Source organism: Cytobacillus sp. C11.1 (assembly GCF_058145115.1).
On record NZ_CM176935.1, the window covers coordinates 1,093,392 to 1,208,734 of the forward strand.

Annotated in this window: 97 protein-coding genes, 3 pseudogenes and 1 riboswitch (2 of these 101 cut by a window edge); of the genes and pseudogenes, 83 read left to right on the top strand and 17 right to left on the bottom strand. The window is 41.2% G+C overall.

Going from position 1 to position 115,343, the window contains the following annotated elements; genetic code table 11:
* The 7 genes from nuoL to spoIID form a co-directional block, all read left to right on the top strand.
* Positions 1-1,067, top strand: partial view of an NADH-quinone oxidoreductase subunit L gene (gene nuoL / locus AC3ZVC_RS05565; protein ID WP_490066887.1) — the 3' portion only. 802 nt of this gene lie to the left of the window's left edge; the window shows 1,067 of its 1,869 coding nt (coding positions 803-1,869); its start codon lies off the left edge, out of view; it ends in the stop codon at positions 1,065-1,067.
* Positions 1,064-2,581: an NADH-quinone oxidoreductase subunit M gene (locus AC3ZVC_RS05570; RefSeq protein WP_490066889.1), complete on the top strand. Its 1,518-nt coding sequence runs from the start codon at positions 1,064-1,066 to the stop codon at positions 2,579-2,581. Before nuoL ends, AC3ZVC_RS05570 begins: the two co-directional genes overlap by 4 nt.
* 6 nt (positions 2,582-2,587) lie before the next feature.
* Positions 2,588-4,102, top strand: a complete 1,515-nt coding sequence (nuoN, locus tag AC3ZVC_RS05575; protein ID WP_490066891.1) for an NADH-quinone oxidoreductase subunit NuoN — start codon at positions 2,588-2,590, stop codon at positions 4,100-4,102.
* A gap of 328 nt (positions 4,103-4,430) precedes the next feature.
* Positions 4,431-4,688 carry a DUF1146 family protein gene (locus AC3ZVC_RS05580; RefSeq protein WP_490066893.1) on the top strand — a complete coding sequence of 86 codons (258 nt, stop codon included), beginning with the start codon at positions 4,431-4,433 and terminating at the stop codon, positions 4,686-4,688.
* A gap of 292 nt (positions 4,689-4,980) precedes the next feature.
* Positions 4,981-5,724, top strand: a complete 744-nt coding sequence (locus AC3ZVC_RS05585; RefSeq protein ID WP_490066895.1) for a YwmB family TATA-box binding protein — start codon at positions 4,981-4,983, stop codon at positions 5,722-5,724.
* Positions 5,725-5,757: 33 nt separating this feature from the next.
* On the top strand, positions 5,758-7,068 hold the full coding sequence (murA, locus tag AC3ZVC_RS05590; protein WP_490066898.1) for a UDP-N-acetylglucosamine 1-carboxyvinyltransferase: 1,311 nt from the start codon (positions 5,758-5,760) through the stop codon (positions 7,066-7,068).
* A gap of 782 nt (positions 7,069-7,850) precedes the next feature.
* Positions 7,851-8,885 (top strand): stage II sporulation protein D, encoded by a 1,035-nt coding sequence (gene spoIID, locus AC3ZVC_RS05595; protein ID WP_490066902.1) that lies wholly within the window; start codon positions 7,851-7,853, stop codon positions 8,883-8,885.
* Positions 8,886-8,985: 100 nt separating this feature from the next.
* Here the strand turns inward: spoIID and AC3ZVC_RS05600 are convergent, their stop codons facing one another.
* A complete protein-coding gene (locus AC3ZVC_RS05600) occupies positions 8,986-9,399 on the bottom strand; it encodes a VanZ family protein (protein ID WP_490066905.1) in 414 nt (137 codons plus the stop codon).
* 143 nt (positions 9,400-9,542) lie between these two features.
* Here AC3ZVC_RS05600 and spoIIQ point away from each other — a divergent pair, with 143 nt between their 5' ends.
* The 7 genes from spoIIQ to AC3ZVC_RS05635 all read left to right on the top strand — a co-directional run bounded on the left by spoIIQ (position 9,543) and on the right by AC3ZVC_RS05635 (position 16,623).
* Complete coding sequence (gene spoIIQ, locus AC3ZVC_RS05605) at positions 9,543-10,511, top strand: stage II sporulation protein SpoIIQ (protein ID WP_490066909.1); 969 nt, start codon at positions 9,543-9,545, stop codon at positions 10,509-10,511.
* Between the two features lie 146 nt (positions 10,512-10,657).
* Positions 10,658-11,263, top strand: coding sequence for a pyroglutamyl-peptidase I (locus tag AC3ZVC_RS05610; protein WP_490066911.1), 606 nt, complete (start codon positions 10,658-10,660; stop codon positions 11,261-11,263).
* A gap of 386 nt (positions 11,264-11,649) precedes the next feature.
* On the top strand, positions 11,650-11,832 hold the full coding sequence (locus AC3ZVC_RS05615; RefSeq protein ID WP_144544436.1) for a hypothetical protein: 183 nt from the start codon (positions 11,650-11,652) through the stop codon (positions 11,830-11,832).
* Between the two features lie 150 nt (positions 11,833-11,982).
* Positions 11,983-12,285 (top strand): DUF4212 domain-containing protein, encoded by a 303-nt coding sequence (locus AC3ZVC_RS05620; protein WP_490066914.1) that lies wholly within the window; start codon positions 11,983-11,985, stop codon positions 12,283-12,285.
* Positions 12,286-12,380: 95 nt separating this feature from the next.
* Complete coding sequence (locus AC3ZVC_RS05625; protein ID WP_490066918.1) at positions 12,381-14,045, top strand: sodium:solute symporter family protein; 1,665 nt, start codon at positions 12,381-12,383, stop codon at positions 14,043-14,045.
* The gene (locus tag AC3ZVC_RS05630) at positions 14,026-15,936 is read left to right on the top strand and encodes a DUF294 nucleotidyltransferase-like domain-containing protein (RefSeq protein WP_490066920.1); all 1,911 of its coding nucleotides are present in this window, start codon (positions 14,026-14,028) and stop codon (positions 15,934-15,936) included. The genes AC3ZVC_RS05625 and AC3ZVC_RS05630 overlap by 20 nt, the downstream gene beginning before the upstream one ends.
* Before the next feature lie 21 nt (positions 15,937-15,957).
* Positions 15,958-16,623, top strand: a complete 666-nt coding sequence (locus tag AC3ZVC_RS05635; RefSeq protein ID WP_490066922.1) for a 3'-5' exonuclease — start codon at positions 15,958-15,960, stop codon at positions 16,621-16,623.
* A 304-nt stretch (positions 16,624-16,927) separates the two neighbouring features.
* Here AC3ZVC_RS05635 and AC3ZVC_RS05640 read toward each other — a convergent pair whose 3' ends face one another.
* A complete protein-coding gene (locus AC3ZVC_RS05640; RefSeq protein WP_490066926.1) occupies positions 16,928-17,575 on the bottom strand; it encodes a LysM peptidoglycan-binding domain-containing protein in 648 nt (215 codons plus the stop codon).
* Positions 17,576-18,299: 724 nt separating this feature from the next.
* On the opposite strand from AC3ZVC_RS05640, the gene spoIIID reads away from it, so the two are divergent.
* The 5 genes from spoIIID to AC3ZVC_RS05665 all read left to right on the top strand — a co-directional run bounded on the left by spoIIID (position 18,300) and on the right by AC3ZVC_RS05665 (position 22,648).
* Complete coding sequence (gene spoIIID, locus AC3ZVC_RS05645; RefSeq protein ID WP_009332173.1) at positions 18,300-18,572, top strand: sporulation transcriptional regulator SpoIIID; 273 nt, start codon at positions 18,300-18,302, stop codon at positions 18,570-18,572.
* 639 nt (positions 18,573-19,211) lie between these two features.
* Positions 19,212-20,213 (top strand): rod shape-determining protein, encoded by a 1,002-nt coding sequence (locus AC3ZVC_RS05650; protein ID WP_490066933.1) that lies wholly within the window; start codon positions 19,212-19,214, stop codon positions 20,211-20,213.
* 448 nt (positions 20,214-20,661) lie between these two features.
* Positions 20,662-21,498 (top strand): flagellar hook-basal body protein, encoded by an 837-nt coding sequence (locus tag AC3ZVC_RS05655; protein WP_490066937.1) that lies wholly within the window; start codon positions 20,662-20,664, stop codon positions 21,496-21,498.
* Positions 21,499-21,532: 34 nt separating this feature from the next.
* Positions 21,533-22,360: a flagellar hook-basal body protein gene (locus AC3ZVC_RS05660; RefSeq protein ID WP_490066941.1), complete on the top strand. Its 828-nt coding sequence runs from the start codon at positions 21,533-21,535 to the stop codon at positions 22,358-22,360.
* Positions 22,361-22,378: 18 nt separating this feature from the next.
* The gene (locus AC3ZVC_RS05665; RefSeq protein ID WP_490066945.1) at positions 22,379-22,648 is read left to right on the top strand and encodes a DNA-directed RNA polymerase subunit beta; all 270 of its coding nucleotides are present in this window, start codon (positions 22,379-22,381) and stop codon (positions 22,646-22,648) included.
* A gap of 182 nt (positions 22,649-22,830) precedes the next feature.
* On the opposite strand, the pseudogene AC3ZVC_RS05670 reads toward AC3ZVC_RS05665, so the two are convergent.
* Positions 22,831-22,971: pseudogene (locus tag AC3ZVC_RS05670) on the bottom strand (DUF1963 domain-containing protein); the annotation flags it as partial.
* 127 nt (positions 22,972-23,098) lie between these two features.
* Between AC3ZVC_RS05670 and fabZ the strand changes: the two are divergent.
* From fabZ to AC3ZVC_RS05690, 4 genes are all read left to right on the top strand, one after another.
* Positions 23,099-23,527, top strand: a complete 429-nt coding sequence (fabZ, locus tag AC3ZVC_RS05675; protein WP_490066947.1) for a 3-hydroxyacyl-ACP dehydratase FabZ — start codon at positions 23,099-23,101, stop codon at positions 23,525-23,527.
* A gap of 162 nt (positions 23,528-23,689) precedes the next feature.
* The gene (locus tag AC3ZVC_RS05680; RefSeq protein ID WP_490066950.1) at positions 23,690-24,001 is read left to right on the top strand and encodes a hypothetical protein; all 312 of its coding nucleotides are present in this window, start codon (positions 23,690-23,692) and stop codon (positions 23,999-24,001) included.
* Positions 24,002-24,188: 187 nt separating this feature from the next.
* On the top strand, positions 24,189-24,590 hold the full coding sequence (locus AC3ZVC_RS05685) for a hypothetical protein (RefSeq protein ID WP_490066954.1): 402 nt from the start codon (positions 24,189-24,191) through the stop codon (positions 24,588-24,590).
* Positions 24,590-24,763, top strand: coding sequence for a hypothetical protein (locus AC3ZVC_RS05690; protein ID WP_490066957.1), 174 nt, complete (start codon positions 24,590-24,592; stop codon positions 24,761-24,763). The genes AC3ZVC_RS05685 and AC3ZVC_RS05690 overlap by 1 nt, the downstream gene beginning before the upstream one ends.
* A 253-nt stretch (positions 24,764-25,016) precedes the next feature.
* Here AC3ZVC_RS05690 and AC3ZVC_RS05695 read toward each other — a convergent pair whose 3' ends face one another.
* On the bottom strand, positions 25,017-25,472 hold the full coding sequence (locus AC3ZVC_RS05695) for a YwpF-like family protein (protein ID WP_490066960.1): 456 nt from the start codon (positions 25,470-25,472) through the stop codon (positions 25,017-25,019).
* 282 nt (positions 25,473-25,754) lie between these two features.
* Between AC3ZVC_RS05695 and ssb the strand changes: the two genes are divergently transcribed.
* Positions 25,755-26,117 (top strand): single-stranded DNA-binding protein, encoded by a 363-nt coding sequence (ssb, locus tag AC3ZVC_RS05700; protein ID WP_490066963.1) that lies wholly within the window; start codon positions 25,755-25,757, stop codon positions 26,115-26,117.
* Positions 26,114-26,314, top strand: a complete 201-nt coding sequence (locus tag AC3ZVC_RS05705; RefSeq protein WP_490066967.1) for a hypothetical protein — start codon at positions 26,114-26,116, stop codon at positions 26,312-26,314. Before ssb ends, AC3ZVC_RS05705 begins: the two co-directional genes overlap by 4 nt.
* Positions 26,315-26,670: 356 nt before the next feature.
* Here the strand turns inward: AC3ZVC_RS05705 and AC3ZVC_RS05710 are convergent, their stop codons facing one another.
* Together AC3ZVC_RS05710 and AC3ZVC_RS05715 are read right to left on the bottom strand one after the other, a co-directional pair.
* On the bottom strand, positions 26,671-29,490 hold the full coding sequence (locus AC3ZVC_RS05710; RefSeq protein ID WP_490066970.1) for a DEAD/DEAH box helicase: 2,820 nt from the start codon (positions 29,488-29,490) through the stop codon (positions 26,671-26,673).
* Positions 29,483-31,105, bottom strand: a complete 1,623-nt coding sequence (locus AC3ZVC_RS05715) for an SWIM zinc finger family protein (protein ID WP_490066972.1) — start codon at positions 31,103-31,105, stop codon at positions 29,483-29,485. Before AC3ZVC_RS05715 ends, AC3ZVC_RS05710 begins: the two co-directional genes overlap by 8 nt.
* Positions 31,106-31,412: 307 nt before the next feature.
* On the opposite strand from AC3ZVC_RS05715, the gene AC3ZVC_RS05720 reads away from it, so the two are divergent.
* The gene (locus AC3ZVC_RS05720; RefSeq protein ID WP_490066973.1) at positions 31,413-32,639 is read left to right on the top strand and encodes an MFS transporter; all 1,227 of its coding nucleotides are present in this window, start codon (positions 31,413-31,415) and stop codon (positions 32,637-32,639) included.
* A gap of 45 nt (positions 32,640-32,684) precedes the next feature.
* On the opposite strand, the gene AC3ZVC_RS05725 is transcribed toward AC3ZVC_RS05720, so the two are convergent.
* Entirely contained in the window at positions 32,685-34,241 is a 1,557-nt protein-coding gene (locus tag AC3ZVC_RS05725) for an alpha/beta hydrolase (RefSeq protein ID WP_490066975.1), read from the bottom strand.
* A 219-nt stretch (positions 34,242-34,460) separates the two neighbouring features.
* Here AC3ZVC_RS05725 and AC3ZVC_RS05730 point away from each other — a divergent pair, with 219 nt between their 5' ends.
* Positions 34,461-35,267 carry a YwqG family protein gene (locus AC3ZVC_RS05730; protein WP_490066978.1) on the top strand — a complete coding sequence of 269 codons (807 nt, stop codon included), beginning with the start codon at positions 34,461-34,463 and terminating at the stop codon, positions 35,265-35,267.
* Positions 35,268-35,335: 68 nt separating this feature from the next.
* Here the strand turns inward: AC3ZVC_RS05730 and AC3ZVC_RS05735 are convergent, their stop codons facing one another.
* Positions 35,336-35,914: a transposase gene (locus AC3ZVC_RS05735; RefSeq protein WP_490066980.1), complete on the bottom strand. Its 579-nt coding sequence runs from the start codon at positions 35,912-35,914 to the stop codon at positions 35,336-35,338.
* A gap of 373 nt (positions 35,915-36,287) precedes the next feature.
* Between AC3ZVC_RS05735 and AC3ZVC_RS05740 the strand changes: the two genes are divergently transcribed.
* From AC3ZVC_RS05740 to AC3ZVC_RS05780, 9 genes are all read left to right on the top strand, one after another.
* Entirely contained in the window at positions 36,288-37,661 is a 1,374-nt protein-coding gene (locus AC3ZVC_RS05740) for an N-acetylmuramoyl-L-alanine amidase (protein WP_490066981.1), read from the top strand.
* A 500-nt stretch (positions 37,662-38,161) separates the two neighbouring features.
* A complete protein-coding gene (locus tag AC3ZVC_RS05745) occupies positions 38,162-39,541 on the top strand; it encodes an N-acetylmuramoyl-L-alanine amidase (protein WP_490066984.1) in 1,380 nt (459 codons plus the stop codon).
* 93 nt (positions 39,542-39,634) lie between these two features.
* Positions 39,635-41,146 carry a S8 family peptidase gene (locus tag AC3ZVC_RS05750; RefSeq protein WP_490066987.1) on the top strand — a complete coding sequence of 504 codons (1,512 nt, stop codon included), beginning with the start codon at positions 39,635-39,637 and terminating at the stop codon, positions 41,144-41,146.
* Positions 41,100-41,540, top strand: coding sequence for an S-layer homology domain-containing protein (locus AC3ZVC_RS05755; protein ID WP_490066989.1), 441 nt, complete (start codon positions 41,100-41,102; stop codon positions 41,538-41,540). The genes AC3ZVC_RS05750 and AC3ZVC_RS05755 overlap by 47 nt, the downstream gene beginning before the upstream one ends.
* 409 nt (positions 41,541-41,949) lie before the next feature.
* Positions 41,950-42,909 carry an S-layer homology domain-containing protein gene (locus tag AC3ZVC_RS05760; RefSeq protein WP_490066991.1) on the top strand — a complete coding sequence of 320 codons (960 nt, stop codon included), beginning with the start codon at positions 41,950-41,952 and terminating at the stop codon, positions 42,907-42,909.
* A gap of 121 nt (positions 42,910-43,030) precedes the next feature.
* The gene (locus AC3ZVC_RS05765) at positions 43,031-44,293 is read left to right on the top strand and encodes a DUF3221 domain-containing protein (protein ID WP_490066993.1); all 1,263 of its coding nucleotides are present in this window, start codon (positions 43,031-43,033) and stop codon (positions 44,291-44,293) included.
* 159 nt (positions 44,294-44,452) lie between these two features.
* On the top strand, positions 44,453-45,157 hold the full coding sequence (locus AC3ZVC_RS05770; RefSeq protein ID WP_490066994.1) for an SGNH/GDSL hydrolase family protein: 705 nt from the start codon (positions 44,453-44,455) through the stop codon (positions 45,155-45,157).
* A gap of 327 nt (positions 45,158-45,484) precedes the next feature.
* Positions 45,485-46,483, top strand: a complete 999-nt coding sequence (locus AC3ZVC_RS05775; protein WP_490066996.1) for a C40 family peptidase — start codon at positions 45,485-45,487, stop codon at positions 46,481-46,483.
* A 217-nt stretch (positions 46,484-46,700) separates the two neighbouring features.
* Positions 46,701-48,692 carry an S-layer homology domain-containing protein gene (locus tag AC3ZVC_RS05780; RefSeq protein ID WP_490066998.1) on the top strand — a complete coding sequence of 664 codons (1,992 nt, stop codon included), beginning with the start codon at positions 46,701-46,703 and terminating at the stop codon, positions 48,690-48,692.
* A gap of 551 nt (positions 48,693-49,243) precedes the next feature.
* Here AC3ZVC_RS05780 and AC3ZVC_RS05785 read toward each other — a convergent pair.
* From AC3ZVC_RS05785 to csaB, 4 genes are all read right to left on the bottom strand, one after another.
* Positions 49,244-50,863 (bottom strand): lipoprotein, encoded by a 1,620-nt coding sequence (locus AC3ZVC_RS05785; protein ID WP_490067000.1) that lies wholly within the window; start codon positions 50,861-50,863, stop codon positions 49,244-49,246.
* Positions 50,864-50,881: 18 nt separating this feature from the next.
* A complete protein-coding gene (murJ, locus tag AC3ZVC_RS05790; protein WP_490067002.1) occupies positions 50,882-52,408 on the bottom strand; it encodes a murein biosynthesis integral membrane protein MurJ in 1,527 nt (508 codons plus the stop codon).
* A 72-nt stretch (positions 52,409-52,480) separates the two neighbouring features.
* Positions 52,481-53,656 (bottom strand): glycosyltransferase family 4 protein, encoded by a 1,176-nt coding sequence (locus AC3ZVC_RS05795; RefSeq protein WP_490067006.1) that lies wholly within the window; start codon positions 53,654-53,656, stop codon positions 52,481-52,483.
* Positions 53,657-53,928: 272 nt separating this feature from the next.
* Positions 53,929-55,038, bottom strand: a complete 1,110-nt coding sequence (csaB, locus tag AC3ZVC_RS05800; protein WP_490067009.1) for a polysaccharide pyruvyl transferase CsaB — start codon at positions 55,036-55,038, stop codon at positions 53,929-53,931.
* A gap of 349 nt (positions 55,039-55,387) precedes the next feature.
* Between csaB and AC3ZVC_RS05805 the strand changes: the two genes are divergently transcribed.
* From AC3ZVC_RS05805 to AC3ZVC_RS05840, 8 genes are all read left to right on the top strand, one after another.
* The gene (locus AC3ZVC_RS05805) at positions 55,388-56,665 is read left to right on the top strand and encodes a nucleotide sugar dehydrogenase (RefSeq protein WP_490067011.1); all 1,278 of its coding nucleotides are present in this window, start codon (positions 55,388-55,390) and stop codon (positions 56,663-56,665) included.
* Positions 56,666-56,682: 17 nt separating this feature from the next.
* Entirely contained in the window at positions 56,683-57,396 is a 714-nt protein-coding gene (locus tag AC3ZVC_RS05810; protein ID WP_490068842.1) for a WecB/TagA/CpsF family glycosyltransferase, read from the top strand.
* Between the two features lie 13 nt (positions 57,397-57,409).
* Entirely contained in the window at positions 57,410-58,441 is a 1,032-nt protein-coding gene (locus tag AC3ZVC_RS05815; RefSeq protein WP_490067013.1) for a GNAT family N-acetyltransferase, read from the top strand.
* Positions 58,442-58,452: 11 nt separating this feature from the next.
* The gene (locus tag AC3ZVC_RS05820; RefSeq protein ID WP_490067015.1) at positions 58,453-59,358 is read left to right on the top strand and encodes a PIG-L deacetylase family protein; all 906 of its coding nucleotides are present in this window, start codon (positions 58,453-58,455) and stop codon (positions 59,356-59,358) included.
* On the top strand, positions 59,359-60,465 hold the full coding sequence (locus AC3ZVC_RS05825; RefSeq protein ID WP_490067019.1) for a glycosyltransferase family 4 protein: 1,107 nt from the start codon (positions 59,359-59,361) through the stop codon (positions 60,463-60,465). It begins immediately after the preceding gene.
* A 73-nt stretch (positions 60,466-60,538) separates the two neighbouring features.
* On the top strand, positions 60,539-61,933 hold the full coding sequence (locus AC3ZVC_RS05830) for an O-antigen ligase family protein (protein ID WP_490067022.1): 1,395 nt from the start codon (positions 60,539-60,541) through the stop codon (positions 61,931-61,933).
* Between the two features lie 665 nt (positions 61,934-62,598).
* Complete coding sequence (locus tag AC3ZVC_RS05835; RefSeq protein WP_490067025.1) at positions 62,599-65,463, top strand: S-layer homology domain-containing protein; 2,865 nt, start codon at positions 62,599-62,601, stop codon at positions 65,461-65,463.
* Positions 65,464-65,620: 157 nt separating this feature from the next.
* Positions 65,621-66,334, top strand: coding sequence for a transposase (locus AC3ZVC_RS05840; RefSeq protein WP_490067029.1), 714 nt, complete (start codon positions 65,621-65,623; stop codon positions 66,332-66,334).
* Between the two features lie 45 nt (positions 66,335-66,379).
* Here AC3ZVC_RS05840 and AC3ZVC_RS05845 read toward each other — a convergent pair whose 3' ends face one another.
* Both AC3ZVC_RS05845 and AC3ZVC_RS05850 read right to left on the bottom strand, forming a co-directional pair.
* A complete protein-coding gene (locus tag AC3ZVC_RS05845) occupies positions 66,380-66,535 on the bottom strand; it encodes a hypothetical protein (RefSeq protein WP_490067030.1) in 156 nt (51 codons plus the stop codon).
* 12 nt (positions 66,536-66,547) lie between these two features.
* Positions 66,548-67,771 carry a hypothetical protein gene (locus tag AC3ZVC_RS05850; protein ID WP_490067031.1) on the bottom strand — a complete coding sequence of 408 codons (1,224 nt, stop codon included), beginning with the start codon at positions 67,769-67,771 and terminating at the stop codon, positions 66,548-66,550.
* Between the two features lie 271 nt (positions 67,772-68,042).
* On the opposite strand from AC3ZVC_RS05850, the gene AC3ZVC_RS05855 reads away from it, so the two are divergent.
* Positions 68,043-69,512 (top strand): S-layer homology domain-containing protein, encoded by a 1,470-nt coding sequence (locus AC3ZVC_RS05855; protein WP_490067033.1) that lies wholly within the window; start codon positions 68,043-68,045, stop codon positions 69,510-69,512.
* Positions 69,513-69,556: 44 nt separating this feature from the next.
* On the opposite strand, the gene AC3ZVC_RS05860 is transcribed toward AC3ZVC_RS05855, so the two are convergent.
* A complete protein-coding gene (locus tag AC3ZVC_RS05860) occupies positions 69,557-70,981 on the bottom strand; it encodes a YfcC family protein (RefSeq protein ID WP_490067035.1) in 1,425 nt (474 codons plus the stop codon).
* Positions 70,982-71,484: 503 nt separating this feature from the next.
* On the opposite strand from AC3ZVC_RS05860, the gene AC3ZVC_RS05865 reads away from it, so the two are divergent.
* Positions 71,485-72,390, top strand: a complete 906-nt coding sequence (locus tag AC3ZVC_RS05865) for a carboxypeptidase-like regulatory domain-containing protein (protein WP_490067037.1) — start codon at positions 71,485-71,487, stop codon at positions 72,388-72,390.
* Positions 72,391-72,455: 65 nt separating this feature from the next.
* On the opposite strand, the gene AC3ZVC_RS05870 is transcribed toward AC3ZVC_RS05865, so the two are convergent.
* Positions 72,456-73,028, bottom strand: a complete 573-nt coding sequence (locus AC3ZVC_RS05870; RefSeq protein WP_490067039.1) for a 3D domain-containing protein — start codon at positions 73,026-73,028, stop codon at positions 72,456-72,458.
* Between the two features lie 191 nt (positions 73,029-73,219).
* Between AC3ZVC_RS05870 and AC3ZVC_RS05875 the strand changes: the two genes are divergently transcribed.
* The 18 genes from AC3ZVC_RS05875 to AC3ZVC_RS05960 all read left to right on the top strand — a co-directional run bounded on the left by AC3ZVC_RS05875 (position 73,220) and on the right by AC3ZVC_RS05960 (position 95,819).
* Positions 73,220-73,342, top strand: coding sequence for an S-layer homology domain-containing protein (locus AC3ZVC_RS05875; RefSeq protein WP_490068844.1), 123 nt, complete (start codon positions 73,220-73,222; stop codon positions 73,340-73,342).
* Positions 73,343-73,848: 506 nt separating this feature from the next.
* Positions 73,849-75,084, top strand: coding sequence for a polysaccharide deacetylase family protein (locus AC3ZVC_RS05880; protein ID WP_490067042.1), 1,236 nt, complete (start codon positions 73,849-73,851; stop codon positions 75,082-75,084).
* A 99-nt stretch (positions 75,085-75,183) separates the two neighbouring features.
* A riboswitch (cyclic di-GMP riboswitch) is annotated at positions 75,184-75,268 on the top strand.
* 93 nt (positions 75,269-75,361) lie between these two features.
* On the top strand, positions 75,362-75,601 hold the full coding sequence (locus AC3ZVC_RS05885) for a hypothetical protein (protein ID WP_490067043.1): 240 nt from the start codon (positions 75,362-75,364) through the stop codon (positions 75,599-75,601).
* 178 nt (positions 75,602-75,779) lie between these two features.
* A complete protein-coding gene (locus AC3ZVC_RS05890) occupies positions 75,780-78,026 on the top strand; it encodes an S-layer homology domain-containing protein (protein ID WP_490067044.1) in 2,247 nt (748 codons plus the stop codon).
* Positions 78,027-78,184: 158 nt separating this feature from the next.
* Positions 78,185-79,066, top strand: coding sequence for a R2-like ligand-binding oxidase (locus AC3ZVC_RS05895; protein WP_490067045.1), 882 nt, complete (start codon positions 78,185-78,187; stop codon positions 79,064-79,066).
* A gap of 291 nt (positions 79,067-79,357) precedes the next feature.
* Complete coding sequence (locus AC3ZVC_RS05900) at positions 79,358-79,744, top strand: DUF3139 domain-containing protein (RefSeq protein WP_490067047.1); 387 nt, start codon at positions 79,358-79,360, stop codon at positions 79,742-79,744.
* 268 nt (positions 79,745-80,012) lie between these two features.
* On the top strand, positions 80,013-81,968 hold the full coding sequence (locus AC3ZVC_RS05905; protein ID WP_490067050.1) for an N-acyl-D-amino-acid deacylase family protein: 1,956 nt from the start codon (positions 80,013-80,015) through the stop codon (positions 81,966-81,968).
* Between the two features lie 324 nt (positions 81,969-82,292).
* Complete coding sequence (locus tag AC3ZVC_RS05910; RefSeq protein WP_490067053.1) at positions 82,293-83,024, top strand: GntR family transcriptional regulator; 732 nt, start codon at positions 82,293-82,295, stop codon at positions 83,022-83,024.
* A 73-nt stretch (positions 83,025-83,097) separates the two neighbouring features.
* On the top strand, positions 83,098-84,540 hold the full coding sequence (locus AC3ZVC_RS05915) for an FAD-binding oxidoreductase (RefSeq protein WP_490067054.1): 1,443 nt from the start codon (positions 83,098-83,100) through the stop codon (positions 84,538-84,540).
* Positions 84,541-84,592: 52 nt separating this feature from the next.
* Positions 84,593-85,627 (top strand): zinc-dependent alcohol dehydrogenase, encoded by a 1,035-nt coding sequence (locus tag AC3ZVC_RS05920; RefSeq protein ID WP_490067055.1) that lies wholly within the window; start codon positions 84,593-84,595, stop codon positions 85,625-85,627.
* The gene (locus tag AC3ZVC_RS05925) at positions 85,624-87,132 is read left to right on the top strand and encodes a xylulokinase (RefSeq protein ID WP_490067058.1); all 1,509 of its coding nucleotides are present in this window, start codon (positions 85,624-85,626) and stop codon (positions 87,130-87,132) included. Before AC3ZVC_RS05920 ends, AC3ZVC_RS05925 begins: the two co-directional genes overlap by 4 nt.
* 49 nt (positions 87,133-87,181) lie before the next feature.
* Positions 87,182-88,534 carry an ABC transporter substrate-binding protein gene (locus AC3ZVC_RS05930; protein WP_490067060.1) on the top strand — a complete coding sequence of 451 codons (1,353 nt, stop codon included), beginning with the start codon at positions 87,182-87,184 and terminating at the stop codon, positions 88,532-88,534.
* A 103-nt stretch (positions 88,535-88,637) separates the two neighbouring features.
* Positions 88,638-89,549 carry a carbohydrate ABC transporter permease gene (locus tag AC3ZVC_RS05935; protein ID WP_490067061.1) on the top strand — a complete coding sequence of 304 codons (912 nt, stop codon included), beginning with the start codon at positions 88,638-88,640 and terminating at the stop codon, positions 89,547-89,549.
* Positions 89,546-90,376: a carbohydrate ABC transporter permease gene (locus AC3ZVC_RS05940; RefSeq protein WP_490067062.1), complete on the top strand. Its 831-nt coding sequence runs from the start codon at positions 89,546-89,548 to the stop codon at positions 90,374-90,376. Before AC3ZVC_RS05935 ends, AC3ZVC_RS05940 begins: the two co-directional genes overlap by 4 nt.
* Before the next feature lie 51 nt (positions 90,377-90,427).
* Complete coding sequence (locus AC3ZVC_RS05945; RefSeq protein ID WP_490067064.1) at positions 90,428-91,201, top strand: SDR family NAD(P)-dependent oxidoreductase; 774 nt, start codon at positions 90,428-90,430, stop codon at positions 91,199-91,201.
* A 299-nt stretch (positions 91,202-91,500) separates the two neighbouring features.
* Positions 91,501-94,425, top strand: a complete 2,925-nt coding sequence (locus AC3ZVC_RS05950; RefSeq protein WP_490067066.1) for a chitobiase/beta-hexosaminidase C-terminal domain-containing protein — start codon at positions 91,501-91,503, stop codon at positions 94,423-94,425.
* Positions 94,383-94,700 (top strand): endonuclease/exonuclease/phosphatase family protein, encoded by a 318-nt coding sequence (locus tag AC3ZVC_RS05955; RefSeq protein ID WP_490067067.1) that lies wholly within the window; start codon positions 94,383-94,385, stop codon positions 94,698-94,700. Before AC3ZVC_RS05950 ends, AC3ZVC_RS05955 begins: the two co-directional genes overlap by 43 nt.
* A gap of 273 nt (positions 94,701-94,973) precedes the next feature.
* Positions 94,974-95,819 (top strand): hypothetical protein, encoded by an 846-nt coding sequence (locus AC3ZVC_RS05960; protein ID WP_490067069.1) that lies wholly within the window; start codon positions 94,974-94,976, stop codon positions 95,817-95,819.
* A gap of 31 nt (positions 95,820-95,850) precedes the next feature.
* Here the strand turns inward: AC3ZVC_RS05960 and AC3ZVC_RS05965 are convergent, their stop codons facing one another.
* Positions 95,851-96,633, bottom strand: a complete 783-nt coding sequence (locus AC3ZVC_RS05965) for an SGNH/GDSL hydrolase family protein (RefSeq protein WP_490067070.1) — start codon at positions 96,631-96,633, stop codon at positions 95,851-95,853.
* Positions 96,634-97,021: 388 nt separating this feature from the next.
* On the opposite strand from AC3ZVC_RS05965, the gene AC3ZVC_RS05970 reads away from it, so the two are divergent.
* From AC3ZVC_RS05970 to AC3ZVC_RS06060, 19 genes and pseudogenes are all read left to right on the top strand, one after another.
* A complete protein-coding gene (locus AC3ZVC_RS05970; protein WP_490067072.1) occupies positions 97,022-97,768 on the top strand; it encodes a YveK family protein in 747 nt (248 codons plus the stop codon).
* Positions 97,761-98,462 (top strand): CpsD/CapB family tyrosine-protein kinase, encoded by a 702-nt coding sequence (locus AC3ZVC_RS05975; RefSeq protein WP_490067074.1) that lies wholly within the window; start codon positions 97,761-97,763, stop codon positions 98,460-98,462. Before AC3ZVC_RS05970 ends, AC3ZVC_RS05975 begins: the two co-directional genes overlap by 8 nt.
* A gap of 114 nt (positions 98,463-98,576) precedes the next feature.
* Positions 98,577-99,341: a tyrosine-protein phosphatase gene (locus tag AC3ZVC_RS05980; protein ID WP_490067076.1), complete on the top strand. Its 765-nt coding sequence runs from the start codon at positions 98,577-98,579 to the stop codon at positions 99,339-99,341.
* Between the two features lie 391 nt (positions 99,342-99,732).
* Entirely contained in the window at positions 99,733-101,553 is a 1,821-nt protein-coding gene (locus AC3ZVC_RS05985; protein WP_490067077.1) for a polysaccharide biosynthesis protein, read from the top strand.
* Between the two features lie 175 nt (positions 101,554-101,728).
* Complete coding sequence (locus AC3ZVC_RS05990) at positions 101,729-102,844, top strand: DegT/DnrJ/EryC1/StrS family aminotransferase (RefSeq protein ID WP_490068846.1); 1,116 nt, start codon at positions 101,729-101,731, stop codon at positions 102,842-102,844.
* Complete coding sequence (locus AC3ZVC_RS05995; RefSeq protein ID WP_490068848.1) at positions 102,844-103,488, top strand: sugar transferase; 645 nt, start codon at positions 102,844-102,846, stop codon at positions 103,486-103,488. The genes AC3ZVC_RS05990 and AC3ZVC_RS05995 overlap by 1 nt, the downstream gene beginning before the upstream one ends.
* Positions 103,485-104,108 carry an acetyltransferase gene (locus AC3ZVC_RS06000; protein ID WP_490067079.1) on the top strand — a complete coding sequence of 208 codons (624 nt, stop codon included), beginning with the start codon at positions 103,485-103,487 and terminating at the stop codon, positions 104,106-104,108. Before AC3ZVC_RS05995 ends, AC3ZVC_RS06000 begins: the two co-directional genes overlap by 4 nt.
* A complete protein-coding gene (locus AC3ZVC_RS06005; RefSeq protein WP_490067081.1) occupies positions 104,105-105,397 on the top strand; it encodes a glycosyltransferase family 4 protein in 1,293 nt (430 codons plus the stop codon). The genes AC3ZVC_RS06000 and AC3ZVC_RS06005 overlap by 4 nt, the downstream gene beginning before the upstream one ends.
* Positions 105,372-106,691 (top strand): nucleotide sugar dehydrogenase, encoded by a 1,320-nt coding sequence (locus AC3ZVC_RS06010; protein ID WP_490067082.1) that lies wholly within the window; start codon positions 105,372-105,374, stop codon positions 106,689-106,691. The genes AC3ZVC_RS06005 and AC3ZVC_RS06010 overlap by 26 nt, the downstream gene beginning before the upstream one ends.
* Before the next feature lie 124 nt (positions 106,692-106,815).
* The gene (locus AC3ZVC_RS06015) at positions 106,816-107,397 is read left to right on the top strand and encodes a CatB-related O-acetyltransferase (protein ID WP_490067084.1); all 582 of its coding nucleotides are present in this window, start codon (positions 106,816-106,818) and stop codon (positions 107,395-107,397) included.
* Positions 107,398-107,483: 86 nt separating this feature from the next.
* Positions 107,484-108,596 (top strand): glycosyltransferase family 4 protein, encoded by a 1,113-nt coding sequence (locus AC3ZVC_RS06020; RefSeq protein ID WP_490067085.1) that lies wholly within the window; start codon positions 107,484-107,486, stop codon positions 108,594-108,596.
* 78 nt (positions 108,597-108,674) lie between these two features.
* Positions 108,675-109,832: a glycosyltransferase gene (locus tag AC3ZVC_RS06025; RefSeq protein ID WP_490067087.1), complete on the top strand. Its 1,158-nt coding sequence runs from the start codon at positions 108,675-108,677 to the stop codon at positions 109,830-109,832.
* Positions 109,833-109,946: 114 nt separating this feature from the next.
* The gene (locus tag AC3ZVC_RS06030) at positions 109,947-111,116 is read left to right on the top strand and encodes a hypothetical protein (RefSeq protein ID WP_490067088.1); all 1,170 of its coding nucleotides are present in this window, start codon (positions 109,947-109,949) and stop codon (positions 111,114-111,116) included.
* A 50-nt stretch (positions 111,117-111,166) separates the two neighbouring features.
* A complete protein-coding gene (locus tag AC3ZVC_RS06035) occupies positions 111,167-112,099 on the top strand; it encodes a lipopolysaccharide biosynthesis protein (RefSeq protein ID WP_490067089.1) in 933 nt (310 codons plus the stop codon).
* Positions 112,074-112,637, top strand: coding sequence for a hypothetical protein (locus AC3ZVC_RS06040; RefSeq protein ID WP_490067090.1), 564 nt, complete (start codon positions 112,074-112,076; stop codon positions 112,635-112,637). Before AC3ZVC_RS06035 ends, AC3ZVC_RS06040 begins: the two co-directional genes overlap by 26 nt.
* A gap of 269 nt (positions 112,638-112,906) precedes the next feature.
* On the top strand, positions 112,907-114,253 hold the full coding sequence (locus AC3ZVC_RS06045; RefSeq protein ID WP_490067091.1) for a hypothetical protein: 1,347 nt from the start codon (positions 112,907-112,909) through the stop codon (positions 114,251-114,253).
* Positions 114,254-114,289: 36 nt separating this feature from the next.
* Positions 114,290-114,535: pseudogene (locus AC3ZVC_RS06050) on the top strand (hypothetical protein); the annotation flags it as partial.
* A gap of 102 nt (positions 114,536-114,637) precedes the next feature.
* Positions 114,638-114,796, top strand: a pseudogene (locus AC3ZVC_RS06055) (LbetaH domain-containing protein); the annotation flags it as partial.
* Positions 114,797-114,858: 62 nt separating this feature from the next.
* Positions 114,859-115,343, top strand: partial view of an accessory Sec system protein Asp2 gene (locus AC3ZVC_RS06060; protein ID WP_490067092.1) — the 5' portion only. 268 nt of this gene lie beyond the right edge of the window; the window shows 485 of its 753 coding nt (coding positions 1-485); the start codon lies at positions 114,859-114,861; the stop codon falls past the right edge of the window.

The window sequence follows — 115,343 nt, forward strand, 5'->3', positions numbered from 1 at the left end:
TTTTCGCTGCAAGTGAAACAGCGTTGATGACTGTTGCTGTCATTGGTGCTTTTACAGCCATTTTTGCGGCAAGCATCGGATTGGTTCAGAAAGATATTAAGCGGGTACTCGCTTATTCAACCGTCAGCCAGCTTGGTTATATGATGCTGGCACTTGGATCTGCCGGATATGTAGCTGGTGTATTCCACTTAATGACACACGCTTTCTTCAAGGCCTTGCTATTCCTTGCAGCCGGCAGTGTCATTCACGCAGTTCATACGCAAAACATTGAAAATATGGGCGGCTTATGGAAAAGGCTCCGCATCACCGGGCCTCTTTTCCTGATCGGAACACTGGCAATCAGCGGTGTACCATTTTTTTCAGGGTTCTTCAGTAAAGATGAAATCTTAATTGCTGCCTGGGAGCACGGAAACACCGTATTGTTCTGGATGGCAGTGATTGCGGCTTTCTTCACAGCATTTTATATGTTCCGCCTGTTCTTCATGGTTTTCGCAGGCGAAGCGAGAAGCGAAATGAAAAATGTCCACGAGTCTCCAAGTGTGATGACCATGCCGATGGTTGTCCTCGGCGTATTGGCGGTAGTGGCAGGCTATGTTAATACTCCATGGTTTGGGACGTTCCTTGGCGATTGGCTTGTAGAAGGAAACCATTCTTTGGGCCATGGCCATATTGAAGGCCCGGCGTGGATCATGATTGTTGCGACAGTTGTGTCTCTGCTCGGTATTTTACTTGCTTGGCTTATGTACGGAAAGCGCTCCGTGTCCCGTGACTGGCTCACAAGCAGAGCACCGCTTACGTACAAGACATTGTATAACAAATACTATATCGATGAATTTTATCAGATGACAGCAGTGAATGGCGTGAAGTTCTTTAGCTCATTCCTTCGCTTCCTGGAAGTATTCTTTGTTGAGGGAATTGTGAAGGGTGTTGCGGGCATCATATCTGCGCTTGGCAAACTGGGCTCCAAATTCCAGAACGGCCAGATTCAGACATATGGAACGGTTGTCTTTGTCGGCCTTGCAATTTTAGTTGTCATCTATGCGGTAACAGGGGGGTACTTAAAATGAATTTTGCCTATTTCCTATCAGTTTTAGTTTTCTCCCCTTTGCTTGGTATTTTAGTATTATCGTTCCTGCCAAAGACACAGGAATCTTTAATTAAAATGGTCGGGTTTTTAGCAACCCTGCCAGCTTTGCTTTTGTCGCTGATCGCTTACTTTCAGTACCGGGCAGGTGCAAATCTTGAAAGCCTGAATGAAAAAGCAAGCTGGATTCAATTCGGCAATTCAGATCAGCTGGGAAACTTGTTCTCTATCGATTATGAGCTGGGACTCGACGGTTTCTCGCTGATCATGATCGTACTTACAGCTGTTTTATCAACCCTGGCAGCAATTGCCTCCATTCATATTAAAAAAGAGTGGAAGGGCTACTTCATGCTATTCCTGCTGCTTGAAGTCGGTATGCTGGGTGTGTTTGCAGCTGAAAACCTGATTCTATTCTTTATTTTCTTTGAAATTACACTTATTCCGACCTTCTTCCTGATCGGAAAATGGGGTTACTTTGAAAAAGAAAATGCGGCGTACAGCTTTTTAATCTATAACGGACTTGGATCTGCTGTACTACTGATTGTCATTATGGTGCTGTTTGCCCGTACAGGTACAGCCAATATTGATGCTTTGACGGCTGCAATGAATGCAGATAATCCGCAGCTGGTAGCCCCAATCACTGAAAATATGAAAATGGGCATGCTGATTGCTCTTTTAATTGCATTTGGCGTTAAGCTTCCAATTTTCCCGCTGCACAGCTGGATGGTACGGGTTCACGTACAAGCTCCGCCTTCCATTGTGATGCTGCATGCCGGTGTACTTCTTAAAATCGGTGCATTCGGTTTAATCCGCTTTGGTATGGGGATATTTCCCGAGCAATTCCAAAGCCTGGCAGTATTGCTGGCCGTGCTTGGAGTAGTGAATTTACTGTATGGTGCGTTCCTGGCGTTTGTTCAGACTGATTTCAAAATGGTGCTTGCTTACTCTTCTATTTCCCATATGGGAATCGTTTTAATCGGATTAGGCGCATTAAATGAGGCAGGAATTCAAGGTGCTATCTTCCAGGTAGTCTCACACGGCTTAATTGCAGCGCTCTTATTCTTCCTTGTTGGCGTGTTTTATGAGCGCGTGCAAACCTCCAATATCCAGAATCTTGGAGGCCTGGCAAAAGGGATGCCGATTACGGCAGGTTTCCTGCTTGCAGGAGCTATGGCTTCGCTTGGCTTGCCTGGCATGTCCGGATTTGTAAGTGAATTTATGGCTTTCCTTGGCCTGTTTAAAGAAATGCCTGTACTGGCTGCAGTCGGTACAATCGGCATTATCATGACAGCTGTCTACCTGCTTCGTGCAGTACTCGGAATTACGTATGGCAAAGCACATAGAGATTTTGCCGGTATTACCGATATGAGAAAATTTGAGTTTGTGCCTGTCCTGGTTTTAGTGGGCTTGATTGTACTAATTGGTGTATATCCTAGTGTACTGAGCGAACCGCTGACATCCACACTTGAAACGATAATGCTTGGGATAGGAGGGTGATGAAGGATGGATCTCGAAACATTGTTATCATTTGAATGGAGCATCATGGCGCCGGAGTTCATCATCCTTGGTGTTGCAACCGCTCTGTCACTTTTAGACTTGTTTATGCCAAAATCGCAAAGCCGTAAAATTCTCGGCTGGCTTGGCTTCGCCGGAATCCTGGCAGCGCTTGTTTCCTTGCTTGGCCTTTTAGGGCATGGTCCGGAATCGATTTTGTTTGATACTTTCAGGCTTGATTCCTTTGCAAAAGCGTTTAAGCTGCTTTTATTAATAGGAGCGGCATTGGTGATGCTGATTGCGATCAGCTATGAGCCAAACGATGGGCTCGAAGAATTCAGGGGAGAATTTTTCTACCTGTTCATGGCAGGTTTGCTTGGCGCCATGATCATGTCATCAAGCGGCGACTTGATCACGCTCTTCGTCGGTCTCGAGCTTCTTTCAATCTCTTCCTACATTCTTGCAGGCATGAGAAAAAGAAATATCCAATCAAACGAATCTGCTATGAAATATGTTATTAACGGAAGTATGGCAACAGCGATCACGCTGTTTGGGATGAGTTATGTATATGGTTTAACTGGGACAACAAACTTAAAGGCGATGGCTGGATTTTTGACATCTGTATATGATGAACAGCATATTTACCTTCTCGGCCTTGCGTTCTTCATGATTGTTGTGGGACTTTCATTTAAATTGGCAACAGCCCCATTCCATATGTGGGCTCCGGATGTGTACCAGGGTGCACCAACACCTGTAACAGCCTTTTTAAGTGTTGTTTCCAAAACAGCAGGCTTTGTCCTGATTGTACGGATTCTGTTTTCAATCTTTGCCAATACGCCATCAGGTGATGCTCAAGGGATGCCCATGATCCTAAATCTGCAGGATTATATCGCGTTCCTGGCAGGAGCGACCATGATTATTGGTAATCTGATTGCATTAAGGCAGCGTAATATTAAGCGATTATTTGCTTATTCAAGTATTGCACAGGCCGGCTACTTGCTAGTCGTTATTGCCACTATGTCACTGTTTATGTTTGACACACTGTGGTTCTACCTGGGAGCGTACTTATTTATGAATCTGGGTGCTTTTGCGGTTATCCAGTATGTAACACACAAATCCGGCTCTGAAGATATCAGCCAGTTTGCCGGCTTATATCGCCGCGCTCCGTTCCTCGCCATTGCAATGGCCATCTTCCTGCTTTCGCTGGCGGGAATTCCGGGAACGGCAGGATTTATTGGCAAGCTGAACATTTTTATGGGTGCATTGGTTCCGCAAGAGGGCCATTATGTGCTGGTTTCCATTATGATTGCCACTACAGTCGTTTCGTACTTCTACTACTTCGGGGTGATGGTGCAAATGTTCTTCAGGCCTGCAGCTGATACCGGGAAAGTTAAGCTTCCTGCCGCTTTAACTGCTGTGATCAGCATTAGCATTGTGGCTACCATCCTGTTTGGAGTTGCACCAAACATTGCATTTGACTTTCTGCAGGGGAATTTCAACCAGTTCACTGATTTCTTTCAGTAATTAGCTTTTTAAAGTGGGGATTTTAAAAGGCTAATTGAACAATGGGGTTTAAGGGGTATATATACTTGGGGAAGGGGGTGTCCCCCTTCTTTTTTTGGTTTTTAACTGTGATAGCATCCCCAACTTTATGCGCATTCCATTCTTCGTGTTTTTTCGACAAAAAGAAAAGATTCGATATAATGGACATATATGCTGCAAAAAATAGCGAAAACTTAATTTTCAAAAAATACCCAACCATGAAACTTACCTGCTAGTATAAACGTCAAATGGTAATATAGCCTGCTGATCAGGTAAGCAAGGTGGAAAAACTTTAAAGGGAGGGAAGAAGATGGTTTCTGGTTTCGGGCAACAGGCTTTGATCAGCATTATGTCTCATTTAGTATTTATTGCATTGGCCTGGTGGGCTCTTCAGGCATTGCGGTTTGAAACGCTTTTGCGGCCGAATCATGTTTTTCAGGCCCGTGTTTTATACGTGTTGTTATCCATTGTCATCGGATCGGCAGTCAGTAATTTCTTTCTCGATTATCTTCTATGGTCCCAGCAGCTGCCGCTTATTCTGCAAAGCATAAATATTTGGCCGGGTTAATGCTCAAAAACTGAAAAATTAACGGGCATGGTAATCAAGCAAAATTTTTATAAATATAGGTCTTCATACATGTTTTCATTTTGAGAGTTTTTAAGTAAAATCGTTTTGTTGCTTGTTTTCATGCATACATACAATCTTGTGAAGTTTTTTTCAAAGTATGCACAAAGAGGCAAGAAATTCCTGCATAACAGGTGATTCAGCTGCTTTTAAGGCTTGTCAAAAAGTGACGACAATTCCCAAGTATGCTCCTCATAACCTTGGTAACAATGGTACTAAGGGGAGGAGTTTATAGATGAAAAATGCAGCAATTTTTTTATCAATTATTGGGATAATTGGTTTCATGGTGATAAACATTGGGAATAAGACGACTGTAGCCAAAGGGGAGCTTGACCTGTTAACGATGGCCTCGTTAATGCAGGGCGAGAATATTTTAATCAAAGAATGGTCTTTACATGCAAGAGAAAAAATGGGAAATTTTCAAAGCCTGCAGGAAGTAGAAGCATTCACAGATGAATTGCAGCAGAAATATCCTGATTGGGAATGGAAATTCCAAACAACGGAAAAATCCTGGGAAGCAACAGCTGTTATAGAGGATAATGTAACACAGTCAGAGGCTGTCAAAATTCTATCGACCCCCACAAAAGGTCAAGTTCAAACGTATGTGATTTATGAGGCCAAAGGTCAAGGGTGGGAGAACGATCAGCAGGATCTGGCTACAGCTCTCAACAGCAAAATTTCTGACATATTTCGAGGAAATGCCACAATTTTCTCTTGTATCCAAGGCGAATTCAATGGTAAGATTAATAAGTCTTTGCCTGATACTGTAAATCAATTATTGGCCGCTTTTAATGCGAAAGAAATAGAAGCGCTAAAAGAAGACCAATTCATTTCAACATCAGCATATTCGCCACTGCTTGGTGAATCGATTGAGACGAATGGCAAGGAAATGAACATGCAGCTTGGATTACGGACAAAAGGAATGGGCGCCAAGACAACCATAGTTATTGGCACACCCATCATAACGATTGAATATTAATATAGAGAAATTGGACGCGGAGGGGAATACACTTTGGATAAAATCATCGTCCGCGGCGGAAATAGGTTAAGCGGTACTGTCAAAGTAGAAGGAGCAAAAAATGCTGTCTTACCGGTTATCGCCGCAACACTGTTAGCAAGTGATGGCAAAAGCGTAATTCGTGATGTCCCAACACTCTCCGATGTATATACTATTAATGAAGTATTACGCTATTTAAACGCCGAAGTGGAGTTTGAAAATAATACAGTAATCGTAAATGCATCTCGAGAGTTGAAGGTAGAAGCACCTTTTGAATATGTACGCAAAATGCGTGCTTCAGTTTTAGTCATGGGATCTTTATTAGCAAGAAACGGCCGTGCTCGTGTAGCATTGCCGGGGGGCTGCGCAATCGGTTCCCGCCCAATCGACCAGCATTTAAAAGGCTTTGAAGCGATGGGTGCGAAAGTAAAGGTTGGAAATGGCTTTATTGAAGCGGAAGCACCAGAAGGCCGCTTGCATGGAGCAAAAATATATCTAGATTTCCCTAGCGTAGGCGCTACGGAAAATATTATGATGGCTGCTACATTGGCCAAGGGTACAACCATTTTGGAAAACGTGGCGAAGGAACCTGAGATTGTTGACTTGGCTAATTTCCTGAATAAAATGGGTGCCAAGGTTAAAGGTGCAGGAACTGGAACCATCCGCATTGAAGGTGTTGATGTTCTGTTTGGTGCAGATCACAACATCATTCCTGACCGCATTGAAGCTGGAACTTTCATGGTGGCAGCGGCCATTACAGGCGGAGACGTTCTTGTAAAAGGCGCTGTGCCGGAGCACTCCACTTCTTTAATTGCGAAGATGGAAGAAATGGGTGTTACATTTATTGAAGAAGCGGAAGGAATCCGTGTATTGGGTCCAGATAAGCTGAAGGCTGTTGATATTAAAACAATGCCTCACCCAGGATTCCCGACAGACATGCAATCACAAATGATGGCCTTATTGCTTCACGCACAGGGCACAAGTGTGATTACGGAAACAGTATTTGAAAACCGCTTCATGCATGTGGAGGAATTCCGCCGCATGAACGCTGATATTAAAATCGAAGGACGTTCTGTGATCATGAACGGACCAAGCAACCTGCAGGGCGCAGAGGTTGCAGCTACTGACCTTCGTGCAGCTGCTGCTCTAATCCTGACTGGATTGGTTGCAGACGGTGTAACGCGCGTAACAGAGCTTAAGCATCTTGACCGTGGTTATGTAAACTTCCACGAAAAGCTTGCCGCACTAGGCGCTGATATCGAACGTATTACAGAAGTGGAAGAAACACCGGCTAAAGATAGCTATGTTTCTGACATGAACGCATAAGAAATGCCAATCAAGGCGGCCTTTGAGAGTCGTCATAAAATAGTCGCCTTGCGTGCATTCCTACCCTAAACCGCAGAATCGAGCTGTCAGAAGTCTGACAAATCGATTCTGCGGTTTTTTGATTTGGCTGGAAGTGTGCTGGCGGTGTTGGCCCGGTTGGGAAAGTCTGAATCTGGATTTCTTCATGAGGTTAGGAGGCGACCGCCCCAGTAAAACTGCCCGCCTGATACTGTATCCCGCCCCGATTCTGGACCTTGGTCATGGGAAAGTCTGATATGGCGGGAAGTAATGCATATATTAAAAAAGTGGTGTGTAAATGAATGGAAATTACGCATAAATTTTAAAAGTAGTGCCGTAAGTTTAATATGTGAAGCATAAAAAGGAAAAAGTGACGCAGAAACCGGTTTTGCGGACAGTAAATTGTGTGTAATGTTAGATAAATTTCGAAACATGCTAGATAAATCGTAATACATGTTAGATAAAACAGGAAATGTGTTAGGTAAAGTTCGAAATATGTTAGATAAAAAATAATAATATGCTTAATTAGCGGATGAAGGCGGGTTTTGGTAATGCCGCGAACTGTTTTTTTAAAAGAATCGGTTAGCCCTCACAACTTTACTCAAAAACGCCAACCAATATCGGCAGAAAACCGCGCCGAGCCATCTGCATATGCCCATTTTCATAAAAAAGCCACCAAGCTCATTAAGTTGTCATATTAGCTTGTCCATAGCCATAAATATGAAGTGAGTTAGAATTATTTTTTTGCTATGGAGGCTTAAAACATGACAAAATTCAAACCATTCATCGTACTAGCCGCATTGTTGTTTGCCGTCACTCTTGTAGTTCCGGCTCTGCTTGTGATTCCTTTTACAGAGGGGACAGTGAGCGGGAAGCTCGGCGAGGAACTAAAACAGGAGCAACAGAAGAAAACAGAGACGGCGGATATCCCACAAGGGCCTGCTATAGAGGTAGGTGTCTATCGCCTGGCACAAAAGAAGCTTGAGACCGTTCCATTGGAGGACTATATTGTCGGTGTTGTCGCATCGGAAATGCCGGCTGAATTTGAAAAAGAAGCATTGAAGGCACAGGCACTGGCAGCGAGGACTTTTATTGTTGAACAAATGCTGAATGAGAATAAAGCAAATATGCCTGGAGGTGCGCTTGTCTATGATACGGTCGTCCATCAGGTTTATAAAAATGAAAATGAATTGAAGCAGGTTTGGGGACCTGACTACAAATGGAAAATCCAAAAGGTAAGAGAAGCAGTTAATGAAACGAGAGGACAGATCCTCACTTTTGACGGATCTCCAATAACAGCATCCTTTTTTTCAACAAGCAATGGCTTTACCGAGAATTCTGAGGCCATCTGGCCAAATTCAGTTCCTTATTTAAAAAGTGTGGAAAGTAAGTGGGATTTGCAGTCACCGAAGTTTAATGGAAGAGAGGTTATCACGGTTCAGGAGTTTGAAAAGAAACTGGGTGTGAAGCTTCCTAACAATAGCACGATTGGCAATGTGACCGAAAGGACAGCGGGCCAGAGGGTGGCCAAGGTGGAGATTAACGGGAAGGTTGTCAGCGGCAAAGACATCAGGGAAAAGCTTGGCCTGAAATCAACGGACTTCACCTGGGAACGAAAGGGCGACAATATCATTATTAATACACAAGGCTATGGCCATGGCGTCGGCATGAGTCAATACGGCGCAAATGGGATGGCATCTGAAGGAAAAAATTATAAAGAAATTGTTTCCCATTATTATCAAGGTGTTGAGATTGCAGCCTCTGATCAATTGCTTACGAAAATCACTGCAAAAAAATAACAAAAAGGCTGGTTCTATTTTAGAATCAGCCTTTTCATTTGCCTGTTGGCTGCATATTGCTGAGTTGGAACCGGAAATCAACCGGATAATCTAAGACAGCCTACTTTTTAAAATAAGAAAGAATGAAAGCAAGCTTTTTAAACCGGCCATGGTAAAGAGCGCGGCTTATAAAATACCAGCACACCAAAACGCCTGTAATGTCCTTTACTGCGTCGATAAGGGTAGCAGAACGGTAAGGGACAAAGGATTGATGAATCTCATCCAGGATCCCGTAAAGGCAGGCAAGAACTGCCAGAAGAATATTCATTGCAGGAGTCAGCTTGCCTGCAGTTAACGCAGCAAAAACGAATAGAACATAGAGAATGCCGAATTCAATGAGATGCAGGGATTCTTTTATAAACCGGTCGACTGCCGAATCGGGCAGCTCCACCACGGCATTATGCGGCAGGCCGGATAGAGTCCAGATCAGCACCATATATAGGAAGGGAAGAACTCTAATGATCCACTTAAACATATTCCAAAAACTCCTTTAAAAATTTTTTCTTATATCATGCATAATAATAAAACCTTTGTCGAAAAATAAACCCAAAAAAATTTTTTTGCAGAATGTATATAATCCTCTCAATCTGTTCAGACTGATTGCTGAGGTGATGATAAATGAGAGAGGAAGAAAAGAAACGATCTTCTCAAGATTCCAGCTTTAAACGCTTTATGAAAAAGCGGTGGGCATTCCCAGCTATCTACATTGCAAGTGCAGCAATCATTCTAACCGGTGTTCTTTGGTACCAAAGCAGTGACAACGCTACAGACACAGACAGCTACGACTATGAAGCCACTGATATTACCGGTAAGAAGTACGATGAGCCAGCATTAGAAGTTAACCGTGCTATGGAAAACTTCGTAATGCCTGTTCAGGATCCAGACTCAGCTGTCATTCAAAAACAATTCTATGACTATGACGGCAAAGCTGAAGAACAGGAAGCTGCTCTAGTATTTTACAATAACACATACCATCCGAACACAGGTATTGATATTGCCACAAAGGATGGAGAAACGTTTGATGTACTAGCTGCATTAAGCGGAACTGTGAAAAAAGTAGAAGAAGATGCACTGTTGGGCAATGTCATTGAAGTTGAGCATGACAAAGGAATTGTAACACAATATCAATCTGTTACAGAGATGAATGTTGAGGTTGGCGACCAGGTAGAACAAGGTGATGCTCTTGCTAAAGCAGGCGAAAGCTTGTTTAATGAAGAAGCAGGTGTTCACGTACACTTTGAAATCCGCAAAGATGGAGTGCCGGTCAATCCGCTTGATTACTTCAATAAGCCGCTAAGCTCTTTACAAGAGTTAGACACATCTGATAAAACAGATGCTGCTGACAACAGCGGTGCAACTGAAGAAAACGACGAAGCTGCTCCTTCTGAAGATAAGTCTACAGAAGAGTCTGGCACAACTGAAGAAGAAGGCTCTACTGAAGAACCTGGCACTACAGATGAAGATGCCGGCCAAACTGACGAAGACAAATCTACTGACACAGAAGAAGATCCAGCTGGAAACTCTGAAGACGAAGGTCAAACTGACGACCAAGTCGAAGAAGAAAAGACTGAATCTACTGACGCATAATAATAGGGAGTCCGCCATGATGGCGGGCTCTTTTTTGGGTACCAGGTACCACCCGAATTTTGTCGAATGCACTATTTTTTCGACAATTCTGAACCAATCCTGTATAATATTTCGAAAGACGAAAAGTTGTACAGGGGGAGCTTAGTATGAAGAAGTTGCTTTTAACGGGGTTTGAGCCTTTTCTTGATTTTCCGATCAATCCGACCGAGATGATTGTGAAAGAGTTAGATGGTCAAAAGGTTGGAAACTATGAAATAAGGGGCCTGCATTTACCCGTTGATTTCGAACAGGCACCTAAGAAGATAGCAGAGGCGGTAGCCGATGAAAATCCGAATGCCGTTATTTCACTGGGCTTGGCTGCCGGGCGTACAGCCATCACGCCTGAAAGGATTGCGATCAACTGCCAGGACGGGGAACCGGATAATAGAGGAGTTACCCTTGAGGACAATCCAATAGAGGAGAATGGGCCTGATGGGTATTTTTCCACCCTGCCAATTCGCCGGATGGTCAATAGATTAAAAGAGGCAGGATATCCTGCGGCAGTGTCAAATACAGCTGGAACCTATCTATGCAATAATGTTATGTATTCCGTACTTCATGAGCTTAAGTTATCTGGCAAAGACATACCTGCCGGCTTTGTACATATCCCTGCGTCACATGCGCTGGCTGCTGCCAGCAAAAAGAGCATGGCAAGCTGGTCGGACGCTGACCTGCTAAAGGCAATCACATTAATAATAGAAGAACTTGATTAGGGAGCCAAGCCGTTTGGCTCCTTTTAAAATTGATAAAATAAATTATTGAAATAGTAATTTAGACACAGGTTATTATCACCGCTATAGTGTTTTCCTCTAATACCCTAAAGTTCTAAGTAAAGTCCGAACGTGTACAATGGCTGATAAATAAAGGCAAAACCTTTCCTGTCAAGCCTTGCCGCCCTCTCATCTTTATCCTTACAAAAAAAATATAAATATATTTGCAGCATATACTTGACCTAGAAAAGATTTTTGTACATAATGAAGTATAAATTTTCTTAAAATTTAGTTTAATCAGAAAACGAACACCCATACGGCCATTCCAAACTTAAAGCAGAAAGCGACAAAAAATGATAGCGCTTTCTTTAAAAAAGGGGGAAACAAACTTGCTTACTTTATTGTCTTTAATGGTGATTACCGGTGTCTGCCTTTTTCTTGCTTTAAGACAGAAAAAGCCAATCTTCCTTGCTGTGCCATTCCTATCCATTTTTGCCTACTTCCTCGTTCAAATCATCCTAGTCCCAGCCCCATTTATGGAAACAGTCAAATTTATTTTCAGTTTGAGGTAATGGTTTTTTCCGGGTCCGGTAAACGGATCCGGTCAAATAGCAGCAACTGCTGCAGTTGTTTTCAAAAGGAGTGGTTCCACACGCTGAAAACCTGTTTACCAGCAATTATGCATTCATGTAAATCCAATCATTTTAACCGGGGGTGGAGTTGTGAAGAAAATTGAGAAGAAAGTAGCTGACAGTTATTTTCGTGAAAAGACTCGGAATATGATCATTTATTTTGCTATTGGATTTCTGGCTTCCTTTGGAGTCGTCTTTTTTGCTGAGCCTTTAAGTGATATTACCATTAATGGTTTCCCGTTCCATTATTTTATGGGTGCACAGGGAGCAGTTCTGACTTTTATCATCCTGCTGTTTGTCAATGCCAAGATGGGTGATGCCATTGACCGGAAATACGGAATTGACGAAGAAAAGAATAAGCAGATCAGTTCCGGAAAAGTGTTTGATCATTAATAGAGAAAAAATGAGCGGCTGTTCGAGCGGCTTTAAAAGAGAGATATAAAGGGGCGTCATGAAAAATTTAGCATTGTGAAAAAGGGGGATGGCATTTGGATACACAATTTTTGGTCTCATTATCCATTATTTTAGCCACATTTGCTTTATATATTGGAATTGCCATTTATAACAAAGCAAAAGTAACATCGGATTTCTATGTTGCCGGACGGGGAATCCCGCCCATATTTAACGGGATGGCAATCGGCGCTGACTGGATGAGTGCTGCATCGTTTATTGGTATGGCTGGAACGATCATGCTTCTTGGCTATGATGGACTTGCCTACATTATGGGATGGACAGGCGGATATTTGCTGCTGACATTCCTTTTGGCTCCACAGCTGCGAAAATACGGCCGTTACACGGTTCCTGAATTTATCGGAGACCGTTTTGATAGCCATACAGCCCGTGTGATAGCGGCGATTTGTACGATCATTATCAGTTTCACATACTCCATCGGCCAGCTTTCCGGTTCAGGAGTGGTTATTGGCCGTTTATTTGAAATTGACGCTAAGCTTGGAACAATGATTGGCGTTGTCCTTATTGCCTTTTACGCTGCTTTCGGCGGAATGAAAGGGATCACTTGGACACAGGTTGCACAATATGTCATTTTAATTATTGCTTATATCATTCCGGTTGTATTCATGTCCCTGCAAATTACAGGGAACCCGGCACCATGGCTTTCTTATGGTGAGCTTGTCGGTAAAATGGGTGAGCTGGATCGTGAACTGGGAATCTCTGAATACTTTGCACCGTTTACAAATGGAACGAAATGGCAATTCCTGGCGCTTATGTTTACTTTAATGGCCGGTACAGCCGGGCTTCCTCACGTAATCGTCCGTTTCTATACGGTTTCAACGATGAAAGCTGCCCGCTGGTCAGGTGCATGGGCCTTGCTATTCATCGGCTTGCTTTACCTGTCAGCTCCTGCATACGCTGCTTTCTCCCGTTTCATCCTTATGACAAAGGTTGCAGGCAGCAAAATCACCGAACTGCCTGAATGGACCAAGACATGGGTGGATACAGGCAAGCTTCAAGTAGCAGATGGAAATGGAGATGGCGTTCTTCAGTGGAACGAATTAATCATTTCGAATGATATTGTCGTTATGGCAACACCGGAAATTGCCAACCTTGGTTTGTTTGTCATCGGTCTGGTAGCAGCAGGTGCAATGGCGGCAGCATTATCAACTGCCGGCGGTTTAATGATTGCCATTTCTTCCGCTTTTGCCCACGATATCTTCTATCGAGTGCTAAAGCCGAACTCAACTGAAAAAACTCGTCTATCTGTAGCACGCTGGTCAATAGTTGTGGCAACTCTCCTGGCAGGACTTATCGCGCTTAACCCTCCAGGAGCGATCACACAGATTGTTGCCTGGGCATTTGCGCTTGCAACAGGAACCTTCTTCCCGGCGCTTGTACTGGGTGTATGGTGGAAGCGTTCAAACTCACAGGGTGTTATTGCCGGCTTGCTCGTCGGACTGGGTGTGACATTGGCATACATCTTTGCAGCAAAATATGGCGGATTTACAATCCTTGGGATCATTGATACAGGTGCGGGCGTCTTTGGTGCTGCAGCTGCATTTATCGCCAACATCGTTGTTTCCCTAATGACAGCAGCTCCTTCGCAAAAGATTCAGGATGAGGTTATGGATCTTCGCTATCCAGAGCAAATGGTTTATAAAAACGGTGAAGTTTGGCTGAATGATGATGGATCCGTCTAGTTTATACGAATTGGAGGCTGTGCGGTTTCACCCCTTTTTCAGAGGGGTGGACTCTGACACAGCCCTTTCACTTCTATCATTATGCGAAGTCCGCCAATACGAAAAAAATGAAATCATGCTAAAAAAAGATAAACCCCGGGAAGGCCTTCTGCTCATTTTAGAAGGTCTTTCAGAGGTTTTTGTGAAAAATGAAACCCATGGACACGAGGAGGTTCTCGAGGTTGTCCAAAAAGGCGAAATGATTGGATTTTCAAGCCTTGCTGACTTCCTTGGCGTTTCAAAGCCAGTGAAAACCGATGTGATGGTTGAAGTGAAAGCGGTGAGTGCTTTAAGGGCGATGTACATCCCGTTTGAAGTGGTTACAAGAAGATGGGATGACCCGGCAGTCCACGATTATCTCCTGACGCAGGTTGCCATACGATTAAAAGATATTTATACCTCTCTGGCCGAACAGGTAAAGCTCGCTACGGATTACGGAGAAAATGACGCCTTTATGATACGTGTCCAGGATGTGATGAGTGAAGGGGTTGCTGCTGTTCATCCGGAAGAGAGTGTCCAAAAGGCAGCCCGTTTGATGCATAAAATGAGAACGAGCTCTGTGCTGGTCATAGAAAATGATTTATTAAAAGGGATTATTACGGAAAGGGACATGGTTGAGCGGGTGGTTGCCAGGGGAATCGAGTTATCAGCCGAAGCCCGTACGATTATGACACCAGACCCTGTCTCGATATCAAGGTCTGCTTATTATTATGATGCGATTTCACTCATCTTTTCAAAAGGAATTAAGCACTTGCCTGTTGTGGAGGATTCCAAGGTAGTTGGAATTGTTACTCTATCAGATTTGCTGAGGAAGAAAAACGAGAATGTCATGAAAACGATCCAGAAGATTGAACAGGCGGACCAGGACAGTCTTCCACAGGTGAAAAATGCCATTTATGAGGTAATCGATACGCTAATAAGGGATCGGGTTCCCATTTTGACAACCTTTGAAATCATAACAAAGCTTTATGACCGCCTTGTAGGCAGAATAGTAGAGCTCTCTATTAAAAATCTGCAGGAAAAAGGCAAGCAAAGGCCATGTGAATTTGCCTTTTATCAAATGGGCAGCAGCGGCCGGGGTGAACAGTTTATGCTCACCGATCAGGACCATTTCCTGGTCTATGAAAATCATAGAGAGGAAGCCTCTGCTTATTTTGAAGAACTGGGAAGAGAGATTACATCCAATATGGAAGCGGCAGGATATGCCCGCTGTAAAGGATTAATGATGTGCAGTGAACTGAAATGGCGCGGCTCATTGGCTGTGTGGGAAGATAGACTGCTAAAATGGAGGCTGCAATCTACTAACGACAATCTATTATTAGCCCAGAATTTCTTTTCGTACCGGCTGATTACTGGCTCTGAGAGATTGCATGAGAACTTTGAAAGAATGATTGCTGAGCAGATGAAAAGGTCGAGGATCTTTTTGTACCGGCTGGCACAGCTTGAAAAGGAGAATCCGATTCCGACCCTGGACCAGCCAATCCGGTCTTTATTTAAACTTGAACGGAAAAGCATTGATATGAAAAAAGAAGTTTTGTTTCCATATCATCACAGTCTGCAAATTTTATCTCTATTGCATGGAAAACAATCGGGGACACCGGTTGAAAAAATAGATTTTCTGAAGGAGAAACAGGTTATTTCCAGGGAGTTTGCTTTGGACCTGAAGGAAGCAGTAAGCACCATCCTGACCATGTATGTTACCCAGCGTTGGCAGCAGGCGAAAGCGGGAAGTGAGCTAACATCCGTTGTATCGTTTGCAAGATTGTCAACACGCGAAAAGGAAGAATTGATTTTAAGCTTAAAAACATTAAGGGAGCTGCAGAGCCAGGTGTTTATACACTTTTCAATATAACTCTCAAGAAGGAGGCTGGTAATGTTTTTTCGCAGAAAAAATGTAGCATGTTCCTTAACCTATGAAAATATTCCGCTGTCAACACCCTTGGAGGAACTGAAATTTGTTGTGTTTGATACGGAAACCACGGGATTTCAGGTTTCAACAATAGACCGGCTTATTGAAATTGGCGCAGTTCCGGTTAGGGGTCTGGAAGTGTGTGACAAGTATGTTTTTCAAACATATGTGAACCCAAATCGACAAATTTCTCGGGAAATAACAGAATTGACCTCTATTTCCGCCGAACGGGTAAAAGGCGCCCCGCAAGCATTAGAGGCTATGATGAGCTTTTTTGATTATGTCGAATCAAGGGAAACGGTCTGCCTGGTCGGCCACTATGTCAGTTTTGATGCACTTGCCCTGAAAAGCGAATTTAAACGGGAAAAGCTTGCTTTGAAAAATTTCCTGACTATAGACACCCTCGATTTAATTGGCTTTATCGCCCCGTCCTATGACATGCGGGATCTCGAGAGGTACGCTATGGCATTTGGCACCAGAATTTATGAGCGCCATAGTGCAGTAGGGGATGCACTAACCACTGCCTACCTATTTGTTGAATTGCTTCTACAGTTTAAAGACAGAGGCTATAACACCTGGGGAGAACTGATCAAAGCAACCGACAGCCAGATGAGATCCATGCAGTTTTAAAGGGAGAATGTATAGTGGTTGACATGTTGGTGGGCGGGTGAGTGATGATGGGGGGATGGTTTAAGGTCAGGATTAATAGCTGAGTGGTTGGATAGTTTCCCGAAGAGTAAAGAAAGAGCCGAGGGCGGGAACTTCAGAGGGTGGATAGTGCCGTTGACCGGGAGAAAGAGCGGGTGAAAGGCACTCATGAGTGCGAATAGTGCCGTTGACCAGGAGAAAGTGCCAATGAAGTGAACTAAAGAAGATCGCCAATTGATATACAAAAGCCGGATCCCAACAGGAATCCGGCTTTACGTATGTTTGTTTACTGAATATTAATCAAGGCCCCATTTTTATGAGCCACAACTACTTGTTCCCCGGACATTTTTTGATAAGACTGAGCTGTTCCGTAGGGAACCTGTAATCTAAAGAAGTCATTTTTAAATTCAACAGTAAAGTAATCGGCAGCACCCACAATGTTTGCCGTTGTAAAAGCGATGTCCTCCTTAATGATGAGCTTTTGGCTGATGAGCACCATATCGCTTTTGAGATTGTTAAGCGTTTTTAGCTCGGTTACGGACATGTTATAACGCTTAGCAATTCCCCATAATGTATCTCCTGGCACAACCGTATAGATAGCTGCATGCTGCAGGAACGTTTCCTCTGTGTGCCTCTCTGATCGAACCTCTAGCTTTTGTCCGGGGTAAATCATATTAGACTTTAGTTTGTTAACCGCTTTCAATTCTTCGACAGTCATATCATGCTCTTTGGAAATCCGGTAAAGGGTGTCTCCTTTTTGAACTGTATAGGTATCAACAAGTGCGTGGGTATCCTTTGGAGCAGCGTTTAAACTGGTGGCTGCGATAGCAGCAGCAAAAGCCGTACTGGCAGCTTTCATTCTTCGTGACTTTGCCTGCTTTCTCTTTTCATCAAGAATCCTATCTTTACGTGTTTGCATGATCGTTGTTTGCATTTCAAAAATCATCCTATCTATATGAATAGTTTGTTGGAATATAGTGGTCATATAACCATAAATATGAATATAAATTCTAAATATAGCGATCACAATAGGGAATAAATCCTTTGAGAACGCCATTAGAACAGCATCATTTTACCTTTTTTAAGAAACTTCAATTAGCTATTTTGTATGGTGTTTTCTCATATTCTTGAATTTATCTGATAGATAAGAAATGCATTTACAGAAAAATATTGCATTTCAGCAAAGACTATATCTGTCGAACTACCAGGAATTATACCTAGGTGTAGGGATCTAACTGGAAATTATGTAGGTAACAACACATTGGTCTTTAGCCTGTTTGTTATTTTTTACCCCAAAGGATTTAATGAAAACATTTCCTGTTTTTAGCCTTCAGATGTCCTATTTTCAAAAAATTTACACAAAACCTTGTCCCTATTGAGTTTTTCGTGCATATTACGTCAACCAAGCTAATAAACTGTTACAAACCTTACAAAGAGAATGTATGAGGTGAGGGATCGTTTTACTGAAACCACTGAATAAGTTGAGGACATGTTTAATTATCGCAAGCTGAGGGCTTTTGCTCTCAGCCGCATGTAAGCAGATTAAATCCTATCTAGTGTCTGCAAAAGCAGGGGCCATGCGGAATACAGTATCGAACCAAGCAAAAAGCGAGTCTCATTTCACACTTCTCACATCCAAATCGGGGAGGGCGAGTGGTGTGCACGATTACATCAAAGAGAGAACTATCAAGATTGGAAAGTATATCGTGGAGACGAAAAAAACGGTTCGCGTAATCGCGAAGGAGTTTGGCGTATCCAAAAGTACAGTCCATAAAGACCTAACGGAAAGACTACCTGAAATCAATCCTGAACTGGCAAACGAAGTAAAGGAAATACTGGATTATCATAAATCGATTCGCCATTTGCGCGGTGGTGAAGCCACAAAAATGAAGTATAAAAAAGAAGAAATGGAAGAAGAGCCAGTTAAATGAGAATAGCGCAAGGCGCCCGCTCAGGCGTCTCCTGCTGGAAATCAGCGTTTTAGCCGAGCTTTACAGTTGCTTTGGCAGCTTCCTTTAAAGCTGTGCAGTCCCAAATTTAAAGAATTATGAATAACCTCACAGCGGCTCCCGGGGGCTCGAGATCATAAGTTGTTTTTTTGGCCGGCAATGTGGCCTTCCCTTATGCTTTTAAGCCCCTTCATAAGTCGCCTTCATTTAATCCTCTTTTTACGACAAAATTCCTCAAAAAGTCACACAGTTTTTTACAAAATGTTACTGTATTCACAAGGAATGTGTTAAAATATAAAATTAGGATAGAACCTGGTTCGTAATGACTAGGACGCCAAAGAGTGTCAGGCAAGATCATTTCTTTTTAGGAAAAAGAACTGATTTTTTTGCGTGGCTTAATCTGCTGTGTAAAGAAAACTAACGAATGAATTATTAAAAACTTAGCTGTGTTGAAGCCCAATATTGACTTATGCACTTTGTTGATTGGAGCGGAAATCAACAAGCAAGTTAAACAGAATCAAAAAATTAAAAGCGAAGTTCGCTTTCAGAAAGCCGAAATAGAGAGAGCCTTCAAAGCTGCGGACGTAAGCTGGCCATTTGTGCAAGGAGGAACGAAAAGAAATGTTTGCAAGGGATATAGGGATTGATTTAGGAACGGCGAACGTGCTGATCCACGTTAAAGGCCGCGGAATTGTGCTGAATGAACCGTCTGTTGTGGCGATTGATAAAAATACGAATAAGGTGCTGGCTGTGGGCGAAGAAGCGCGCCGCATGGTCGGCCGTACACCGGGAAACATCGTGGCCATCCGTCCGCTGAAAGATGGAGTTATTGCTGACTTTGATGTAACGGAAGCGATGCTGAAGCATTTTATCAACAAATTAAACGTCAAAGGCTTTTTGTCCAAGCCCCGTATTTTAATTTGCTGTCCGACAAATGTCACAGGTGTTGAACAAAAGGCTATTAGAGAAGCTGCTGAAAAAAGCGGCGGCAAAAAAGTTTATCTTGAAGAAGAGCCAAAGGTAGCTGCGATTGGAGCAGGGATGGATATCTTCCAGCCTAGCGGAAATATGGTCGTGGATATCGGCGGCGGTACAACGGATGTTGCTGTTTTATCAATGGGTGACATTGTGACATCTTCATCCATCAAGATGGCCGGAGATAAGTTTGATAATGAAATCCTTCAGTATATTAAAAAGGAGTACAAGCTCCTAATCGGGGAAAGAACAGCTGAAAATATCAAAACGACAATCGGTACTGTTTTCCCTGGGTCTAAAAGCGAAGAAATGGAGATCCGCGGCCGGGACATGGTTTCAGGTCTTCCAAGAACGATTACCGTTCGTTCAGAAGAAATTCAAGGAGCTTTAAGCGAGTCAGTAGCTGTGATCGTACAAGCTGCGAGAAGTGTACTTGAACGTACACCGCCAGAATTATCTGCAGACATCATTGACCGGGGCGTTATTTTAACAGGCGGCGGCGCGCTGCTCCACGGCATTGATCAGCTGCTGGCTGAAGAGCTGAAAGTGCCAGTCCTCATTGCTGAAAATCCAATGGATTGTGTGGCCATCGGAACAGGCATTATGCTTGATAATATTGATAAGCTTCCTAAAAGAAAGCTTATTTAAAAAGAATGAACCTGCCTTTATTGGCGGGTTTTTTGCTTTTTTGGCACGATTAAAGCTCAGTGTTATAGCGGAAGGTGTATAATCCTCGAAAGTAGATTTGATTTCTCTCGTGCAGTGTTCATTTGAGGACGCTGATTCAACGTCCAGCGGGAAGAAGCAAGTCAAAGGGAGACCCCGCATGCGCAAGGCGCTGAGGAGTATCGGACTGCCCCGGGAAAGCGAACGTATGGAGCGGAAATCAGCAGCCTAGTTAAACAAAGCCAATTTTTAAGTAAAGATTTAACAATTCGAGCCGATTTAAAAGAGAGGTACAAATTTTTTCAAATTCTGACTTTTTTCTTCAAATTTTTAATGTTTATTATCGGAAATTTTCCTATAATAGAAGTATCGTGAATAAGTGTGCGGATTTGGTTGAAAAAATTGGCTTTTCATTTTAGAGGTGAACTCGATGTTTAGAGGTTTTTATACGGCGGCTTCCGGGATGCTTGCCCAGCAGCGGAGGACGGAAGTGCTGACAAATAATATGGCTAATGCCAATACCCCGGGGTTTAAGGCTGACCAAACGAGTATGAGGGCTTTTCCCGAAATGCTGCTGCAGCGGTTTGACCAGCAGTCCGTTTCCGCTGAAGGAGGTTTAGATCTTCCTTTAAACAAAAGGATCGGCAGCCTTAACACAGGTGTATATATGCAGGAGACCCTGCCATCTTTTATGCAGGGAGATTTAAAGGATACGGGCTTAAACACTGATCTGGCTCTTCTGGATATCAATATGCCGGAAAACGAAAGCGGTCTTAGAGGTTCCGTTTTTTATACAGTATCAGGTACTGATGGCCAGCCGCGCTACACAAGGAACGGAAATTTTACAATCGCTGGCGATGGCTTTTTAACGACTGCCAGCGGATTATATATTTTGGATAATGAAGGCGAGCGGATTCAGCTTTCCAGCGACAGATTTACTGTAAATGACGATGGTATCTTAACCGGTGAAGCTGGCGAAACAGCTAGACTTGGAATTGCCTTTGCTGAAAACCCTGAGAGTTTGAGGAAAGAAGGCGACGGCCTGTTCGCTGCTACTGAGGCGAGTGTTGTTGAAGAAGCCTATAATGCAGATGGTGTACAATTCAAGCTGCAGCAGGGCTATCTGGAACGCTCTAATGTGGATGCATCCAGAACGATGACAGATATGCTGACTGCCTACCGTTCTTTTGAGGCCAATCAAAAGGTCCTTCAGGCCTATGATCGCAGTATGGATAAAGCGGCTAATGAAGTTGGCCGGATCGGGTAAGGTTCCGCAGCAAACCCATTAAGGGGGGAGAAATATGAACAGAACGATGATTACAGCGACCAATACGCTCGCCCAGCTGCAGAAGCAGATGGATATCGTCAGCCATAATATGGCGAATATCGATACAACTGGCTATAAGCGCAAGGAAGCCAATTTTACCGACCTGCTTTTCCAGCAATACAATAACCAAAAGAATCAGGATTTCGAAGTTGGAAGATTAACACCAGCAGGCATTCGGCAGGGTGTTGGGGCAAAGCTGGCGCAATCCCAAATCGTTATGAAGCAGGGAGCAATTAAAGCCACAGAGCGTCCGCTTGATCTGGCTTTTACAAAGGAAGGCCAGTACTTCCGGGTGCTTGAACAGACCGATGCGGGCACAGCTGTCCGTTTTACAAGAGACGGTGCTTTTTACTTAACACCAGTTTCAGAAAATGAGACAATGCTCGTGACAGGAGACGGTTATCCTGTCCTTGATGAAAATAACAATTCAATTATAATAAATGGACAAGCTAAAAATTATAAAGTAACTGAAAATGGACGTTTTATAGCAGAAGCGGCAAATGGTGATGTCCAGGAGTTTAATCTAAGTGTTGTCCAAATGAACAAGCCGCAATTTCTGGAGCAAAAAGGCAGAAATCTGCTTGGGCTTCCAGATGGAATCGAGGGCGAGGAGATTTTTACCGAGCTGAACGGAGCTCTCCGCGGCCAAGTTGGAATGGCACAAGGCGCTCTTGAACAATCCAACGTAGATATGTCCAAAGAGATGACAGATTTAATCAATCTGCAGCGTGCTTATCAATTTCAATCAAGATCCGTGTCAATGGCCGATCAAATGATGGGCCTCGTTAACGGAATACGTTAGGTAAAAGGGGAAAGTAAAATGTCTGTAAACAACAGTAATCAAGAAGCAGTCAAGACGCGTGAACAACTGAAGAAAGAACGCAGCAAAGAAGAAGCACCGCGTAAAGGGCGGATTCGCGTTCGCCTCATTCCAATCTGGCTTCGGATTATTATTGTAGCACTTTTAATTTTCCTGAGCGTTATGGCCGGAGCCGCTGTCGGATACGGGATATTGGGCAACGGAGAAGTGAAAGACATTTTCGCAAAATCAACCTGGACACATATAATGGAGCTGGTTGAAAAGGAATAGAAGCAAAGAAGGAGGGCGGTGGCCTTCTTTTTTTGTGAGGCTATGTTAAATTGCATGGTACGAGACTCCATCGTGAATCGAGCCAGTGGCAAACCCACAGGCTTATGGCTAGAGGAGCTCTTGGAAAGCATGCGGAAAAGCGATGGCGTGTAGGTGAAATCAGCAGACAAGTTTAACATTAGCTATTTTATAAATAAAAGCAGAGGATCTGCCCTCTGCCTTTTTTTATGACAAACCCAATTGAAAATAACATTTGAAAAATCAAGGTTTTTCAAATCAGCTTTCTTAATAAAAAAGTTAGCTGCGCCATCGTCTCCAAACATAAAAAGCCGAAAACTTACCTAAAATCAGCCACCCCTTTGCCAAAGTCGCTTTTTTTAGTAAAATAAGTGTAAGCTATTATTAGTATCTGGTACTAATTATTACATACCTATAAGGGAGCGAAAGTCATTGAAATTAAATGTTGAAGAAATTAAAGAAATCATCCCGCACCGTTATCCTTTTTTGTTTGTGGATTCCATTGAAGAGCTGGAGCCTGGAAAAAGAGCTGTTGGGAAGAAGAACGTGAGTGCAAATGAGGATGTTTTTAATGGTCATTTTCCTAATTACAACGTATTTCCCGGCTGCCTTACTTTGGAAGCGTGCGCTCAAACTGGCGCGGTAGCTCTGCTGTCTCTTGATGAATATAAAGGAAAGCTGGCATTTTTCGCTGGTGTTGAAAAATGCCGTTGGAAGCGTCAGGTTCGCCCGGGAGATACACTTATCATGGAAGTCGAATTACTCTCTGTCCGCAGAGGAATTGGAAAAGGAAAAGCAGTTGCCAAAGTGGGCGATGAAGTGGCGATGGAAGCCGAGATTATGTTTGCGATTGAAAGGTAATATCTATTGGAAATCCCGTACATGCTGTGCGGGATTTTTTTATGAAAAAAAGCAATTAAAAAGAAACAAAAAATCTATGCAAGTTGTTTCGGTTTTTGGGAAATATAAAGGAAGACCAGTGCAGCAGGTCAACAAATACAACTTAGGAAAGGAGCTTTTACGATGAATAAAAAGCTTTTAAAACTTATCGGAGGTTCTGTCCTTTCAGCAATGCTTTTAGCAGGCTGTGCCACAGATGACCAGGAGCCGCCGCCAGAAGACGATACAATCATGGAAGATGAAGGTGGAAATGGCGGTATGAATGGTGAAAATGGTGAAAATGGCGACATGACCAACGAATTAAATGAGAACGGCGATGACAATGACATCAACACTGACGAAGACGGTGATGTTATGGAAGACAACAACGAGCCGGGCGAAGAAGCTATAGAAGACAATAAAGATATGCAAGACGAAGACAATAAAGACGAATAGTAAAAAGTAAGGGACAGGGACAACCTGTCCTTTTCTTATGTTTAAAAAATGGGTAATTTACCATATATTGAGAACTTTTTTTAATTTTTCCTGCGCACTTATGTTAATGTATTTATGATATGATTAAAGATAAGAATTATATGGATATATAGATTAGATTTAACAATTGGGGGGTACTTTTACAAGGATGGCGTTTAAAGATCTTTCTCAGGGGATAAAAATCAGTATTTCTCGTTCGATCACCACTTCATTTGAATCTTATATGAACGGAATTAATTGGACTGAAGATAAATTTAATATGCAAAACTTTGTAGCAGAATGGCGCGAATACATAATCAACCACGCATCCTGGTATAGCCAGATCAGCGAGGAGACGAAAGCGGATCCTGTTTTTCATGAAGAGCTGGCTGTCAAAATCAATGAGGTCATCAATAAGATCTTATCTGAAAAGCCGTCAGAGAAGCAAATGGATGAGATAGCAGAGCTTCAGGAACAGCTTGAAGAAGACTATAACTATTCCTGTAAAATGGAAGCCAAGTATGTGATTGAAGTGATGAAGGAAGAACTAAAAAAAAAGCGCAGCAGCTAATGCCTGCTGGGGAAGAGGAGCTTAAGATTGCCTCTATTCTTTATTACCAGGCTTATCAAGAGGATCTTCCATTGCTCAATTACCGCAAACAGGATGTCGAATATATCATAGAACAGCTTCAATTAAAGCTGACAGATGGTACGGACGTATTTGACAGTGTGTTAGTGCATTAATATATATAAATAAGGCTGTTTTCGTGTTGCTTTTTGAAGGAAAACGTATTTTATCCAACTGAGTTGATTGTAGCGGAGGGCACTTGACTCTTGCGGGAAGTGAGGGAAGTGCGAGACCCCGCAGGCGAAGCCGAGGAGGCTCGCAACCCTCCCCGCGGAAAGCAAGTGCCCGCAGCGGAAATCAACGGGCAGAATTCATAAACAAAAACAACAATCTATGATAAAAGAGCCTAAATAATAAAAACTCCCGTCTTTATTGAACGGGAGTTTCTTTATCTTGTTTCTTGGCAGTGGCAAGGCGCGGTTTGCTTTGCATCTTGACTTTAAACTCATCAAGGAGATTGTCTCCTTTAAAGCCTTTGCCGAGCAGGTCCTGAAGCAATAGTTCGGCGTAATCGTTTTTCGTTCTTTTTAGAGACCCTTCAAAAAGGATGCTAATGTGGTTTTCAAGTTCTCTGATAGAGGTAATTTTCGTCTGGAATGCAGCCGGGTCATTTTCTCGCTTCGTAATTACCACTTGGATTATTAACTCGTCCTTATTGTCAGCACGTTTTTTAAAATAATCAAGATACGACTTATCAATATAGGCCTCAAGCAGCCAGTTGCTCTTTTCGTCTTCTTTATTAATGATTAATCCATCATCCAATTCAATATCAACCAGACCGTCTTCTTCCACTAACTGCAGGGAAACAAGTTTAAATGTTTTCATCCTTTACCTCCATCTCTTTTTTATTAATCATTCTTTTCCGATAATTATATATAAAAATTATAACACAGGAGTGGCTGAAAGCGAATTTGGCGATTTGTCGAATTTTATTTATCTGGGTAGTAAAAATTGAATTTTCAAAGTTTTTTTCTGAAAAAAGGGGCTGAAAATTAAATTTTGGAGGGTGTTTTTCAAAAAAAAACGCAAATGAAATCGAATTTTGGCATTTTTACACCGATGTGTCTCTGCAGTTATGATGGGATCATCAAGAAAGGAGTTGAATACATGATAAATCAAGTCACACTGGTTGGCAGGCTGACGAGGGATCCGGAATTGAAACGGACACAGGAAGGAATCCCTGTTACGAATGTTACTCTGGCAGTCAATCGTCATTACCGGAACCAGCAAGGTGTAATCGATGCCGATTTTGTGCAATGCACATTATGGAAAAAGACGGCGGAGAACACCTCCCAATATTGCCGCAAGGGTTCACTGCTCGGGATTACCGGGAGAATCCAAACGAGGCATTATGATAATCAGGAAAAAAAACGGATATACGTAACAGAAGTGGTAGCGGAATCAGTCCGGTTCCTTGATCCGCGGAAGACAGAAGAGGTTCCTGTAACAAAGGAGGAGCTGCCCTTTTGAACAGAGCATCAGATAGAGAACAAACACTGGAATCCTTGCTTGAAAGCCTGATAAAAATGCTGGGCAGATCCAACCAAAGAGTAGATGACCTCAGCAAGCGCGTCATTCAGCTCGAATACCTTCTCCGGGAAAACGTCATGCAAAACGGCCATCCCCAGGAACCACCCCCGCCAAGACGACTCACCATCATGAATTAACCATCCCGCAAATAAATGTCCACTATTTTTCCCTCCCTATAGAGAATCAATAAAATCCCCGTAACTTCCCCGTCTATTCCCGGTACATGATGTGCCGGGAGTTTTTTTGGCTTCTTAAAGGTACCAGGTACCACCCGAATTTTGTCGAAAAAAACAAAATGCCGCCAAGCCCGGCTTTGATAAGGGGGCTTGGCGGCTGATAGGCGTACTTGATGATATATGGGGCTTAGTTGACGATATATTTAAAGAGTTTCTGATAAATTGGTTATGTTGCTGATATTTTAGCCAAAGTTGATGATAAAGCTATTCGCATAAGGTCAAGTGTTTGAACGCCGTCAAGGTCCCTGCACCAAGCCCTATGTGAGATGAACCAGTTCCCGCAGGTCATCTGTGGAAAGCTCGGTAATCCAATTTTCGCTGGTAATAATTTGATCATTAAGCGACTGCTTTTTCTCAAGCATGGCATCGATTTTTTCTTCAAGTGTACCGGTCGCGATCATTTTATGAACATGCACAAAGCGTTTTTGCCCGATTCGATAGGCACGGTCAGTAGCCTGGTTTTCAACGGCTGGATTCCACCAGCGGTCATAGTGGATGACATGGTTGGCCGCTGTGAGGTTCAGACCCGTTCCGCCTGCTTTAAGAGACAGCAGGAATACAGGAAATTCGTTATTCTGGAATCGCGTAATCATTTGATCGCGTTCATTTTTAGGCACGCTTCCATTTAAAAATGGCACATCAAAGCCGAATTGCTTTTTAATTTGGCGTGCGATCATATTGCCCATTTCGATATACTGGGTAAAAATCAGGCAGCTTTCACCTTGTTCGTGAACAGCGCCAACAAGTTCGCTCAGTTTCTCAAGCTTAACAGAACGCTCCAGTACATGCTTCGGTTTTTCCTCTTTTAAATAGAGGGCAGGGTGGTTGCACAGCTGTTTCAAGCGGCTTAATAATTGTAAAATTAAGCCCTTGCGCTCAAAGCCGGATAGCTTTTCAATTTGCGCGAAAGTATCCTGGACGAGCTGTTCATACAAGGACGCCTGCTCAGCTGTGAGCGGGCAGTATTCCTTTTGCTCGAGCTTATCCGGCAGGTTTAGCGCTACTTCCTCGTCCTTCTTCGTGCGGCGTAGCAGGAACGGCCGGATATAAGCCTGGAGCTGCTTCACTTTGTCTTTGTCATCCTCTTTTTCAATTGGAAGAACAAACCGCTTCTGAAACTGCCCGATGCTGCCGAGGTAGCCGTGATTCGTAAAATCGAAAATGGACCAAAGCTCGGTCAGGCGGTTTTCCATCGGTGTACCGGTTAGAGCAATATGATGCTTACCCTTTAATTTGCGTACGGCTCTAGATTGTTTCGTTTGGGCATTTTTTATATTTTGGGCTTCGTCAATGCTGATGGAGCTCCATTCAATGGTTTCAAAATCTGCGAGATCCATATGGGTCAGTCCGAAGGATGTCAGCACGATATCAGATTCCATTACTTTTTCAGAAAAGCTATCTCCCTTCAGCCGGTTTGAGCCGTAATGGAGATACACACTCAAATTAGGTGCAAATCGCTCAATTTCCTTCTGCCAGTTTCCAAGCACAGACGTCGGGCAGATAATGAGCGATGGGCCGCCTTCTTCCTGTTGTTTTACTTTTAACAGGTAGGAAATCAGCTGAATGGTTTTTCCGAGTCCCATATCGTCGGCAAGAATGGCACCGAAACCATACCGGCGCAAAAACAGCAGCCAGCTCATGCCCAGCTTCTGATAAGGGCGAAGGTCGCCTTGGAAGCTGGCAGGGACGTCTTCAAGCGGAAGGTTTTTAATATCGCGCAGCTGCTTGACCATTTGCTTCCATTGTCGGTTCAGCTCGATTTGAATCCGCGCGAACGCCTTAGGATTGTCGAGTTCATCCTCCTGCTGCGTTTCGTCTGCCATGAGCTCCTGCTCAATCAGGTCGCGGACATGCAGACCTTCCTTTTCCGCTTTCTTCATTAAATCCTGGATATGGCGGACGAAATGGGGGTCCAGCTTGATCCAGCGGCCGCGAATATAGACGAGACGTCTTTTTTCCTCCACCATGCCGCGGAATTCTTCCTCTGATAAATCAACGCCGTTCATGGAAAAACGCCAGTCATAATCAAGCATGGACTGCAGTCCGACAAAGGATGGGCGATGGCTGCCGGTTCCTTTTACTTTTGCTTTTACCTTCAGGCTCGCGTTTTTCATCGCCTGCCACCAGGAAGGAAGCAGGATTTCGACACCAAGCGCCAGCAGGGTTTCACTCGCTTCAGTCAGGAATGTCCAGGCTTCATCCTCGGTGAGCTGTGACGTAATCTGGTCGCTTTTGCCTTCAAGCCATGGAAAAAGCTCAAGCCAGCGACCGATCTCTTTTTCAATCGTGTCTTCATAATCATGCCATGAGCGGGGGTAGTTTGAATAATCCTTGTAGTCGACAAACACATCCGGGTCATTTTTCCCGCGGAGGAAAATGTTCAGATCCCAGCTTGTATCGATATCCCCTGGCTCCTCGAGTTTCAGCCCGATCGAAAAAGGAGCTTCATTTGATTTAACCCCAATCCATTCCTGCCAGCTTTCTTCATCAAAGTAGGCGGCAAGATCGCGGGGAGAGAGATGTTCACTCCGCAATGCCTCAAGCTTTTCGCCAAACTGAGCCTTTGTTTCACGATTTTGGTTCATATAGCCGTCAAGGGAGTAATGAAATAAATCCCCAATAAACTCTCTGACAGGAGCGCTTTCGACTGTTTGCTCCCAAAAATTTGAGCCGAACTCCGTAATAACACTTTCCGGGAGTGCCCAGCGGAACTGGTCATTTTCCCAGGCGGCAAAGTCCGGCATCCATTCTTTTTCTAAAATGGCATCATGAAGAGCATGAGATGAGGCCAGCAGAATTTGGGCAGTATCATCCCAATCCCAATCAATAAGCCGGTTGAACTGTTCAGCCGCAAATAGGGTTACCAGCTGCCAGCCGCTCATTGAAATACCATTGATTCCGTCCACATTTTCAATATTAAGCATCGTTCCGAAAAAGCTTTCTTTATGATGGTTAAAAAGAAGCGGCTTCCATTCTTTTGGGGAAAGGAGGCGGCCTTCTTCATTTACGGCAAAAATCAGATAGCGGTCATGGGTTATCGGTTTGACTTTCACATGGAGAAATCTCGTTTTAAGCATCGATTAGCTTACCCCTTTTGCATTCTTCCTGAAAGGCGCGGAGACGTTTTGTTTTTTCGAGCAGCATTTCAAGGAAGAGCTGCCAGTCTTCCTGGCGTTTCAGCTTATTGTACAGGGTGCGAAGCTTTTTCATTTTCCGGACGGCCTCGCGGTAATGATCCCTGTTTTTCAGATTAATATGGTCCTGGATGGCATGATGGTAGAGCGGAAGCAGGATTTCAGGCTCCCTTTTGCTTATTTCTTTAATACGATCCTTGCCGAGCGAATCAATATCAAAGCCGATGAACGCCTGCAAATCAGCCCATTTGTCGAACTCGCCTTTTTCAAATAGGAGATACTCATAATCGTTATAGCTATAAGGCAGTGTTTCCATTAACGCTTTTTCGAAAAGGTCCAGCCTGCCGGTTTCTATGCAGTATGGTGAAATGGCTTTGATCGCCAGCCTTGTAAAATCCATGTTGGCATAATAGTCACCAGACATTTTTAAGTAATCCCGTAATTTATGGATGAATAATTCCACATATGGCCCCATCCGGTTCCAGTCCTTTTGCGCTGAAAAATAGTCGAGCCAGTAGAGCAAGTAAGGCGTCATCGTTTCGTTTGGGACGTCTAAAACACTGAGTGCCAGCTCTTCATTGCGTTCCAGTATGTTAAGGTGGATAAAGCCCACTGTAGAAGGCAGGCTTGGCGTTTCATCCTCTTTGTAAAAGGAGTCCAGCTTCTCGATTTCTGCTTCACGCCATTCTTTCTTTTTGAAAAAGTGCGTCCATAACAGCCTGTATAAATGAGCCCGTTCATATTCCAATTCAAAAGAACCGGTAATGAGCCCGGTTGAATCATCTTTCAGCTTTTCAATAAATTGATCGAAAGCAAAGGGAAGGGAATGCACGGACAATTTGTTCATGATTTCAACCGAATCATCCATCAGCGACTGATAGAGATGGCGGTAATAGCGGTCGATCATTTCCTCGTGATGACCGTACTTCATGCTGAGCGCCATCAGCCTTTTAAAAGAAAAGACATAGCCGACGAGCAGATAAAGCAGCTTCCATTCCTGTTCAACCGGTGCGCCAGCTTTCATGCGGCGCAAATAGACATGAAAGAGCTCGGGAAGGACATAGGGCCGCGGTTCACCCTGTTTTTCCATCAGCTCTGAAAAGCTTTCGTCAAATGTTGAAATCCATTGGTCATAATCAGCTTGCTGCTTGCCTGACGATTTCAGAAGATCCTTTGCTCGTTTGAGGCCCCAGTCCTTGGCTGTCTGCATTTCCTTAATCGGCTTCCGCCAATCTTCAATCCACATAGATACACTTCTGGCTTTGGAAAGAAGCTGCAGAAAAACAGCAACCTGGTGGCGGCAAAATCCTTCTGCCGGGCAGGAGCATTCACTTAAATGAATATATTCAAGATCCAGCTCAACCTTAGCCTGGGTTACATCCTGGACTGTGGCCACAACCTTATCGCCCTCAAAACGAAGCTGATACACAAGCCCCTGCCGAAAAAGCATCAGCCCCTTCTGGACAAGACGCACATCCTCCTCATTCTCCGCCCGCAACAAACCCTTCAACTCATTCGCTGCAAACTCCAAAGGCTCCAAAAACCGCTCCGGAATCATCACTTAACCTCCCTCGGTACCAGGTACCACCCGAATTTTGTCGAATCATATCAGCGGCAAAACTTAGTGGATTGCCGCATTGTGGTGGTTTGGTACCCTGTAAAGTACATTCCTTTATTATAGCATTTAGGAGGGTGAGAATGAAGGAGGGAAGCGAACGGAAAAATTTTTGCTCGAATTTTCCTAGAGAAACTACATTAGGATTAAGTGGTGTTTTCTGAATATTTATATTGTTTATGAAATTTATGTAAGAAAGTGGTATCATGAATATATTGAATTTAATGCTTTAGAGAAACTGGGTGAAAAAATGGGTGCCGTAACAGCAATAAGAAGTGAAAAGCAGAAGTATACTTTCCGGGAGGCCGGATTTAAGAGAATTTTGTTTGCCTTAACCTGTGCCTCGATTCTGAATTTTGCAGGCTTATACTTTGTGCATCCGATAATGCCCCTGCTGGTCCGTTCCTATAACATTAGCTCTGCAGCTTCAGGTCTTGCGTTATCTGTGGCCGTTATTTCTATGATTATAGGGTTATTATTTTTTGGGTTTTTATCCGACCGTATGGGGCGTACACGTATTATGCATATTACGCTGGTATGCACCATGATCCCGTTATTATTAATGCCGCTTGTGCCAAGCTTTGAATTTTTCCTGGTTCTCAGATTTGTGCAGGGGTTCTTCATGGCGGGATTGCCGGCTGCTGCGATTGCCTATATAAGTGAGGAAGTCGCTCCGGGCAGCATTAATCTTGGTATTACAATGTATATTGCGGCGAACGGCATCGGCGGGATGATTGGGAGAATACTTACCGGCTATATGGCTGATCGAACGAGCTGGCAAACATCTATCTATATTCTGTTTGGGTTTTCCATTCTATTATTTTTGCTATACTTTATCACACTTCCAAAATCGCATTTCTTCCAGGAAAGCGAAATCTCTTTTAAAAAAGATCTTACCGGAATGCTGTCACATCTGAACAATAAGCTGCTTTTTCCCGCCTTTGCAATGGGAATCCTATTGCAGTTCTCTTTTACGGGTGTCTGGTCCTATCTTCCGTTCTATCTTGAGAGGGACCCTTTTGGATTAGCAGTGAAAGACATATCGTTTACGTATCTGGCCTACACCTTGGGAATGATCGGGCCGATTTTAGCAGGGCGAATGTCTATTTTTATGAAAAAAACGACCCTTGTCTTGTTTGGCACACTTATTTTAATAAGCGGCTCCCTCTTAACGAATATTCATTCACTGCCAGTTGTAGTAGTAGGGCTTTGTTTAACCTGCTTCGGCTTCTTCATCGCCCACTCCCTGATGGCAGCCATCGTAAATGAGCGTGCCACTCACCACAAAGGCGGCGCGTCCAGCATCTATCTGGTAAGCTACTATCTCGGTGTGGCAACAGGCGGCTCCCTTACCGGCCTCATCTGGCAGAACATCGGCTGGACAGGGGTCACAGCTGTATCGCTTGCTTTAATACCAGTTGTTTTATGGCTGACGGGTGGTTTTAGGAAGCTTGTTCAATGGGTGCGGGGTATTTAATAGCACAAAAGGGTGTCGAGATAGACACCCTTTTGATTATGAAAATTAGCGAGGATCCCTTTCTTTCCCAGTCTTAAGGTCAACAACTTTTACAGGATTTTCAGGGGCTTCAATGGTTTTGCTTTCCGGTGCAGCATGGCCGTTTTCTACCCAGTCAACAAGCAAGTCAAAAGACTGGTGCGCGTACGGCAGTAAAGGCTGAAGCTCTTTATCCGGATCGGTGCCCGCATTCCAGACAAGGCTGTCGACATGGTTGCCGTTCTCAATGGTATAAAGTCGGTGCAAGTCCTGCTTTCCGGCCTTCTGTACCAGCTTCTGATAGCCTTCTGCGTGGATGTCCGGGAAAATAAGTGCATCAAGTGAACCTGTAAAAGAGATCAGAGGGACATCAATATCACCTGTGTTGGCAACCTCTTTAATATTTTCCTTAACATCCTTTGGCCGGGTAATGTACTTGTAATCTTTAAAAATAGGATCATATGAACGATCTCTCACACCATTTACGAAGTTCAAGTATTTGCTCCAATGCGTTCGCTCTGGAGCTTCCGGATCAAAGTGGTCCCTGTAAATATTGAGTGATACAAACCAGTATACCTGGTCATGATAGACCCACAATTTTTCAGACCCTTTCGGCAAGCCTGCTTTGTAAAGTTCCTTGATGGCTTTTTGCTGTTCGATGCCGCTTCCGTATAATGCTTCACCGGCATTATTGACAACGTTTGTCAGCGAACTGATTAAGTTAGGCGTTTTTTCTGACCATAAAACTCCCTCCCAATCAACTCCTCCATCAAAAAGGCGCGGTTCACCTGTTTTTTCCGGATCGTCATTTTCCAGGGCATATCGGACCACATAGCCGCCATTTGAAATTCCCATCGCATATGTAGGCACTCTGTGCTGTTCCGTAATTAAATCACTTGCCGGATTAGAGGGATCTGCTGGATCGATCAGCTGATCGGGATGATGATTGATTAAGTACTGCTGTGCAGCTTTAGTGATTTGGCGAAAGCGCTGATGCCATTCTGCTAAGCTATCATCCTCATCGGCCAGGGCATTTTTAACCTTTGCTAACGGATCAGCCGCATCGGCCTCGCCCTGGGTTCCTTTATCGATCGCTGCAAAAGCATATCCTTTTTCCAGAACATAATCGCTAAAAAGCAAGTCAGTAGACGTTTCGTTTCTTGTGGCCGGGATGCCGGATACCACCAGTTTGCCATTCCAATCATCCGGAACCCTGATCACAAACTGCGCATCTTCAAAAGCACCGTTTACCTGTGTCCCGGTCACTTCAGCCGGTTTGTACATTTGATGCCAGCCCGTACCCTCCGCAGCATTTCCCCAATTATATGGGGTAAGGCCGATATTTCCATACAGGAGTGCTTGCTCATATTGCTTTGGATTCTTAGTGGTCAGCCAGTTGTTGTCCAATCCGTCAAAGTAGGCTTCAGTTACAGAATGCGCACCAGGAATAACAGCCTGGGAGTCCAAGACAGATTGCTCAGCAAAACCTGAAGCGGGAACGAGTGAGAAGCTCAAAGCAGAGGCTAAAGAAAGCGCTATCAGTTTACTTTTCAGATAAATCCCTTCCCTTCTTTTATAACTCATACAATCTTATTCTACTTTTACTAAACATTGGAAGCATGGGTCTTAACTACCAATTAATGGAATGTTCAGTATATTATAGGGCCGTTCCAAATGGGGCGGGGAGGATGGTACTTAAAAAGGACAGATACAACTCAGGCTGCGGGGGAGGTTTATGGTAAGCTATGTCTATATAGATGAAACGAATATAGATTTTTTATGGAAAAGGAGAGGACATACTTTATGGCCAATCGTTCTTTAATATTGCCTAAGGAATTTGAAGAGTATCGCAGCGAATTAGAAAAGACGGCTAAACCCTTTATCAGCATCCAGGCGGAAAAAGGAGAAACGACACTTTTTGAAAGCAAATTTGGGGGAAATCCATATCTTCCGAAATCCAGTGAACACCCTAGAGATGAACAGGGAAATTATATGAACCTTTTTGCGCAAATTAACTTTGAAGAGGTTCCCCATATTGAACCGATGCCGGAGAGCGGCATTCTTCAATTCTTTCTGTCGCCAGTGGATGAGATGTACGGACTCGACTTTGACCATCCTACAGCCCAGAAAAATTACCGGATCCTTTACCATCCTGTCGTAAAAAAAGATGAGTCTGAGCTTGTAACGGATTTTTCTTATGTGCCTGACTTTGGTGATGAGTACGGACCGATCGTGGAAGAAGGAAGGATGAAGTTCGAGCTAAACATAGCCCCTGTTTCCCTTGAGGATTTCCGTTTTGAAAAGCTGATCGATATTGATTTATTTCAATCTATTAATCATCCGGAATATGAGGATTTACATGAGCTGTATTTTGAAGCACTCAGTGCAGCAGGCCATAAAATGGGGGGATATCCATACTTCAACCAGGAAGATCCAAGATATGAAGGTGATCCTTCAAGTGAATATAATATTTTGCTATTTCAAGCCGATACCGATGATGACATAGACTTGATGTTCGGCGACAGCGGTGTGGCCAATTTCTTTATTAAGGAAGACGATTTGCGAAAAAGGGATTTTACAAACGTCCTTTATAATTGGGACTGCTGTTAATAGATTTGGGTACCAGGTACCTAGACCAGTCACTAGACCACTAAACATCGTTATAGTATTGGAAACCGCTATTTTGAAGCGAGATTTTCAATTTTGAGCTCTTTTATCATCCAGCTGCAGTACTGCTGTTTTTGCATATTTGTATTTTCGCCAGAAAACAATTCTGTTATGGGAGTAAGAGTAATATAGGAAGGCTTCTTCATTCTGGGGTAAAAATAATAGGAGAAGCTGGACCAGCGGTAGTTTTGGGGGACAGCTGCAATATTGGCTTCTACAGGATTCATGTGAATATATCGGCTGACTTCCAGCAGGCCATAAAGGTCGTAAATGGGCTTACTGAAAAAGCGTTCTTCGAATAAGTGACCGCTTACCTCATATTTTTTGTTGTAGTAATCAGCATAGGATTTGTTGATCTTTCTCATGACCTTGGATAGGGATACTTCCTGGAATTTCAGCAAGAGGTGATAGTGGTTTGACATTAAGCAGTAGCTGGCAATTTCGAGGTTTGTAGAACGGTGAGTGTAGTCAAGAATGTTCAAAAATGAAATAAAATCCAAATCCTCCTCAAACAAATTAGCCCTCCAATTTCCGCGGCTTACAACATGGTGAAAATGCTCGGGACTCCATATTCTATTAGGGCGCACCATCTATTTATCCCCTTTCATATTAATATCATTAAAAGATATTCTCCTTTATTAATAAAATATCCTTTCATTCGACAAAATTCGGGTGGTACCTGGTACCTATGTTGAATCCATTTTTTTAACTCTTTCATGTGAGAGTGAGCTCTTTATTAGGTTTTCGATAAAAATAAAACTTACTTCCCATTACAAGATAATCATGTAATTGGTATTTCCTTCATTATTCGACAAAATTCGGGTGGTACCTGGTACCGGCTTTTGTTAAAACATGGCACTATTTGGCATGTTATTGGTGGGAATTTAGCTAAATTGGATGATACAGGCGGGTTTGCCAGTGTGGTAGTATGTTTGTAGAAAAAAGTCGAAAGGGAGTAAATTTGTGAGGAAATTTGTAATTGGGTTTTTAGTAGTTTTGTTGTTGCTTCCCATTTTTGAGATAGAGTCGGAGGCAGCTGGGTCTTTTAAGGATGTAAGTACAAATCACCGTGCTTATAAAGAAATTAATTATTTGGCTGTAGGCAATTTTGTGAGCGGTACGCTGGATGGTTATTTTCTTCCCGGCAAGGTTGTGACACGGGGAGAAGCAGCGGCTATGGTAGGCAGGGCTTTAAGCCTGAATGGGAGAAAACGGCCTACACAGTTTTCGGATGTAGGGGAACAGTATTTTGCTTCAGGATATATACAGTCTGCTGTGGAAGCGGGAGTTCTTTCAGGTTATAAAGATGGATCTTTTAGACCTGGAAAGACTGTAGATCGTGGAGAAATGGCGGTCATAATCAGCAAGGCATTTGGTTATGAGTTTGGGGGAACTCTTTCAGGTGCAGCCCATGCCCTAATGAGCAGGGGGATCTCTCAAGGTAAAGACGACGGCAGCTTTGGAGCTGATGAAAGCATCATTCGGGCAGATTATGCAGTTTTCCTGGCAAGAGCGGTAAATTATAAATTAAGAATCGATCCAAAAATCAGCTATCCTGCAACTCGTACTGTGAAGTCTTCATCAATAGATATCTATACAGGTCCATCTAATCTTTATTCCAAAGTTGGCACATTGCAGAGCGGTACTCAAGTATCAGCAGCATACGGGGTAGGGCCATGGGTTTATATTCGTTCGGGCAGCCTAGAAGGATTCGTTCATTCTGTATACTTAAATGCCCCTTTTAACAGTAAAAAGGTACTGAACCAGCAGATGCTTGTCATTGATCCTGGCCATGGGGGCACAGATCCGGGTGCAGTTGGATATGGCTTAAAGGAAAAGGATGTTGTATTGGACACTTCCTTAAAATTAAAGCATTACCTATCTAAAACACCATTCCAGTTCAAACTAACAAGAGAAACGGATACCTTTATTACTTTGGAAAACAGGGTGGCATTTGCTAAAAGAGCGAATGCAAATGTTTTTGTGAGCATACATGCAAATGCATATAACGGATCTGCAAATGGTACAGAAACATATTATTATGGCACCAATTCCAGTTCTGCAGACAGCCAGCTGCTGGCATCTAAAATTCAAGGGCGTTTAGTAACAGCCTGGAAGCTTAATGATCGAGGGCATAAGCATGGGAATTTCCATGTCCTCCGGGAAAACATGATGCCGGCGGTGCTTGTAGAACTTGGTTTTATTGATAACAAAACAGATAATGCCAAGCTTGCATCTGATGCTTGGAGACGTGAAGCAGCAAAAGCCGTTTATTGGGGAATTTTAGATTATTATAAAGAAAAGGGCTTTTACGTTACACATCTTTATCACCTTTAATTTAATGTATGGAAAAGGAGTCTCACAGGAGACTTCTTTTTTTATTGGCGCTGTTAATCTTGCCTGTTGATTCCGCTCCAGACGCTCGCTTTCCGCGGGAAGTCAGGGAGCCTCCTCAGAGCAAGCGCCTGCGGGGTCCCTTTTGACACGCTCCTCCCGCTAGAGTCTCGCACCTTCCGCCCCAATCAACATTAAGCGTTAACACAGCCTTTTTATTAATATAAAAGCACTTCTTCTTTAGTCCTAGCTACCCCCAATAAAGCCCCCTGCCCATGTAATAAATAACAGGTTTTCAGTCATTATGTAATTTACGGATTATAATTGGTACTTATTACCTGACAAAATAAAAGTAAATATTATTAAATATACCCATTTCCTTCCGATATTGATAATATCCGACACTATTAGACCATATAATTTCTATAATTTTGTAAAAATGGTTAATGCAGGCGGTTTTTCCATGTGTTATCATGTAGAAAATAGGCGAAGGGAGAAAACAAATGAGGAAATTTGTACTTGGGACGCTGCTGTTTTTATTGTGCCTTCCATTCTATGGAACTAGTACTCAAGCAGCAGGATCATTCCAGGATGTAAGCACAAGTTACCGGGCTTACAAGGAAATTAGTTATTTGGCCGATGGAAAAATAGTCAGTGGTTCTTTAACAGGGTATTTTTATCCCGATAAGATAGTAACGCGCGGGGAAGCGGCTGCTATGATAGGCAGGTCGCTGAATCTGGACGGAACAAAGAGAAGTACGCACTTCTCAGATGTCGGAAGCCAGTATTTTGCTTCAGGATATATACAATCAGCAGTGGAGGCTAATATTCTATCTGGGTATAAGGATGGGACCTTCAAACCGGACAAGCCGGTAAACCGCGGCGAAATGGCAGTATTGATTAGCAAGGCGTTCAAGTATGAATTTGGCGGAACGCTTTCTGGAGCAGCCAATGCACTAATAACAAGAGGAATTTCCCAAGGTATGGCGGATGGCACTTTTGGAACGGATAGAGATATTATAAGAGCAGATTTCTCTGTCTTCCTTGCACGCGCTATTGATTACAAGCTAAGGTTAACACCTGCAGTTTCTTTTAATATGGATCGTACGGTTACAGCTGATGCACTAAATGTCCGGGGCGGCCCTTCAACTCTATATCCGAAAACAGGCACTTTGAATAAAGGAACCAAGGTTGAAGTAGCATATGCAGTTGGAAGCTGGGCGTACATCAAGTCTGGCAGTATTGAAGGTCTTGTTCATTCATCGTATTTGAATGCACCGATAAGTGCAGGAAATAATAGCGTGCTTAGCCAAAAAATGATTGTCATTGACCCTGGACATGGCGGAACCGATCCAGGTGCAGTAGCGTATGGGCTTGAAGAAGAGGACGTAGTACTTGATACGGCATTAAAGGTTAAGGCATTACTTGCCAAAACTCCATTCCAATACAAGTTAACAAGAGAAACAGATAAATCGCTTTCCTTAAGCCAAAGAGTATCTATTGCCAAAGAAGCAAATGCAGATATCTTTATAAGCATTCATGCCAATGCATTTAATGGATCAGCAAACGGTACAGAAACATACTATTACTCTGCCTATGAAAATCCTAATACTGCAGACAGCAAACTCCTGGCTGCTAAGATTCAAAGCAGGCTCCTGGCAGCATGGAATCTTTACGATCGAGGAGTGAAGCATGGCAATTTCCACGTTATCCGTGAAAATACAATGCCAGCTGTATTGGCAGAACTTGGTTTTATTGATAATAAAAAGGATAATGAGAAGCTTGCGTCTCAAGCATGGAGACAAGAAGCCGCAAAAGCCATTTATTTGGGAATTCTGGACTATTATAAAGAAAAGGGCTTCAACGTTTCAAACTTTTATTAATAAAATACCCTTTTTTTCAGTCTATAAACCTATTAAAATGAAAAGGAGTCTAAATTTAGACTCCTTTTGTTTATAAGAAATGGGGATTTTATCATGAAAATTAATTGCCGATCGTATATCGCCCTAAAAATCATAACAGTCTTCGCCCTGTTTTTGATCTATCTTCCACAGGTTACCGCTGCAGAGGAGACTGAAAATTATATTGTTTTCCTTGATTCCAAATATGACAGTCAGTCATTAGTTGATATGGGAATTGAAGTAGTTCAACATTATGAAAATATTAATGCTGCTACAATAAATGTAAATGACAGCCAGCTCCCCATCATCCAAAGCCTTGGAATCATAAATAAGGCATCAAAAGAAAACCCTGTAAAGGTGAATGCACAGGTTATTCCCTGGGGGCATACAAACATGAATCTGGGCGCGAAACAGCCAGCCGACTTATCAGGAAAGAATGTGAAAGTTGCCATCCTGGATACAGGAGCGGACATTAGCCATCCTGATCTATCTATAAAAAAGGGATATTGTGCTCTTCAAAAATGCCCGAATTCGTATCGGGACGACAATGGCCATGGCACTCATGTAGCAGGAGTGATTGCTGCAAAAAACAATAATATTGGAATTGTAGGGGTTGCGCCTGATGCTGAAATTTATGCGGTAAAAGCTCTTGACGCATTTGGAAATGGAACAACCACAACGATTATGGCAGGCCTTGACTGGGCAATTTCACAAAATGTAGATATCATTAATATGAGTTTGACTACCCCATATGAAGACCTTGGCATGAAGGCGCTGATTGATAGAGCCTACCAAAAAGGCATTACAGTAATCGCAGCTGCTGGAAACAGCGGAACCCGGACAGGAAGTGAAGAAACCGTACTTTATCCTGCCAGGTTTCCCAATGTTATAGCAGTTTCCGGTGTTAATCAGTCCAATACTCGTGTTTCTTCCTCTTCAACGGGAAAAGAAGTTGAGCTGGCAGCACCCGGAGAAAATATATATAGCACGTATCCAACCAGTCTGGACTCAAGAGGCTATGCCCACATGACGGGAACTTCTATGGCGGCACCTTTTGTAACAGGCCTTGCAGCACTATATAAGGAAAAATTCCCTTTTATCAGCAACATGGAGATTAGAGAGCTTTTGCGGAAAAATGCCAAAGACCTGGGTGCTCCCGGGAGAGACCCTTTCTATGGCTATGGTCTTGCACAAGTGGATACGAAAGTTTTACAGCCGTTAAAGGTTCCTTATGAAACAAAGGCAAATGGCAAGATAACGCTAAATATGCAAACTCTTTTGGAGAGCTACAACCGATATAATGTCTATCGGTTTGACCAGCTAATTGCAAAAGATGAGACAGAACCTTCTTTAATAGATTACGGGCTGAAAGGAAATGTGGAATACACAATTTTTCCTCTGGAGAATGGAGAAGAGAGAAGGGACAGGGCGGTTAAGCTCAATATCGTTCTATCTTCGCCAACCTTCTATGATATAAGCAACTCAAAATGGTATAGCAATTATATGATCTATTTAAATTCCCGGGGCATTTTATTCGGGTATGATGGAAACCGAGATCAGACCGGAACAGCTGGTCAAACGCTCTGAGGCGGTAGCTATGCTTGGAAGGGCAAAAGGCTTTGATGAAACAAAAAGGTCTACAAGGTTCAAAGACGTCGGGAGCAATAACTTTGCCTCCGGTTTCATTGAATCAGCAGCAGAGCAAGGCATACTAATGGGTTTCCCTGACGGAACATTCCGTCCCGATGAACCTGTAACGCGTGCTGAAATGGCCATCTTAATTTCCAAGGCATACTCATTGCCTGCTTCTAAAAGTGTCACATTTAAAGATGTAAACACAAACGTAACCGGCTACCAATCCATCTATAACCTAGCAGCCTCCGGAATCACAGAGGGCTACCTGGACGGAACATTCAGACCATACGAAAAAATGCTCCGCTCCACATACTCTGTCTTCCTGGCCAAAGCAGAAAAACAATAAAGGTACCAGGTACCACCCGAATTTTGTCGAAAAAGCTGTCCTTGGGGCAGCTTTTTTAATGAAAATTTTGATGCTAGAGTTCGGTGCTGCCCTTTTTCGGTTCAAAGGTACTTATTTAGGAAGGAAAACTAATTCTTTCATTTAGTCTTTAAAAAAGGAGACAGTTAAAACGTATTTTAACTTTGAGCTAACAGTTTTGGTCAACCTATTTTGATGAATTAATATATTTACATAATGGTTATGAGGTATACTTAAAAAATGTTAAAAATTACCTGTATTACAAAAATATTAAATTTGTTACAATCCTATCTGAGATAGGATATTTCTTCTGAAAACAAGTAGGTTAAAAGTTTAAGAGAACTGCCTATTAAAAAATAAATTTTCATTTATTTAAGGGGGCGCTTTAAAGATGAAGGGTTTAAAAAAGTTTTTTGCATCTGTTTCCATGGCTGCTTTGGTTGCTGCTTCTTTCGCTCCAGCTGCTTCTGCTGCTGAAGTCGATCCTGCTGCTGTATCAGCTGCTGCAACAAAGGCTAATACTTACGAAATGGAGTTCTATCATCCATTTACGGATGTAGGTTCAAGATATGAGGAAGCCGTTAGTTTCCTTTATGAAGTTGAAATTATCAACGGTAAAACAGAGACTACTTTTGGAACGCACGAAAATCTGACACGCGGCGATGCAGCAGTAATCCTGGCTAATGCTTTAGGTTTGGATACAGAATATGCGCCAGATGCTGGTTTTAAGGATTTGAATTCCCGTATTAAAGGGTCTGTAAATGCATTGGCGGATGCTGGGATTGTTTCTGGTGTAAAACCTGGCGTATATGCGCCGAATGATCCACTGACTCGCGGCCAGATGGCTAAATTCCTTGTTCTTGGTTTTGGATTAGAAGATTATGCTGTGCCTACTCCGTTTACGGATGTTGGTGGAGTCCTTGCTCCTTATATCGAGGCACTATACGGAACAGAGATTACTTTCGGAAAAACGGAAACTACTTACGGAACACACCAGAACATCACGCGCGGTGATTTTGCTAACCTATTATATAGAACATTCCTATTTATGTTCGAAAATGAATACCTTCCTTACGCAGAAGATGTTACACTAATCAACTCCACTTCATTCAGCATCACGCTAACTGAAGCGGCCCCTGCAGAGTATTCTGCCAGAAATATTTGGGATATGTTCTATGTAGATATTGAGCTGGAAGACGGCACTTCAGTTTATGTGAATCCAAGTAATTTAATTCTTTCAGCTGATCGTACAGTATTGACAGTTGATCATACCAATTTTGACTTAAACGGCAAAGCTGGAACTATTTGGGTAGATGATATTATTGCCGAGTTTGATTACACAAATAAATAATTGTAAAAGGATCATCCTCTGATTTGTCAGAGGGTGGTTTTTTTAATAGTCCATTTCTGTAACATTTTTCCTCTCAATCCGTCTATGTTAACAAAGACACCGGAATTGAGGGGATTTTTTTATGGCTCATTCAAAAATGCTCGCCGTCCTGCTTGGCTTTGGGCTTGTTCTGACTGCTTGCGGGACAGGGAATATACAGGATACAACAAGGGAAGACCCTAACGAACAAGTTCAAACAGGCGCGCCAGTCAATGACTCCGAGTGGGAAACGATCGAGACCATCAGCAATCGGAACATCATTGCAAAACTAGTAAATCCAGCAATTGAAACACCAGAGCGGGACCAAGCTGTTGAAAAAGTTAAGGAAAGCAGAGAATTTCAAGAAGGGCTGTTTGGGGAGCCGACAGATGATCTGGCAGAAGAATTAGCTGTTCAGCAGGTCGAAGGCGCCATTGCGATCCCTTTGCTTGAGAAAATATACGGAGGGCATGATCGTTTTAATAATGCCGGTGTCCTCTTTTATGAAAATAAAACACGGGGAGCGGAACAAACGGGCCTTTGGATTGGCGTAAAAAAACCGGATGAGCGATTGAAGAAATTCATTGATTCGTTGCAGGAAAAGGTAAATGCCGGGGAGGTCAAGGCGGAATATATTTATATTTATCATTCACCACACACAACAGCAGAAAATAATCAGAAAATGGATGAGGCACACAAGGCTGCCAGAAAGCTTCAAGAGCAGCATGAGACCCCGGACCGTGTTTCCCTGGGTGTAAGTGTTGATACCATAACAGGAGATATTAAAATTGAACACAATTTCCTGACAGAGGAACAACAGGAAAGCTTAAAAAAGCAATTTCCTGGTGAAACGATGGTGTTTGAGCAGACAGGAAGACTTGCTCCGATTGGCGGGGAGCCTGATACCATTTATCCTAAAAAGGAGTTCACAGATCATTATTCCAAAGAAGGGGCTTACGTAATGGAGTTAACGGAGGAGGGCCTGCTTGCTGTGGATGCCGCGCCCGAGGATTTTGGTAAAAGCGGAGGTCAAAATGACTTCTTTTCGGCCATTCATTTTCAATTTCCTGACGCCTCGAAAAAGTTAAAGGTTGGGCAGCGTGTGGAGGTAGAACCATCAGGCTGGATTATGGAATCTTACCCAGGGCAGGGAACGGCGTTGTATGTCGAAGTACTTCCAGAATATAAACCAGCAGGTGCAAACCTTTCCGAGTCACAGGTAATTCGGAAAGCCCTGGAGAAAAACAAAAACCAAATGGGTGTTTTGGCTGTCAGGGAGATTTCGTATGACGCAGATCTTGATCAGTGGAATGTGAGCTTAAAGCAGGAAGATAAAGAATGGGAAGTAAAGGTAAAAGATTTATAGGTCCTAACTATACGATTAATCCCGTGGAGCTGCGCCAAGCAGCTCTTTAAAATTTGCAATTTTTCCTGAAACTTTCATAGACTAGGTCTAATGGTATGGTAGAATTAAGTGGAAATTCCATATTGTTACTATTGTGATCATATTCTTGGGGGTGAAATAGTGAATAGAAAAATAATAGCAAGCATTTTGGCAATTTCTATTCTATTATTCTTGGCAAATGCAAACGCTGCTGATGCAGCACGGCTAATCGGCTTTGGAGACAGCAACACGGAAGGCCTTTCCTTTACCACATACGGGTACGATTTAAATAAGCGCTGGGTAGTCCAGACGGGTGCCATTAATGCAGGTGTGAGCGGAAACCATACCGATCAGGCCATGAAGCGGTTCAATACCGATGTTCTGGCGAAAAATCCAGACAGCGTAGCTATTATGTTTGGCCTCAATGATGGACTGTTGTATGACAATGGCCAGCCACAGGTTAGCAAAGCGAAGTTTGAGCAAAATCTTACATACATGGTTAAGCAGCTAAAGACCAGAAATGTGAAAGTGCTGCTTATGACAAACATTCCGGTGCAGCAGACACTTTACTACAATATGTATCCGGAAAAGAAACATCTTTATGCCGATAAGGGCGGGATCCGTTTATGGATGAACAGCTATAATACAATCATCCGCAAAGTCGCAAAGACGCAGGGAGTCCATCTCGTTGACCATTACGCAAATGCGATACATAAAGCAGGCGGGGCTCAGGATGGAAAGCTTTGGGCAAGCGGACTCTATGATCCATCCGGTTTCCATTGGTCTCCAAGAGGGCACAGCATGATGACATTTTCGATTAATTACTTTTTGGCAAGGAGTTACTAAGAGAAAGCCCGTCACTATTTGTGGCGGGCTTTTTATATTTCTTTAGACCCTTTTCGGCAATTACAGAGAGGATTAGCCAAAAAGGGCGATTCTCCCAATATTCTTGTAATGAAATTGTAACATTTTGTGATTAAAGAAGAGTGGTGAAAGTTTAATAGTCTGAAAAATGACTATATTCCCGGGTTTTTTCGACAATAAACCTCTAAAAACGATTTGTAATACAATAGTAAAATAAATTACCTGGGGCTTTTGGTAGAATATATCTATCGAAACCATAATTTGATAAATTATGAGGAAAAAAGAAATAGAAACCGACGGGGTGACATAATGAAGCAACTGATGACAAAATTCTTGATAGCGGTCTTAATCCTGGCTATCCTGCCTTTTAATACTGCATCTGCATCATCCACACAGGATGAAGTCGTAAGAATTGCAAAATCTTATTTGGGAGTACCATATAAATGGGGGGGAACAACACCAAGCGGATTTGACTGTTCAGGTTATATGACTTATGTCTTTAAACAAGTCGGTATTGATTTGCCAAGAACATCAGCGGATCAATATAGCAGTGCAGGGACGAAGGTCGCAAAATCTGACCTGAAGCCTGGTGATCTGGTATTCTTTGAAAAAACATACAATAAAGCGGGTGTAACCCACGCAGGCATATACATAGGTAATAATGAATTTATCTCTGCCACTTCAAGCAAGGGCATTAAAATTGATTCATTGGGCAGCACTTATTGGGGTCCTAAGTATTACGGTGCGAAACGCGTTATCACAAGTACTCCTGGTGTATATGACGATGTGTCAAAAAGCCATGTTGCATACAAGGCGATCTATACATTAGGAATAAAAAATATCATCCACGGTTATGAAGATAATACTTTTAGGCCTGAGGAAGCTGTTACACGCGGACAGGCTGCTGCCATTATCAACCGCCATTTAAATAAACAGCCTAAGAGCCTTTATGCATTCAAGGATGTTCCAACTTCATCCCGCTTTGCCAAGGATATTGCTGTAATTAAGGAATTAGGCATTATTACCGGATTCAAAGATGGCACATTCCGTCCAAATGAATATATGACAAGAGCAGATATGGCTATCATTGTTCAGAGAGCCTTCAACCTTCAGGGAACAAGCTATTCAAAAGCAAGCAGCCCTTACAGTGATATCACTCCAAGCTATCGAGCGCATGATGCGATTGTAACAATGAGCAATATCGATACAACAACCATTTTCGACGGTAGCAAATACTATGCGACACATCGTGCAACAAGAGCCTTTTTCTCGGCAGCTATTTACAACTCTATTAATGCAGTTAATTAAGCCAGGACTTTGTTCTGGCTTTTTCTTGTTCATATATTAGACGTTTTCAGCCTATTATTAGTTTCACTTTTTATTTAACTGTAAGCAAAATAGTTGAAAAAATATATAAATTACCCTTTAGCAGAAAGGTAAATATCTGGTAGAATAGTAGGGAACATGCAAATTACGACATATATGTCAAATGTTCTACATTTATCCAGAGAGGGGAAAAACAACATTGAAAAAAGCTAGGCTTCTGTTGCTTGCCTTTGTTCTTTTTTTAGCTACATTACCTGCAACAGGTTATGCAGCAGATGACATTACGGGAATACAGCTGGAGGAGGAACTAAGGGAGGCCATAGAGAGAGAGATTATGTACGGCTATGGCGATGGAGTTTATAAACCAGACTACAAAGTAACCCGTGGAGAATTTGCCAACTTTGTTTCAAGGGCATTAATACTTCCTCATGCTCCTCATAAATTTCCGGATGTAGCGATTACTTCAAGTTTAGCTCCAGGGATTAACGCTGCAGCCGAAGCAGGAATAATATCCGGACAGACCGATGGTAACTTTAATCCAGATCAGGCAATTACGCGCGAGCAAATGGTTATTATGATTAAGAACGCGTTAGACTATAAAAATATGAAAGTAGAATATGAAGCTCCGACTCTTTTAAGTGACTTTGACAAGTTGACTTCTTCCACTTCACGTATTGCAGTGGCTGCAAGTGTTTCCTTGGAGATTACCATCGGTTTCCCGAATTCTGATGGCACATATAGATTCGCTCCTGAGAGACAGGCTACGAGAGCGGAATCAGCAGCATTTATCATCCGAATGATTCATGCGATAGAAGATTACGAGAATCAGCTTCCTGGTGAACCAGGTGAGCCTGAAATCGAAAAGCCTTTTGTCATTTCAACCATTGATGCAAATGGACAGCTTGTTGAAACCAATAAGGTGTTTGAAACATACAGCCAAGCGATTGAAAATTGGAGCCCAACTTCAAATGAGGTTCTCACTTTTAATGGAAAAGTATTAAAAATGCAATCCGGTTTGGCTTATGCAAGTCCATCAATCGGTAAAGCAACAACATACTTGTATAGTAACGCTGATTTAACTTCTGTAGCAGCTGCTGTCCCTCCGCAGGAGGAAATGAAATATCTGGCTTCTAACGAAACAGCAGTTCAGGTATACATTGGCGGAAGAACTGCTTATGTAAAGCAATCCGAAGTACACCTTGTACCAGTTAAAATGGTGAAAAAGCAAAACTCCTATAAAGTGAATAGCAGTAATGAATTGGTATACACCATTTATAACCCGGCTTCAGAACAATCTGCTGCTTTTATTATTGGGAAGGCTCCAAGCTTCCTAAAACAGAACATGTCTTATTACAGCTGGGATGGAACCAAGTTCTACACGAATTCTATGGGAGGCTCAACTTCTTATGTGGGCCAGTACTACCCTTATTATCAATTTTTATCTGCCCGTACAAAAACAAGCTACACAGCAGAACAGCTTGATCAGTTTATTGATAAGAGGTTAGCGGAGATTGAAGCAACTGGCTTAGCGAAATATAAGGATGCAACACAGATTAGTAGAGTTAAAGGGCTTGGAGCATATGTGAAAAAGGCAGAAACCGAATCCAATGTAAATGCACTGTTAATTCTTGGGTGGGCATTTCATGAAAGTGACTACGGCATGAGTGCAAATGCTCTAAAACTTAACAACCTATTCGGAATTGAAGCTTATGACAGCAACCCATCTGGTGCGGTCGCGTATCCGAAACCAACAGATAGTGTAGATGCGCTTGTTGATAAATATTTAAATGGTGCTTATATTCCTCAAGGAGACTGGCGCAGCAATGGGGCAGCTCCAGGGAATAAATTGATCGGGTTCAATGTAAGATATGCAACGGATGCCTATTGGGGATCTAAAATCAATGGCCATATATACCGAATTGAAAAAGCTCTTGGCTTTAAGGATTACACCAATAAGCAGGTCATTGGCTTTATCAATACTAATGGCACGAATGTAAGAACATCACCTTCTTCTGCATTAGGTACAGCCAACCTTTTATACACGTATAAAACAGCGGATAAGCCGGTTGTGATTGTAAGTGAAGAAAAGCAGACAGACGGACATGTCTGGTATAAAATCCTATCAGATGCAAACGGAACACAATACGGATGGGTAAGATCAAATCTAATAGACAAGCTAGTAACAAATTAATCTAGTTAATAGACATAAAGTAAGGGCGTCCCAAAGAAATTTGGGGCGCTTCTTCTTTTTATGAACTGTAAATAAATGCTGGTAAAGGCCTTAAATGTGAACTTTGAGAATAAAACGTGGGAACTTGCGAATAAACGGCTGAAACCAGATAGATAACAGGTATAAATGGCTTTGAAAACTAAAAATCCTGCCTATAAGCGATGTATAACGTCCAAAATGGAGAAAGAGAAGAGAGAATGGTAGTTAATAAAAGAGATTAACGCCCAAAATGAAGTAATAGAAAGGAAAATAGTAGTTAATAAGCTGGATTAACGCCCAAAATGGAGAAAGAGAAGAGAGAATGGTAGTTAATAAAAGAGATTAACGCCCAAAATGAAGTAATAGAAAGGAAAATGGTAGTTAATATGCTGGATTAACGACATAAACGGAGAAAGAGAAGAGAAAATGGTAGTTAATAAACGAAATTAACGCCCAAAATGAAGTAACAGAAAGCAAAATCGTCGTTAATGTGCAAGATCACTAAAAAAGCAGTCCGCCACAGGACTGCTCTTTTATGGTTTCAAACTCAAACCCTGATCCATCAACTCCGCCTTCACTTCATCCAGCAAAATCACTTTTTCCTTGGCCAGGAATCCGACTTTAGAGGAGATCAGCTGGTCAATCAGCTCACTTCTGCTTTCGCCAATTGATTCCCACTTTTTCTGATGCTTGAGCAGATCGACAAGAGTGAGCTGTTCGTAATCATTGCCTGCAAAGGTGAGGTCAGGATTCACCTGATACCAGAGATCGCCGCTTTCACGAATCCAGCCGGTTCCAAGGTTCTCGATGGCTTTGCGAATTTTCTTTGCGGCCTCCAGATATTTCTTATCGCCAGACTGCTGGTAGCTCTCGAGCAGCAGATTGGCTCCACCAAGGACATGATTCATGGAGGCATGGGTTTTCTGGTTTTGGTCATAGGGTGAAAAATAGTCGGAAATCAGCAGGCCATCTTCTGCCTTGATCACATTTCCAATCTCAATCTGCCCAATTAGATAATCTGCGTAGTTTAACTTAGTCTGAAGCAATTCCGGCAGGTCCAGCTGCGTTCCAATCTTTCCTAGATAAAGCGAGATAAACTCATTATGCCGGGTATCGATATAAGGTGCTGTTAACCCATAGGCGTCTTTCAGCCAGGTGCTGGTATATTCGGTTTCCCAAATTTCAGTGCCTTTTTCCTGGCGATATTCGTAAAGGTCCGCCGCGGAATTGACCATCAGGTTATAGTAATATCGTTCTTTTGTTGAGATGTACCGGTCGATGGCTTCGCGGTCCACCATAACACCGAGATTTCGGCCATACCCTTCTTTTGTAAAAGGCTCGATCGACCAAGGAAGCTTTTTCATCGGACCGCCGGCTGTCAGCCATCCGTTGGCTTCCTTATAAAAATCAAGCTGGTAATCAACCCAGCTTTGGAGTTCCTCTTCAGAAGTAAATAACGATTGATCGGAGACCATAAACCACTGTTCAGCAATCTGGCCATCTTCTGCAGTAAGCTCCAGGCTGATCTGAACTGTTTCGTTTGATTGCTCAATGGAATATCCTTTTGATTCCTCCTGAAGAACCCTTACATGACTGGATAAACCTTCACCGTATTCTTCTTTAAGCCTGGTGGATAGATATTGCTTGCTCAAAACAAGCTCATTTCTTGGCTCTTCAAAATGGCTTAGCTTAAACAAACCAATCGGCTGTGTGGCTTTATCATCGCCTGTGTTTTTATCGTGAGGACGGTCGACAAACCGCTGATCCCAGTCTAAAAGCTCAGCCCGGTTCGTGTCTTTAAAGGTTAATGAAGCCTGTGCGGTAACAGGTTTACTGCCTTTCCCTTCAAGCTGGATAAAAACAAGCTGGTCCCCGTTATCGATTTCCCTGAATTTAACCAATAAATTTCCGGCATCATTCTTGCCATCGGTTAAATCATATTGATAGGAAGTATCATGATAAACAGATAATAAGTTTGATTTTGAGACATTTTCATTATCGAGGGAGTGCTTAGGAGAGCTCACTTGAAACTCAGCCGCATCAAAAGGAATTGCTCTTTCTGATACAGCAGGTTCCGCTTCAACAGGCTCCGCTTCCTCCTGGCAACCCGCCAATATGATAATGAATAACAGAATAAATATGCTTTTTTTCATAACCCATATCCCCAAATCTTACACACGGGCTTTCTTCTTTTTTCGGAGCACACTTAATAGCTGATTGAAGCCTTCGCGGTAAAAAATATAAATACCGGCCACATAAAGAATGACTCCCAATGGAATTAAAATAATCAGCTGGGTAAGTGAGTACAATTCGGTGATCGGCGTGAATTTTTGTAAAAGGTAAAGCGGTACAGCCATTATTAATGTCGGAATGATAACGCGGACAACTAGATTTAAAAGCTTTAAGGCCTCAGAGCGGTCAAAATCCTTATAAACGACAAAACCTGAAGCGGTTAAGTAGTAAACCGATACAAACGCACTTGATAAGGCAAGCCCAGGGTATCCGAACGGCTTCAGCAACAGCCAGTTCAAGAACGCATTCAAGGCAATGGTCGTTACACTGATCCGGAAAATGATCGCGGTCTTGCCGCGGGCATACATCGACTTGGATACAATATACTGCAGGCCTTGTGTGACAATCATTGGCAGGTAAAAGATAAGAGCAATATAGGTGTTATGTGTATCTTCCGCCGTAAACTGGCCGCGCTCGTAAATAAAGGAAAGTGCCTGTTCTCCAACCAGAAACAATCCGACCGCAATCGGCATCAGTGTCACAAAGGAAATCTGCATTCCCAAAAAGAAGGTGGATTGAAACTTCTTCGGGTTATCAATTTGTTCGGACAGAAGCGTAAAAATAATCACCGCAATCGTTGTGCCGTAAATGGCATGCGGAATGCTGACAAGCAGGGATGCGTTATTCAAATATGTGACAGCACCCTCGATTGTTCCGGAAGCAAACGATTTATTGACAAACATATTAATCTGGCCAACAACAGAGTTCAGAAGGGAAGGGACAAGCAGAACCAAAAAGGCCTTCCTGAATTCCTTATCCACTTTAATCGTGGGGCTCCAGCGGTACCCGCTTTTACGCAAAAAGAAAATCTGGATCACGGAGCCAAGCAGAGTTCCGAATATGAAACCGTAGGCCAGGCTGTTGATTCCCCACTGATCTGAAAATAGAAGGGCGAAAACGGCACCCATCAGCGTAGCGAGCAGCTTGGAGATTTGCGTTGGTACAAACACTCTCCGTCCCTGTAAATAAGAGTCTAAAATGCCGTTAAGGGCAATCGCACTCATAAACAGGAAGAAGAATTGCGTAATATCAACGGCAACCTCTTTCGTAAGAGGGAGCATGCTGCCATAAATAAATGGAACAAAATAAGGCACGAGAAAGTACCCGCCAATGGTAATGCCAAGGAAGATCAGAACGGTTGCATTCATAATTCCGTTGGCATTGCGTTCCGTTTCCTCCGGCTTCTCCTTGCGATTTTGTACATATAAAGGAAGGAAGACATTATTAAAGCCTCCCGAAATCATCGCGACAACAAGAGTGATGAAAGAAAAGGCCAGTAAATAGCCATCCGTATATTCGCTGGCCCCGAACTGGCGGGCGATGATGCTTTCACGCAGAAATCCGGACAGCTTTAAAACAAGTGCCAATAACGTAATAAAAATTGCAGCTTTTTTTAATGAAGCCATATCACATTCACTTCCTGTGAGATTTCAAAAGAAACGTGCAGAGAAGCTCTCTACACGTCATGTAAAATCAGATTATTTTTGCTCTAAAGCAGATAAATAAATTTGTTCATATTTTTCAGCCGCAGCGAGATGGGAATATTCATCCTCAATCTTCTGGCGGGCTCTTTCAGCAAGGGCAGCACCCTTTTCTGGATTATCGAGAAGATAGATCATGGCATCTTCCAGCTCTTCCACATTTCTTTCTTCAACAAGAAGGCCGTCCTTTTCATGATCGACAATTTCCTTTAATCCGCCAACAGCGCAGGCGATAAGCGGAATGCCTGATCCCATTGCTTCAAGGGCAGAAATGGAAGTTGCTTCTTCAACCCCTGCAGAGTGGATACTTGGCACAAGCACAACATCAGCCAGAGCGAAAAAGTCTTTAACCTGTTTGTGCGGAATAGCGCCAAGCAAAGTGACTTGGTTTTCCAGTCCTTTTTCGGCTACAAGAGCTTTTAATTCTTCAAAGGCTTCGCCCATTCCTGCATAGACAAGCTTCGCATTCGGGAATTTCTCAAGTACCTTCGGGAAGGCAAGTGTCGGGTAGATAACGCCGTTTTTCTTTGTCAGACGGCGCGGCACGAAGAAGATTAAGTCATCGTCACTGAAGCCGTGCTTTTTACGGAGCTCCGATTTCTTTTCAACAGCCGGCTTGAAATCATGGATATCAATAAAGTTGCGGATGGCTGTTCCTTCAACGCCTGCCTGCTTTTTTACATAATCCTTAATGCGCTGGTCCACCGTAATCACTTTTCGCGTCTGGCTATAAGCTTTTTTCTCCATTTCCTGAAGAAACTTGGCTTCCTCGCTGTTTTCTTCTACCGATCCAGCACTAACGGCTTCAAAGGCCATATAGCCATGGACAGTTGAAACAGTTGGAATCCCGGACTCGAGAGAAGCGAACGTTGCGAATACATCCTGTGCATTAATGATGTCGTATTGTTTATGTTTATTTTTTTCGATCAGGGTCTTAAGCATGTTTTGGCGCGCTCTGCGGCTCCAAAGGATTCCCTTGCCTTTTTTGACCTTATTCAGCACGAAGCTTGGGCCGCGGGCAATAAATTTGGATTGCCAGCCCGGCACATCGCTGATTGAAAGGACGTCTACTTCGTGTCCTCTTGCTTCGAGGCCTGCTTTTAATGTAGTCACATGTGTCGACAAACCGCCGGCATGGGGGTAATCAAAAACAGTGGTAATTAGGATTTTCATATCACCGTCTCCTCATTGAGAGTATTTTTAAATTAGCTTCAGAAATCTGACCTGTTACAAAGTTTTTTAAGATTGTTGTTTGGCTTATGAATTTTGCCCGTTGATTTCCGCTACGGGCACTTGCTTTCCGCGGGGCGGGCGGTGAGCCTCCTCGGCGCTCTGCGCCTGTGGGGTCTCACCTGTCCCGCTGCTCCCGCTGGAGTCAAGTGCCCTCCGCTTAAATCAACTCATTAGATTAAACGTAGTTAGCGGATTAAAACAACAACTTTCGCTTATTTCAAAAACCGCGCTTTTAGCAGATCGATATTTTCCATTGCATCCCGGCGCATTTCGCGGGCGTTGTTTTCAATCATGGCACTTAATTCTTCTCTGTTTGCGAGTACCTTGCGGCTGTTTTGGATAAGCTCGCCGGCAGTAAGTTCTTCTAATGGGAAGGAGTATTCCCACATGCCGGAACGTTTTAATAAGCTTTCGACCTTTTTATCATAGCTGATGCCGATATGAGGGACTGCTACAAGCGCTGAGAAGATAAGCGAATGCAGGCGCAAGCCGATTGTCATTTCACAATTGGAAATGAAGTTCAGGTACTGGTTAGGTGAAAAGTCAGGTCCAAGTACATGGCATTTCTCTCCCTGCTTCATATGTTCCAGTACATTGTTGGAAGCACGGACATCGTGATGCCCTTCCATTGGAACAAAGACAGGTGTAATGCCTTCGCTGTCTATCAAGTGGTCCAGTGCTTCGGCGATCTGCTTGTAATGGGCAGTATGCTGGAACCAAGGACGGACAGAAACCGCAACCAGCTTTTCATCTCCATTTAAAGGAAGGCTTTCAATACAAGATTGATCCTCTTTTTTCTGAAAAGCAAATACAATGTCGGCTGTGACGACTGATTCAGGTCGATTGACTCCCAGCTTGTGAAGCAAGTCCTTGGAGTATTGGTCGCGAACCGTAATAAAGTCTGCCATGTTGGCAAATACTTTCATTAATATTTTCCCCCAGGTGGAATTGACAGGACCAATGCCCTGAGAGAAAAACATGACTTTCGTTCCGCATAGCTTCGCTAAGAAAACAATCAGCAAATAATAAGGAAGTGGCCCGAACAAAAACTTGGTCGGATACGTATCCTGAAGAAGGCCGCCGCCGCCGCTGATTAACAGATCAGCTTCACGCAGCGCTTTTACTTTGCCTTTAAAATCATGGCGCCATCCGCGGTACACGCTCTTTACCCCATAGGTCTCGGCTGTTTTGCCGGGAGAGAGGGAAAAGACTGTGAGATCCGGATGATCAAGTTCATCCTTCAGGTTATCAACAATTGCCTCAAGGATGGCTTCATCGCCAGTGTTGCCAAGTCCATAAAAACCAGATATTACAATTTTCAAAGAAGTATTTCCTCCTTATGTAAAATCATCCAAATTCATAATGCGAAGGCCTTATTTTTGCCTGAGGAGAAAAGCTGCCTCTATATAATAGAAGACGAATGTCCAGCCGGTTTGGAGTGCCTGCTAAACCGCTTAATCTCAGGAAAAACGGCGCTTCTTAAATAGCCTTAAAAAAGCTAAACTTTATTTTAACATTAGCGTTCGACACATTCAACGTAATTGGTGCAACGTTTGTTGGAATTTGTTATACTATGTTAGGATTTATTGCAAAGAATCAGGCAAACCCTATAATATATGTGCAAACATGAACATAAACCAGAAATTATTTACTAAAGAGAGGTCCTTACTAATGGAAAAAATTTGTGTTGTCGGCTTAGGATATATCGGACTCCCAACATCTGCAGTATTTGCGCGTGCAGGCTATGAGATTGTCGGGGTTGACGTGAGCGAGCATGTAGTCGATAAGTTGAACCGCGGAGAGATCCATATCGAGGAGGTTGGTCTTCCTGAAATCGTGAAGGAAGTAGTAGAAAACGGAAAGCTCCGTGCTTCCTTGATACCGGAAGAAGCAGACGTATTTATAATTGCTGTGCCAACTCCAATCCATGAAGATTACACAGCTAACGTTGACTATGTTATCAGTGCAACTAAAGCGATCGCTCCATACCTGCGCAAAGGCAATGTGGTAATCGTGGAGTCGACGATCCCGCCGCGCACAATGGACGATATCGTAGCGCCAATCCTTCGCGAGCAAGGCTTTGATACCGAGAAGGATCTGTACTTGGCGCATTGCCCAGAGCGAGTGCTGCCAGGCCGCATTCTAATTGAGCTAATTGAAAATACACGCATCGTTGGCGGAACAACGCCTGATGCAGCGAAAAAAGCTGCCGATGTTTATCGCGCAATTGTAACAGGCGATGTGATTGAAACAGAAGCGGTAACAGCGGAAATGTCCAAATTGATGGAAAATACCTTCCGTGATGTAAATATCGCACTTGCGAATGAGCTTGCGAAAATCTCCAGCCGTCTTGGTGTGGATGCCCATAAGGTTATAGAGCTTGCCAACAAGCATCCGCGTGTAAATATCCACCATCCGGGACCAGGTGTAGGCGGACACTGCCTGGCAGTTGATCCATACTTTATCGTTGAAAAAGCGAGCGAAGAAGCAAAGCTTATTAAGCTTTCCCGTGATATCAACAATTCCATGCCTCACTTTGTAGTAGAGCAAGTGGAAAGAATGACAGTTGAGCTGAAAGAACCTAAAATCGCGGCATTCGGTCTTACGTATAAAGGGAATATTGATGATGTTCGCGAAAGTCCGGCGATTGAAATCGTTGAGATGCTTCGCCGCAATCCGCGCTTTGATGTGCGCGTCTTTGATCCGCATGTCCGCGATGAACAGGTGCCATTCCCGGTTGTTTCCTTTGAGGAAGCGATTCAGGATGCCAACCTTGTTGTTGTATTAGCGGATCATAATGAATTCAAAACAATGAAAGCAGAAGACTTCCTTTCAGGCATGAAAACACCGGTGATCTTTGATACAAAGAACTGCACGAACCTGGATGAAGAGAAGCTGACCCTTTATAAAATCGGAGACTTAACGAACCTGAAGGCTATTCAGGAATAGAAAGCTTGGAAAGTAATATGAAAAAAGAACAATACCTAGGTGTAAATGTATCTGTCATGACTTACGAGGAAATTTTGGATGACCTCCGCTCCCGCATCAGCGAGGGCAAGCAGTCAACCGTCATTGCGGTTAACCCGGAAAAAGTCATCACAGCCAATAAAAACCCGCTTGTAAAAGAGCTTATAAACGAATCCACCTATCAAATACCGGATGGAATCGGCATGATCCTGGCTTCCAAAGTCAAAGGGGGGTCTTTGAGAGAGCGGGTAACAGGCGTCGATATGATGGAAAGACTTCTCCGATTTGCAGCTGAGGAAGGACATGGCGTATTTTTTTACGGAGCCAAAGAGGAAGTCGTTTCCGAAGCGAAAAGAAAGCTGGAGGAGCGCTTCCCAACCTTGAATATTGCAGGCTATGAAAATGGATATACCAAAGATAATCAGGCACTGGTTGACAAAATTAACGCCTCCGGTGCGAAGCTTTTATTTGTAGCCCTTGGAAGCCCGAAGCAGGAGCTTTGGATTAAAGAAAACATGAAGCAGCTGAATGTAAAGGTCTTTCAGGGTGTGGGAGGCAGCTTCGATGTATTTTCCGGCCGGACCAAAAGAGCCCCGGAATTTTACCGCAGGTTTGGACTTGAATGGCTGTACCGCTTAATGAAAGAGCCAAGTCGAATTAAACGCCAAATGAATCTTCCAAAGTTTTTAATCAGGGTATTATTCAGCCGTTAAGGAGCTAGTATAGATGATTCGTTCATATAAACAAAACGATGAACAACAAATCAATGCGCTGTTTTACGAGGTTTTTCGTAAGCAGCGCTCGCTTGTGCATTGGGAATGGAAATACAAGGAAAACCCTTTAAGGAAATCCATCATTACAGTAGCAGATGAAGCTGGTGAAATTGCCGGCCATGTAGCCCTTGTTCCAGCCAAAACAAAATGGTACGACAGAGAAGTGATCTTTGGGGCACGGAATGACACGATGGTTTCCCCAAGGCATCAGGGAAAAGGACTTTACAAAAAGCTCAATCAGGAAATGATTGACACGGCCCAGTCCGAAGGGATCGATTATTTATATGGCTACCCGGCTGAAAAGGCAAAAGAGCTTTTCATTCGCTATACCGGAGCAAAGGAAATTGCCAGCATCCCGCGTCTGATCCGTGTTAACCGCCTTTCCACCCTCGTGGTGAACAAGCTTTCGTTTTTAAAAGCAGCCAAGCCTGCCATCAGATTGGCTGATCGTTTTCTGAAGCCGAAAAAGGCTAACTCCCAGAAATACTCATTTAAATACGTATCGGAATGTGGAAGAGAGTTTGATTCTCTTTGGGAGAATAGCAAAGGGATCGCTCCCATTCTGCTCAAAAGAGATGCCCAATTTTTGAATTGGCGCTTTCATCGACATCCCGATCGGGAATATAAGATGCTGGCTATGTATGAGAATGGTGTTCTTTGCGGCTATTCCGTCATAACTTTGGAGGAAAAAGCCTTTGGCGGTGGAAATGTTGTAAATGGAACCATTGTCGATATGCTGGCAGTAGAAAATCAGGAAGCCTGGGACCAACTTGTAGCGGGAACGCTACAGGAGCTGGAAGAAGCCGATGTCATCCAAACATGGGCATTAACCCATTCCCTTTACTTTAAAACTTTGAAAAACTACCGTTTTGTTCATAAAGACAACCCAATGCCGCTTGTCGGAAAACCAGTTGATTCTTCCTTAAACGAAGATGATTCGATTGAAAACTGGTACATTACCCCGGCAGATGTGGATTCATTTTAGGAGGTGGAAGCATGGCAAATGTAAAAAGAACCGTCTTAAATATGGCCAAGCCATTCATCCTCCCTTATACACGCCAAAAGCTGCAGAGCTTTTATAAAGGGGAGCAAGTACTGACAAGGATAACGGAAGGAAATGTTTTGGTGCTGGCTCCGCATGTGGATGATGAAACGATCGGCCTTGGCGGGACGATCATTGAGCATGTGAAAAAAGGCCAGCATGTCACGGTTGCTTATATAACAGATGGATCTGGCAGTGTCAGCTCCCTTTCAAAAGAAGAATTAATGGCCAAAAGAAAGCAGGAAGCCAAAGAGGTTCAGCAGCTTCTTGGCTTTCAGGATATGGTTTTTCTCGACCTTCCTGATGGGGCGCTGGAAAGTAATGAACAGTCCAGGGAGCTATTCCGCAGCTTGATTGAGGAAAAGAACCCGGTATTCATCTATTGCCCAACCTTTGTTGACTGCCACCCTGACCATGTCACGACCGGCAGAATACTCTCGGATGTATTGAAGGAAAAAGAGTATGGCGGTTTTGTCCGCCTTTATGAAATCAACTGCCCAATCCCGCCGAATGAAATCAATACAGTCATTGATATAACGGAAGCGTTTGAAACGAAAGAAAAAGCGGTCGATATCTTCCAATCACAGGCGATCGATTTTGATGGATTCATTGAGCTTAGCAAAATCAAGACAGAGCTTGTTCCTGGAACAAACGCGAAAGCCGTTGAGACATTTCTTGAAATCCCCGCGCCGGAATTTTCAAGTCAATACGAGTGTGTAGACCAAAAGAAATATCCTTATAACCAGATCTTCAAGCAGGTCAATAAAGCGACTACCTTAATATGGGGCATCCTGAAAAATGTTGATGAAAAGAAGCGGATGTACAAAGAACGCCATTCCGGACAGGGAGGGAGCATCTAAATGAAGGTTCTTCATTTTATCAGCGGAGGAGAGACAGGCGGCTCTCGAAAGCATGTCATCACACTCCTGTCGCAATTCCCAAAGGAACAGGCATCACTTGCGGTTCTGCAGGAGGGAGCTCTTTCCCAGGAAGCAAGAGAAGCGGGAATAGATGTTCACCTTTTCAAGCAAAGCTCCCGCTATGATTTGTCTGTCCTGAATAAGCTGGCCGGCTTTATCCGTGAAAATGGCTACGACATCTTGCATACTCACGGTCCAAGAGCCAATTTATTTGGCGTCTATCTCAAAGGCAGGACGAATGCGAAATGGGTAACAACCGTGCATAGCGACCCGAAGCTTGATTTCATGAAATCCGGATTAAAGGGAACGGTTTTTACCAAGCTTAGTTTATATGCGTTAAATAGAATGGACTATTACTTTGCTGTTTCAGAAACTTTTAAAAATAATCTGGTCAGTATGGGCATTTCCGCTAATAAAATAAAAACCGTCTATAACGGAATCGAATTCACCAGCCAAAAAGCGCACCCTGTTTCAAGGGCAAGCCTGGGGCTGAACGAAGATGATTTCGTCATGACGATTGTCGCAAGGCTTCATCCCATTAAAGGGCATGAGCTTGTATTCGAAGCGATTAAACAGCTGGACAAGGCCGATATGAAGCTTGTTTTAGTAGGGGATGGGCCAATTAGGGATGAACTCCTCCGGAAGGCTGAAACCATGGGCGTGGAAAATCAGGTTCGCTTCCTTGGATTTCGCCAGGATGTGGATTCCATCTATGCTGCCTCCGACCTTGCCCTTTTGGCTTCATTCAGTGAGAGCTTTCCGCTCGCACTTTTGGAAGCGGCCAATCAGCATGTTCCCCTGGTAACCACAGATGTGGGAGGCGTCAAGGAGCTGGTAACAGAGGATGAGACCGGCTGGATTATACCAACCGGCGAGGCAAAAGCTTTAGCTTCTGCATTTTCGAAGGCATATGATGCGCATAAAAATGGCAACTTAAGAAAGATGGGAGAAAAGCTTTATCATTTCGCTTCATCCCGATTCTCACTGCAGCAGCTGTACAAGGAAACCAAAGAGACCTATGAAAAAGTGAAAATAGGAAAAAATTAAAATTGTCTATACAGGTCGAATCGTGTAATCTATACAAAGGAAAGCGTGATTGACGAAATAAAGGAGCTTTAGAATGGCTAATAAAAACTCATTGACTTACTACTTTGTGTTAGCAAGCTTGTTTTTGATTCCGATACTTTACTTTAAGACCTATCTGGGACCGATCCCGTTATCTATTGAGATCTTCTTAATCCCGCTTGTAACTCTGGCGGCATTTTATGACTTTTTTAAAGGAAATATCCGCCTGAATGATTTTAAAATCTGGCCGCTGGCCGCAGCTTTTGGGCTGTTTTTACTTGTTTCACTAATCTCTGTGATTTATGCGATTGACCTAAAATCGGCAGTTATGGAAATTGCCAGGTACTTATCCTATGTTGTTCTTTTCCTGATTGTTGCAAAAGTGGACTTTACGAAAAAGCAGTATTTGGGCTTTGCAAAATGGTTTGGGGCAGCAGTTGTGATTGTGGGGCTATTCGGAGTTCTGCAGTATGTTTTTAATTTCTCATTAAATAAAGCAGGCCTATATGCTCTAGAGGAAGCAAAGGGTCGGGTTGACTCCACACTTGTGAACCCGAACTATTACTCGGCCTTTTTGAATTACATTATTCCAACTCTTTTGCTTCTGGCAGTTGTTTATTTTAAAAACAGAACGGCGCAGCTTTTGATGTTCGCTGTTTATGCGATTTATGTAATAAATGTGATCTTAACGTACACACGCGCAGCCTGGGTAACCATGTTCTGTGCAGGCATTTTGGTTATCATTCTTATGCCAAAGCAATTCATTAAAAATGTTATTAAGCCGCAAATTCTGATTTCTTTTGTGATTTTGTTTGCTGTACTTTATTTCATACCGGATGTACAATCCCGGACAAATTCAGCCATATATGCAATTGAAAAGCTTCTGCCTCAAGGTTCTCAAAACAATCAAGGAGCGGGGGAGCCCGAGGACACTGACGGAGATGGGGAACCCGAAGAAGTGGCAGATGAGGAAGAAACTGAAGAAGAAGATACAACGACCAACCGTGCTGTTGTATCCCGTATGACCCTTTGGAAAACCGGCTGGTATATGCTAAGGGACAACCCTGTTCTTGGTGTAGGAATGGGTAACTACACAGCCAACTATAAGGAGTATGTATCAAAGTATCCAGAGCTGTACATTGGCCATGAAAGCTATTCCGTACACAACTCCTACCTGAAAGTAGGAGCTGAGACCGGATTTATCGGATTGGTATCATTTCTGCTTATCTACGTGGTGTACTTCCTGACCATCATTAAGCTGTATTTCAGGCAAGACCGTCTTGGCCGAGTGATGGCCGTAGGACTATTTGTCGGAAGCATCTGCTACATGGTTCAGAACTTATCCAACAATCTAATCTTCATTCCGCAGCTGAATGTAATCTTCTGGCTAACAGCCGGTTTAGTACTTGGATTCCTTTCATTCAACCGGAAAGAGTCAATAGGTCAATAAGCACAAAAAGACAGCGTGTCGAAAGCACGCTGTCTTTTTGTGTGCCTGGAAATCTGATTGGAAAAGAAACGGATCAATCCATCTAAAATGATAAATTAATATTCTTCCATAAAAATCCTGTATATTCATTTTTAAAGCTGGAGTCATTAAGATTCGTGTGGAGTATCCTGGATGTTTGGCACAGGATAAAAAGATTAATTTATAAAATAATATAAGCTATTTGTCTTTAATTATTGGAAAAACTTTCTGAAACGCCGATAATATATAGGTAATGTGTATTATAGATTGGATAATTTTATATAAAAGTGGTTTATTTAACTTTTTTATAAAAAATCTTCCAATTTATAAAACAACTATGTATAATGTAGAAGTGCGTTCAATAAGGATATTTATTGATTGTTTAACTCTATTTTCCTGTACAGATAAATTATGGTAATTTTTTCAACTGAGAAAATTGTAAAAAATGGTTGAAATATAGTAGTATTTTGGTAGAATAAAGACAAGCTTAATTTTCCATTTCTTCCAAATGGTACATATAAACTATAAAATTACCAATATATAAAACGGAAAAGGAGTTAAGCCCGCAAATTAGTTCCTAAGCGATGATCATTCATCGATTTAGAAAAAACAAAACATTTTACTCAAAACAGGGAGGAAATATTACAATGGCTTACCAACCAAAGTCTTACCGTAAATTCGTAGCAACCGCTGCGACTGCTACTTTAGTAGCATCTGCTGTAGCTCCTGCGGCTTCAGCTGCTTCCAACTTCACTGATGTACCAGATCGTTATGCTGAGGCTGTTGACTACCTAGTAGCTAACGGAATCACTAGCGGAATGAGTCCTACTAAATTTGGTATCTCCGAAGATATCAAACGTGCTGATGCAGCTGTAATGCTAGCGAAAGCTTTAGGAATCGAAAATGTAGATGCTCCTGATGCTGGTTTTACTGATGTTCCTCAGCGTGCTCTTAAAGCTGTAAATGCTCTAAAAGCTGCTGGATACATCAACGGTAAAACTTCTACCAAATTCGGTTCAGAAGATCCACTTACTCGTGGTGAAGTAGCTCTAATTCTTTCTAATGCTTATAAGCTAGACGGCGAAGATGCACAAGTTGCATTTACAGATGTAAGCGACCGTTACCTGACTGCGGTTAAGGCATTAGTTAACAACAAAATCACTTCTGGTAAAACTCCAACTAGCTTTGGAACTGCAGACAAAATCATCCGTGGAGATTTTGCTGTATTCTTATATAAAGTAGAAAACCTAGAAGTTAAAGTTATTGCTCCAGAAGTAGTTAGTGTAAGTGCGATTAACGCTAAACAAGCAAAAGTTAACTTCAAAGGTGTTCTTCCTGAAGGAGTAGACTTCACAAACTTTGAATTAAACGGCGGACTTACTGTAGCGGATGTTAAAATTTCTTCGGATCGCAAATCTGCAACTATTACAGCGAGCTCTGAATTCACTCGTAACCAAGAATATACTGTAAGCGTATTTGGTATCAAAAATGCTGAAGGTAACGAATATGCAGAAACTAAGGGTTCATTCACTTGGGAAGTTGCTGAAGGTGTTAAAGTAGCACTTGAGGCAACAACTTTGGAGCAAGGTCAAACTGTTGGCTTAACAGTTAAAGACGAAGCTGGTAAAGATGTTAAAGATGCAGTAGTAAAAGTAACTTCTTACAATACAAACCTAGTTACTATTACTAATGGCGAAGGTTCACCATCTGAAGTAATTGTAACTGCTAACAATGCTAAACTTGCTGGATCTACTGATGTAGTAGTTGAAACTACATTGCCAGATGGTTCGGTATTAAATCATACATTCCAAGTAACAGTAAAAGAAGCTGTAACTACAGTTTCTAGCGCAGGATATTCATTAGTAGATGATGTCATAGCTCTTGATGAGACTATGGCTAACACAGTAGCATTCAAGTCTTTCGCTGCTGCTAAAACTTCTGTTGTAGAGAAAACAGGTCCATTTGAGTTAGCTGCTTTCGGAGAAACGAACGGCAACCCTGATGTTGAAAACATTGACTTCAGCGAAGCTACTCGTGTAGTTTCTTCAAATCCAATCATTGCGACTGCAGTTTTAAATGATGCTGGAGTAATTGAGGTAAATCCTTTAACACCAGGTTCAACAACTGTAACAGTAACTATGAAGGATGGATCACGTAAGACTTTCCCTATTACAGTAACAGCTACACCTGTTCAAAAGTCAATCGCACTAGATGCAACAACAGTTAAGCTTTCAGATGAAAATCGTAAAGAAGCTACTGCTCCAACTCAAGAAGGCGTTGACTCACATACGTTCAAGATTACTTCTTTAAACCAGTTTGATAAGGCAATTGCTTTCACAGCTGGTAAAGTAACAGTATCATCAAGCACTGAAGGTCTTGAACTAGTCCAAGGTGCTAATCCATTAGTTGCGGGTAGCAATGAAGTGGCTTTTGCAGGAGCAAGTAGTGCTAATGTAACGATTGTTGCGAAGAAAGATACTCCAGTAAGTAATGCAAAAGTAACAGTTAGCTACTTTGCTAAAGCTACTGATGCAAAACCAACAGTAACAAAGACTATCACAGTTAATGTTGCTGATATCAATCCTGAGGCATTAACTTCTTCTATCGATGTTAAAGCTGCATCAGAAATCGATGCAAACTATGAAGTATCTGGAGGTAAAGCTTCAATCGACTTCTCTGCTGTCCCAGTATACGCTCTAGATACTAAGGGTAACCGTCTAGAACTATTGACTGCTGCAGCAACAATCGCTGATAAAGATGCAGATGATAAGTATGTTTCTGTTACTGCAAACAAGATTGCATTCACTTCACCTAATGCTGCATTAACATACCTACGTTCATCTGAAACAGTAGATGTAGTTGTTACTGCTGATAACGTAACAAAAGTTCTTCCAATCACTTATAAGAACACTGCAATCGTTCCAAACAAAGCAACTGTTGCAACAAGTGCAGTTTCTGTAAAGTTAACTGGTGATGAAGCAACTGCAGGTATTTCAATCGAAGACCTAATCTTTGGTTTTGCAGACAACGCACAATTAATTAAAGATGATGCAGATCTAGTAGCTGGTGATGAGGTAATTGGCGTATTACAGACAGCTAAAAATGCTGGCTATAAATACAACAAGCCACTTGTTTCAATCCTTGGCACTGACGGAAAAGCTCTTGCTACTGGTGTAAGCGTTTATGGTGGAAGCTTAACTGACTATAGCGCTAACACTTGGAACAATGCACTTCTTGAAGCTCTAAAGGGTTATGATACTACTGCTTTTGCTGCAGATGATTTCTCAGTAGAATACATGGTAGCAAATGTAAATGATTCTTCTACAATTGATGAAGCAACTGGTATTGTCACTCCTGCTGCTGGAAAAGCAACTACATTCACACTTGTAGTCACTGGTATCTATACAACTGGTTCAGTAACTGCTATTGAAGAAGGTACATCTGCTGCAGAAAAAGCTGCACATAACCTTCTAGCTGCACCTGTTCAATTGAACGTATCTGTAACTAAGTAATTAAAGATTCTACTCATAATTGGATGAGTTAATGTGAAAAGCCCTGTCGAGAGAAATCTCAGCAGGGCTTTTCTTTTTTGAAAAATACAAATCAAAGGTAGTAATTTAAACTTACCTTTTTGGTAGGAGAAAAGGCAGCACGGGTATCTATCACATTATGATGCGGGGTATTAATAGACAGACAATATTTGAAGACGATGAGGATAAAACAAGGTTCCTTGAGACACTGAGAAAATATAAGGATAAAAGGAGATTTAAACTTTATAGCTACTGTTTGATGAATAATCATATTCATTTATTAATAAAGGAGACAGAGGAACCTATTTCTGAATCGATCAAGAGAATCAGTTCAAGTTATGTTTATTGGTACAACATGAAATACGACCGGTGCGGTCATCTATTTCAAGAAAGGTTTAAAAGTGAAAATGTTGATCATACAGCATACTTTTTAACGGTCTTAAGATATATACACCAAAATCCATTGAAAGCGGGACTCGCAAAAAATGTTTTTGAAAGCGACTGGACAAGTATAAATGAATATATTCATAAAGTTAAATTTGTAGATATAGAGTATGGACTTTCCTTGTTTTCTCAGGATAGAGATCTTGCTGTGAAAAATTTTAAAAAGTATATGCAGCAAAGTAATCATGACCAATGCTTGGAAGATGGAAGAAGGATAAGAATGAAGGACAGTGAGGTGATAAGGCATTTAAATAAGATGGGTGTTGCTAATACCAGTGAATTGCAGCAAATGGAACGAGAGAAAAGAGACAATGTCTTGTGGGAACTTAAACGGCTGAATGGTGTATCGCTAAGACAGCTCTCGAGGATAACTGGGATATCGAAAAGTGTTATTCATCGAATTCGTTGAGGAAAAGGGAAATGAAAAGGGACGAGGAACCTGTCCCTATGTCCCTCACTCTTTTTTAGTTCGTTTTTGTTGGCGCAGGTTTTCCTTTTCAATTCGGTAGGTTTGGACTTTTTCTTTTATCAATTCAGAATCTTGCTTTTTAGATAATACTTTTACAAAAAGGTCCTCAGTTTTATGACAGATAGTTTGATAGATACCCATATTGATTCTCCTTTAGCTAATCATTTTCTTAGCAACATATAATCTTCTGCCTAACCAGCTAAGCACAGCCAGGCCTGCACCACCAGCAGCTGTTGCCTGATTGGCTTTTTGCTGTTCCTCGTATTCTTTGTAGCCAAGTTGATAATAGTGTTTAAAAATGACTTCACTGTTCTCAAATTCAGAAGGGATGCTTAATTCTTCACCATCTTTACCTAAAGAAAGGCCTGCGTTTATAATTTCATCAATTTCCTGGTTAGAGTCAAATCCATTCTTATACCATTTCGTAAACTTTTCATTTTCCAACTGTGGTTCTTTATACTCCAGTATTGTAAAAGCAGCCTCGTATCCTTTTTCAAAATACTCTTCTTCTAACTCTTTTTGAGCTTTTTCATATCCCTCTTGATAAGCATTTAAAAAGATTTCATCTAAATTATTAGGAGGAGAGTGAGTATCGTTCTTGCCGTTCTTGTACCCTAACTCATTCATTTCGGCTTTTTTGGCTTCGATGCGTTCGGTTACTGCCTTGTAAAAGCTGTCTTCAAAGGATTTTTTTAGCCCAGGGTGAGTTTTATATGCTTCAGGAATAGAAATGTTATCCTGAGCTTTACCAAGAGCATACCCCTCTTTTCCAGCTTTCACTTTTTCTGTTTCGATCTTGTTGCTGCCTTCTTCGTACCCATTTAAATAACCAGCGGTATATCCTTCTTTAAATGCTTCAGAGCCCTCAAATGTCTCGGTGTTGGCTGATGCTTCCTGATAGCCATCCTTAAAGCCTTGAGCTTGACCCTGCTTTTGCCCGTTTGCGCTGTCCTGCTGATCTTGCTTGTATTGTGTTTGTTCAGGGCTGTTGTTAATTTGGGTTTTATCATAACCGCTTGGCGCTTCACAAGGGATTCCATCATCCACTGCTCCATTTCCCCAGCCATCAAGGTTTTCAGGGTCATAAGTTGCTGAATAGCCTTTTGCGTTCCAATAAGATACGACTTCATCATATGTTGTAAAGTCTGAACAATCCTTATCATTTCTTGTTGCAGCAGGTTTACTAACACTGGATTGAGTTCCGGAAGAAGAACTTCCGCCATTATGGGAATGATAGCCCGAGCATAAGCCTTTTGCCTGAGACTTTGGGCTGCAGTTGTGGCCGCCGCTTGAATCGGTTCTTCCAGAGTGTGCATAACTCATAGATCCAAATAAAAATAAAAATAGTAAAGTAAAGAGAGTAATTCTTTTCTTCATTTTTTTCTCCTTTTTAAACCTTCTAGTAATATAAATTTTTTAGTCCTAAGGGAAGTATTGAAAATAAAGTTAGTTGGTACTATTTTCACTGTAAATATCCTAATATTTCTATCAGAAGAAATAATATCATTAAAAAGGAACCTAAACCATATAATCGTTAAGTTATTTTCTAGTAATTTGTTCCAGTTCCCTTTTAAAGTTAAGATTACGCCCCTAAAATCTTCCTTTTACTTTCTAACTCTAGTAGACTAATAGAGTAGGAGGGGAAGGAATGAAAAATATCTATCGCAGTTTAGTAATAAGTGCGGTTCTATTATTATTGAGCACCGCTAATGCCTTTGCAGGTACGTTTCCTGACGTTCATGAAAGTGACCGTTTTTACGATGAAATTATGTATTTGTCGAGTGAAGGAATTATTACCGGGCATGACAGTGGTGAGTTTAGGCCTGATGACAAAGTAACTCGTGCTCAGGCAGCCATTATGCTTGGCAGAGTACTTGGATATGAAGGAGAACCAACAGATACAAGTTTTCCCGATGTAAGTAAATCCAACAGGGCTTCAGGGTATATACAGGAAGCCTATGAAAATAAGATTATCTCAGGTTATCCGAATGGTGAATTCCGTCCTGACAATTATGTAACCCGCGGAGAAATGGCTATTTTTATTGCGAGAGCCTATTCTTTGACGGATGAAGAGCTGGTTCCTTTTAGTGATGTATCTCTGAAGGTAAGTGCTTATTCTTCCATTCGCAAAATTATTGCATTTGGGGTTACTGCTGGCTACCCCGATGGCAGATTTCAGCCAGGTCTTGATTTAACGCGTGCTCAGTTCTCAGCCTTTTTGGCAAGAGCAGAGAGTGAGGAGTTTAGATTATCCGTGGATACATGCGGTTATGATTCGTCTTCCAGGGTGAATCCTGATCGTCAAACAATGAACTGTTTAATGACAAAAACTGCTCAAAAATTTCAGATTCCACCTGATATTGTGAAGGCAGTTGCGACTGAAGAGAATGGTGAATGGAAGCACTTTGACGAAAACGGGGAGCCCGTAAGAAATACCGAGGGTGATGGAGGTATTGGTTTAATGCAAATAACCAATATGTCTGGATTGAGTGAGGAGCAGGTGGAGCGGCTAAAGTATGATGTCACTTATAATATTGAAATTGGAATTCAGTTCCTTCTCAATAACTTTAAACGCGGAGACTTGCCTAAGATCAATAACCATGATGCCAAACTGCTGGAAAGCTGGTATTTTCCGATTATGGCGTATAACGGGACAGTTCCTGAAAACAGTCCGTTTTATCAGGAAACTGGTTTAAGAAATGATACAGCCTATCAAGAAGAAGTGTATGCGCACTTAGATGAACCTAATAGGCTATACACGAATATTGAGCATATCCCAATGAAATCAGAGGACTTCCGTTATGATCGGAATTCTGATGAACCGATAGAGTTTTTAGTAGATCATTATGAAATGGATGAAAGTTTGCTAACTGCTTCAAAGGAGTTTTTTAAAGCAGGGGATATTGTAAAGTATGAGGGATCGGGGATTCGTTCCATCCCAAGTACAGAGGGATCATTGACTTACACGAATCCGAGTGTTTCCATGAAAATCATAAGTGCTCCTGTATATGACACAAATCCTGAATCGGTGAACAAATTTGTTTGGTACCCTGTAGAGGCAACGATTAACGGAAAATCGGTTAAAGGCTATATTGCCTCCAAATATATTGTTAAGTAAGGTCATGAAAAAAAGCAGCCGACGGGCTGCTTTTTTTATGAAATTTAAACCGGCCCCCAATTAATCAAAACTCCCACACTAAGCATAACTACCGCCATCACACACCAGATCAGGAATAGCGGGAGCATCCATTTGGCCCATTTGATCCATGGCACGCCAGCAACTGCCAAGCTGGCCATGAGCGGACCGGAAGTAGGGAAGATACTATTGGTAAAGCCATCTCCAAACTGATATGCCTGGACAGCAACCTGGCGGGTGATGCCGATCATATCAGCAAGCGGTGCCAGAATGGGCATGGATATCATAGCTTGTCCGCTTCCGGATGGGACTAAGAAGTTCAGGATTGCATTGGAAACAAACATGCCGATGGTTGCCATGATCGGAGATAAGCCCTCAAGCGGAATGGAAAGTGCGTGGACAAAGGTATCCAGGATATTGGCGTTTTCCATTACAATCAGAATGGCGCGGGCAACACCAATAATCAAAGCGCCATAGACTAGCTTTTGGCAGCCTTCAAGGAACGTCAATGCCACCTCGTTGTAGTTCATGCCGGCAATAATACCGGAAACCAGTCCAATAATGATGAAAAAGGCAGCCATATGGTTGATGGTCCATTGGAATTGGATGGTGGCATAAATGAAAAAGAGCAGTGATAAACCTACAAAACTGAGGATTAGTTTATGTCTTGCCGTAAAGGGTACTTGAAGATTTTCTTCTAAGGAAGAGTTGTGATCGGATACTCCAACAAGGCTTTTGGAAGGATCTTCGAGCACCTTTTTAGCATAGCGCCATGTGTATAAAATCGTTGCTCCGACGATGACGATGAATGCAATGATTCGCAATGCCATACCGGAGAATAAGGGGATATCTGCAATGGTTTGGGCAATCCCGACGGTATAAGGATTCAGGAATCCAACATTAAAGCCTGCGAAAGTGGCGCCGAATGTAATAGAGACGGCCACGAGTGCATCGAGCTTAAGTGCCCTGGTGATAATGAGTCCGATTGCGACGAAAGGAATAACTGAATTGGCTACGGCTCCAACCGCTCCGCCCAATGCGAATAAAATAGATACAATTGCAATTAACCAAAATTCCTTGCCTTGCGTTTTGGAAACGGCACGCAATATGCCTCCTTTGATTGCTCCTGATCTTTCAACTACTTCAAAAGCACCGCCGGCAAAAAGGACAAGAAAGATTAAGCCGCCGGATTGGACCATGCCATCCTGCAATGCAAGAAAAATATCCATAAATCCAGTGGGATTTCCTTCTGTTTCTGCATATGTTCCAGGGACTACCCGTTCCACATCATTAACCATTTCACGTTCAAAAGAGCCGGCTGGCACCAGATAGGTGGCTGCTACAGCCATTAATAGAACAAGGAAAAGGATGACATAGGTATCAGGCATTTCCCATTTTCTTTTTTGTTTTGTCTCAGTCTTTAGCTGCGGATCTGTCGTTTGTGCTTCCAATTTTCTTAAATCCCTCCAATCGATTTTCTTCCCATGTTCTTTCGGGCGGGAAGTTAGTGCATATTATAAAGTTAATATTGTGATTTTTCAAATGTTTGTAAAATTCATAATACAGGAATTTATGGAGTTAACCACTAGAGTGGTAGCGCTTCATCATGCATGATAAAGGGGTTTGACAATATGAGGTGTAAATGAATTTATAAGATAGATAAAAATTTTTATAAGAGGGATAAAGTGTTCTATAGCGCAGATAAAATGGTTTATAAGAAAGAAAAAGTGTCCTTCAAGGGAAAAAAATGAATGGCAGAAATAGTCCAAAGAAGTCTCCGAATAGATACAGAAAGAGGGACAAGGAACCTGTCCCCCTGTCCCATTCTCCTAAAAAAAGGAGATTCAAAACTCCATTAACAAAATAATGTTTACTATAAAATACTATTGAGGAAATAAATGGAAAAATATAAAATATATTTAGTAGGTCTTTATTCATAATAGGAGGGGAAATAGTGGGGAAAAAGAGATATCGGCTATTAATATTTATTTCGTTGTTCTTAGGATTAATATTATTTTCATCTACTAGTTTTGCGGTAGAGGGTAAAGAAAAATTAACAAAGGGTATTGAACAAAGGGTTGAGAGTTTAGAACTCCTTTTTGCTAATCTGAAAGAAAGCGTTTCTGGGCAGGCAGAAGAAATTTCAAATTTGAAGGATGCTAGTTCTAACAACTATAGGGACATGGAAGAACTAAGCAAAACAGTTGTTAGTCAATCCAATGAAGTTTTTGAATTGAAAAAAACAGTGGAAGACCAAAATAAATTAATCGGAGAACTAACAGAGAAAGTTTCAACATTAATGTCTGAGGTTGAAGGATTAAAGGGGCAAGAAGGTGGTTCTGAAGAGTTGCCTGATAACACCTTTGTGGTTAAAGGTAAAGTAACTAAAGAAGATGGAACTCCAGTTTCTTGGGCAAAGATAAGGCTTATAGACGACGGTGGTTATTATGGAGCATCTACAGACGAGAATGGTAATTACCAAATTAATGTAAGGGAAGCTGGAACATATCCAATAATTGTTTCTGAACAGGGCTACTTTATAGGTGTGGAAAAAGAGGTAGTAGTTTCAGCTAATTTACCAGTAATATTTGATTTAGTATTAGTAGAAGGTGGAACAATTGAGGGTGAAATAGATTATACCGATGGTATTTCTGTAGGGTATGTTTCTATAAAAGTATTAGATGGTAACGGAGCATTAATTAATAGAATTAATGTAAATGCTTCAGGTTCCTATAAAATAAATGCCCCAGAAGGAACATATACTCTACTTCTTGAAGCAAGTGGAGGAAGATCTAAAACTGAAATAGTAACTGTTAAGAGAGCACAATCAATTACTCAGAACTTTTTTTTAGCAGAATAGGTGGACGCATTACACAAAAAAAGGAAGCAAAACTTCGATGAGTTTTGCTTCCTTTTTTGTGCTTATTATTTATAAACTTTAATCGTTACTGTCTGGCGTCCCCAATTGATAGCGCGCTGCTTGTTGGAGATGAATACATCGATTTTGTTTCCTTTTACAGCTGATCCTTTATCAGCGGCAATGGCTTCACCATAGCCTGGCACATAAACCTTTGATCCAAGTGGAATGACGTTCGGATCCACTGAAATAACTTTAATATATGGGTTTTTCTTAAGGTTGATTCCTGTATAGGTAATGCCGCTGCAGCCTGCACAGCTGGCAGTATAAGCTGTCGCTTGAACCGTGATTTCTTTATAGCTTGCTGATTTTGCAGCAGTTGCTTTTTTAGTAGTAGTGGTTGTTGTTGTTTTAGCAGGTGCTTTAACTTTTAGAACCTGCTTAGGTCTAATTGTATCTGATTTTAATTTATTCCATGATTTAATTTGATTGACGGTAACGTTGTTCTTTTTAGAGATAGACCAGAGAGTATCGCCTTTTTTAACCTCGTAGGTAGTATTTCCAGCGGCGAAGGTGGCGTCAGAAAATCCAAATAATAGAAAAGCAGCAGTGCTTGCAGTTAATAATATTTTCTTTAGCATTGTATTCTCCTTTATGTTTCCTTCATAGGATTATATTAACAGTGGAAGATGACAGCCAGGTTTCAGAATTACTCTATTTTTATTACAGAAATAATATGTTATTTCATAGTTTTGTAATAATAGAGGTTCGTTTTGGTAATTAGAGGTTTTGATGTAACTGAAAGAAGCTCATATGTTTATATTAAAAAATCCTGGCTGCCAGAATCACAACTGGTTATCCGGATGGGACCTTCAAGCCTGACCGGCAGTTAATCCGCTCCGACTTCTCAGCTTTTATGGCAAGGTCGCTAGGAGAAGAATTTAAAATTAAATAATGACGAAAGATTTACCTAAAAAAGCCCTTCTCAAACGAGAAGGGCTTTTCATATACAAATGTTTATTTTTATATTCAAAGGCACCGGCTTTTCCAGGGCCGATGCCTTAGGGCGATGGTTGGTCTTGGTAACCCATAATGGTTTACCAACCAAAGCCTTACCGTACTTTATTTATAACATTGCTTGTCAAATGGCGTCGATAGTTCATACTAATTATTTTATTTACAGATTTTCCACTATGTTGGTCATACGGATACAGTCTAAGTTCCTATAAATCCGGCGTAATCCTGCTTTTGGACTTCATGGGAGATTTTGCCTCATCCTGGTTATTTGCACCTAACCCAATGGGTTTTTAAGTTAGTAAATTTGTTAAAGAAAACTCTCTCTGAGATCGGGAGGGTTTTCTTATTTTCCAAAATAGGTTCTTTTTATCTAAATTCGACAAAATCTTGTATAATAAAATAGTCCTATTAAATGGAAAATAAGTTAATTAAAGGAGAAAACTAGTGGAAGGATTTAGATGGAAGATTAGGTTATTGATATGTATTGCTTTTTTATTAATGGTATTTGCAAAAGGGGTATCTGCCGAGGAAAAGGGATTCTGGGGTGTGGCCCAGGAAAATGCAACTGTTTACGATCTGATTGATGGCAGGCAGGTAGCAATAGGAACTCTATTAAAAGGAAAAACCTATCAGGTTCTCAATGAAGATGAAAGCAATTACTATATTCCGTTTGGGAATGGTGCGGGAACGGTTAAGAAAAGTTTAATCTTAAAAGCAGTCACCAAAAGTGCCCAGCCATCAAAAGTCATACAGAAGAATTCCAATGAAGCTATCATCACAAAAACGGCTTCAGTTATCTATGACCGGACGGATAAAGCAAAGAAGGGCATTGGGATCGTCAATAAGAATATCCGTTATCCCATCTTGAAAAAGGCAGGGGACTGGTACACCGTTCAAGTGGCCGGACAGACAGGGTATATTCATAAGATGAATGTATACGAAGATCTTGGCGTTCCTGTATTAATGTATCATCATATGCTGGAGGAGCCGGAGAAGACTCCATTTAAATCGAATGCAATGGTTATTAAATCATCAGAATTTCAGCTACAAATGGATTATTTGAAGAAAAATGGCTGGAGAACAATCCTTCTGGGTGATCTGGAACGATATTTGCAGCATGAACAAAACCTGACAGGCAGGGTGGCGGTCATTACGTTTGATGATAATTATACGTCTTTGATGAAGTATGCTTATCCCATTTTAAAAGCCAACAGCCAAAAAGCAGTTTCGTTTGTGATTGGCGGAAAAACGAAGACGTTCGGGCAGCCATGGGATCCGCAGACGCTGCAATATATGGGATATAAAGAGATGCTTGAGACCATGGATATATTTGATTTTCAGCATCATACGCAAGGGATGCACTTACGAGAGAGTGATAGCAGGGTTCCATATTTGCTGTCCAGGGGCCAAGAGGAAATCGAAGCAGACCTTTTAAAAGGCATGCAGCATATTGGAAAGGTTTATGAGGATCCTGCAAGAATCAGATATCTGGCTTATCCGTGGGGACAATATAATGAAACAACGATTCAAGCCGCAAAAGCTGCTGGCATTCGCCTCGCCTTTACAACCGAGACAGGCAATGTGCTGCTTGGAGATCATCCCTACAAACTTAAACGGCAGGGAATTGGGCCTTATCATACTTTTGAAGATTTTATCAGAAAAATAGAAGGGACTTACTAAACTAAACTTTTTATCTAGGTATTTATGTCTGATAATTGTTAAATAATATCGAATATTGTTGAAAATGCAGGACAAAAGTTTTATGATTATAGTAATAGATATTGAAAAAGGCAAACTTATTGAAAGATAAGGACGCAAAGCCGCGAGTCTAAGGCCAGAAGGCTACGATCGTCGGGCTGCCAATTGATTGGAACGGATCCTGTTAATTCAAATGAAAGAGTCCGCCAATCTTTGGCGGGCTTTTAAACTCATATTTTTATAGAAAGCTGGGATTAAGTTGAAGGTGTATTATGGTTCAGTGGAATACTTTGAAAGAGAGATCATTCAGTATCTTTCAGAGGACAGGGATCAAAAGGAGCTGTCGGCAATTGCCTCCATTCTTGAAGGAGAGCTTTTGCACGACTTTATTTGTGATGAAAGGCTCCGGGAGGAATGTCTGGAGAATTTGGAATGTGCGTATAACAAGGTAAATCACCAGTATCGGGAAAACTCTACATTTGAGGCATTATGTGTGTAAAAAGATGTGCAGTCAACGGGCTGCCATCTTTTTTTGTCCCCAACAAACCGCCTACGGCAAAGGTTTCAATGAATTTACTAATATTAGTTTCACAAGAAATGATTTCCATATTTTACAACAAGCTTTTTTTCTGAAAATCTATTAATATTTATTTGATAAATATTAAGGAGGAACGTACTTGCAGCGGGCTTTTAAGGTGGTTTTAACTTTAATTCTTTTGTTGTCCATTCCGGTGCCGTCTTACAGCAATAAAGCAGAAGGGGCGACTTTGTTCCCTGATGTGACCAGTTTCCGTGAAGAGATTATCTTTTTAACTGAAAGAGGGATCATTAGCGGTTATAAAAACGGAAACTTTGGGCCAGATGATCCAATCAAACGGATTCAGGCTGTGCAAATGATTTTAAGGGAGTTGGGTGTTCCGGTTGGAGACGCGCCAGATCCTGGTTTTACGGATGTAGTCCCGGGAAGCCCTGGGTATGATGAAATTGCCAAAGCGACAGAGCTTGGCATTATCTCCGGAAAAGGGGATGGGACGTTTGATCCCCATGGGAAGCTGACAAGAGGCCAGATGGCAATCATCCTGGTCAATGCCTATAATCTGATGGGCACGTATTATACAGGCTTCAAGGATGTAGGTCCTTCCGCGAAGACCTATCCGTTCATTCAGTCGATAGCTGCCCACAGTATTACGGCAGGCTATACAGATGGAACCTTCCGTCCGAATGAAATTATGAAAAGAGCCCATTTTGCTGCATTCATGGCGCGCTTTTTAAATGAGAATTTTAAGCCGTTCAACATGACAACGGCGCCTGTACGCAGTACTGAAGATATTGCGATGCATGAGCAAAGCGTAGTGATGGTTGAGCTGTATGATGAATTCGATGAACTGGTCTCCCAGGGCAGTGGATTTATTGTGGCCAACCAGCTGGTTGCGACCAACTTCCATGTGATTGCTGGCGGATCATACGCGATAGCGGTAACGGCAGATGGAGACGAAATCGAGCTTGAGGGAGTCGTCGAATACGATGAATACCAGGATATCGCGATTTTAAAACCAGTAGACCGAATCGGTTATCCTTCCCTGCCTTTAGCCAGCTTTAGTGCAGTGAAAAAAGGGGAAAAGGCAGTCGCGATCGGCAGTCCATATGGCCTGCAGAACACGATTTCGGAAGGGATTGTATCCGGGAAGCATGTCTTTGAAGATGAAATGGGACAATCAAAAGTAATTCAGACAACAGCGGAAATCACTTTCGGAAGCTCAGGCGGTCCCCTTTTAAATATGAAGGGCTTTGTCATGGGTGTTAATTCATTTGGCTATGAAGACTTGAATTTTGCCGTTTCTACTGATTACGTCAATGAAATGACAGCAGATTATAAGCCGGTCGATTTTAAACAGATTCCTGTAGAAAGCTTTGTGGATATGCCATATGAGGAAGAATGGGATGAGGAAGAGGTAGATGAGAACCGTCCGGATCCGATTGATTTGGAGCCTATTCAGGGAACGAAGCAAACGCTGTCTGATATGTTCCTGGATGCGGTACATGATCCGGAGCTCCCTGTTATTTATGGCATTAATGAAAGCGGCGCATTAATATCGGTTAACTATGAAACGAAGAGCATTAAAAGACTTCCGTTCAGTCTGCCGGCAGAAAGCATTTTTTATGCGAATGGCGAGCTTTATGTCACCCTGTTAAAAGGGGAGCACAGCTCCTATTGGTGGGAAGAAGACCAGGAGGGTGCGGTAGCGATCGTTGATCCTGCTGCGTTCCAGATTAAGAAGTATTTTGATATTAATATAGATCCTTACGATATTGTGGCGGATGATCACTATTTCTATGTTTCATCCGGTTCGGGCCAATGGACCAATCTAATGAGCTTTGATAAGGAAACCGGCACAAAGGTGTCATCCCAGATGATCTACGAGCAAAGTGAAATCTATATGCATCCAAACAAAAATCAAATATATGCAGTCGATCCAAATACTGTGAGCCCAATGGATACCGAAGTATTTGCCATTCAGGATGGCATGATTTCACCAAGCTATGATTCACCTTACCATGGAGAATACGACTTGAATCCAAATATGAAAATATCTCCGGATGGACGCTTTCTATTCAATAGTGCGGGAGCAATTTTCAGATCATCTCCGCTAAAGACGGCTAATATGCAGTTCTATACCGATCTTGGCACTCCTTTTTATGATGTTTCTTTCAATACGGACCTGACAAAATTTTACCTGGCAATTGGTGACCGTGTTTATGTCTATGATTATGAGAGCTTTGAGCTTATTAAAACCTATAGCATGAGCGGTGAAGGCTATTTCCTATTCAACCACAAAGGCAGCCTGGTCGTTCTGGGAGAAGAACAGTCACCAACAACCGGTGTATGGAAAACGTTTATTATGAAATCGGATAATGTGCAGTAAGGTAAAAGGCAGAGGGGTTCTCTGCCTTGTTTTTTTGCAGTCAGGGCCTCTTAAAAGGTTATGTGCTTTATATTTTTTTACACTAGTAATCAACTTGTCCATACAGATGAACTCCTCCTTGCATAAAGTAGTAATTATAACTCTAAGGAGGAATATTCTTGAGAAAGAAACTTTTAACTACTAGCTCGGAAAGTTTAATGGAAGATTCATATCCTTACCAGCTGTATCAAAAGGCAAAAAAGTTTGGCGGCTGGAATCCTCGGCATATCAATTTTTCACAGGACCAGAAAGACTGGAAAACATTATCTAGTAAACAAAAAGACTGGATTCTAAAACTTCTTGCGCAATTTCAGGGTGGGGAAGAAGCGGTTACCATTGACTTGCTCCCATTGCTTTGGGTGGTTGCGGGAGAAGGAAGGCTGGAAGAGGAGATGTTCCTCACTACCTTTTTAAGCGATGAAGCTAAACATACTGAATTCTTTCGCCTGGTGTTAAATGCTATTGGTGAAAAAGGCGATCTTTCCCACCTGCATTCTGAATCCTATCGCAGATTATTTTATGAAATTCTCCCCGAAACAATGGAGCGGCTATGGCATGATCAAACCCCAGAGGCAATAGCTGACGCAGCGACAGTGTACAATATGTTTGCTGAAGGAGTATTAGCTGAAACCGGATATAAGTCATTTTACGATGGACTGCAGATGCTCGGTAAAATGCCTGGACTTCTAGAGGGAATTGGCTACTTAAAGAAAGATGAATCAAGGCATATTGCATATGGAACCTATCTTCTTCAGCGCTTGATTTGTGAACATCCTCATCTGTTTGACAGGGTGGTTAAGAAGCTTGAGGAATTGGCGCCTCTTGCTATTTCTTTAAATGCAGAGGGACTTGTTGGGGATGGGGAAAAAGTAAATGAATACAGATCTGAAATAAAGAAATACTCGGAAAAACAGCTTATGGCAAGAATTGAGATTCTTGCGCGGGCAAAGGGACAGACAATCGATGAAATTTATCGATCCGGAGGAAACTCAAATCCGTAAAAAGGACAATCTCCAATTACACGATGATGACTTTACAAGGAACTAGAAATAGATGATGAATAATTTAATCATGATAGATTGTCATACAGCTACAGGCAGAGAGATTCTCTGTCTTTATTTCTATAAAACGCGGCACTTGACCGAGCTTTCAACGCATTAGTGAATACATCTATTAATAATCATAATTCGACAAAATTCGGGTGGTACCTGGTACCATTCATTTTATATTGACCCAAAATGATGGAGGTTATATAATTAAAAGTGTAAAATTACACTTTAAGGAGAAGGATAATGGTTAAGCTTTTTAAAGCGATTATTGCCATTTTACTGTTTTTATTGGTTTGTTTCATTTTGTTGAAGGTTAATTTCTATCATTATCATATATTAGCCGATGAAAGGATAGCGAAAGTAATAAAGCTTCAAGGTGCAGCGTTATCGGAGAGTAAAGAGGATTTAGACACTTTTAGTTACCATCGGGGCAGATGGGAGAAAAACTATTATTTTAAGGATGATCCAGGCATTAGATATACATATTATTATGATAGATCACAAAATGAAGTGAGGGTTTTCGGAGATTATAAAAATATGTCATTGGATCTCGCAAACAAAAAAGCTAAATATCCTTTATTAAGGGTTGACTTTAATGGAGATGAGATTGGAAATATTGAAGAGCACTAAGAATCCACGAAAAGGACTGAGAGGAGTCCTTTTTTATTTGGCGAAATTCTAAGATTGGTTCGTAAGAATAGCCTGGACTTATTTACTAGACTATTAGGAAAATATTAGGGTTCCGAAATTTAAGGTCTTAGTTATTTACTATCAATTATTATCTGAAATATTAGAAAAATTAGTAAACTGTGTTAATGTTAGTTTGTTAAATATTGGAGATAGGAGGAGGCGGAAAGGGTAGTTTCGGTCGATATTCAAATATAAGGGAGGCTAAAAGGTGAAAAGTTTAAGCAAAAGTATTCTGTCTCTAACGTTGGCTGTTGTTTTGTTTGTGGGGATATTATTTGTAGGGTACCCTCAAACCGGCCAATCAAAGGAGAAAACCAAACAGGAATTTGATTTAATCCTTCAGGATGGCACGATTATTGACGGTACAGGTTCCAAGCGCTATAAAGCTGATATTGGAATAACCGACGGGTATATTCAATCGATTGGAAACTTGGACGGAGCAAGTGGAAAAAGTGAGATCAATGTGTCAGGTAAAATTGTTTCTCCAGGGTTTATTGATATGCACAGCCATGCCGATACTGACGTGCTTACTACAGCAAAAAGTTCATTAACCCAAGGGGTTACGACTGAAATGATAAGTCCGGATGGAGGAGGCCCGGTTGATCTTTCCTATATGTCCGAGCTGGAAGAAAAGGGCCTGGCCATCAATGTGGGAAGCTATATTGGATTTAATTCGGTTTGGGAAGAGGTAGTGGGGTATGACGATCGCCGTGCCACTCCTGAAGAAATTTCCGATATGCAGTCACTGATCGAAACAGCCCTCCAAAAAGGAGCCTGGGGAATTTCTGCAGGTTTATTCTACGCTCCCGGGAACTATGCAAAAATACAGGAAGTCATTGATGTTGTAAGTGTTGCCGAAAAGTGGAGAACGAATTTTCCGAATCACATCCGAAATGAGAATTATCACGTTCTCGAGGCAACCGCTGAAACGATAGAAATAGGTGAAAGTGCAGGAATCGTCCCGGTTATTACCCATATGAAGGTAATGGGTCCGAGCAACTGGGGGAAATCTGTGGAAACGATTAATATGATACAGGATGCCAATAAGCGGGGAACATTTGCTGCTGCGGACCAGTATCCTTACTTGGCCAGCCAAACAGGCTTAACTGCGATTGTGCCTCAGTGGATACAGGATGGCGGCCGTGAAGAGATGCTTAAGCGCTTTGCGGATCCTGCCATGCGCACACAGATTGAAGAGGAAATTCATGCTACTATTGCGAGCCGGGTAAGAGATGCCGCTGATGTCTACTTCCCGACAAAGCAAACAACGTTAGGGGATATAGCCGCGGAACAAGGTGTTTCACCTGGAGAAGCAACTATGCAGATCCTTGAACAAGAAGGAAACATAAGAACCATCTATTTCTTTGGCCACCAAGAGGACTTTGAACGGATACTTAAAAACCCTACGACCGCCATTGCTTCTGATGGAGGAGCAACTGTTTCAAGCAGCACTCATCCGAGAAGGTATGGAACTCAGCCTAGGGTTTTAGGAAAGCTTGTAAGAGAAGATGGGTTATTATCTTTGGAAGAAGCTGTTCAAAAAATGACAGGCCTTCCTGCCAATATCATTGGAATGGTTGACCGCGGATTTATTGCTGAAGGAATGGCAGCTGATATTACTGTATTTGATTCCAATACAGTAACTGATAAGGCTACATTTGATAATCCGAAGCAGTATGCGGAAGGTATTGAGTATGTGATTATAGATGGGCAGTTTGCCATAAAGAACGGTGACATAACTGGCGTACAGGCAGGAAAAGCTCTGAAGCGCAGCTATGACATGCCAAGCCGCCCAATGAGCCTCAATGAAGCTCACAAAGTTTCTGCCAAGGGACAGCTCGTTAATGATAAAGTTCAAGGACCAAAGATTAATATTACGGTTGAGCAAAAAGCCGATCAAACACAATCAAAAGCAAAGCTCCAAATTATCGACAAAAAGAACAACATCCATATAAAACTAGATGAACTTGGATTCCTTCAAACCTATAAAGGCTGGGCGAGCTTTACAGGGACCGCTAAAATAAAGGACTCCGAAAGATCCGTCCCTGTTCTAGTTACTGTTGATGAGGAGGATCCGTTCACTGGAAAAGAAACAATTCGAATTAAGATTGGTGAAGAATATCAATACAGCGGTACTTTGAATGGAGAATTAGAGGTAGATTAATAATTAAGTATAAAAGTTAATTGTGTTACCACTTAAGGCAGGGAGATTCTCTGCCTTTTTTCTTTTGTGAAAAATAGAATCATTCGACAAAATTCGGGTGGTACCTGGTACCCCCATATTGCACCAAAATTAGTAGTTCTTTTGTTGGGTGGGTCTACATAAGTATAGTTGTATATACGACTTAGAGGATGGGGGAGGTTAATGAGGTTAAAGTATAGGGTGGCTGCTGTGACTGGGGGAGCGAATGGGATTGGGGAGTGCGCCTGCTTGCTGCTCAATAGGTTTGATGGATAAAAAAACACGAATACGAGAGGGCTTTCTTATATGACGGATGCAAGGACATTTGGCAATTCTCAAGTTCCAATCTATATCCAGATATCGCAGGATTTACGTGAATTGATTTTCAATGGACATTATCAGGAAGGAGATCAAATTCCAACTGAAGACGAAGTTGTCATGAAATATGGAGTCTCAAGAATGACTGCTCGAAATGCTGTGACTGAACTGGTTAATGAAGGCCTGGTCTATCGTGTTCATGGCAAGGGTGCGTTTGTTGCCAGGACTAAACTCCAGCGCAGCTTAAATAAAATCACCGGATTTCATGAAGATATGATCGAAATAGGCTTAAACCCAAGTTCAAAAATATTGAAGTTTGAAAAGAGAACTCCTACAGAGAAGGAGTGCCATAAATTAAATATCCGTAAAATGAACAAAGTCTTTGAAATGAAACGGGTGAGATATATTGAAGGGGTTCCTTACGGGTTTCAAGAGTTAATTGTACCTGAATATCTTGTTCCAGACTTAGTCACCCTGGATTTGGAAAAAGAATCTCTATATTCACACCTAAAAGAAATTAATAAACCAATAAAAAGTGCAGAGCAGCGAATGGAAGCTGTCACTAATTGTGAGGTGGCAGAAAAATTAGGAATATCAAAGAATATCCCTTTCTTCTTTTTCGATCGCACTTCTTACCTGGAGGATGGAAGACCCGTAGAACTTTTGCATTCATTTTTCAGAGGGGATAAATTCTCCTATACGATCAATCTTTCAAATTAGCTTTCTTTCATTTCAACAGTTGTATAGACAATTATATGTCTTTTTAAGCCCAATAGGAAAGGGGAATGGATTTTTGAATTTAAAAGGATATGCTCTTGAGATGTTCCGTTCGGAGCTTGAAGATGCAGTTGGCCCGGAAAATGTTTTGGATATTGTGACAGATGCAGAGAAGGATTTAGCCATCGATCAGTATTGGCTTACTTATATGTGGAAGCAAAAAAATGAAGATCTGCCAATGCCTTATTTTATTGTCAGGCCCGCTGAGACAGAAGAGGTCTCAAAGGTAATGAGAATTTGCAATACCTATAAGGTGCCGGTTGTGCCAAGAGGAGGGGGTTCCGGGACACAGGGCGGAGCAGCCACTATGTATGGAGGAATCTTATTAGACGTAACCAGAATGGATAAGATCATTAATCTTGATGAAACGTCTTTAGTGTTAACGGCACAGCCGGGCATTAACGGCCGTGTTCTTGAAAATAAACTAAATAAACACGGATTAATGCTTGCCCATTATCCATCGTCGGTGGATATGGCAACATTGGGCGGGTACCTTGCTGCAAGGGGCTCCGGTGTCATGTCAACGAAATACGGAAAAGCCGAGGACATGGTTTTGTCAGTAGAAGTGGTACTGCCAAACGGAAAAGTGGTTGAAACCCTTCCTGTTCCAAACCATGCGAGCGGTCCAGGTATGCTCCAATTATTTGTGGGATCAGAAGGAACCCTGGGTGTCATTACAAAAATTCGTATCCGGGTTGACCCACTTCCTGAAACGCGCCTGTTTAGAATGATCAAATTTAATAATATCCATGATGGGATCGAGGCAGGAAGAGAAATCATGCTATGTCGCCTTAACCCGGCAGTTATTAGGCTTTACGATCCGGGATCAAGTAAAAAGTCTTTAAAAGGAACCGGTTTGGATGCAGATGGTGTCAATATGGTTTTGATGGTCGATGGATTCGCGGATATGGCTGCTTTACAAATGAAAAAAGTCATTGAGATATGCCAGAAAAATGGCGGTACTGATTTAGGGGAAGAGCCTGGAATATATTGGTGGAATACCCGTTATGACTTCTACAGACCGCCGCTGCAGCCATCGTATCCGCTTTTATACGGAACGGTAGAAACCATCACAACCTATGACAAAATCCATAAGCTTTACGATGAGAAGAAACGACTGGTAGAAGAGAAATATAAGGAGTGGAATGCTGAATATATGGCACACTTCTCTCATTGGTATCCATGGGGAACTATGATTTACGATCGCTTTTATATAGCAGATCCCCCAAAAGATCCAAAAGAGCTATTCAGGCTTCATAACCAAATCTGGGCAGAGTGTTCAAGGGTTAATCTTGAAAATGGCGCACTATTAAATGAACATCACGGAATAGGATTTAAGCTGGGGTGGCTCATGCCGGAACTGTATGGTGATATGTTCGATGTCCTTCTGGATATTAAAAAAGTAATCGATCCGAAAGGGATTATGAATCCGGGCAAGCTGGGCTTTGGGTACTGGTAATAACGTGATCAAATAGAAAAATAGCTTTAGAAATAAAAAGGGAGAGAATGCAATGAAGGCCTTATTTTACAAGGGACCCAATGAACTGGCTGTTAAGGATGCCGGGATACCAGAGATTGGGCCGGGAGAAGTATTGATTAAGGTAGCCTATACGGGAATTTGCGGCACAGACATGCTGGCATATCACGGTGGAATGGAAAAACGGGTAAAGCCGCCCGTTATTTTGGGGCATGAGTTTTCCGGAACAATCCATGCTGCAGGCAGTAATTGTACCTTTAAAGCGGGGGAAAGGGTAACCGTTGAACCATTGATCACTTGTGGCGAATGTAACGGCTGCAGGAGCGGAGAGTATAATCTCTGTACAGCTTTAAATCTGATTGGAATTGATAGTGACGGTGGGATGGCTGACTTTATTAAAGTACCTGAATCAAAGGTATATAGACTTGAAGATCCCATAACCATGCAGGAGGGTGCGCTGGTAGAGCCGCTCGCTGTATGCGTCCATATGGTCGAAAAAGCGAATATAACTCATAATCAATCTGTCTTCATTGCAGGCGGTGGGCCAATCGGGCTTATCACCGGTCTAGTTGCGCAGCTAAAAGGCGCAAGGGTCATTATCTCGGAAATTAATCCGTTTCGGATTGAAATGGCCAGCCATTTTGGATTCCAAACGATTAATCCAATCGAGCAAAATTTAGATGAAAAATTAAATGAACTAACAAACAATCAGGGTGCGGATGTATCGATTGAAGCGACAGGAACGAATGCAGGTCTTGTTTCCTGCATTGAAGCGGCACGTATAAAGGGTACGGTGGTACTTGCCGGCCTGCCAAAAAAGAATGCAGATTTCGACACGTATAGAATCATTGCCAAGGAATTAAATATAACAGGAACTCGCGTTTATAAGAGAGAGGATTATATTCAAGCTATCGAGCTTCTTAAATCCAAAAAAATCGATTTAACATCTTTAATTACCAGGGTTGTTTCATTAAAGAAAGCGGCAGAGGAAGGCTTTCAATCTATCGATCAGGGTGACGATGTCATTAAGATCCTCATTTCAATCACGGATGGGGAAGAAAAGATATGAAGCACCAATACGTATTGGGAATTGATCATGGTTCAGGCGGATGCAAGGTAACGTGCCTTCGATCCGACGGAAAGATCTTTTCCGAAGCATACGTCTCATATCCATCTCTATACCCCTTTCCCAGATGGGTGGAACAGGATCCGGAAATGTGGATTAAAGCAGCGATTGAAGGAATTTCAATGGCAACAGAAAATTTTGGGCAGAATGATCGAAATAATATTGTAGCTCTTAGCTTCACTGCACCGCATCATGTAGCTGTTCTGCTTGATAAAGACAGGAATGTAATCCGTCCGGCCATCATGTGGAATGACCAGCGCTCAGGGGAGCAGTCTAAGCAGCTGAGTGAAGAGTATGGAGAGAGAATATATGACATTACTTATAATGCTCCCAATCCTACTTGGACGTTAAGCCATCTTTTATGGCTAAAACAGAATGAGGCCGATCAGTTTAATAAGATAGATAAAATCCTCTTTATGAAGGATTACGTTCGATTCCGTTTTTCTGAACATATGGCGACAGATTATATCGAAGCAGAAGGCTCATTACTATTTGATATTGAAAAACGTGATTGGTCCAGCTTCCTGCTATCATTGGTTGATCTAAATGCAGGCATGTTCCCGCCAGTTCTGTCACCGACTGATCAATGTGGAACGATATCCGGCAAAATGAGGGAAGTGCTGGGTCTTTCTAATAAGGTGAAGATTATTACAGGAACAGCTGATACAGCAGCTGAAGTATACGGATGCGGAACTGTAAAAGCTGGCGATGGAGTTGTGAAGCTGGCTACGGCAGGGAACTTCACGATTGTTTCGGATGATGTCACCAAAAACGATAAGCTGACAACCTACCATCATTTAGTAGATGACCTATTCTATCAAAATAGTGCCACTAATTTTGCTGCAGCCTCTTTCCGGTGGTTTAAGGAAAATTTTTATCAGGAGTTTGAGGAAAGTTTAAATGGTAGACCTATATATCCGGAGATTATGAGAGAGATTGAGCTAATTAAACCTGGATCAGAGGGACTGATTTTTCAGCCTTATCTAAATGGGGAACGATCTCCACACTGGGATCCCCTTTTGAGAGCAAGCTTCTTTGGATGTACTGCACGCCATTCAAGAAGCCATTTCGCAAGAGCTGTATTAGAAGGAGTTGGTTTCTCCCTTAAGGATTGCAGTCTGCAATTCTCAGATAAACAAATGAACAAAATGCGGATCATCGGTGGTGGCAGCAAGGGCAGAGGCTGGGTTCAGATTATTGCGGATATCTTGAATGTTGAGCTGGAAATCCCGGCATGCAGTGATGCTTCCTATGGGGCAGCGTTAATTGCAGCGACAGGAATAGGGTGGTTTACAAGCTTAAAAGAAGGGGTCCTATCAGCCCAAAAGGTGACTGATAGCGTCCTGCCAATAAGAGAAAATCAAAAGGTTTATGAAGAGCTGTTTTCCATTTATCAGGAGCTGCATAACCGTACTTATGATCTCTCACATAGGCTGGCCCAAATGTGATCAACAATATCTGAATATTTAAAAAATAAAAAAAGAAAAGGGGACAAAAATGAGAAAAAAACTGTTTTTCTTAACCATCATCGGTGTTCTGGTTTTAGGTCTGCTTTCTGGATGTTTAGGCTCTTCTTCTGAACCATCTCCTTCAGATGGAGAAAAAGGCGGTGGTGATAAAGAGGATTACGTGATTAGGGTTGCTTCGACTGAAACGGGACCGGAAACAATGGAAGTTCTGCAGAATGCCGGTAAAGAGTATGAAGAGGAATTTGGAATCAAAGTAGAAGTGGAAGCGGTACCTCTTGCTGATATTTTTACTAAAATAAATGCCACATATGGGACATCAGCTCAGTATGATGCTTTTCTGACGGGTTATATTGGACACATCTCCATTTTGGAGGAGCAGGGAAAGGTGGCTCCGGTGGACGATATTATTGAAAAGATCGGCGGGAAAGAAGATTTTTACAACGGGCATATTTTATTCCCGATCAAAGGCAAAACATATTGGATTCCATATGACTATAACCTGGCATATGGCTACATCCGAACAGACTGGTTAAAGGAAAAGGGATTATCTGTTCCAAAGACATGGGAGGAACTGGTCCATGTAGCTAAGGAATTTACGGATAAAGAAGCAAACAAATATGGTTTAATGATGCCATTAAAGTCAGATGGTGCAACAAACTGGGTGACAAGCAGCTTATTATGGGCAAATGATGTGAGAATTTTTGATGACAACTGGAATGTCATTTTAGATTCCGAGGAAATGAAACCAAAGGTTGTTGAATCTCTTAACCTGTTAAAAGAGCTATTTCCGTATATGCCGGCAGAAGCTGCTAAGGCATCCTATGCGGAGCTGACTGAAGCATTTATTGCCGATCAAGTAGGAATGACTTTCTATTCTGGAAGACTTGTTGATATTTTAGATCAGAAAAATCCAGAGTTGGGCAAGAATTTTGAAGTGTTCGGCATTCCGATGAAAGACGGGGATGGCGTCGCTGCATCGCTTGGTTATGACTCCATAGCCGTATTAAATTCAGAACATACGGATGAAACAAAGAAATTTGTTGAATGGTTCTATAAGGAAAAAATCAATGAATTCCTTCATACATTTGGTGTTCACTACTTCCCGGCACAGGAATCCATTTATAACAGTGAGGAATGGCGTTCAGATGAAGTGATTACAAAGTATTGGGAGACAGGTGTAGAGCCACAGTATGAACTGTTGAAAAATGCTGAGCTTCATTCCATTGATTCAGATGGTCCTGAAACGGATGCCCGTCCGGGTGAAGTCTTTGAAGCCTTCTTAATTCCAAAGCTGTTCCAAAAGGTAACATTGAATAATGAGGATCCAGAGAAAGCGGTGGAGGAAATTGCCGATGAGATTCGTGCTCTGGTTGGTGAGTAAGTAGGGTGCTGAAGCCGGGCATGCCGCAGGGATGCCTGGCTCCCTATCAATATAGGAGGGGGTTCACATCGAAAGGAGAATTACAAAAAGAGATATTCCTTTAGTGCTGCTTTTTTTGATACCCGGCATGATCATCTTTGCACTGGTGACGATTATACCTTCCGGGTTCGCAGTCAGTTATAGCTTATACGAGGCAGCGAGCTTTGTAGGTGTGCCAACATTTGTTGGATTGGATAATTATTTAACATTATTGCAGGACCAGCGTTTCTGGCGAGATTTATGGCAAACCTTCGTGTATGCTTTTGGTTCTGTGTCTCTGCAAATAGTAGTGGGGATTGTCATTGCATTAGTTCTGAATCAGTCTTTTAAAGGACGGGATTTTTTAAGAGGAGTTTCGGTCGTCCCTTATATCATACCGGTAATTGTTGTAACGATGGGCTGGGAGTGGATTCTTGATACGAATTTTGGGGTTGTTAACCACTTTATATCCTTTATGGGGCTGGAAAAAGTTCAGTTCTTATCCATTGACCTAGCCATGCTTACTTCTATTCTTTTGTCTGTTTGGACGTGGACACCCTTCGTGACTCTTGTGTTTCTCTCAGGACTGCAGACAATCCCTCAAGACCTGTATGAGAGTTCCACATTAGATGGTGCCAATGGCTGGCAGCAGTTTTGGTTTATTACTCTGCCAATGTTAAAGGACTTATTAGTTACGATCGTTCTCCTGCGGGGTTTATGGATGTTTAATAAGTTCGATCTGGTGTGGCTGTTAACTGGGGGAGGTCCGCTGGAAAAAACAGAAACCTTGCCTATTTATATCTATTTAAAAACCTTTAAGCTCAATCAAGTTGGCTATGGGGCAACGGTTGCCATCTCTTCTGCCATCATCATGATGATTGTTATGTATATTTACTTGAAAGTCACAAGCAGTTCTCCAAAGGTAAACAAAAGGAAGGTCAGGTCAGCTAGTATCCAAAGAGAAGAAAGATCTCTCGAGGGGGATGGGAAAATATGAAAAAAAGCCTTCGTTCCAGGATAACGCTCTATATACTTGCTTTTTTGGTCTTTGTTTATTCATTTTTTCCTATTTACTGGATTACCATATCACCATTGAGGGGTGTTGAAGGATTTTTTGAATCCAGTGCTTCCTTATGGCCGACTGCCTTTGATTTGACCTTCTTTGTGAACATATGGAATGAGACGAATTTTCCAGTTTATTATAAAAATAGTTTTATTGTAGCAGGTTTTACAACTATAATTACGATTATCTTTGCCTCTTTGATCGCCTATGTGCTGACGCGTTTTAGTTTCCGCGGAAAAAATTTATTACTGAACAGCATGTTAATCGGATATATGCTTCCGCCGATGCTTCTGGCAATTCCGTTACTGGGCATTTTCATTTCATTCGGTATTGAAGATACTTTATTTGGATTAACTATATCGCATATTGCCATAACCTTGCCTTTTGGAGTCTGGATGTTAAATAGCTTTTTTAAAACGATTCCATTTGAGCTGGAAGAGAGTGCCTGGATGGATGGGGCCAGCCGCTTTCAGGCCTTATACCGTGTGATCATGCCCCTCATCATTCCAGGAATCATTAGTGTGGGCGTATTTTCTTTTATTGTTTCGTTTACTGACTATACATTTGGGCTGATGATGGTATCTTCCGAAGGAAACAAAACAATTCCTGTTGGGCTTGCCGGAATTAAGGAATCAACGTCCCTGCAGCGTGGAGAATTGCTGGCGGGAGCGGCAATGATCATTGTTCCTATGGTGATCTTATTTTCATTTGTCACCAAGTATTTTATAAGAGGTCTAACATCAGGCGCGGTAAAAGGATAATACTTTTATATAGTTAGCATTCAGGGAGGGATTCCTACGTTTGAGTTGGATGTGAAAGATTTAAATGTGGTCATTACAGGGGGAAGCAGCGGTATCGGACTTTCAATATGCAAGGCATTTCTCTCAAAAGGCGCTAATGTCTTTAATTGGGATATCAATGAATCAGCAGATTTAGCAGGCTTCTTCCCAACTAATTACTGCTTCTCGCGGGTCGATGTTACAGAGGAGGAAACGATCAAAAGGGCTGTTAGGAATCTGCCAGATCAGATTGATGTGCTTGTAAACAATGCCGGTATTATCATAAAGTCCCCTTTGGAATCGATTGAAAGTGAAGAATGGGATCGAATATATGATATTAATGTTCGTGGAACCATGCTGACAGCAAAGCATCTGACCGGGAAATTGAAAAAATCGGGGAGAGGCAGGATTATTAACATCTCTTCCATGACATCTAAAATAGGGCTGGAAACTTATTCCCTCTATTCATCGACAAAAGCAGCTGTTTCCAATTTGACTAAAGTGTGGGCAGCTGAGTTAGCGGGTGATGGGATTACGGTGAATGCCCTTTGTCCCGGCTGGGCCGATACACCAATGAAGGAAAAGCTGATACAGGGGATAGCTAAGATGCACTCTCTTCAGGCTGATGAGGCAGAGAAGGCGATCTTAAGCTTTGTTCCTCAGCGAAGATTTATCCAAACGGATGAAATAGCCTTTACCTGCCTGTTCTTAGCAAGCACGCTTGCAAAAGGAATAAGTGGACAAGAGCTATATTTGGACACTGGATTGACGAGTACGTTTAAGACGGGCTTTCACCTAAGCGGTTAATAGAATGAAAAATCCCAAAAGACAGAGAGATTCTCTGTCTTTTTTCTTATGATATAGAACGGCAGGCTTACTATAAAAAATCCAAGCAGTTAAAGGGAGCTATATATAATAGAAGAAATTCGACAAAATTCGGGAGGTACCTGGTACCAATAACCTATCTCCGTTATAGTCCTATAATCCTGTTTTTGAATAATTTACAAAATTTTATAAATATCCAATTGTACAGTTCCTAGAGTAGTGTTTAACTAGTATTGGAGTGTTTGTAAACGTTTCATACTATAGAAACAGGAGAGGATATTATGATAGGAAGACGCCGTAAGAAGTTGTTCAGCCTTGTGTCGATTTTTGCGTTAGTCCTAAGTCTTTTTGCTCCTTTGAATTCCCAGACTGCTAATGCGGAAGGGGCGATTACTGTTGCGGAGGCTATTGCGAATAATAGCGGAACGGCGACGGTTGAAGGATATATTGTGGCATTTGCTACAGGAGCCAATAGTATTACACAGGATCCAACAAAGTTTAGCACTGATTATAACTATTCGATTGCTGATTCTCCAGAAGAGACAGACAAGACGAAAATGCTTAATGTTCAAATTTCATCCAATTACCGGGCTGAGTTTGGATTGAACAGCAATCCGGGCAATATTGGGAAAAAAGTAAGTGTATCTGGTGCTCTTATGGCCTATAATGGTATGCCAGGCTTGAAGAACCCAACTAATATGGAGTTCTTGGCTGTTGCTCCGCCAACACAAGTAAGTGCCGTTACCGCTTCTCCTGAAGCAGGAGCCGTTGGAGCCGGAACAAAGGTTGCTCTAGCATCCGAAACAGAAGGAGCAGCGATTTACTACACGCTTGACGGTTCGGAACCAACAACAGCAAGCACAGTCTACTCAGCGCCAATCACAATCGATGGCCATAAAACAATCAAGGCGATTGCCGTGGCCGAAGGCCTTGATAATAGTGAAGTATCAACCTTCGAATATAGCATTCTAACAGAAAAGACAATTGCTGAAGTTCGCACTCTCACACCGGGTGAAACAGCTCTTACTACCGGTGTCGTGACAGCCGCTTTAGGATCCTCTATTTACATACAGGATGAAACAGCAGGGATTGTCCTTTACGGTTCAAACTTAAATGTTCAGCCTGGCGATAAGGTACGGGCAAAAGGAGTCGTAAAAGATTTTAGAAGCCTTCTTGAGCTTGAAGTCCAGGCTTCTGATATTGAAGTCATCGAAACAGCAGAGGTGCCTGAAGCAGAAGTGGTAACAGCAGCACAGCTTCAGGAAGATAAAGAAGCAAAATTAGTAACAGTTGAAAACGTAACAGTTCAATCATTTGCAGGCGGAAATTATACAGCCGTTGATGCAGAAGGTACATCCTTCCAAATCAGGCCGGATGATTCCACTCTGCTAAAAGTCAACACAACTTATGATTCAATCACAGGTGTTTTAGGTTCATATAATGATGTTCACCAGTTAATCCCGCGCCACGCAGGCGATGTAATTGTGGACGCGAGCAAGGTCCAGCCGGTAACATCATCCCCAAGCCCAGGGCTTGTTCAGTTGAACGATAAAGTTTCTCTATCAACCTGGACAAAAGGTGCAACTATCTACTATACGACTGATAAAACAGTCCCAACAACAAGCAGCAATGTGTACAGTGAGCCAATTGAAATCACTGGCAATACAACAATTAAAGCGATTGCTGTAAAAGAAGGCTTAACAACAAGCGAAGTGTCAGTAATGGACTTTGTGATCCAAAAAGAAGATGTCCGCATCCATGACATTCAGGGTGAAGACCACTATTCTTTATACGATGGAAAAAATGTAAGCAATGTTGAAGGTGTTGTAACGAAGGTAGTCAACAGCAGCAATTTCTACATGCAGGACACACAGCCTGACGATAACGAGAATACTTCTGAAGGACTGCTTGTTTACAAGAGATCTCACGGCTTAAGTGTTGGTGATGCTGTAAAAGTAAGCGGGGAAGTAACCGAGTATGTAATGGAAGGATATTCTGAGCGTTTTCAGACAGATCTTCCTGTAACGGAAATCGGTGCATCAACAGTGGAAGTAACTGCTACTGGCCAGGAGCTGCCTGCACCTGTTGTAATCGGCGAAGACCGCATGCCTCCAACTGAAGTGATCGACAATGACAGCTTCTCCGAGTTTGATCCGGCAGAAGATGGCATCGATTTTTATGAAAGCCTGGAAGGTATGCTTGTACAGGTGAATAACCCTAAGATTGTTGCTCCGCAGAAATACGGCGAGCTTGTAGTTGTTCCGGAAAATATCGCAACAAATACAGACGCTGGCGGATTGAAGATTTCTGAAACTGATTATAACCCTGAGAGAATTCACATTGATATCAATGACGAAGGCTTTGTGGCTAAAATGGGCGACAGCTTCAACGGAAATATTCAGGGTGTTGTAAGCTACGGCTTCAGCAACTATAAAGTATTAAGCAATAAAGCAGATTTGCCGGAGTTAATCCAGGGCGACAACGATCGCGAGGAAACAACTCTTGAATTCGATCATAAAAAATTAACCATCGCATCCTATAATGTGGAGAACTTCTCTACTAAAACAGATGATGAAAAGGTTACAAGATTAGCGGAAGCGATCGTTCAAAACATGAATCAGCCAGACATTATCGGACTAACTGAGGTCCAGGATAATGACGGCCCAACCGACAGCGGCACAACTGACGCGAGTGAAAGTGCGGCAGTCCTGATTAATAAAATTGTCGAGCTTGGCGGACCTGTGTATACGTACACAGATATCGCTCCTGAAGATAAGCAAGACGGCGGACAGCCTGGCGGAAACATCCGTGTCGGCTTCCTTTATAACGAAGAGCGTGTATCCCTGGTGGATGGCACGAAGGGTACCGCAACACAGGCAGTAGACTATGAAAAAGGCAAGCTGACATTAAACCCGGGCCGCATCGACCCGACGAACGAAGCGTTTGAAGATAGCCGCAAAGCCTTGGCTGCGCAGTTTAAGTTCCAGGGAGAAAGCATTATTGTAGTGGCGAACCACTTTAACTCCAAAGGCGGTGACCTTCCGTTATTCGGAAAAGTCCAGCCTCCGGTTCTGAACAGCGAAATTCAGCGTATAAAGATTGCTAATATCGTGAACGGCTTTGTGGAGGATGTAAAAGCGGAGATCCGGATGCCAATATTGTATTGCTTGGCGATTTTAACGACTTTGAATTCTCCAATCCTTTAGAAGCTTTAAAAGGTGACGACTTAACCAATATGATTGAAAAAGTGCCGGCTGATGAGCGCTATTCTTACTCTTACCAGGGGAATGCCCAGGTGCTTGATCATATTTTAGTATCTAACAATCTTGCGGATAACACAGAAGTGGATATTCTTCACATCAACTCAGGCTTCATGGAAGAGCATGGACGCGCAAGTGACCATGACCCTGTCCTGATTCAGACATTGTTAAGAGAACGAGGCAAACCGGAAAAGACAAATAAGGTCCCAGCTTTTAACTAAGCAATAAGCCGGAAAGCTGAAATGATCCCCTTTAAGCAGACATTCAAAAACCTTCATTGCTAATGCGAAGGTAGAATGCTGGCTTGGAGGGGATTTTTTATAGAATAAAGCGGGACGATAGCACGAATTGTCGGGTTCTAATGTAGTGTGTACCGGCATACATTTTACAGAGCGGGTGCAAAAGTAAAAAATAGATAATGACAAAAAGCTGGCAGGTGCCGGCTTTTTGTTTTGGCTTTGAAAGAATGAGCCTGAAAATGCGGAGGGACGGGGATGAATCAAAAAGCATACACCATTGTCGCGATCTTGCTTTTGATGGGCCTTTTATTGTTCAATCTAAGATTAAATCACGTAACGGAAGAATTAAGATATCAAATCGAGGAAGCGGCAGCGAATGCAAGCTTTCTTCACAACGAAATCAGCTCACTCCAAAGTGAAATCTATGAAATGAAAGAAAAGCAAAAATGGGTCAGTTCAGAAGAGTTCGAAGCCAATAATGAAAAAACAACAGGGCGGGAAGTTTCTCTTGATCTGAAATGGTCTTTTAGGGAAATCGAAACGGACGCAGGGGTTTATGTACAATACAGGGAAAGAAACGGAAAATGGGTCAAGCAGCTGGCCGAGAAAACAGGGGACAACGAGTATAAAACAGAATTCAGGCTACATCCATCCCGGGAGTACGAGTATCGAATCATGAGTGTTGGTTCGGTTCAGAGAGCAGACGATATTAAACCCATTCCGTACGAATTGTATCACATGATGGCGCTTTATCCGGAAATCATGAGCTTTCACATGCAGGAGAACGGTAGAATTCTTGCCGTTGAACTGGAGGTGTGGCAGTACCAAAAGCCTGCTTTCGACTTATTTGATCTAAAAGAAGTAGCGATGATTCTCTATACCGATAAAAAGGAGAAAAGGGTTCCATTGAAGGAAAAAGCGGAGGCTGAATACGAGGAGCGTATATGGCATTACCTGGCCGACTTCAAAAATGAAAAGGTGGATGGGCTGGAACTTGAGGTAACGTTCCAAAATGGCTGCATTCAAAGAGAAAATATCTTGAACCTCGTGGAAGGCGACATGTCAAAAGAGCCTCATGAGAAAATAAGCTGCCCGGATTAACTCCCGAGGCAGCCTTTTTCTGTTTATTCCATTACTCCTGGCTAATCAGATAATCCGTTAAATACTCAGCCCAAACCTTATGCCCCTTATTGCTCGGCTGGCTATTATCCTCTGAAAGATATTCCTTAAATTCCTCAGTCGTCTGGTCTGGCCATGCTGTCCAATGATCCAGATATGGAATTTTATTTTCAGCCGCATATTCCTTCAGGTCCTCGACTTGATTCGGATAATGCTCCGCATTGTATAAAGGATGCGGCGGCTGCAGCAGGAATGTGGTTTTAGGACTTTCACTTTTTACGTCATCCATAATGGTTTGCAGGTGCTTGAACGAGTGCTCTACACTTACCTCGCCATTGTTTTTCAACGTAAAAGGCTCCAGGATTATCATGTCAGCTGGATCCTCAAGCAGATCATCCTGCTTGCTTTGGCTTATAAATTCAAGAGAATTCAGGTCATAAGAAAGGATGGAAACTTCCAGAAGACCTTCTCCGTATGCATTCAAAAGCTCATCTTTTACAAGCTCTGGCCAGGAATCTGGCCCTTTTCCCAAAGCGGTGGAACCGACAATTTGGATTTTATAGGGTCTATTTTCTTCAATAGCCTTCTCCAGATTTTGGACACTATCCTCTGGCCAATTTGCCGCAAGCTTTAAAATAGGGTCATTCTGGCTCTCAGTCATAGTATCTTCTGTTTTTGAAGTATCCATCACACTGGCTCCAATTGCTGCGGATATCTTATCCTTCCAATGCACTTGTCCTGCTATTAATACGGCTATACAGGCGACTGCCAGTACAGCTGGAATAAGAGCTTTCAATCGTACGCCTCCTAACTTTTTTAAAATAATCTATTAAAATAGGACTAAATCATTATTCAATCACAGTTAAAATTATGACAATATTTAAAGTCGATGACAACAGCTTTCGACATAAAAAAGAACAAATGGAAAAATATTATTAAAAATATGTTTAAACATGGAAAACGGTGGTATAGGTCTAAGTATGCAATTTATTCCAATGTTAAATTTATGCTACAAATTTGTTACAGTTTGCTGTTAAAATGGAAAAGGACATAGGGAAATGGATTTACAAATATTACAGATATAGCTAGTTTTAAATTGAACAAGATACAAATCGCTAGTTTTTTTCCATATATGCTATAATACTACTTGTTTTATATGTATATACATCAGTCAGGAGGAAATCATGGAAGAAACAATCAGTCTCAGAGACCTATTGCAAACGTTAAGGAAACGTATCCTGCTAATTCTTTCCCTAACATTTGTGGCGGTTCTCACAAGTGGAATTATTAGCTACTTTTTCTTAACTCCTATCTACCAGTCTTCGACACAACTTCTTGTAAACCAGGCGAAAAGCGACCAGCCGATCTACAATCCCGGTGAAATCCAAACCAACTTGCAGCTGATTAATACGTATAACGTCATTATAAAAAGTCCTGCAATTTTGGATTTGGTGAAACAGGATTTGGATTTGGATATGTCAACGGAACAGCTTAATTCTAAAATTACGGTTGGAAGCCAAAAGGATTCACAGGTGCTTGCGATCACTGTCCAGGATGCGGATCCAAATATGGCAGCTGATATCGCGAATACAACGGCAAATGTCTTCCAGCGAGAGATTGTCAAAATCATGAACATCGATAATGTTAGTGTTCTCGCAAAAGCGGAAGTGAAAGAAAATGCATCACCGGTCAAGCCTCAGCCTATTTTGAACATTGCGATTGCGTTAGTGGTCGGTCTAATGGCAGGCGTCGGTCTGGCATTCCTGCTTGAGTACTTCGATAATACGATTAAAACAGAGCAGGACATCGAAAGGCATTTGGACATTCCTGTACTTGGTGCGATTTCGACGATAGAGGAAGAAAAAGTGCCAAAAGGCAAAAAGCAAGTAACAGAGGGCATTAAACAAGCAGGCGGTGAGAACGTTGTTTAAGAAAAAAATGAAAAAGCCTGTACGGGACAATAAGCGCCGGCTAGTAACCGTAACAACTCCAAAGTCTCCCGTCTCCGAACAGTATAGAACAGTACGGACAAACATCCAGTTCTCATCCGTGGATCAGGAAGTTCGCTCAATTATGGTGACATCCTCCGGACCTGGAGAAGGAAAATCAACAACCGTTTCCAATCTGGCTGTTGTATTTGCAGATCAGGGAAAACGAGTGCTCCTTGTGGATGCGGATCTGCGGAAGCCAACTGTCCACTATACATTTGATGTGAATAATATAACGGGGTTAACCAATATCCTAACGAAGCGTACAACATTGGGAAAAGCTGTCTCTCCTACAAAAGTTAATAACCTTTTTGTATTGGCAAGCGGCCCGATCCCGCCGAATCCGGCAGAGCTGCTCGGATCAAAAGGGATGCAGGAATTCCTGGAGGAAGCTTATCAGGAATTTGATATGGTCCTATTTGATACTCCACCTGTCTTAGCTGTGGCAGATGCCCAAATTCTGGCGAACCAGTGTGATGGAACGATTTTGGTGACGCGTAGTGGGGAAACGGAAATCGAACAGGCTGAAAAGGCAAGAGACCTGCTGCAGGCAGCAAAAAGCAAGCTTCTAGGCGTGGTATTAAATAATAAGAAAATGAAAGACTCTCAATACTATTATTATTACGGGGGAAAGTAACGTTTCTTGACAAGAAGACCCCTTTACCCTACTAAAATAGTAAGTTATGAAAAGTGCCATATAAAGAACAATTTTTCAATATAAAGAACAGACCAAAAGAAAGGGGAAATTGCGATGATTGATATACACAGCCATATTTTACCCGGTGTCGATGATGGCGCCAAGGATATGAGCGAAACCCTGGCCATGGCAAGAAAAGCAGCCGCAGAGGGCATCGAAAAGCTCATCGCAACTCCCCATCATAAAAATGGGCAGTATGAAAATGAAAAGCCGGAGATCCTGGAAAAGGTAAGAGAAGTGAACGAGGCGATTAAAGCTGAAGGGATTTCATTAGAGGTTTTGCCTGGTCAGGAAAGCCGAATTTTTGGGGAGTTTGTCGATCATTATGAATCTGGAGGAATCATGACACTGGCACACTCAGAGTACGTATTCATCGAATTGCCTTCAGGCCATGTTCCAAGATATACGGATCAGCTGCTCTACGACATTCAACTGAATGGGCTGACACCGATCATCGTTCATCCGGAACGGAACTCTGAATTGATTGAGCATCCGGATCGGCTCTACCAATTAGTAAAAAAGGGTGTCTTGACCCAGGTGACAGCATCCAGCCTTTGCGGCTACTTCGGGAAAAAAGTCAAAACCTTTTCCCATCAGTTAATCGAAGCAAACCTAACCCATTTTATTGCTTCAGATGCCCATAATACCAATAACCGTTCGTTTAAAATGGCAGAAGCTTTCAGCTTGATTGATTCTAAATACGGTGCTGATTTGGTCTACCTGTTTACAGAAAATGCCGAACTGCTCGTCCAGGGACAAAAAGTAATGAGGGACATCCCAGAGAGAGTAAAGAAGAAAAAGTTTCTTGGACTCTTTTAAACCACATGAGATCAGGTTAAACATTTTTATTTAAGAATCTAGAGTACCGGTTCAATTTTTTGAACGGGCTCCTTCTTATAATAAAGATAACAGTAAGGAGCTTACAGCAGACCTAACCAAATAAAAATGGCGATGCCTCCTAGCCGTTATCAATGGAGACACTCGATTATGCTGTGGGAGGTCAATCCTCCTTAGCCCAAGTGGCCAACTAGCATAAGGTGAGGACGGGTTCAATGCCCTTAATGCTTTTACCTAGATACTTAATGAAAAAGTATGTGTCAAGACACGTGTGGTTTCATTAGGTATTTATTTATGCGCGTAAATACGCGGTCGGGTAATTTTCTTTGGTTGTTTTATAGTTATTTTCTACTATTTTAAGGGGGCAATATTATTGACTTATCAAAAGCGGCTTACATTTTTAGTTTTATTGGATTCACTAATTGTATTATCGGCTATTTATCTCAGTTATTTAATCCTTCATCCATCTTTACAAATATTTAAATATGAAACTTTGCTGGTCACATCGATTACCCTGCTGTTTAGCCATCATTTGTTTGCTTCCATGTACCGTCTTTACAACAAAGCCTGGGAGTATGCGAGTGTAGGCGAGCTGTTTACGATTGTGAAGGCAGTCACCCTTTCAATTATGGCTACTGCAGTCATACAGCTATTAATCATGAACAACATCTACGTTCGGGCATTGGGTCTTGCCTGGATGCTTCATGTGTTATTAATCGGCGGTTCCCGCTTTTCATGGCGGATTTACCGGGATCGATATATCAAACCACAGGTGGAACCGAAGCGTGCATTAATCATAGGAGCAGGGGCTGCAGGTACTATGCTTGCAAGACAGCTGCTAAAAAGTCGGGATGCCGGCATCAAGCCTGTTGCGTTTATAGATGACGATCCGAAAAAGTATAAGTTGCATATACTTGGTCTACCCGTAGTAGGAGATTCTAAACGCGTTGCAAAGACTGTTGAAACATTGAGAATTGACAAAATAATCATTGCCATTCCTTCTCTTAATAAAGAAGAAATGAAGCGAATTTTTGAGGAATGTTCCGGCACGAAAGCTAAGACAGTTATTATGCCGATGATTGAGGATGTCATGCTAGGTAAAGTTTCTGTTAACCAGTTCCGCGATGTTCAGGTGGAAGACCTTCTGGGCCGGGAGCCGGTTAAACTGGATATTGACAGTATCTCAGAAAAACTGACTGGGAAGATCGTTTTAGTGACAGGGGCAGGCGGATCAATTGGGTCTGAAATCTGCCGTCAGGTGTGCAAGTTTCAGCCGAAGAAGCTGCTTCTATTAGGGCATGGAGAGAACTCGATTTATCTGATTGATATGGAGTTAAGGAATAAGCATAAAGGTGAAATGGAAATTGTCCCAATCATTGCGGATATTCAGGACAGGGATCGGATATTTGAAGTGATGGAAACTCATGAGCCAGATGTTGTGTATCATGCAGCGGCACATAAGCATGTGCCTTTGATGGAGTATAATCCTAAGGAAGCTGTGAAGAATAATGTGCTTGGGACGAAGAATGTTGCGGAGGCGGCGGACACCTTCGGTGTTGGGACATTCGTTTTGGTTTCTTCTGATAAGGCGGTTAACCCTACGAATGTTATGGGGTCTACGAAGCGGATTGCGGAGATGGTTATTCAGGAATTGGATAAACATAGTGCTACAAAGTTTGTGGCAGTTCGGTTTGGGAATGTGCTTGGCAGCCGGGGGAGTGTTATCCCGCTGTTTAAGAAGCAGATTCAAGCTGGTGGGCCTGTGACGGTTACACATCCGGATATGACGAGGTATTTTATGACGATACCTGAAGCTTCAAGGCTTGTCATGCAAGCGGGTGCGTTGGCCCGTGGCGGAGAGATCTTTGTATTGGATATGGGTGAGCCGGTTAAGATTGTTAATTTGGCTCGTAATCTTATTACTCTTTCTGGTTATAAAGAGGAAGAGATCGGAATTAGGTTCTCTGGTATTCGTCCTGGTGAGAAGATGTATGAGGAGCTTCTTAATGAAAAAGAAGTTCATAAGGAAGCTGTGTTTCCTAAGATTTTTATTGGGAAGGCTGTTTTGGAGCAGGAAGAGGAAGTACATTATTTGATTGATAAGTATGACGGGATGTCTAGCAGTGAGATTAGTGAGTTTGTGTTAAGTTTGGCCAACAAGAGGAAGAACAAAATATATTCAATTGTTAAGTGAGCAAATGGTTATGAATAAATAAATTTTAAACAAGATAGGCCCTCGCTCGTATTTTAACCATTATATGAGGAAGGGCTTATAATTTGAATTGATATTGTTTTTAAAGTTGTTAGTTAAGAAACCGCTAGACTCCATATGAGTGTAAAGCAGTTAATAAGGAAGGAAGTCTATGAATATGGGAGAAAGAATATTCCTTTCTTCGCCACACATGAGCGATGAAGGCTATGAAATGCAATATGTAAAGGAAGCTTTTGATACAAACTGGATAGCTCCCCTTGGCAAAAATGTTGATGAGTTTGAAAGAGAACTGGCAGCTAAAGTTGGAAGCAAGGCTGCTGCTGCACTTTCTTCTGGAACTGCTGCAATCCATTTAGCTTTAAGAGCAGCAGGAGTAGGCGAAGGTGATATCGTTTTTTGTCCGACACTTACTTTCTCTGCCACTGCTAATCCGATTATTTATCAAAACGCGTTACCTGTTTTTATAGATAGTGATTATGAGACATGGAATATGTGTCCGAAAGCTTTGGAAGAAGCTTTTGAGAAGTACCCTGAAGTGAAGGCAGTAATTGTAGTTCATCTTTATGGACTATCTGCTGATATGGATAAGATAGTAGAACTTTGTAAGAAACATAATGTCATTTTAATAGAAGACGCGGCTGAATCTTTAGGTACTTATTACAAAGGACAACACACAGGAACTTTTGGGGATTACGGAATTTTTTCTTTTAATGGCAACAAGATTATAACTACTTCCGGTGGAGGAATGCTAGTCTCTAATAATGAAGAAAAAGTTGCGAAAGTAAGGTTCTGGGCCACCCAAAGCAGAGATCAAGCAAGACATTATCAACATAGTGAACTAGGATTTAATTATCGTATGAGCAATGTAGTTGCTGGTATTGGTAGAGGACAGCTTAAGGTTTTGGAACAAAGAGTTGAGAAGAAAAAGTATATATATGAGTTTTATAAAAAAGAGCTTGGTGGGCTCGAAGGTGTTGGAGTTATGCCTGAAAATGAATGCGATAATCCGAATTATTGGTTAAGTAGCATAACTTTAAATGGAAAAGTTAGACCAATAGATATTATGGAAGCACTTGAAAAAGAGAATATTGAATCTCGACCTGTTTGGAAGCCGATGCATATGCAGCCATTCTTTGATAAGTATGATTTTGTTGGAACAAGTGTATCTGCGAATTTATTTAAGAATGGTATTTGTTTGCCGTCAGATACAAAGATGACAAATGAGGATTTGGAGAGAGTTTGTAAGATTATTAAGGGGTTGTGGTTAAGGTAATGAAACATTCCCAAGGTGGAATTTATAGACGCTTTATAAAAAGACCTATGGATTTAATCCTTTCCTTGATTGCTATTATTATTTTAAGCCCAGTATTTATGATTGTTGCAATTTTAGTAAGGACGAAACTTGGCAGCCCAATCCTTTTTAAACAACAAAGACCTGGCCTAAATGAAAAGATTTTTATGATGTTTAAGTTTAGGACAATGACGGATGAGAGAGACGAGAATGGGGAATTGCTTCCTGATAGTGTAAGGTTAACAAAGTTTGGAAGATTCCTCCGTTCGACTTCCCTTGATGAACTACCGGAACTTTTTAATATTCTAAAAGGGGATATGTCTATTATAGGTCCAAGACCGTTGTTGGTTCATTATCTCCCGCTCTATAATGAGCATCAAAAACGCCGCCATGAAGTAAGACCTGGATTATCTGGATTAGCACAGGCTAATGGGAGAAATGCGATTAGTTGGGAAGATAAATTTGACCTTGATATTCGCTATGTGGATAGTGTGAGTTTCATGGGGGATTGGAAGATCATGTTTTTAACAATTAAAAAGGTTCTTGTTAGAGATGGAATAAGCTCAGAAACTGCAGCTACTATGGAGCCTTTTCAAGGGACTAAAAGGGAAAGAACAGAGATATGAAAGACAAACTTTTAATAATTGGAGCAAGTGGACATGGGAAGGTTACTGCTGATATCGCTTTAAAGATGAATAAATGGAAAACCATAGAGTTCTTGGATGATGACCCAAGTTTAAAAACATCAATGGGGCTAGAGGTATTAGGAAACTTCAGTAATGTAAAAAAGTATATTGATCAATATCAGATATTCGTTGGTATAGGCAATAATATAACTAGACAAAAGATTCATTTGATTCTTGAAGGAGTAGGAGCAACTATCCCAGCATTAATTCATCCGAACTCAATAATTGGAGACCAAGTTGAAATTGGGACTGGAACAGCTGTTATGGCAGGAGCAGTAATCAACTGCTGTACTAAAATAGGTAAAGGTTGCATTATTAATACTGGTGCAACAATTGATCATGATAATAGAATCGAAGATTTTGTTCATATATCACCAGGAGCTCATCTAGCTGGGACTGTTAAAGTAGGGAAAGGGACTTGGTTAGGGATTGGTAGTGTTGTTAGTAATAATATAAACATTACAACTAATTGTAAGATCGGCGCTGCGGGTGTTGTTATTAAAGATATAACTGAACCTGGTACTTATATTGGGGTTCCTGTGAGGAGAGTTAGGGCATGAAAAAGAATGTTTGGATATTGAACCACTATGCTACCAATATGTTCAAAGATCAAGCAGGAAGACATTACTGGTTTGCAGAAAATTTGATAAAACATGGCTATAACCCCATTATATTTTGTGCTTCTACTGTTCATAACACTAATGAAAACATGAACACCAAAAATAGATTATGTATTTCAGATAAAATTAACGGCATCCCATTTACCTTTGTAAGAACACCTAATTATATAGGTAATGGGAAGCAAAGGATTAAAAATATGTTGGCCTTTTATAGAAACCTGTTCCCTGTTGCGAAAAAATATTCAGATAAATATGGAAGTCCAGATGTGATACTTGCTTCTAGTGTTCATCCTCTAACCTTAATTGCAGGGATAAAGATAGCCAAGAAATTTGGAATCCCTTGTATCTGTGAAGTAAGAGATTTATGGCCAGAGAGTATAGTTGCTTATGGGGCCTTAAAAAGAAATAGTTTGATTGCAAAAATATTATATCAAGGTGAAAAATGGATATATAAAAAGGCGGACTCTATCATCATGACTTGGGAAGGTGGTAGGGAATATTTACGTGATCAAGAATGGGAAAGCCAAATTGATTTGAATAAAGTAAAGCACATTAGTAATGGGGTAATAATCGACACTTTTGATAAAAATAGCGAAAAATATAAAATAACAGATTTTGACCTAGAGGATAGAAATTTTAAAAATGTCGTATATGCTGGCTCTATTAGAAAAGTCAACAACCTTGGACTGTTATTGGATTCAGCTAAAATAATTCAAAAGCAAGGTAATAAAGACATTAGATTTTTGATATATGGGTCAGGTAATGAAAGTGAAATGCTTAAAAAGCGTTGTGAAGATGAAAGAATTCACAATGTGGTTTTTAAAGGTCATGTTGAAAAGAAATATATACCGTCTATCCTTAAAAAATCTTATGTAAATATACTTCATAATTCAAGTACTTCACTAGATAAGTATGGTCAAAGCCAAAATAAATTTTTTGAGTATTTAGCTGCAGGGAAATGTATTGTTCAAACATATACTACTGGTTATAGCATATGCGATAGATTTAATTGTGGAATAAGTGCATCAGTACAAAATGCAGAAGAGATTGCTAAAGCTATACTCCGTGCTTGTAGTGATGAAAATAAAAATAGCTTAATGGGCAAAAATGCCCGAGAAGCTTCCTATCAATTTGACTTTAATAGATTAACAGAAAAACTAATTAATGTTATTGAAACTGTGGATGGAAGAGAGGAACATACAAATGAGCTTATACGAAAGAGTAGTTGATAAAGAGGAAAAGATAGCTGTTATTGGATTAGGGTATGTAGGTATGCCTATTGCAGTTGCTTTTGCTAAGAAGGTTAATGTTATTGGCTTTGACCTTAATACTAACAAAATTAATCAATATAAAAATGGAATAGATCCAACAAATGAGGTGGGTGATACCGCTATAAAAGAAACCACTGTAGAATTCACCTCAGATGCTACTAGGTTAAAGGAAGCTAAGTTTCATATAGTGGCAGTTCCTACGCCAGTAAATGCAGATAAAACGCCAGATTTAGCTCCTATTGAAGGTGTGAGTAAAACTATAGGGAGAAATCTATCTAAAGGATCCATTGTGGTGTATGAATCTACAGTTTATCCGGGAGTAACTGAGGATATCTGTATTCCAATTTTAGAAAAAGAATCTGGTTTAAAGTGTGGAATAGATTTTAAGGTTGGATATTCACCAGAACGAATAAATCCTGGCGATAAGATACACCGTTTAGAAAATATCATTAAAATAGTTTCTGGTATGGATAAGGAATCATTAGAAGAAATTGCAAGGATTTATGAGCTTGTAGTTGAGGTTGGTGTCCATCGTGCCAGCTCAATTAAAGTAGCTGAAGCAGCTAAAGTTGTTGAAAATAGTCAGCGTGACATTAACATTGCATTTATGAACGAGCTTGCTATGGTATTTGACCGCATGGGGATTGATACACAAGAAGTGGTTGAGGCGATGAATACTAAGTGGAATGCTTTGAAGTTTTACCCAGGGCTGGTTGGAGGCCACTGTATTGGCATTGATCCATACTATTTTATTTATGAAGCAGAAAAGCTAGGCTATCATTCTCAAATTATATTATCAGGCAGAAAGATTAATGATGGAATGGGCTCATTTGTAGCAGACGCCATTATTAAGCAGCTAATTCATGCTAACAAGGTGGTTAAGCAATCAAAAGTAGTGATTTTAGGTTTAACTTTTAAGGAAAATTGCCCGGATACTCGTAATTCCAAAGTTGAAGATATTATTAATCGCCTTAATGAATATGAGATTAATCCGATAATAGTTGACCCCTATGCAGATCCTTCGGAAGCAAAGCATGAGTATGGTGTTGATCTTGTCCCTCTTGATATGGTAAATGACGCTGACTGTCTTATATTTGCAGTAGCGCATGATTTATTTAAAGAGATGCCGATTGAATATATTGATGGACTGTTTGGGGACTTTCCAAACCAGGAAAAAGTCATAGTTGATATTAAAAGCATCTTAAATAAAGATGAGATAGAAAAAGCTGGATACAAATATTGGAGATTGTAGAGGAAGTCAGATTAAGAGTCCGGCTATAACGTGGTTGTCGTTATTTCCGCGATCACCATTATGAAGAAAGAAGCCCTTATTAAAATGATCAATATCAAGAGATATCTAAGATAGGATGAATAAAGTGAATCTGCTAAAAAAGGCATTTTTTAGGATTGGTAGGATTTTAACGGGGAAAAAGGGGATATATGGTGAAATTCGCGGGAAGGGAAATACATTCGCAAAAGGAGTATTTGTTGAAGAAGTTGCTTTCATCGGCAGCTATAATTATTTTGGCCCTTATACCATGCTTAATAACGGGAGAGTCGGGAACTATTGCTCAATAGGTCCGGGGGTTAAAATAGGGCAGGGAAACCATAGCCTATCTTATGTTACTACCTATCAGAAAATCAGTGGAGAGTTAGTAGGGCATTCTCTAAAAACAACACCAGCAGAAATCGGAAATGACGTTTGGTGCGGAGCCAATGCAGTGATTATGCAAGGTGTAAAAATTGGTGATGGGGCTGTAATAGGTGCCAATGCTGTAGTAACTCATGATATACCTGATTTTGCTGTTGCTGTAGGTATGCCTGCCAGGGTTATCCGATACCGCTTTGACCCTGATACCATTGAATTAATAAAAGAGAGTAATTGGTTTAACCATGATATCAAGCAAGCCAAAAAAGTAATTAAGTCGTTAGAAGATAAAATTCAGCTGAATAAATAATATAGGGAAAGGCTATCTAAATTGGTGCTATATTGTGATATTAGTGTAATAACCAAATGTAAAAGTGTTAAGAAACGAGGATATAGATGAAATTATTACATATAAATTCAAATTATCTATATACGACTCTTCATGAGAAATTAATAGAGTGTCTAATTAAAAAAAATATCGAGAATATAGTATATATGCCGACATCCAGCGGTAAAGATTACGTGATTCAGCCTAAAGAGTATGTCTATCATCCACTTTGTTATAAGAAGAGAGATCGATATTTTTATCACTATAAGCAAAGAAAGATTCTTTATTCATTAAAAAAGACCATAAATATAAGGAATGATTCGTTTGCTTTAATCCATGCACATACTTTATTTACTGATGGGAATATAGCTTACGAGCTTTCAAAGATGTATAACGTCCCATATATTGTGTCTGTACGAAATACAGATGTAAATGGCTTTTTAAAAAAAAGGGTTCTTTTAAGAAACAAAGGGATTGAAATCTTGAAAAATGCCGAAAAGATAGTATTTATGTCAAAGGTATACCAGGATGAAGTGCTAAATAAATATGTGCCTGGCAACCTTCGTGAAACAATTTCCGGAAAAAGTGTTATTATTCCCAATGGAATTGATGAATATTGGCTAAATAATAAATTCTCTCCGAAAGATATTTCTGAAAGAAATTCTATTAAACTCATTTTTGCTGGGAGAATTGATAAAAATAAAAATATTTTAACCACGATAAAATCATGTGAGCTGTTAATTAACAAAGGTCTTGATGTAAAGCTGACAGTAGTTGGGAGAGTGGAGGATAAAAATGAATTCAACAAAATTATCAAATATAATTTTGTTCACTATCTGCCCCAGCAGCCAAAAGAAAAATTAATTCAGCTTTATAGAGAAAATGATATTTTTGTAATGCCATCAATAACGGAAACCTTTGGTTTAGTTTATGCAGAGGCTATTAGCCAGGGGGTACCGGTAATCTATACAAAGGGTCAAGGCTTTGATGAACAGTTTGATGAAGGTGTTATTGGGTATCACGTGAACTGCTATGATCACAGGGAGATTGCAGATAAAATAACTAGCATTATGGAAAATTATAAACAACTATCTGCAAATTGCATCAATTATAGCGATAAATTCAATTGGGAAGCTGTCAGCCAAGAGTTTGATAAAATCTATAAATTAGTGAAAAAATGAAGCCAGTCACTTAGAAATAACTTTTTGATCATTTTGCGGCTCGGTTTTTAAAAAATATGGAAAGAGGGAGCGGGGAAATTGAAAATTTTGTTTGTTACAAACCTTTATCCATATGATGTAAATTTAGAGCAAGATAAAAATACAAAAGCTTTGTTCAATATATCCAAATTATGGGATGAGGATCTGGAAGTAATAAGGCCGCTTTTTTTACCTACAGAATTTAAAGATTTAGTAAAAAAAAAGGTTTATAAGGAAAATAAGGTTTTTGTTAATAATGTTAAAGTTCATGTAGTTCCTATTTGGAAGATACCGAAAAAAAATAATTATTTTTACAAACCTCTTATTAAATATGTGAAGAGGAATCACATGGATCCTGATGTCATTATAACCCATCGATTGCATTGTGCAATTGGGGCTGCAAAGCTTGCAAGAATTTATAATAAACCATTAATCTTAGGGCTGCACTACGCTGATGTTTTGCACCTTCGAAATAGTAATATTAAAAGTAACTATCAAGGATTATTCAAGCAAGCCGCTTTGATTGCTTGCCGTTCTCAGTCAATTCTTAAAGAAGCCATGAAAATTTTTCCGCAATATAAGGAAAAATATTTTATAGCATTTTCAGGTATAGAAAAAAGTATTATAAATCCAGTTGAAGATACCTTAATAAAAATACAAGAGTGGAAGAATAAAGAAAGGCCGATACGATTTATTACAGCGGCAACCTTGAAAAAACTAAAAAATATAGATATTAATCTAAGGTCATTATCCAGGCTGGACAAATCATTAGCATGGGAGTATTACATTCTTGGCGACGGACCTGAAAGAGCTTTTTTAGAAAATCTTGTTTTTGAGCTTGGAATAACGGAAAGAGTATTTTTTTTAGGAAAGAAGACCCGTAAAGAAGTCCTTGCCTATATGGAGAAAAGCGATGTGTTTGTAATGGTCAGTGAACCGGAAACATTTGGACTTTCTTATATTGAAGCTATGGCAAAAGGATGTATTGTAATTGGAGCTTTCAATAATGGAATAGATGGTGTAGTACAGGACGGTCAGAATGGCTTTTTGTGTACACCTCGCTCTATAGAAGAGGCTGTAGATAAAATGGAAGGTATTGTCGAGATGGATATCGGGAAGCTAACGGATTTAACTATTAATATTAACCAAACCATCATCAATTTTACTGAAGATAAAGCTGCTCAATCCTATCTTGAAAAAGTAAAGGCATGTATGTAACAACATGTCCTCGGTTTATTTTCATTTCAAGCAAGTATTTTTAGTTCCTTTGTTAAGAGTGTGTTATAACTGCTTACGGCAAATAAGTCGGTTATGCTAAGGAGAATTTAAAGAATGAAAGCTTTAATAATAGGTGACTGTAATTCCATTCACATTGTAAACTTTTTACGAGTTGTCCTAGAGGACATGGATAATATGGAAATTACTTTATTTGATTTAAAGTCACAGGAAGTTACAAATAAAGATGCACAAGAATACTATGAAAAAAACAATATAAAAGTAGTTTTAAATAATGGGTTGAACGAGCTTGTTAAGGGCTCACTAATCATAAAAATACCGAAGCTGCGAGTGATTGCTCATATTAAACAATTGAATAGAAAAATAAGAAGCTTAGGGTCTTTTAACTATTGCTTTATTCATTTCATTGATATTACCAAATCAAAACTGGTTATTCAAAATAAGGATCTCTATAACAAGATAATCCCTGTGTTTTGGGGGAGCGACTTGCTGCGAAACGAAAAACTCGATTTAGCCAGCTATAGGCAGTTATTCAAAATGTCTCATAAGATCGTATTAAATACTGAAAATATGAAAAAGTTCTTTAATAAAGCATTTAATACAGAGTTTGACAGTAAGGTTGAGGTAATAAAGTTTCCAATTATGTCTTTTGAGAAAATTGATCATCTTCAAGAAACAAGTGATACAGATTCCTTAAAAAAAGACTTTGGACTTCCACGGGATAGACTGCTTGTCATTTGTGGTCACACTGGGACAAAACAAGAACAATATGAAAAAATGATTGAATCATTGTCGAAATGTAATGATGAAGTAAAAGAGAAATGCTATTTTCTTTTTTTGATGACCTATGGACCTTCGAATTTAAAAGAATATCAGAGGGAAATTAAGAATTTGCTAAAAAAATCTGACCTGGATGGTGCTGTATTAAGTGATTACATGATACAAGAAAAAATTCTAAAGTTATTTATATGTAGTGACATTTATATTACCACCATTACAACTGATGCCTTTTCTGGGGTTATGCAAGAGAACTTATATTCCGGGGCCATGATGATTTACGGGAAGTGGTTAAATTATTATGAAATAGAGAATAGCGGGATTGTCGCCCAATCTATAGATGATATAAATAAAGTATCTGATTCTCTGGAAAAAGTCGTAAGGAATTATGAAGAAATTTTGCCGAGGCTGAAAACGAATAGGGATTTAATTCTAAATATTTCATCTCCAAAAAGAATAAAAGAGTTATGGGCAAAAGGAATTTTGTAGGTTAACATATGCTTTAAGAGTTATTGATAAAAGTAGAAAAGAGGATCATTTTGCAAAGTCAACAGGATGTAAAAAAACAAGTTTTCTCTGGACTCTTTTGGAAGTTTATGGAGCGCGGAGGAACCCAAGGAATACAGTTTATAGTTCAAATAATTCTTGCACGTCTTCTTTTACCTAAGGATTACGGTATAGTAGCTCTCATTACCATATTTATTACATTGGCTAACGTTTTTGTTCAAAGTGGCTTTAATACTGCACTTATTCAGAAGAAAAGCACAGATGAATCAGATTATTCTTCAGTGTTTTATTTGAGCTTTATCGTTGCAGGTCTTCTATATACTTTAATCTTCTTTACTTCACCGCTTATAGCCAATTTCTATGAAGAACCACAGCTTATACCAGTCCTAAGGGTCATGGCCATTACTCTTTTCTTTGGAGCTATTAACTCTATTCAAACGGCAATTGTTTCTCGCAATATGCAGTTCAGAAAGTTATTTTTTAGCAGTTTAGGAGCTATTATAAGTTCCGGAACCATCGGTATTATAATGGCCTACATGGGATTTGGTGTATGGGCACTGGTTGTACAGCAACTAGTATACAATGCCATGACTGCATTGATTCTTTGGTTTACAGTTAAATGGAGACCAAAACTGATTTTTTCATTAAAAAAATTAAAAGGTTTATTTTCATATGGATGGAAACTGCTTGTGTCAACCTTAATAGGAAACTTATATATGAATTTAGAAAGCCTTATTATCGGTAAACTATACAGTGCTGAGATATTAGGGTTTTTCAATAGAGGTAAACAGTTTCCAACTCTAATTGTGTCAAATATTGACGGACCTATACAATCTGTAATGCTTCCAGCCTATTCGAAACAGCAAGACAATAAAAGAAGAGTAAAAGATATGGTGAGGATATTCAATCGTAACAAGTTCCTTTATTACCTTTCCGTTAATGGTCGGACTTGCCATTATAGCTGAGCCTGTAATAGAACTCTTGTTAACAGATAAATGGCTTCCAAGCGTTCCATTTTTGCAGATTTATTGCGCAGCCTATGCAATGTATCCAATACACACAGCCAATCTGCAGGCTATTAACGCCTTAGGGCGGAGCGATATTTCCTTAAAGTTGGAGCTAATTAAAAAAGGACTGGGGCTTGCTATATTAGGAGCAGCGACTTTCTTTGGCTTATACGCCATTGCCATTGGTACTGTTATAAGTGGGGTTGTTTCTAGCATGATAAACGCTTATCCAAACAAGAAATTGCTTAATTATCATTATAAAGAGCAAATGAAGGATATTATACCTTCATTAATATTGTCTTTAGTTATGGGAGCAGCAGTATATGTATTTCACTTTATTGATTTAAATACAGGAGTGAAACTTATGCTGCAAATAATTGTTGGTTTATTGGTCTATTTGGGACTTGCGCATTTGTTTAAGATAGAATGCTTTCAATATTTAGTTGAAAATTTAAAGCTTTTTGTTAAAAGGAAAAAAAACGCAAAGAGTGCCTGATGATGAAAAATTCCACTTCCGAACAAATTATCATAGGGCCTTCGAACATCTTGAAAAAAGCAATAACTATATAGTATCAAAAAAGGGAATCATACTTTTTTTATCCCGTATTAATGGGGGAGGGTAGTAAGATCCCTATATGAAGACTTTGAGGGAACCATAAAGGATAAGTCGGATTCATTTAACCCTCAGCGGGGCATGAAACCCCCACTGATAGAAGTTTCACTATATGTGCAAGAATCCTATAGAAGGTTAAGAAGGTGAAATGATTGCAATTAAGCAGCAGTGAGAAAAAAAGCTTTTTTATCGAAAACGGGAAAAACAACCTTGATGTTTCGATGGGTTTCTTCTTAATATTTTTTGTCCTATTAATGCGTGGTTTAGAAAGTGAGATGTATATAACGTTTGCTTTTATGTTTATGTGGGCCTATATTGCTTTTTTGACAGATATAGGATCATTCAGTAATGCTCTTAGAAATAAGAACATGTTATTTGTTTATATTTATTTAATATATGTATTTACTATTTCATTTATCCTTGAAGGAATAGTTACCAGTATAGGTTTTCTATTAAGTCAGTTATCTATTTTTATTGGTATATTCATGTTTAACTATTATAAAAGTAAATACAGTATCAAAGGATTTAAAAGATTGTTAGGTATTGTCCTGATTATTTGGGTTTACTATTGTATTAAAGCATTGATCTTCTATAGCAATAATCCGTATGCAGCTCGCCAGATTATATCAGGCAATGGAGATGAATTTGGGGCAGTTACTATAGGTGAGGGATATGGCTTAGCTTTCGGATGTGCAATTCTTGGTGTATATTTTTTTAGTTTAATTAAAGCTGCTAAATATAAAAATAAAGGAATCAATATTATTTCCATTCTAATCACTTTTATTTGTTTTTATATCGGTATGAAAACTGGTTCTACGATAACATTACTTGCAATGATCGCTGGGTTTATCTTTAGTGTGTATTTTAGTATAGGAGTGAAAAAAAGTAAGTCAAACAAAAATTCGTCAATTCGAATCATTATATCGAATATATCTATTCTTATTTTGCTGCTGTTATTAGCTGTTAATTTGAAGAATATTGGGCAATGGCTTATCAGCATTTCCTCATTATTCTCGTCAGACTTACTTGCAAGCCGAATAGAGCAAATAGGAATAAAATTGCTAACGGGTTCAAGTGAAGGCACCCTAGGCGCAAGGGAGCTTTTATATAATAAATCCATTAACACCTTCCTGGAAAATCCTTTATTTGGAACCTCAATAGAATACGGCCTGCGTATGAATCCATTGCTTGGAGGGCATTCTGAATTATTTGATAATATAGCAAAGCTTGGATTGATAGGGATAGTTCCTTTCCTTCTGATCTTTTATGTGTTTATAAAAAATGAAAGAAAAAGTAATTACCATTATACTTCGGGAGCATATATTATAACTTTACTAATAATGTTTATATTAAATCCATTTAATTTTCCCCAAGCATATTTTGTGTTATTCTTCATCATCCCTTCTATCGGTTTATATATCAGTAAAAGCGTTAATGAGTGTGCGGAAAACAATGATTATAAGGTCAGTGCTTTTATTGAATTACAGAAGGGCAGATAATCGCAAGATTATAAATTAAATTAGCAGGTGTTAATTATGAAAAAGAAGATTTCATCGATTCTATTTTATTTATTTGCCGCGTATTTGCCTGGCTCTAATACAAGGCTTGGAAGTTTCAGTAAAAAATTTAGAGGCTATTTATTTAAAAACATAACAGGCAGTACAAGTAAAAATATTAACATTGAAAGAAAAGCAAAATTTTATAGAAATATAGAGTTGGGTGATAACTCAGGGATTGGTGCGAATAGTATTATCCAGGGTCCGACTGTAATAGGGAGAGATGTGATGATGGGACCAGAGGTCTTAATTTACACTTCTCATCATAAAACATCAGACACGTCTATTCCTATGCGTCTGCAAGGTCATACTAGACCTGAAAAAGTTATTATAGGAAATGATATTTGGATCGGTAGAAGAGCTAACATCATGCCTGGTGTAACAGTAGGAGACCATGCAATTATCGGTACCAATGCAATCGTAACAAAAGATGTACCTCCATATGCAGTAGTAGCGGGTGTCCCTGCAAAAGTTATAAAGTTTAGAAACGTAGTAAATGAATAAGTGTACCTATTAGCAAGCCACTTATTTATTAAGGAGGCAGATAAGTGAACTTTGTAAAAGTAAAAAAACAATTATTAAAAATCTATGTTAAATTCTGCGAAAAGACATATAAGCATGAAGGTACAGTATTAAATTTTTTGTTGGCTAAAAGCAGCTCAGATACTTTAATTGTTAGCTTTAGCGGTTTTTCTCCAGGTGGAGCCAAATATAATTACGTAAAAACTCTAAATGGAACAAATACTAATAAACTGTTTATTTTAGATAATTTTGGATTTGACCATTGTGGTTCTTACTACATTGGCAGTAACAATCGTTTTAATGAAGAAAAAGCAACAATAGAGCTTATCCGTAAGTTTAAAAAGACAAACAATATAAAAAAGCTTATTTTTATTGGAACTAGTAAGGGAGGATATGCAAGTCTTTATTTCGGCTTAAAATATCATGCAGATGCTGTTATAATCGGTGCTCCGCAATATTATTTAGGAAGATATGCTTTAGAAAGCGGAAATCCAGATTTGGTAAAATATAT

What these genes read in the sequence shown, in the direction of transcription:
- AC3ZVC_RS05570 (WP_490066889.1), top strand. Translation starts at nt 1,064, where the DNA reads ATGAATTTTGCCTATTTCCTATCAGTTTTAGTTTTCTCCCCTTTGCTT.
- nuoN (WP_490066891.1), top strand. Translation starts at nt 2,588, where the DNA reads ATGGATCTCGAAACATTGTTATCATTTGAATGGAGCATCATGGCGCCG.
- AC3ZVC_RS05580 (WP_490066893.1), top strand. Translation starts at nt 4,431, where the DNA reads ATGGTTTCTGGTTTCGGGCAACAGGCTTTGATCAGCATTATGTCTCAT.
- AC3ZVC_RS05585 (WP_490066895.1), top strand. Translation starts at nt 4,981, where the DNA reads ATGAAAAATGCAGCAATTTTTTTATCAATTATTGGGATAATTGGTTTC.
- spoIID (WP_490066902.1), top strand. Translation starts at nt 7,851, where the DNA reads ATGACAAAATTCAAACCATTCATCGTACTAGCCGCATTGTTGTTTGCC.
- AC3ZVC_RS05600 (WP_490066905.1), bottom strand. Translation starts at nt 9,399, where the DNA reads ATGTTTAAGTGGATCATTAGAGTTCTTCCCTTCCTATATATGGTGCTG.
- spoIIQ (WP_490066909.1), top strand. Translation starts at nt 9,543, where the DNA reads ATGAGAGAGGAAGAAAAGAAACGATCTTCTCAAGATTCCAGCTTTAAA.
- AC3ZVC_RS05610 (WP_490066911.1), top strand. Translation starts at nt 10,658, where the DNA reads ATGAAGAAGTTGCTTTTAACGGGGTTTGAGCCTTTTCTTGATTTTCCG.
- AC3ZVC_RS05630 (WP_490066920.1), top strand. Translation starts at nt 14,026, where the DNA reads ATGATGATGGATCCGTCTAGTTTATACGAATTGGAGGCTGTGCGGTTT.
- AC3ZVC_RS05635 (WP_490066922.1), top strand. Translation starts at nt 15,958, where the DNA reads ATGTTTTTTCGCAGAAAAAATGTAGCATGTTCCTTAACCTATGAAAAT.
- AC3ZVC_RS05640 (WP_490066926.1), bottom strand. Translation starts at nt 17,575, where the DNA reads ATGCAAACAACGATCATGCAAACACGTAAAGATAGGATTCTTGATGAA.
- AC3ZVC_RS05650 (WP_490066933.1), top strand. Translation starts at nt 19,212, where the DNA reads ATGTTTGCAAGGGATATAGGGATTGATTTAGGAACGGCGAACGTGCTG.
- AC3ZVC_RS05655 (WP_490066937.1), top strand. Translation starts at nt 20,662, where the DNA reads ATGTTTAGAGGTTTTTATACGGCGGCTTCCGGGATGCTTGCCCAGCAG.
- AC3ZVC_RS05660 (WP_490066941.1), top strand. Translation starts at nt 21,533, where the DNA reads ATGAACAGAACGATGATTACAGCGACCAATACGCTCGCCCAGCTGCAG.
- AC3ZVC_RS05665 (WP_490066945.1), top strand. Translation starts at nt 22,379, where the DNA reads ATGTCTGTAAACAACAGTAATCAAGAAGCAGTCAAGACGCGTGAACAA.
- AC3ZVC_RS05680 (WP_490066950.1), top strand. Translation starts at nt 23,690, where the DNA reads ATGAATAAAAAGCTTTTAAAACTTATCGGAGGTTCTGTCCTTTCAGCA.
- AC3ZVC_RS05685 (WP_490066954.1), top strand. Translation starts at nt 24,189, where the DNA reads ATGGCGTTTAAAGATCTTTCTCAGGGGATAAAAATCAGTATTTCTCGT.
- AC3ZVC_RS05690 (WP_490066957.1), top strand. Translation starts at nt 24,590, where the DNA reads ATGCCTGCTGGGGAAGAGGAGCTTAAGATTGCCTCTATTCTTTATTAC.
- AC3ZVC_RS05695 (WP_490066960.1), bottom strand. Translation starts at nt 25,472, where the DNA reads ATGAAAACATTTAAACTTGTTTCCCTGCAGTTAGTGGAAGAAGACGGT.
- ssb (WP_490066963.1), top strand. Translation starts at nt 25,755, where the DNA reads ATGATAAATCAAGTCACACTGGTTGGCAGGCTGACGAGGGATCCGGAA.
- AC3ZVC_RS05710 (WP_490066970.1), bottom strand. Translation starts at nt 29,490, where the DNA reads ATGCTTAAAACGAGATTTCTCCATGTGAAAGTCAAACCGATAACCCAT.
- AC3ZVC_RS05715 (WP_490066972.1), bottom strand. Translation starts at nt 31,105, where the DNA reads ATGATTCCGGAGCGGTTTTTGGAGCCTTTGGAGTTTGCAGCGAATGAG.
- AC3ZVC_RS05720 (WP_490066973.1), top strand. Translation starts at nt 31,413, where the DNA reads ATGGGTGCCGTAACAGCAATAAGAAGTGAAAAGCAGAAGTATACTTTC.
- AC3ZVC_RS05725 (WP_490066975.1), bottom strand. Translation starts at nt 34,241, where the DNA reads ATGAGTTATAAAAGAAGGGAAGGGATTTATCTGAAAAGTAAACTGATA.
- AC3ZVC_RS05730 (WP_490066978.1), top strand. Translation starts at nt 34,461, where the DNA reads ATGGCCAATCGTTCTTTAATATTGCCTAAGGAATTTGAAGAGTATCGC.
- AC3ZVC_RS05735 (WP_490066980.1), bottom strand. Translation starts at nt 35,914, where the DNA reads ATGGTGCGCCCTAATAGAATATGGAGTCCCGAGCATTTTCACCATGTT.
- AC3ZVC_RS05745 (WP_490066984.1), top strand. Translation starts at nt 38,162, where the DNA reads ATGAGGAAATTTGTACTTGGGACGCTGCTGTTTTTATTGTGCCTTCCA.
- AC3ZVC_RS05750 (WP_490066987.1), top strand. Translation starts at nt 39,635, where the DNA reads ATGAAAATTAATTGCCGATCGTATATCGCCCTAAAAATCATAACAGTC.
- AC3ZVC_RS05755 (WP_490066989.1), top strand. Translation starts at nt 41,100, where the DNA reads ATGATGGAAACCGAGATCAGACCGGAACAGCTGGTCAAACGCTCTGAG.
- AC3ZVC_RS05760 (WP_490066991.1), top strand. Translation starts at nt 41,950, where the DNA reads ATGAAGGGTTTAAAAAAGTTTTTTGCATCTGTTTCCATGGCTGCTTTG.
- AC3ZVC_RS05765 (WP_490066993.1), top strand. Translation starts at nt 43,031, where the DNA reads ATGGCTCATTCAAAAATGCTCGCCGTCCTGCTTGGCTTTGGGCTTGTT.
- AC3ZVC_RS05775 (WP_490066996.1), top strand. Translation starts at nt 45,485, where the DNA reads ATGAAGCAACTGATGACAAAATTCTTGATAGCGGTCTTAATCCTGGCT.
- AC3ZVC_RS05785 (WP_490067000.1), bottom strand. Translation starts at nt 50,863, where the DNA reads ATGAAAAAAAGCATATTTATTCTGTTATTCATTATCATATTGGCGGGT.
- murJ (WP_490067002.1), bottom strand. Translation starts at nt 52,408, where the DNA reads ATGGCTTCATTAAAAAAAGCTGCAATTTTTATTACGTTATTGGCACTT.
- AC3ZVC_RS05795 (WP_490067006.1), bottom strand. Translation starts at nt 53,656, where the DNA reads ATGAAAATCCTAATTACCACTGTTTTTGATTACCCCCATGCCGGCGGT.
- AC3ZVC_RS05805 (WP_490067011.1), top strand. Translation starts at nt 55,388, where the DNA reads ATGGAAAAAATTTGTGTTGTCGGCTTAGGATATATCGGACTCCCAACA.
- AC3ZVC_RS05810 (WP_490068842.1), top strand. Translation starts at nt 56,683, where the DNA reads ATGAAAAAAGAACAATACCTAGGTGTAAATGTATCTGTCATGACTTAC.
- AC3ZVC_RS05815 (WP_490067013.1), top strand. Translation starts at nt 57,410, where the DNA reads ATGATTCGTTCATATAAACAAAACGATGAACAACAAATCAATGCGCTG.
- AC3ZVC_RS05820 (WP_490067015.1), top strand. Translation starts at nt 58,453, where the DNA reads ATGGCAAATGTAAAAAGAACCGTCTTAAATATGGCCAAGCCATTCATC.
- AC3ZVC_RS05825 (WP_490067019.1), top strand. Translation starts at nt 59,359, where the DNA reads ATGAAGGTTCTTCATTTTATCAGCGGAGGAGAGACAGGCGGCTCTCGA.
- AC3ZVC_RS05830 (WP_490067022.1), top strand. Translation starts at nt 60,539, where the DNA reads ATGGCTAATAAAAACTCATTGACTTACTACTTTGTGTTAGCAAGCTTG.
- AC3ZVC_RS05835 (WP_490067025.1), top strand. Translation starts at nt 62,599, where the DNA reads ATGGCTTACCAACCAAAGTCTTACCGTAAATTCGTAGCAACCGCTGCG.
- AC3ZVC_RS05840 (WP_490067029.1), top strand. Translation starts at nt 65,621, where the DNA reads ATGATGCGGGGTATTAATAGACAGACAATATTTGAAGACGATGAGGAT.
- AC3ZVC_RS05845 (WP_490067030.1), bottom strand. Translation starts at nt 66,535, where the DNA reads ATGGGTATCTATCAAACTATCTGTCATAAAACTGAGGACCTTTTTGTA.
- AC3ZVC_RS05850 (WP_490067031.1), bottom strand. Translation starts at nt 67,771, where the DNA reads ATGAAGAAAAGAATTACTCTCTTTACTTTACTATTTTTATTTTTATTT.
- AC3ZVC_RS05855 (WP_490067033.1), top strand. Translation starts at nt 68,043, where the DNA reads ATGAAAAATATCTATCGCAGTTTAGTAATAAGTGCGGTTCTATTATTA.
- AC3ZVC_RS05870 (WP_490067039.1), bottom strand. Translation starts at nt 73,028, where the DNA reads ATGCTAAAGAAAATATTATTAACTGCAAGCACTGCTGCTTTTCTATTA.
- AC3ZVC_RS05900 (WP_490067047.1), top strand. Translation starts at nt 79,358, where the DNA reads ATGGTTAAGCTTTTTAAAGCGATTATTGCCATTTTACTGTTTTTATTG.
- AC3ZVC_RS05910 (WP_490067053.1), top strand. Translation starts at nt 82,293, where the DNA reads ATGACGGATGCAAGGACATTTGGCAATTCTCAAGTTCCAATCTATATC.
- AC3ZVC_RS05920 (WP_490067055.1), top strand. Translation starts at nt 84,593, where the DNA reads ATGAAGGCCTTATTTTACAAGGGACCCAATGAACTGGCTGTTAAGGAT.
- AC3ZVC_RS05925 (WP_490067058.1), top strand. Translation starts at nt 85,624, where the DNA reads ATGAAGCACCAATACGTATTGGGAATTGATCATGGTTCAGGCGGATGC.
- AC3ZVC_RS05930 (WP_490067060.1), top strand. Translation starts at nt 87,182, where the DNA reads ATGAGAAAAAAACTGTTTTTCTTAACCATCATCGGTGTTCTGGTTTTA.
- AC3ZVC_RS05940 (WP_490067062.1), top strand. Translation starts at nt 89,546, where the DNA reads ATGAAAAAAAGCCTTCGTTCCAGGATAACGCTCTATATACTTGCTTTT.
- AC3ZVC_RS05950 (WP_490067066.1), top strand. Translation starts at nt 91,501, where the DNA reads ATGATAGGAAGACGCCGTAAGAAGTTGTTCAGCCTTGTGTCGATTTTT.
- AC3ZVC_RS05960 (WP_490067069.1), top strand. Translation starts at nt 94,974, where the DNA reads ATGAATCAAAAAGCATACACCATTGTCGCGATCTTGCTTTTGATGGGC.
- AC3ZVC_RS05970 (WP_490067072.1), top strand. Translation starts at nt 97,022, where the DNA reads ATGGAAGAAACAATCAGTCTCAGAGACCTATTGCAAACGTTAAGGAAA.
- AC3ZVC_RS05980 (WP_490067076.1), top strand. Translation starts at nt 98,577, where the DNA reads ATGATTGATATACACAGCCATATTTTACCCGGTGTCGATGATGGCGCC.
- AC3ZVC_RS05990 (WP_490068846.1), top strand. Translation starts at nt 101,729, where the DNA reads ATGGGAGAAAGAATATTCCTTTCTTCGCCACACATGAGCGATGAAGGC.
- AC3ZVC_RS05995 (WP_490068848.1), top strand. Translation starts at nt 102,844, where the DNA reads ATGAAACATTCCCAAGGTGGAATTTATAGACGCTTTATAAAAAGACCT.
- AC3ZVC_RS06000 (WP_490067079.1), top strand. Translation starts at nt 103,485, where the DNA reads ATGAAAGACAAACTTTTAATAATTGGAGCAAGTGGACATGGGAAGGTT.
- AC3ZVC_RS06005 (WP_490067081.1), top strand. Translation starts at nt 104,105, where the DNA reads ATGAAAAAGAATGTTTGGATATTGAACCACTATGCTACCAATATGTTC.
- AC3ZVC_RS06010 (WP_490067082.1), top strand. Translation starts at nt 105,372, where the DNA reads ATGAGCTTATACGAAAGAGTAGTTGATAAAGAGGAAAAGATAGCTGTT.
- AC3ZVC_RS06020 (WP_490067085.1), top strand. Translation starts at nt 107,484, where the DNA reads ATGAAATTATTACATATAAATTCAAATTATCTATATACGACTCTTCAT.
- AC3ZVC_RS06030 (WP_490067088.1), top strand. Translation starts at nt 109,947, where the DNA reads ATGAAAGCTTTAATAATAGGTGACTGTAATTCCATTCACATTGTAAAC.
- AC3ZVC_RS06040 (WP_490067090.1), top strand. Translation starts at nt 112,074, where the DNA reads ATGGTCGGACTTGCCATTATAGCTGAGCCTGTAATAGAACTCTTGTTA.